This window comes from Aeromonas sp. INTO2 (assembly GCF_049860605.1).
GTDB classification, from domain to species: domain Bacteria; phylum Pseudomonadota; class Gammaproteobacteria; order Enterobacterales; family Aeromonadaceae; genus Aeromonas; species Aeromonas caviae.
The window spans coordinates 3,370,001-3,482,481 of sequence record NZ_CP187588.1 but is presented as its reverse complement, the minus strand read 5'-3'; the positions used below and the strand labels follow the sequence as shown (position 1 = coordinate 3,482,481).

Genomic DNA, 112,481 nt, shown 5'->3' with positions numbered 1-112,481 from the left:
CGCGACAAGACCATCAAGATAGTGGCCATCAACGAGCTGGCGGCCCCCGAGGCCATGGTGCACCTGACCCGCTTCGACACCAGTCACGGCCGGTTCCGCTATCCGGTGCAACTGGCGGGCAACAGCATGCAGGTGGGGGAGGATCTCATTGCCCTGTTTGCCGAGCGGGATCCGTCGAACTTGCCGTGGCGGGCGCTGGGGGTGGACGTGGTGCTGGACTGCACCGGGGTGTTCGGCTCCCGGGCCGATGCCGAGCTGTATCTGGGGGCGGGAGCGGGCAAGGTGCTCTTCTCCCATCCGGCGGACGCGGATGTGGATGCCACCATCGTCTACGGGGTCAACCACCAGGTGCTGACCGGGCGGGAGCGGATCGTCTCCAACGCCTCCTGCACCACCAACTGCGTGGTCCCCGTCATCGAAACATTGCATCGAGAATTCGAGATAAATTGTGGTACTATTACGACAATTCATTCGGCCATGCACGATCAGCAAGTCATCGATGCCTATCACGGCGACTTGCGCAGAACCCGGGCAGCCAGCCAGTCCATCATCCCGGTGGACACCAAGCTGGCAAAGGGGTTGGAGCGGATCCTTCCCCACTTCGCCGGCAAGTTCGAGGCGATCGCGGTGCGGGTACCCACCATCAATGTAACCGCCATGGATCTGAGCATTACTGTTCGTAAAAAAGTGACAGTTAGTGACGTAAATCAAGCCCTGCAACGGGCATCCAGAGGTACATTACACGGTATTCTGGACTACACGGAAGAGCCACTGGTCTCCGTAGACTTTAATCATGATGCACACTCCTGCATCATTGATGGTACCCAGACCCGGGTCAGCGATGCCAACCTCGTCAAGATGTTGATGTGGTGCGATAACGAATGGGGCTTCGCCAACCGCATGCTGGATACCACCCGGGCCATGATGGCCGCAGGCTGAAAGTCTGCACCGGGCGCAAGGTTACTGTTTTTTTAACATTACCTGAAAATATATAGAGGACTGAATATGTCTGTTATCAAGATGACCGACCTGGATCTGGCGGGCAAACGCGTTCTGATCCGTGCTGACCTGAACGTGCCGGTAAAAGACGGCAAGGTCACTTCCGATGCACGTATCGTTGCGACTCTGCCGACCATCAAGCTGGCTCTGGAAAAGGGCGCCAAGCTGATGATCACCTCCCACCTGGGTCGTCCGACCGAGGGTGAATACAACGAAGAATTCTCCCTGGCTCCGGTTGTCAACTATCTGAAAGACGCACTGTCCTGCCCGGTTCGTCTGGCCAAAGACTACCTGGATGGCGTAGACGTCGCCGCCGGTGAGCTGGTTGTGCTGGAAAACTGCCGCTTCAACAAAGGCGAGAAGAAGAACACCATCGATCTGGCCAAAAAATACGCCGCCCTGTGTGACGTCTTTGTAATGGATGCGTTCGGTACTGCTCACCGCGCCGAAGGTTCTACCTACGGTGTGGCCCAGTTCGCGCCGGTTGCCTGTGCAGGCCCCCTGCTGGCCGGTGAACTGGAAGCCCTGGGCAAAGCCATGCTCAAGCCCGAGCGCCCCATGGTTGCCATCGTTGGCGGCTCCAAGGTATCCACCAAGCTGACCGTGCTGGAATCCCTCTCCAAGATCGCTGACCAGCTGGTGGTCGGTGGTGGCATCGCCAACACCTTCATCGCTGCTGCCGGTCACAACGTCGGCAAGTCCCTGTGCGAGCACGACCTGATCGACACCGCCAAGAAACTGGCTGCCGAAACCAACATTCCGGTGACCACCGACGTGGTTGTGGGGGCCGAGTTCTCCGAATCCACCCCGGCCACCATCAAGTCCGTGTCCGACGTGACTGACGGCGACATGATCTTCGACATCGGTCCGGATTCCGCCAAGGCCCTGGCCGACATCATCATGAACGCCAAGACCATCCTGTGGAACGGCCCGGTCGGCGTGTTCGAGTTCGACCAGTTCGCCAAGGGTACCGAAGTGATCGCTCGCGCCATCGCTGAATCCCCTGCCTTCTCCATCGCGGGCGGTGGTGACACCCTGGCTGCCATCGACAAGTTCGGCATCGCCGACAAGGTCTCCTACATCTCCACTGGCGGCGGCGCCTTCCTGGAGTTCGTAGAAGGCAAGGTACTGCCGGCTGTCGCGATTCTCGAAGAGCGCGCCAAAGCCTAATTGACCCGGGACGGGGGGCAAAAGCCTCCCGTTTCGTTTATCATGTGGCCGCTGTGCCGGTTCATGATGAACCCCCCACTTTTTATTAACGGCATACGAGACAGGACGATTAAACATGTCTAAGAAAATTTTCGACTTCGTAAAACCCGGCGTGATCACTGGTGATGACGTTCAGAAAGTGTTCGCCATCGCCAAGGAAAACGGCTTCGCTCTGCCGGCCGTCAACTGCGTCGGTACCGACTCCGTGAACGCCGTGCTGGAAGCTGCTGCCAAGGTCAAAGCCCCGGTTATCGTACAGTTCTCCAACGGTGGTGCCGTGTTCACCGCCGGTAAGGGTCTGAAGCTGGAAGGCCAGCAAGCTGCCATCCTGGGTGCCATCTCCGGTGCCAAGCACGTGCACGCCGTTGCCGAAGCCTACGGTGTACCGGTGATCCTGCACACCGACCACGCCGCCAAGAAGCTGCTGCCGTGGATCGACGGTCTGCTGGATGCCGGTGAGAAGCACTTCGCCGAAACCGGCAAGCCGCTGTTCTCCTCCCACATGCTGGATCTGTCCGAAGAGTCTCTGGAAGAGAACATCGACATCTGCTGCGAGTACCTGACCCGCATGGCCAAGATGAACATGACTCTGGAGCTGGAACTGGGCTGCACCGGCGGTGAAGAAGACGGCGTGGACAACAGCCACCTGGACCAATCCTCCCTGTACACCCAGCCGGAAGACGTGGCCTACGCCTACGAGCGTCTGTCCAAGATCAGCCCGCGCTTCACCATCGCTGCCTCCTTCGGCAACGTGCACGGTGTGTACAAGCCGGGTAACGTCAAGCTGACTCCGAAGATCCTGGACAACTCCCAGAAGTACGTCTCCGAGAAGTTCGGTCTGCCTGCCAAGTCCCTGGACTTCGTGTTCCACGGTGGCTCCGGCTCTACCCTGGAAGAGATCCGCGAATCCATCTCCTACGGCGTGGTGAAGATGAACATCGACACTGACACCCAGTGGGCGACCTGGGAAGGCGTGCTGAACTTCTACAAGTCCAACGAAGCCTACCTGCAAGGCCAGCTGGGCAACCCGGAAGGTGCCGACAAGCCGAACAAGAAGTTCTACGATCCGCGCGTATGGCTGCGTGCCGGTCAGACTTCCATGATCGCACGTCTGGAGAAGGCCTTCTCCGACCTGAACGCCATCGACGTACTGTAATTCGCAGCATCTTGATTGCATGAAAAGGCGCCCTTCGGGGCGCCTTTTGCATTTCTGTGATCCTGACGGGCTGGATTGGGGATGGGGGGCTGAGTATTATCGATGACACCCGTTTAATTTAGTAAACGAATGCAACCAGGCAGGATGCTGAGCATGCAGACAGGAAGACAGGGACATCAGGAACACACGGCCTCCTATTACGCGGCCACTCGCAACGACCATCGGCAGTGGCCCGAGCTCAGTGGTGAGCTGGATGCGGACGTCTGCGTCATCGGTGGCGGTTTCACCGGCCTCAACACCGCCATCAACCTGGCCGATGCCGGCTACAAGGTGGTGCTGCTGGAGGCCAACCGCATCGGCTGGGGAGCGTCGGGGCGCAACGGCGGCCAGCTGATCCGCGGCATCGGCCACGATACCAGCCAGTTTGCCCGCTGGATTGGCGAAGCGGGCGTGCGGGAGCTGGATCTCATGGGGATCGAAGCGGTGCAGCTGGTGCGCGAGCGGGTCGAGCGTTTCAATATCGAGTGCGATCTCACCTGGGGCTATTGCGATCTTGCCACCAAGGCGCGCCACCTGAAGGGATTCGAGGAGGATGCCGAGCACCTGGCTAGCCTGGGTTACCGGCACGCACTGAAAATGGTGGCGCGGGAGGAGATGCACACCGTGGTCGGATCGGATCGCTATATCGGCGGGATGATCGACATGGGCTCCGGTCACCTGCATCCTCTCAACCTGGCCCTCGGCGAAGCGCGTGCGGCAGCCAGTCTCGGGGTCTCCCTGTTCGAACACTCAAGGGTGACCCACATCGACTACGGCGAGCGGGTCGAGGTGACCACGGCCCACGGCCGGGTCAGCGCGGACTACCTGGTGATCGGCTGCAACGCTTACCTGGGCGACCTCCAGCCCGATCTCGGGGGCAAGGTGCTGCCGGCGGGCTCCTACATTCTCGCCACCCAGGTGCTGGAGAAGCGCCTGCGCCAGCGCTTGCTGCCACAGAACATGGCGGTGTGCGATCAGAACGTGGCGCTCGACTACTATCGGCTGTCGGCGGACGGTCGCCTGCTGTTCGGCGGGGCCTGCAACTACTCGGGCCGTGACCCCCGCGATATCAAGGCCTTCATGCTGCCCAAGCTGCTGCGGGTTTTCCCCGAGCTCGCGGGTACCGCCATCGAGTTCCAGTGGGGGGGCATGATAGGCATAGGCGCCAACCGGCTGCCCCAGATAGGCCGCCTCGAGCAGCATCCCAACGTCTTCTATGCCCAGGCCTATTCGGGCCATGGCCTCAATGCCACCCACATGGCGGGCAAGCTGGTGGCGGAGGCGATCAAGGGGGAGAGCCGGGGCTTCGATCTCTTCAGCCGCGTCCCTCACATGACCTTCCCGGGTGGCCCGGCGTTGCGCTCTCCGTTGCTGGCGCTAGGGATGCTCTGGTATCGGCTGAAGGATCTGCTCTAGGGGGAGGGGGGCTCGGGATTATCCCTGCTGCGTCGCGTCTGGCTCGGCCAGGCGCCAGCCCTGCTCCGTCTTCATCATCCAGACCTGGGTCTCCTGCGCCAGGGCCTGGCCTGCCTCGAAGTCGCCATATTTGCGCTCGAGCTCCATCAGCCCCATCTCCTGCTGGAAGGGGCCGACCCTGTCATAGACGAGATCCTCGTCGTGCAGCACCTGCAACTGATCCAGTCCCTGCTTGAAGTGGAGCTGGTAGCTCACCTTGACCAGATAGACCCCCTCCATCCGCTCCTCCTTGCCGAGCACGGCGAAGTCGCGGATGTCGAACAGGTCAGCATCTGTGCCCGCCTGCAACCTGGCGGTGACCTGGCTCTGGATGGTCTCTTCACCGGGACCTGCGTTGCAGCCATAAAGCCAGAGGGCCAGCAGGGGGATGAACCACTTTTTCATCAAAACTCCGGATGATGCGAGACAGGAGGGGCAAAGTTTGCCACGGTACGGGCCAGATACAAGGGATAGCCAGAAAAATCAGCAGTCTATGGTAGGTCCGAGGGAAGGGGACGGCGAACGATGCAGGTCATGACCAGGGTATCGCCGCTGAACCCAGCGATCTGTTTGCGATCTACTTGCTGGAAGCCGTGCTTGGTCCAAAAATGCAGGGCTGGCAGGTTGGTTTCTATGACCCCGAGCCGCATGTTGGTGCAACCCCAGTTTGCCGCCATCTCCATGAGCCGTAGGACGACTTGGCTGCCGATGCCACAGCCTTGCCTGCACTCCTTCAACAGCAGCAGACCGAGATAGGCGGTATCCGGTGTGGGATAGCCACGGATGAGATCGACGCAGCCAAGCAATTCTTCCCCCTCCAGCACGGCCAGCACAAACTTGTCCTCTTGCCCCATCCCCGGTGGACAGACCTTGAGTATCTCTTCGGCATCCGCAGGGACAGGCCCCTTGCTTTCGGTCAGCCAGCTGTAGGCTGGGGCTGCCATGACAACTTCCTCCAGCCAGCCCCTGTGCTCTGGGTGAAACGCTGACAGACGCCGGAGCTCCATCTAGCGCAGCTTGTCCAGCTGGCCGAGAAATTCGGCAGGCCCCATGAAGCCGGTCACCCGCTGGCCGTTCACCTCGTTGCCATCGCGATCGAAGAAGATGAGGGTCGGCAATCCCAGCACGTTGAGGCCGTTGAGCAGATCCACATCGGCGTCGTCGTTGGCGGTGACGTCCGCCTGCAGCAGCACCATCTCGCTGAAGCGCGCCTGCACATCGGGGTCGCTGAAGGTCTTGTGCTCGAACTCCTTGCAGGCCACGCACCAGTCGGCGTAGAGATCCAGCAGCACCGGCTTGCCGCGGGCGGCGGCGAGCTGCACCTTGAGATCGTCCAGGGTCTTGATGCGGATGAATCGGGGGGCCTGGGTCTGGGCGGCGGCATTGGCCCCCTCGGGTGGCAGCAGCAGATCCTTGCCCACCACCACCAGACCCATCATCCCCAGCAGCAGGACGAAGCCGCCGAGGCTCTTGCCCACCGAATGGGCGCGATGCTGGTTGTGGTGATAGAGATAACCGCACAGCACCAGCCCCCAGCCGAGCCAGAGCAGGGTGGCCACCTGATCGCTCAGGAGCCTTGAGAGCAGCAGGATGGGTACCGCCAGCAGCGCAAACCCGAAGAGTTGCTTGATCACATCCATCCAGGCGCCGGCCCTGGGCAGCAGCTTGCCGCCAGAGGTGCCGAGCAAGAGCAGCGGCAGCCCCATGCCCAGGGAGAGGGCATAGAGGGCCGCACCGCCGAGCCAGAGGTCGCCACTCTGGGCCACGTAGATAAGGGCCCCGGAGAGCGGCGCCGTGGTGCAGGGGGAGCAGACCAGTCCCGAGATCATGCCCATGATGGCAACGCCGGCCACGGATCCGCCCTGCTGGCGGTTGGAGAAGCCCGAGAGGCGGGTTTGCAGGTTGCTCGGCAGTTGCAGGGTGTAGAGCCCGAACATGGAGAGGGCGAGCAGCACGAACATCACCGAGAGGCCGATGAGCACATAGGGGTGCTGAAGGGCCGCCTGGAATTGCAGGCCCGCCGAGGCGACGACGAGCCCGAGCAGGGTATAGGTGACCGCCATCCCCTGCACATAGACGAAGGAGAGCAGGAAGGCGCGACGGGTGGAGAGGCGATGCCCGGCCCCGGCGATGATCCCGGTCAGGATGGGATACATGGGGAAGACGCAGGGGGTGAAGGCGAGGCCGAGACCCAGGGCGAAGAAGGCGGCGACGCTGATCCAGAACCCCTGGCTGCCGAGGGCGGCCGCCAGCCTGTCCTGCTGGCTGCCCGGCCCGTCGGTGCCCTGAAGGCTGGCCACCGCTTCCGCCCGGGCGGGGGCGGCGAGGGGCTCGACGGCGATCCGCTTGTCGGTCGGCGGGTAGCAGAGTCCCTCGGTGCAGCCCTGGTAACTCAGAGTGAGGCTGGCCGCGTCCCCGACCCGGGTCAGCGCCACGGGGATCTGCACCTCCTGGTAATAGACCCGGCTCTTGCCGAAGAAGTCATCCTCGTGCTCGGTGCCGGGGGGCAGGACGGGCTCGTCGAAGGTGAGGTTCTCTCCCTTCACACGGATGCTGTGGCGATAGAGGTAGTAGCCGTCGGCGATGCGTATCCGGAGCAGCAGCCGATCACCCTGTTGTTCGCTCTCGAGGGAGAAGGCCTGATCCACCTTGAGGAATCTGGGCTGGGTCTCGATGCCGAGGCTGCCGAGCAGATCCTGGCTGCTGGCCCGGGCAGGGGCCGTCGTCAGGACGCAGAGCAGGCCCAGCAGCATCAGCAGGAAGGAGAGGGGGCGAGAGGCGGTCATGAGGTCTCCTGTGTCAACCAGTCGAGATAGGCAGGGTGGCCCTGGCTTGCCGGGAGCGCCAGGATCTCCGGTACCTCGTAGGGATGGTGGGCGAGAATGCACTGGCGCAGGGGCTCGAACAGAGCGGCCCGACTCTTGATGACGAGCTGGATCTCCCGGGTTCGCTCCGTCTTGCCCTGCCAGCGATAGACGGAGGTGACCCCGGGCAGCTGGTTGATGCAGGCGGCGAGGCGCTGGTCGAGCAGCTGCTCGCAGAGGCGGTCTGCACTGGTCTTGTCGGGGCAGGTGCAGAGCACCAGAATGGCGTCGGTCATAGGGATGGACGGTCTCGGCAACGGGGCGCACGGGCCCCCTGGATCAGCCGTTACTATACCGGGCCGGGGGGCAAATAGCACCCGGCCCCCCGCACCCGGAATAAGTCATGCGCCCGAGATGGACGCTGCGAAAAGGACAGGGCAGAATGAGCGGGCTTGTTCCAATTCTACGTAAGGAAATGTATGACCCAACAGAATGAGCAGCAGAGAAACCGCATGTTGAGCCTGTTGCGTGAAGGGGAGCGCCGCATGCTGGTGCAACTGGCCGGTCTGCTGCGTACCAGTGTCGACGAGATCAATGCGGAGCTGGAAAAAGAGGAGCTGTTGTCGGCGTTGGAGCAACCCATCACGGTGGAGTACCTCAACGGCGTGGTGCAGCATCATCTGTTCGAGCGCCTGCACAAGGGGGACATGGTGGCGGCCCAGCGCATGCTGAACCAGTACCAGAGCGACCTCGAAGCCATGATGCGCCAGGAAACCAGGCAGGACGATACCCCGCCGGAAGAGGTCAAGGCCCAGGCCTGACCCCGCGAGGCCCTCTTCAGCACCATCATGCCATCGCATGATGGTGCCTCGCCCTTACCCCTCGAATCGCTTATCCCAGCGCCTTCTGCACCTGTCCCATGGGAATGGGGAACACCTTGTCGTAGCTCCAGTTGTAGACGAAGGCATAGACCAGGTAGAAGAGCACGAAGCCCATATCCAGCACCAGCGCCTCCAGCAGGCCGATGTCGAGCCACCAGGCCATCACCGGCAGGGCCACGATCAGCAGGCCCCCCTCGAACCCCAGGGTGTGCAGCACCCGCTGCCACAGCGCCTTGTGGGTGTGGCCCTGATAGCGCAGCAGCAGCTTGTCCACCCCGATGTTGTAGACATAGTTCCAGACGGTGGCGACCACCGAGAAGAACAGGGCCAGGGGGCCCATGTGGTTGAGCCCGACGCCGGTCACCCAGCTGGCCAGCGGGGCGGCGATCAGCAGGCCAATCAATTCGAAGCCGATGGCGTGGCGCAGGCGGTCACGGGTCGTACGCATGGTCTGTCTCTCTCTTTGGTCAGGGAATGGCGGCAATGTATCGCCAAAACCGGATAGATTCACGTTGGTATCTATCGCTAAAATAGATAGATGTGACGACACAACAGCACGGCGGAGCAGGCTCATGACCCCTTCACTGGAACACTTCAAGGCATTGCTGGCGACGGCCGAGACCGGGTCGTTCTCGGCGGCGGCGCGCAGGCTGGGCAAGGCTCAGTCGGTGGTGAGTGCCGCCATCGCCAACCTGGAGATCGATCTCGGCCTTGCGCTGTTCGATCGCAGCGGCCGCTATCCCGTGCTGACCGAGGCGGGGGCCCGCATCTGTCAGGAGGCGGGGGTGCTGCTGGCCCAGAGCGAGCGACTGCAGGCCATCGCCGGCGAGCTGGCCAACGGCGTCGAGTCGCGCCTCACCCTGGCCATCGACGATGACTCCCACCTGCCCTGGCTTGGTTCCCTGCTGGAGGAGTTCGCCAGCCGCTACCCGGCGGTGGAGTTGGAGCTGCTGTTCCCGCTGATGGAGGACGTGACCGAGCTGCTCAAGAGCGGCCGTGCCCAGCTCGGCATCAGCTATCAGAAGGCGCACCCCGAGCGGGAGCTGGTCTCCCGCTCCCTGGGGACGGTCACCATGCCCCTGGTGGTCTCTCCGGATCACCCCCTGGCCCACAAGACACCGTTGAAGGAGAGCGACCTGCAAGGAGCTCGCCAGTTGATGGTGACCGGACGGCGGGAGGGGACGGAGCGCCATCGCTTCCGCCTCTCGGCGCAAGTGTGGTGGGTGGAGGGGGATCTCGGGATCCTGGAGCTGGTGAAACTGGGGCTGGGATGGGCGGCGGTGCCCGAGTTTCTGCTGCACCGGCCCCTGGCGCGGGGGGAGCTGGTGGTGCTCAAGCCGGACTTCATCGCCGAGGCGGAACTGGCGCTGGAGTTGCAGTGGTATCGCGCCCGCCCGCTCGGGCAGGCGGGGCGCTGGTTGCAGGAGGCACTGCTGGCGCGGGTGCCTCGCTAGGGGGATTCAGTCGATCAACGCATAGGGCAGGGGTTGCAGACCGAGGCTGGAGCCCTCTTCCAGCTTGAGGCGGAAGCGGGCGTCGGCCTCGGTGTCCTTGGGCAGCACGGCGGTGAGCCACACCTGACCCTGCTGCTGCCAGGCATTGAGCACCAGACCGCTGCGGCGCCAGTTGTCACCGAGCTGGATCTCCAGGGTGTCACCGCTGGCCACCTGCATTGCGGCCGTACCGCTCAGCACGAAGAGGGCGCGGTTGTTGGCGCCGCGATACTTGGCGCGCGCCACCGTCTCCTGCCCCATGTAGCAGCCCTTGTTGAAGCTGATGCCATCAAGGGCTTGCAGGTTCAGCATCTGGGGGATGTATTCCCCCTGATGGACCGCTTCCAGATGGGGGAGACCGGCTTTGATTTCCAGCCCCCACCAGAGTCCTTCGTCGCCCACCGGCAGGTTCAGGGCCAGCGGGGATGCGCTCGCCAGCAGCCAGCGGTCCGCCTCCACCCTGACTGCCATGCCGCCCTCCACCAGACCGGTGCCGGTCAGCGCGAAGTGCTGTGCCATCCAGTCGTCCGTCCCCTGACCAGCCAGTCCGGTCAGGCTGCCCTGAAACTCGCCGATCTCGACCTTGGCAAAGATCGCAAACTTCTTGAGCTCCGGCAGCTGGCGGGCCAGCACCGAGGGCTTGGTCAGCATCAGCAGGCTGTCTTCCAGGCAGAGCAGGCGAAAATCGCTCCACAGCTTGCCCTTGGGATCGCAGTGGCCGCCGAGGGTGCTCTGGCCCGGTTGCAGGGCGTTGACGTCGCAGGTGACCTGACCTTGCAGATACTTGGCGCGATCCGGACCGCCGAGGCGGGTGATGGCCAGATTGGTCAGGGAAAACAGGGTCGGCTCGGCAGGAAGAAGAGGGGTCGGCAGGCTCACGATGGGATTCCAGAGACAGAAAGTATGTGACCTGCATGGTAAAGACGTAAGGAATGTTTGTCAGCCGGAAAATCCTGCTGCTACCATTCCCCGGTCTTTGTAAGGAGAGTTCCATGTTGAACCCAAGTGAGAAGTCCCGCCTGAAGTGGGCCTGCCGTCGCGGCATGCTCGAGCTGGATGTGATCTTTATGCCCTTCTTTGAGCACGAGTTCGATGGCCTCGGCGAGGCCGAACAGCGCACCTTCATCCGCCTGCTGGAGTGCGAGGATCCCGAGCTGTTCCGCTGGTGCATGGGTCACGGCGTGCCCGAGGATCCCGATTTTGCCGCCATGATCCCCCTGATCCTCGAGCGCAACCAGGCCCGTCACGACAGCCTGCGCTGAGCCCGACTCGCGACCGCCACCCCTCATGGCCAGCCTCGCGTCTCCCCAGCGGGTAGTGATGCCCGTGATCCCCTCCCGCCAGCAGCGTCTGTTGCTGTGCATCCTGTTTCTGTTGCTGCTCTTGCCCGTCGCCAGCCTGATCCAGGGCTGGCAATGGGGGCTGTTCCTCCCTGTCTGGGGGCTGAGTCTGTGGCGCGCGTTGCGCCGCCATCCGGCGGCGAGCGGCGTGCTCGTCTGGGATGGGGAGTGGCTCGAGTGGCAAGGGGCGCGCTATCGGCTGGATCCCCGCAGCCGCATCCTGCCCGGGGTGCTCTGGTTGCGGCTGAAGACGGTGGAGGGCTCCGAGGGGCAGCTCTGGCTCTTCTCCGATGCCCTGGCCCCTGCACACTACCGCGCCCTGGCCCGCGCCATCCACCTCGCTGTCCGCTAGGGGCGTCTCTCTCTACCTGCCACATCTGCCGCTCATAGCAGATGACCCCGCCTGGGCGGGGTCATCTGGGAGAGGGCATACGCCCGAATCGAACGCAACGACCTTATTCCTGATCCGGCGTCATTCCCGATCCGGGGTCAGCACGGTTGGCTTGGAGTCCGGCTGCATGTCCGGATAATCCAGGTTGTAGTGCAGACCGCGTGACTCCTTGCGCTCCAGGGCGCAGTTGACGATGAGCTCGGCCACCTGCAACAGGTTGCGCAGCTCCAGCAGGTTGTTGGAGACCCGGAAGTTGGCGTAGTACTCCTGCACCTCCTGCTTGAGCAGATCGATGCGACGCTTGGCCCGGGCCAGGCGCTTGTTGGTGCGCACTATGCCCACGTAGTCCCACATCATCAGCCGCAGCTCGTGCCAGTTGTGCTGGATCACCACCTGCTCGTCCGAGTCATCCACCTGGCTCTCGTCCCAGGCCGGCAGGCTGGGGGGCGCCACGCTGGTGGGCATCTTGGCCAGGATGTCGGCTCCCGCCTGATGGGCATAGACCACGCATTCGAGCAGGGAGTTGGAGGCCATGCGATTGGCGCCGTGCAACCCGGTATAGGTCACCTCGCCGATAGCATAGAGGCCGGGGATGTCGGTCTGGCCGTTGTTGTCGATCATCACGCCGCCACAGGTGTAGTGGGCCGCCGGGACGATGGGCATCGCCTCCCTGGTGATGTCGATACCGACCGCGAGGCAGCGCTCATAAATGGTCGGGAAGTGCTTGATGATGAAATCCGCCGGCTTGTGGCTGATGTCCAGATACATGCAATCCGCCCCGAGGCGCTTCATCTCGTGGTCGATGGCGCGGGCGACGATGTCCCGCGGGGCCAGCTCGGCCCGCTCGTCAAACTCCGGCATGAAGCGGCTGCCGTCGGGACGGCGCAGGTAGGCCCCTTCGCCGCGCAGGGCCTCGGTCAGCAGGAAGTTGGGGTCGTCCGGGTGGAACAGGCTGGTGGGGTGGAACTGGTTGAACTCCAGGTTCGCCACCCGGCAGCCGGCCCGCCATGCCATGGCGATGCCGTCGCCAGAGCTGACGTCCGGGTTGGAGGTGTACTGGTACACCTTGGAGGCACCGCCGGTGGCCAGTGCCACGAAGCGGGCGCGGATCACCTCGACCTGCTCGGCGTTGCGATTCCAGACATAGGCTCCCAGTACCTTGTTGCCCGGCAGACCCAGCTTGCGGGTGGTGATGAGATCGACCGCGTTGAAGCGCTCCATCAGCTGGATGTTGGGGTGGGCGCGCACCTGGTCGATCAGGGTGAGCTGCACCGCCTTGCCGGTGGCGTCGGCCGCGTGGAAGATGCGGCGATGGCTGTGGCCCCCTTCCCGGGTCAGGTGATAGTGGGATTCCCCCTCGGCATCCTCTTCCTGATCGAAGGGGACCCCCTGCTGAATGAGCCACTGGATGGAGTCGCGGGCGTTGCGGGCGGTGAACTCCACCACCGCCGGGTCGCACAACCCGGCGCCGGCGTTGAGCGTGTCGCTCACGTGGGATTCGATGCTGTCGGTCTCGTCGAACACGGCAGCGATGCCTCCTTGCGCATAGAGAGTGGCCCCCTCACTGATGGGCCCCTTGCTCAGAACCAGGACTTTGGCCTGGTCTGCCAATCGCAACGCGAGGGACAGACCGGCGGCACCGCTGCCAATGATGAGTACGTCGCAAAGGTATTCAACACTTGCTTTCATAAGTATCATTGGCCTGGATTAAGAACTGGCCCCATGGTAGCCCAAGGGGGGTTGTGATGCAGCCCGCATCACATTTTTTTCAATGCAAGCGAACTTTCCCTGATTCCTCCTGTCTGAACTTGTGCGCTTAGAAGGGGCCGGAAAAGAAAAACGATAACCTGATGGGGGTTTTACGGCTCTGATGAGCGACCAGAATCTACTGGACGAACAGCTGGTTGAACGGGTCCAGCGTGGCGATAAAAATGCATTCAACCTGTTGGTACGCAAGTACCAGCACAAGGTGGTCAACCTGGTGGCCAGGTATGTCAACAATCCGGGCGATGTACCGGATGTGGCGCAGGAGGCATTCATCAAGGCCTACCGTGCGTTGCCGACATTCCGTGGCGAGAGCGCGTTTTACACCTGGTTGTACCGGATCGCCGTCAACACGGCCAAAAACTACCTGACGTCACAGGGGCGCAGACCGCCCAGCAGTGATGTCGAAGCGGACGAGGCTGAATATTATGGTGGTGGTGAAGCCCTGCAAGAGGTGGCCACCCCGGAAAACCTGGCGCTGACCGACGAGATCAAGCGTACTGTGTTTACCGCCATAGAAGCCTTGCCAGAAGATTTGAGAACGGCGATCACCCTTCGTGAAATGGAAGGGCTGAGCTACGAGGAGATTGCGGAGATCATGGATTGCCCGGTGGGTACGGTGAGATCCCGCATCTTCCGGGCGAGGGAAGCAATCGATAAAAAGCTGCAACCTCTGATCGAGCATTAACTGGGGAAAGACAGGCAAACTTATGGCAAATAAAGAGCAACTTTCAGCCCTGATGGATGGCGACCTCAGCGAAATCGAGGTACTGAACGAGCTGGGAACGGATCCCGCTCTGCAGGATACCTGGTCGCGTTACCATCTGATCGGTGATGCCATGCGGGGTGACCTGCCGGTCAATCTGCAACTGGATCTCAGCGACAGCATCATGCTGGCGCTGGAGGATGAACCCGCCATACTGGCGCCCAAGCCGGCACAGCCTGCTGCGCCCCAGGTGCAACCCGCTGGCAAGGTGATCCCCTTCGTTCGCCGCTTTGGCCAGCAAGTGGGGCAGTATGCCATTGCCGCCTCCGTGGCTGCCGCCGTCATCTTCGGCGTGCAGCAGTACCAGGGCAAGGATGGTGTGCCGACCAGCCCGGTGCTCAATACCATACCCGTGGGTGGCAGTGCTGCGCCGGTGAGCGTGCACTATCCCCAGGATGGCAGCCGGACCGGTGTGCGTCAGCAAGGTCTGAGCGAGCAGCAGATGCAGGAGCAGCGCGAGCGCATCAATGCCTTCCTGCGCGACCATCAACTGCAACAGCGTCTGCTGCAAGACAAGCAGATTCAGGAATAACGCATTTTTAGGGATCAGATCGTGCGCCAGTCCAGCCGTATCCTGCTGGCCTCTCTCCTGTTGATTTGTGCCAAGGCCTCGGCCGACGATCTGTCGGCCGAGGCCTTGTTGCAGCAGATGCAGAGTGCCGTTTCGCAACAAAACTTCGAATTGTCCATGGTCAAGGCCCGCCAGGGGCGCCTCGAGCCTATCCGTTTCAGCCACGGGATCATCGATGGCAAGGAGGTGGCTCACCTGAGCTATCTCGACGGCAAGGCCGTGGAGTTCCTGCAACGCCAGAACGAATACACCTTCTTCGAAAACACCCATGAACCCTACACCCTCAAGGGGGCGCGTTTCCCCGGGGTGTGGTCGAGCCTGGTGAGGATGCCGCTGCCCCGGGTGATGGAGAGCTATGACCCCGTGCTGGCGGGCCGCAGCCGGGTGGCCGGCCTGGTGGCACAAGTGGTGCGGCTGGTGCCCAAGGAGGCGGACAAGTACGGCTTCGTGCTCTGGATTGACGAACAGAGCCATCTGCTGCTGCGGGTGGACATGGTGGATCGAGAGGGCAATCTGGTGGAGCAGGTGCTGGGGGTGGATCTGGACAGGCAATCTGCGCCGGCCCCCTGGCTGGTCACCCTGGCACGCAGCAAGCTGCCGGATGCGCTGGCGCTGGAAGATGCCTATCCCGCTCCCCAGCAGACCCTCAACTGGCACCTGACCTGGTTGCCCGATGGCTTCAAGGTGCTCTCTCAGGATCGGCATCAGCTGGTCAGCACCAGTCTGCCGGTGGATTACATGATGCTCTCCGACGGGCTGGTGGATCTCTCCGTCTACGTCTCACGGGTCGATCCCAAGCAGGCGGTGCGCCAGCAGTTGATTCGCCAGGGGGCTACCTCGCTGGTGAGCTTCGTCAACGAGGTCGGGGTGGAGATCACCGTGGTGGGTGAGGTGCCCGCCGAAACCGCCAAGCGCATCGCCGAGGCAGTGCAGCCCCTGGCCCGCAACGAGGCGGTGCAGTGAGTCTTTGCCGTGAGACTTGCCCTGAGGGTGCCGCCGTGTTGAGATCCGGTGCATCCACCGCCCCCTGTGAGGAGTCATCAGGTGAGTAACATGAGTGAAGAGCTGGCCACAGTAGTGGCCATCGATGGCGCCTACGCCTGGGTGGAGTGCGAGCGGCGATCCGCCTGCAGCGGTTGCCACCAACAATCCAGCTGCGGGACCGGCACCGTCGCCAAGGCCTTTCCCATGAAGGCGCAGCGGCTGCGGGTCGCCCTCACCGGCGATGTAGCGGTGGGCCAGCAGATCCGCCTGGGCATCCCTCAGGCCAGCATCCTGCGCGGTGCGGCCCTGGTGTACGTGCTGCCGCTCTTCTGTCTGCTGCTGGGCGCCCTGCTCGGCCAGCTCTGGCTGGTGCCGCTCTTGTCGGCGGGAGAGGGGGTGACCATCCTCTGCTGTCTGCTGGGCTGCGCCATCGGATTTTTACTGGTTCGTTACTTTTCTGACCGGCTCGAGCAGGGGGAATACGGTCCCCGCATGCTCGGGGTGGTGCTCAATACCCGTCATCTCTCTTGAGGGGCCGGGTCTGGCGGAGGGCATCCAGGTGCCCAACGCCCGCCAGACAAGGCGCTATTTGTGGGGCCCGCCGACTAAAGATTGGCCGTCGACCGGGTTATCCAGTAAAATCCTGCCCTCATATCCGACCCTAACTTAATTTTGAGTGATTCTTGCTCGATGAAACACATTCGTAACTTTTCGATTATTGCGCACATCGACCACGGTAAGTCGACCCTGTCGGACCGTCTGATCCAGACTTGCGGCGGCCTGTCCGATCGCGAGATGCAGGCCCAGGTGCTGGACTCCATGGATCTGGAGCGCGAGCGCGGCATTACCATCAAGGCACAGAGTGTGACCCTGAACTACCAGGCACAAGACGGTAACACCTATCAGCTGAACTTTATCGACACCCCGGGCCACGTGGATTTCTCCTACGAGGTTTCTCGCTCCCTGGCTGCCTGTGAAGGGGCACTGCTGGTGGTGGATGCCGGTCAGGGGGTTGAGGCACAGACTCTGGCCAACTGCTACACCGCCATGGAAATGGATCTGGAAGTGGTGCCGGTGCTGAACAAGATTGACCTGCCGGCCGCAGAGCCCGAGCGGGTTGCCGAGGAGATCGAGGACATCGTCGGCATCGATGCGGTGGACGCGGTGCGCTGCTCCGCCAAGACCGGCCTCGGTGTCGATCTGGTGCTGGAAGAGATCGTCGCCAAGATCCCGTCCCCGGAAGGGGATCCGGAGGCGCCGCTGCAGGCGCTGATCATCGACTCCTGGTTCGACTCCTACCTCGGGGTCGTGTCGCTCGTGCGGATCAAGAACGGTTCCCTGAAAAAGAACGACAAGATCAAGGTGATGAGCACCGGTCAGGTATGGGGTGTGGATCGCATCGGTATCTTCACGCCGAAGCAGGTGGACACCGACGGCCTGGGTTGTGGCGAGGTAGGTTGGGTCGTCTGCGGCATCAAGGACATCCACGGTGCGCCGGTGGGGGATACCCTGACCCTGGCCAAGCACGGTGCCGAGAAGGCGCTGGCCGGCTTCAAGAAGGTGAAGCCCCAGGTCTATGCGGGCCTGTTCCCCATCTCCAGCGATGACTACGAGTCCTTCCGTGATGCGCTGGAGAAGCTCTCCCTCAACGATGCCTCCCTGTTCTACGAACCGGAGAGCTCCACGGCGCTGGGCTTCGGCTTCCGCTGCGGCTTCCTCGGGATGCTGCACATGGAGATCATCCAGGAGCGTCTGGAGCGTGAATACGATCTGGATCTCATCACCACCGCGCCGACCGTGGTCTACGAGATCGAGCTGAACGATGGCTCCACCATCCACATCGACAGCCCGGCCCAGATGCCCGCCATCAACAACATCAAGGAGATGCGCGAGCCCATCGCCGAGTGTCACATCCTGCTGCCGCAGGAGTACATGGGCAACGTCATCACCCTCTGCATCGAGAAGCGCGGCGTACAGACCAACATGGTCTACCACGGCAAGCAGGTGGCGCTGACCTACGAGATCCCGATGGCGGAAGTGGTGCTCGACTTCTTCGACCGTCTGAAGTCCACCAGTCGCGGCTACGCCTCCCTGGACTACGGCTTCAAGCGCTTCGAAACCTCCGACATGGTCCGTCTGGACATCATGATCAACGGCGAGCGGGTCGACGCCCTGGCCATCATCACCCACAAGGAGAACGCCCAGTATCGTGGTCGCCAGGTGGTGGAGAAGATGCGCGAGCTGATCCCGCGCCAGATGTTCGACATCGCCATTCAGGCCGCCATCGGCAACCAGATCATCGCCCGCAGCACCGTCAAGGCATTGCGTAAAGACGTCACCGCCAAGTGCTACGGTGGTGACGTGAGCCGGAAGAAGAAGCTGCTGAACAAGCAGAAAGAAGGCAAGAAGCGGATGAAGTCTCTGGGCCGTGTGGACGTGCCGCAAGAGGCCTTCCTCGCCATTCTCCACGTCGGAAAGGATTAATCGATGGCAAGCACCTTTTCCCTGATCCTCGTCGTCGTCACCCTGCTGACCGGCATCATCTGGACGCTCGACAAGCTGGTCTGGGCCAAGCAGCGGGCGGCCAAGATTGCCGCCGCCCGTGCCAATGCCGGTCCGGATGTGGACGAGAAGACACTGGCCAAGGTGGCCCCCATGCCGGTCTGGATCGAACAGACCGGCGGGGTTTTCCCGGTGATCGCGCTGGTGCTGATCCTGCGCTCCTTCATCTTCGAGCCGTTCCAGATCCCGTCCGGCTCCATGATGCCGACCCTGCTGGTGGGCGACTTCATCCTGGTGGAGAAGTTTGCCTACGGCCTCAAGGACCCGGTGACCAACACCAAGTTCCTCGAGACCGGAGAGCCGAAGCGCGGTGATGTGGTGGTCTTCAAGTATCCGCTGGATACCCGGGTGGACTACATCAAACGGGTGGTCGGCATGCCCGGCGATCGGGTCATCTATCGCAACAAGGAGCTGATGATCCGGCCCAAGTGCGATGAGCAGGAAGGGAAAACGTGCCCCGGCTTCCAGAAGCTGGACGTCAAGTTCGAGCAGCGCGGCGAGTTCAGCCAGATGGGGATCCCGCTGGATCGCTACACCGAACAGCTGGGCGATGTCTCCCACGAGACCTTGCGCAACCCGCTGATGCCGGACCTGGTGGACCGCTACTATCGCCAGCCCGGCACCTACCCCGACGAGTGGGTGGTGCCGGAAGGCCACTATTTCGTGATGGGTGACAACCGCGACAACAGCACCGACAGCCGTTTCTGGGGCTTCGTGCCCGAGCAGAACCTGGTGGGCAAGGCGGTCGCCATCTGGATCAGTTTCGAATTCGAGCGTGAGGAAGGGTCCAGCTTGCCGAGCTGGGTACCGACCGGTGTGCGCTTCAACCGCATTGGCGGAATCAAGTAAATGAATATCAAGATGAACAGACTGCAGTCCCGTCTCGGGCATGTCTTTCAGGATCCTGAGCTGCTGACCCGGGCACTGACCCATCGCAGCGCAGGGTCCCGTCACAACGAGCGCCTGGAATTTCTGGGGGACTCCATCCTGAGTCTGGTGATTGCCGATGACCTCTTCCACCGCTTCCCGCAGGCGGCGGAAGGGGATCTCAGCCGGATGCGCGCCACCCTGGTGCGCGAGAAGACGCTGGCCGAGCTGGGCCGGGAATTCGACCTCGGGGATCACCTGATCCTGGGGCCGGGGGAGCTGAAAAGCGGCGGTTTTCGCCGCGAGTCCATCCTGGCCGACACCGTCGAGGCGGTGATCGGCGCCATCTATCTGGACACGGATCTGGAGCGGGTGCGCAGCCTCCTGCTCGGCTGGTATGCCAGCCGCCTTGGCGAGATCAAGCCCGGGATCGAACAGAAGGATCCCAAGACCCGTCTGCAAGAGATCCTGCAGGGCAGCCGCAAATCCCTGCCGACCTACACGGTGACCAACGTCAAGGGCGAGGCCCACAACCAGGAGTTCACCGTCCAGTGCGAAGTGGATGGGCTGGATGGCCCCCTGGTCGGGATCGGCTCCAGCCGCCGCAAGGCCGAACAGGCCGCGGCGCAGCAAGCACTGGAACGGCTGTCATGAGCACCATGACGGATCCGGCACTGTGCGCTCTTTTCACTCCATCAGCATTGGGAACGCGGTCATGACAGATACCACCTATTGCGGCTTTGTCGCCATCGTGGGCCGCCCCAACGTGGGCAAGTCCACCCTGCTCAACAAGTTGCTCGGCCAGAAGGTCAGCATCACCTCGAAGAAGCCCCAGACTACCCGTCACCGGATCCTGGGGATCGACACCGAGGAGAACCATCAGACCATCTATGTGGATACCCCGGGTCTGCACATCGAGGAGAAGCGGGCCATCAACCGCCTGATGAACCGTGCCGCCACCAGTTCCCTGGGGGACGTGGCCATGGTGGTGTTTGTGGTGGACGGCACCCACTGGACCAAGGATGACGAGATGGTGCTGGGCAAGCTGCGCCACCTCAAGTGCCCCGTGGTGCTGGCGGTCAACAAGATCGACAACGTCAAGGAGAAAGAGGATCTGCTGCCGCACCTCGAGTGGCTGGGTCAGCAGATGAACTTTGCCCACATCCTGCCCATCAGCGCCGAGAAGGGCACCAACGTGGAGAAGATCCGCGAGTGGGCCAAGGATCTGCTGCCGGAGAACGTCCACTTCTTCCCGGAAGATTACGTGACCGACCGCTCTTCCCGCTTCATGGCCTCCGAGATCATCCGCGAGAAGCTGATGCGCTTCACCGGCGAGGAGCTGCCCTATTCGGTGACGGTGGAGATCGAGCGCTTCAAGGTGGAGGAGACCGGTCTCTACCACATCCACGGGCTCATCCTGGTGGAGCGCGAAGGCCAGAAGAAAATGGTCATCGGCAACAAGGGCGAGAAGATCAAGACCATCGGCACAGAGGCGCGCATCGACATGGAACGGCTGTTCCAGAACAAGGTGCATCTCGAGCTGTGGGTCAAGGTCAAGTCCGGCTGGGCCGACGACGAGCGGGCCCTGCGCAGCCTCGGGTATGGCGACGACTGATTGCTGACCCCGGCTTTCGTCATCCACAGTCGGCCCTATCGGGAGACCAGCCAGTTGGTCGAGGTCTTCACCCAGGATAGCGGTCGATTCACCCTGGTGGCTCGCGGTTCCCGCGGGCCACGCTCCTCTCTGAAGGGGCTGCTTCAGCCCTTCACCCTGCTCACCATTGCCTGGCGCGGCAAGGGGGATCTCAAGAACCTCACCCAGGTGGAGTGCCCGGATCACTCGTTGCGCCTCGGCGGGGATCGTCTCTTCTACGGCCTCTATCTCAACGAGCTGGTCTACTACCTGCTGGAAGCGCACACCCCCTTCCCCGAGGTGTTCGACGCCTATGCCCGCGCCATCATGGCGCTGGCGGACGGCGAGACCCCGGAGCTGCCCCTGCGCCGCTTCGAGTTCCTGCTGCTGCAGGCCTTGGGCTACGCGGTGGATTTCGAATATGCCGCAGACGACGACTCCCCCATCGACCCTACCCTGCTCTACGGCTTCGAGCGGGAGCTCGGCTTTGTCGCTTGCGAGCGGGCGCCGGATCCCCGTACCCTGTTCCTCGGCGCCCACCTGCTGGCCTTCGCCGAGGGGCGTTTCGACACGCCTCCCTTGCTGCAGGCGGCCAAGCGTTTCAGCCGGCTGGCGCTGCAGCCCTATCTCGGCAAGCGTCAACTGAAGAGCAGGGAGCTCTTTTTGAAGCGAAAAGGCAGTGTTTCAAGCTGATTTTTATTATCTGGTGATGTTTTGTGTTTATGACATCGCTTTTGATGAACAATAATGCTGTCGCCGTGGCCATAACCGGGCTGCGGCGGCACATGGACAGAGGGGCGGGCACCACCCGTCCCGGCATTCACAGATGACCTGTATCAAGGAGTAAGCAATGAGCGAGATCTACCTGGGTGTGAACATCGACCATATCGCCACCCTGCGCAACGCCCGCGGCACCCAGTATCCGGATCCGGTACAGGCCGCCTTCGTGGCCGAGCAGGCCGGTGCCGATGGCATCACGGTCCACCTGCGGGAAGATCGCCGCCACATCACCGACCGGGACGTGGAGATCCTGCGCCAGACCATCCAGACCAGGATGAACCTGGAGATGGCGGTGACCGAGGAGATGATCGGCATCGCCTGCCGCATCAAGCCCCACTTCGTCTGCCTGGTGCCGGAGAAGCGCACCGAGGTGACCACCGAGGGTGGTCTGGACGTGGCGGGCCAGCTGGACAAGGTGACCGATGCGGTGACCCGCCTGGCCGCCGTGGGCGCCCAGGTGTCGCTCTTCATCGATGCGGATCCGCTGCAGATCGATGCGGCCGCCGCGAGCGGTGCTCCCTTCATCGAGATCCACACCGGCCGCTACGCCGATGCCACCACGGATGCCGAGCGCAACGCCGAGTTCAAGCGTATCGCCGCCGGTGCTTCCTACGCCGCTGGCAAGGGCTTGAAGGTCAATGCGGGCCACGGCCTGCACTACCACAACGTCAAGGCTATCGCCGCCATCCCCGAGCTCTATGAGCTCAACATCGGTCACGCCATCATCGGTCGCGCCGCCTTCGACGGTCTGGCCAAGGCGGTCAGCGACATGCGTGCGCTGATGCAGGAAGCCCGTCAGGGGATCTGATGCCGCTTCGCTGGTATGAAAACCACAAGGGACGCTTCGGCGTCCCTTGTGGTTTTCAGGAATGGAAGGCGGGGTGAACCCCGTGCTCATCTGGCATGGGGCCGGGCATCCGTGTGCAGAGGGCGAAAGGGAAGGGGCGTCTCAGCATGGTTACGGGAAGTAGCGCTCCAGCAGGGCGGTGAGGATGGCCTGGCATTCGGCATCCGGCTCACCGGTGACCAGGGCGGGGCGAAAGTGAAGCTGGAAGGCGCGCAGGACGGCGCGGCTCTGCTCATCCCAGGCGCCGTGCTGGGGGAGGCCGTAGCCGTAACGGGCAAGCTGCTGCTGCCATTGCAGCGCATCCCAGGGGATGAGCTGCGTCTGGCGCAGCTCGGCCACCCGGGCCTCGTCGGGCCAGGCGCCGACACCGTAGCGCAGGGCGAGCTCGCGCCAGGGGAACCGGGGGCCGGGATCCTGCTTGCGCTCGGGGGCGACGTCGCTGTGGGCCAGCACCTGGGTGGGGGGGATCTGGTAGCGTTCGACCAGATCCCGGGCGAGGGCGCCGAGGGCGGCGATCTGGGCAGAGGGATAGGGTTGCCAGTGTCTCAGATGGGCTGGCAGGGCCGCGTCTTTCTCGTCATACCCGAGATTCACTATCTCGATGCCGAGCGAACTGGCGTTGAGCCCGGCGTAGTGATGCCAGCGACTGCGTCCGGCGTGCCAGGCCCGCTGGCTGTCGGGCACCAGCTGGTAGACCGGGAACGGTTGCTCGTCGGTGTCGCGGGGGATCAGGTAGTGGGCGCTCACCTTGTGCTCCGGCTCGGTCAGCAGGCGCAGGGAGCGGGCATCCTCTTCATCCGTGTAGTGCAGGATGAGAAAGGCGATGCGCTCGTTCTGGCTGGCGCTATGATGCTCCTGATTGAGCCGATAGGGCGCAGGCTGGCAGGCGCCGAGCAGCAGGATGAGGGGCAGTGACCAGAACCAGCGCGCCGCGAACCGACACGCACCGCCGCTCGCCGACGGGCGTGGAGTCAGCAGGCGGCGCCAGCCCATGGTCTAGCCTCGCACCTGGCCGGAGGCGGTCATCAGGGCCCGGGCCTGTATTTGGCGGTGAGGCCAATCAGGAAGTTGCGCAGGATCTGATCCCCGCAATCCTGATAGTGCTTGTGATCCCTGGCGCGGAACAGGGCGCTCAGCTCGGACTTGGAGAGGTTGAAGTTCGCGAGCTTGAGGGTGCCCAGCATCTCCTCTTCCTTGTAGTTGAGGCCGATGCGCAGCTTGCGCAGGATCAGGTTGTTGTTGATCCGGTTCGGGATCACCTGGGGCGGGGCATCTTCCCGCACACCGCGGCGCAGGGCGATGAAGCCGTCGAGGAACTGGCTCAGTGCCGAGTCCGGGCAGGCGGCGAAGCCCGCTTCCTGTGCCTCGCCCTCTTCGGCCTCTTTCATCAGCCAGCCGTGCAACTGGGCATGGGTGATGGCCAGATTGCCCTTGGCAAAGATCTCGACCATCTGGTCGTTGCTGATGCTGAGGGCATAGCGCAGGCGGCGCAGAATATCGTTGTTGGTCATGTTGACTCCTGTGGAAACGGCGCAGATGTTACCACCTGCCGCCTGTCCAGTCAGAAAAAGCGCCTCAGTCGGTCAGGGCCAGGTAGCGGGGAGCCTCCTGCCTCACCTGCTCCAGGGCATCCTGCAGCTCCAGTAATTCGGGTTCCAGATCGCTCACGGCGACCCCGTCGCGCAGCTGCTGCTCGAGCTGGGAGAGCAGGCGTTGCAGACCCGGCACCCCGGAGTAGGCGCAGCCACCGTTGAGGCGGTGGAGCTGGGCCAGCACGTCTGCATCGTCGGCACTCCCTTCCAGCGCCGTCGCCAGGATGGGCTCCACCTCGTCGAAGCTGGCCAGCAGCATGGTCAGCATCTCCCGGGCGAGGGCCGGCTTGCCGGCGGCCTGACGCACGGCAAGGGGCCAGTCTATCTGCTGATCCCCGTGATTCTGGTGCCGCCGGTGGGCGAAGTCGGTGATGAGCTGCGCCAGCATCCCCTCGTCGATGGGTTTGGCCAGGTAGTCGTCCATGCCCTGGCGAATGAGGCGCTCCCGCTCACCGGGAATGGCATGGGCGGTGACCGCGACGATGGGGGTCTCGGTGTTGAGGGAGTGGTGGCGGATCGCCTGGGTGGCGCTGATGCCGTCCATGACGGGCATCTGGATATCCATGAAGATGATGTCGAACGGCTGGCTCTGGGCCAGGTTGACCGCCTCCTTGCCGTTCTTGCACACCACCACCTCGGTCACCATCTCCTTGAGCATGGCGGCGATGAGCTTGAGGTTGGCGGCGTTGTCATCCACCGCCAGCACCTTGACCGCCTGCACGCTGCGCGGCGTCGGCGCGGGCAGGGGGGCACGGCGTACCGCCTCGGGGGAGAGCAGAGCGTGCAGCAATTTGCGATGGTTGATGGGCTTGGAGAGGCAGTGGACGGCGCCGTGGGCCAGCATGGCGTCGTAGAGGGCCGGCTCGTGGCTGCTGAGCAGCACTATGGTGTTCTGCTGGCCGTCCAGTCCGTCGAGACGGGCAATCACCTGCTGCGGGCTGTGCAGGGTGCTGCTGCCGATGAGCACCATGTCCTGGCTGCTCATCGGGGGCCACTCCTCGTCCACCGTCAGGGAGTGCACATCCAGGTGCCACTCTCCCAATAGGGCGAGCAGGGAGGCGTGAGTGAAGGGATCCGGCTCCAGCAGCCAGACCCGCTTGCCCTGGATGCGATCCAGCGGAAGCCGCTCGCTCTGGGGCAGGGGCGAGACATCCAGATCCAGGTGGAACGAGAAGACCGACCCCTTGCCGAGTTCGGATTCGAAGCGGATCTGGCCCCCCATCTGCTGCACCAGCTTCTGGGTGATGACGAGCCCGAGCCCGGTGCCCCCATAGCGGCGGGAGATGGAGGAGTCTGCCTGGTTGAAGGCCTGGAACAACTGGCGCTGCTGCTCTTCCGAGATGCCGATGCCGGTATCGCGAATCAGTACCCGCAGGCGCACCTTGTTGCCGCTGGATTCCCCGGTCTGCTCGACACGCACGTCCACGTTGCCGCGCTCGGTGAACTTGATGGCGTTGCCGGTGAGGTTGGTGAGCACCTGCTGCAGGCGCATGGGGTCGCCGGTGAGGTAGTCCGGCACGGCGGCATCCACCTGGAGGGAGAGTTCGAGCTGCTTGTCGTGGGCGCTCGGCCCCAGCAGGTGCATGGTCTCGTTGAGGGTGTCCCGCAGGCTGAAGGGGATGTGCTCGAGCTGTAGCTTGCCCGCCTCCAACTTGGAGAAGTCGAGGATGTCGTTGATGATCCCAAGGAGGTTGCGCGCCGACTTCTCGATGGTCTGCATGTAGTCGGTCTGGCTCGGGGTCAGACTGGTCTTGAGCAGTTGGCGGGTGAAGCCGATGACCCCGTTGAGCGGGGTGCGCAGCTCGTGGGACATGTTGGCGAGGAACTCGGACTTGACCCTGGCCGCCTCCTGGGCGCGCTTCTTCGCCATGTCGAGCTCGACGTTCTGGATCTCGATCTGCTCGAGGGTCTCCCGCAGATCCGACGTCGCCTGATCGATGTTCTGCTGCATCTCCTCGTGATATTCGGAGAGCGCCTTGGCCATGGCGTTGATGCCGTTCTTGAGCATGTCCAGCTCACCGGTGAGCTGGCCGCTGACCCGGGTATCGAGTCGCCCCTCCCTGATCCGGTGCACCGCCTGCACCATGTCGGTGATGGGCTGGGTCACGCTCTTGACCAGACGGAAGCCGAACAGGGCGCTGATGGCCAGCCCGATGAGCACGATGATGACCGCGAAGAAGGCGTCGCGGTACTGCAGGACGATGGCCCTGTCCGTGGCAAGTTGCATGGAGATGTAACCGATGACCGGCGGCTCCAGATCGCTTGGCAGCGGGAAGCCGTCCAGGCTGGTCTCTGCCTGGATGGGGGTGCGCAGTATGATGTCATCGCCGTTGACGGAGACGCTGGTCAGAGCCGGGATGACGCTGCCGTCCGGCAGACGAAGCTGGCTGAAGTCCCTGTGGTAGTTGGACGTCACGAACAGCTGGTTCTCCTGGGTGAAGACGGCGATGGACTTGATGAAGGGCGAGTTTTTGCGATGGGTGAGCCCGATCAGCCGCTTGAGGGATTCGCGGCTGTGCTGTGTCATGCCGTATTCGCTGGCGATGGCCAGGGGCTCGATGATGTTGATGCCCTGATCGATGAGGTTGTTTTCCAGCTGCTGATAGCGGTGGAAGGTGAAATAGCCGGCGATGAGGCCGCCAATGATGAGGGTCGGCAAGATGGTGAAGGCCAGCACCCGGGCCCTGAGACCGTACTTGGTCATGCCGCCGCCCCGCCTTTCGCAAGAGAAGCCATGACCCGGGGCGCATGCAGGCACTGGGGTCGGGCAGGCAATACAGTCATTGTCGCTGTACGGGGTCTCAGGCCGTATCCGGTCATATCAATGGGCCACTTTTGGTCAGAATGGACGATGGGGCGGATGCCGCGGCTGGGGCCCTCAGGCCGTATTTGGTCATACGATTATTCTTGTGGGACAATGGTCTGCCGCAGATTCCACAATCATGACATAGCCACCTATAGGCACCAAGTTTTATGGCCCAGTTTTTCAAGCCCCAAAAGAAATCCACCCAGCCCCAACGTATTGAATTTACGGTAGACAGTCTGGATCACCACTGTGTCGGCGTCGGCCGTCATCAGGGCAAGGCCATCTTCGTCGAAGGGGCGCTGCCCGGCGAGGCCATCAAGGCCCGCATCATCGACGACAAGAAGCACTATGCCCACGCCGCCCTGCAACAGGTGGTGACCCCGGCGGCCAACCGGGTCGCCCCCTTCTGCGACCACTATCGCGAGTGTGGCGGTTGCAGTGCCCAGCACCTGGGAGAGGGAGATCAGCTGGCGGCCAAGGAGGCGGGACTGGTCAGCCTGTTCGAGCGCCTTGGCAACATCCAGGCGCCAGCGTTGGCACCTGCGCTGACGGGGGAGTCCCGCGCCTACCGCCGGGTCTGCCGTCTGGCCATCAAGTTTGACAAGAACGGTCGCTGCACCCGGGTGGGCTTTCGTCGTCGCCAGTCGAACGATCTGGTAGAGATTGCTGGCTGTCCTGTGCTGGCCGAGCCCCTCTCTGCCCTTATCGCCCCTCTGCGCGAATGCCTCAATCGGCTGAAGAGCCAGCGCGAACTGGGCCATGCGGAACTCATTCAGGGGGAGCAGGGCATTCTGATGCTGCTGCGCCACACCGGTCGCCCCACCGAGGCGGATCGGGCGCACTTGACTGAGTTTGCCACCGCCCAGGGGATAGACCTCTATCTGCAGGCGGCGGACGAGCAGATCGAACCTCTGCGTCAACAGTCTCAGCCAAGTTACACGCTGGATGGCCTGTCTCTTGCATTCGCTCCCGGCGACTTCATCCAGGTCAACGGGCCCGTCAACCAGCGCATGGTGGAGCAGGCATTGAGCTGGCTCGACGCAGGCAAGGATGACAAGGTGCTGGACCTCTTCTGCGGCATCGGCAACTTCACCCTGCCGCTGGCCCGTCAGGCCCGCGAAGTGGTGGGGGTGGAAGGGGAGCTCGCCATGGTGACGCGTGCACAGGAGAATGCCCGCCGCAACGGCATCGACAACGCCCGCTTCTACAAGGCGGACTTGAGCGGCGACATCGTGGGCATGTCCTGGGCCCGGGAAGGGTTCGATCTGGTGCTGCTGGATCCGGCCAGACCCGGGGCGCTGGAGGTGATGAGCCACGTGGTGGCACTTTCCCCCAAACGGGTGGTCTATGTTTCCTGTAACCCGGTCACCCTGGCCCGTGACAGCCAGGTGCTGGTGCAGGGGGGCTACAAGCTGACCCGTCTGGGGATGCTGGACATGTTCCCCCACACTGGTCATCTGGAGTCCATGGCGCTGTTCGAACGGGGCTGAGTCGAGGCGACCGCATTATTCTGGATGAATCAAGATGCGGTCGTGATGATTTTTCGATGTGCATGATGCTGCCAGAGTGAGGTAAAACAGGTGTTTCTCGCTGCCTTCAACGGGCAGGGCAGCATGCGGTTATCTTGGTTTTCCAGCGGCGGCAGCGCTGTTTGAGCGGGAGTGATTAGGGTAATCTAGGTCGTCGATAGTGGATCGGATGCGGGGAAGAGCCCTGTCACCTTGCGCGGTGACATGCCTTGAAAACTCTTTCATGCATCCCCATTTGAGGCAGTCATCAGTTGATGAGGGGATGAGGAGAGCATCGGCTTTCGACCCCACACTTTTAAGGATTGATACCATGGTTGCGGTGCGCGATATTCATTTGAAAGACAATTTCACTCTGGATGAGTGGGTCAGTTCCCTTACCCTGAGTGAAAGTGACAAGAATCAGCTGCGAACCGTCTACCAGTATTGCCTGACCCTGGGTGACGAAGCGCTCACCAACCGCCTGCTGGTGCGCGGGGTCGAGATGGTGGGCATCCTGCTGATGCTCAGCATGGATCTCGCCACCCTCAAGGCCGCCATTCTCTATCCCTTCGTCGAAGCGGGTCTCATCAGCCAGGAAAAGGTGAACGAGGACTTCGGCCCCAAGATCGCCAAGCTGGTGGAAGGGGTGCTGGAGATGGAGGCCATCCGCTCCCTGCAAACCCTTCACCGCAGCGAAACCTCGCCGGAGCAGGTGGACAACGTGCGCCGCATGCTGCTCGCCATGGTCGAGGACGTGCGCGCCGTGGTCATCAAGCTGGCGGAGCGCATCGCCTGCCTGCGTGAGGCGAAGAAGGCGGATGAGGAGACCCGGGTGCTGATGGCCCAGGAGATCACCAACATCTATGCCCCCCTTGCGAACCGCCTCGGTATCGGTCAGCTCAAGTGGGAGCTCGAGGATCTCGCCTTCCGCTACCTGCACCCGGACACCTACAAGCAGATCGCCAAACAGCTGGATGAGAAACGGCTCGACCGCGAGCGCTACATCCGCGAATTCGTGCAGTCCCTGCGCGATGCCCTGGCCGAGGCCGGCGTCGAGGCCGAGGTCTATGGCCGACCGAAACACATCTACAGCATCTGGCGCAAGATGCAGAAGAAGCACCTCGAATTCAACGAGCTGTTCGATGTGCGCGCGGTGCGGGTGATCACCAAGCGGCTGCAGGATTGCTACGCGGCGCTCGGTATCGTTCACACTCATTTCCACCATATTCCCCGCGAATTTGACGACTATGTCGCCAACCCCAAGCCCAATGGCTACCAGTCCATCCACACCGTGGTGGTGGGGGAGGAGGGCAAGACGGTGGAGATCCAGATCCGTACCGAGCAGATGCATCAGGATGCGGAGCTCGGTGTGGCTGCGCACTGGCGCTACAAGGAAGGGGCACAGGCCGCTGCCAAGACCAGCACCTTCGAAGACAAGATCGAATGGCTGCGCAAACTTCTCGCCTGGCAGGAGGATCTCTCGGAGAGCGGCTCCTTGCTGGACGATCTGCGCAGTCAGGTGTTCGAGGACAGGGTTTATGTCTTCACTCCCAAGGGCGATGTCATCGACCTGCCAGCAGGGGCGACGCCGCTCGACTTCGCCTATCACGTGCACAGCATGATCGGTCACCGCTGCATCGGCACCAAGATCGACGGCCGTATCGTGCCCTTCACCTATACGCTGCAGACCGGCGACCAGGTGGAGGTGATCACCCAGAAGGAGCCGAACCCGAGCCGCGACTGGATGAACCCGAACGCCGGCTTCCTGCGCTCCAGCCGGGCGCGGGCCAAAGTGGCCACCTGGTTCAGAAAGCTGGACCGGGACAAGAACATCGCCGCCGGCAAGGAGTTGCTGGAGAAGGAGCTGGACCGCCACAACCTCACCCTCTCCAAGGTGGACAAGGTGGTGCTGGAGCGCTTCCATGCGGAGGAGCTGGAAGATTTGCTGGCCGGTATCGGCAGCGGCGACATCCGCATCAACCAGCTGCTCAATTATCTGGACACCCGCTACAACAAGCCGACGGCGGAAGAAGAAGATCGCCGTCTGCTGGAGAAGCTGGAGCAGAAGGCCAATGTGCCCTTCCGCCCCAAACCCAAGGATCACATAGTAGTGGAAGGGGTGGGCAACCTGATGACTCACATCGCCCGCTGCTGCCAGCCCATCCCGGGGGACGCCATCCAGGGCTTCATCACCATGGGACGGGGGGTTTCCATCCACCGGGAGGATTGCGAGCAGCTCAAGGAGCTGTCGCGTCGCAACCCGGAGCGCCTGATCGATGCGGTCTGGGGGGAGAACTACTCCGGCGGTTACGGTCTCACCATCCGCATTCTCTCCAACGACAGATCCGGCCTGCTGCGCGACATCACCACCGTGCTCGCCAACGAGAAGATCAACGTGATGGGAGTGCGTTCGCGCTCCAACGTGCGCGAGCAGACCGCCGAAATAGACATGGAGCTGGAGATTTACAACATCAACGCCTTCAACCGGGCGTTGGCCAAGCTCAGTCAGCTCAACGACGTGATCAGCGCCAAGCGGCTGTAATGCTCAACCGACCGGCCCCAGTGGCCGGTCTGCATTTTCTCCCTCCTTGCAGAGCATTGAAGACGGATATCACGCGCCCCATCTCCGGCCGCCATGGCTCCACATCATGTGGAGCAGTGGCGTGAGCGGATATTCATGAACCCATTTACTGAATCGAAAGTGAGTTGCCCATGTCCCAACGCTACGACCTTCCCCAACTGCTCGACATCATGGCCAGATTGCGTGACCCGAACGGGGGCTGCCCCTGGGATCTCAAGCAGAGCTTCCAGACCATAGTGCCGCACACCCTGGAGGAGGCCTACGAGGTGGCGGATGCCATCGAGAGCGAAGATTGGCAAGGGCTGAAGGGGGAGCTCGGTGATCTGCTGTTCCAGGTCGTGTTCTATGCCCAGCTCGGCAAGGAGCAGGGATTGTTCGACTTTGCCGACATCGTCGATACCGTGAGCGAGAAGCTCATTCGCCGCCACCCCCATGTCTTCTCCGATGCCGACCTGGGTGACGAGCAGGCGGTCAAAGCGAACTGGGAGGCGGAAAAGGCCAAAGAGCGGGCCGCGCTCGACAAGGAGAGCGTGCTGGACGATATCCCCCTCTCCCTGCCTGCCCTGACCCGGGCAGCCAAGATCCAGAAGCGCTGCGCCACCGTCGGTTTCGACTGGAAAACGCTGGGGCCCGTGGTGGACAAGATCCACGAGGAGATCGAGGAGGTGATGGAAGAGGCGCTGATGGTCGACGTGGACGAGGAGCGGGTGAGCGACGAGCTCGGCGATCTCTTGTTTGCCACCGTCAACCTGGTGCGCCATCTGGGCAAGGATCCCGAGCAGGTGCTGCGGGCTGCCAACACCAAGTTTGAGCGTCGTTTTCGTCAGGTTGAACACTTTATTGCCGCAGAAGGTCTGAAAATGACGGATTGCTCCCTGGAGAAGCTGGACGAGGCCTGGAACAGGGCCAAGGAAACCGAGCAAAGTTGATTTGGCGCAAGACGGGGCGGCGGGGAGCCTGATAGATTTTTGTTCATTGTTTGGGAGTGGGGGTTTTGGTATACTGTTTCCCCGTCCTGCTTCATCCCCGAAGCACCCCTTAAAATTCCCTAAACTTCTTTCAGGTTCAGCATGACGACCAAATATATTTTTGTGACTGGTGGCGTTGTTTCATCCCTCGGCAAAGGCATTGCCGCAGCTTCTCTGGCAGCCATTCTGGAAGCCCGTGGTCTGGATGTGACCATCATGAAACTGGACCCGTACATCAACGTGGATCCGGGCACCATGAGCCCGACCCAGCATGGTGAAGTGTTCGTAACCGAGGACGGGGCCGAAACCGATCTGGATTTGGGTCACTACGAGCGTTTCATCCGCACCAAGATGACCCGCCGCAACAACTTCACCACCGGCCGCATCTATGCAGACGTGCTGCGCAAGGAGCGTCGTGGTGACTATCTGGGCGCCACCATCCAGGTGATCCCGCACATCACCAACGCCATCAAGGAGCGGGTGATTGCCGGTGCCGAAGGCCATCAGGTTGCCATCGTCGAAGTGGGCGGTACCGTGGGTGACATCGAGTCCCTGCCGTTCCTTGAAGCCATTCGTCAGCTGGCGGCCATCGTGGGTCGCAACAATGCCATGTTCATGCACCTGACCCTGGTTCCTTACCTGGCCGCCGCCGGCGAGGTGAAGACCAAGCCGACCCAGCACTCCGTGAAGGAGCTGCTCTCCATCGGTATCCAGCCTGATGTGCTGATCTGCCGCTCCGACCGCGCCATTCCGGCCAACGAGCGTGCCAAGATCGCCCTGTTCTGCAACGTGCCCGAGCGCGCCGTCATCTCTATGAAGGATGTCGACTCCATCTACAAGATCCCGGCGCTGCTGAAATCCCAGGGTCTGGACGGCTACATCACCGAGCGCTTCGGCATCGAGTGCAAAGAAGCCGACCTGGCCGAGTGGGAACAGGTCATCTATGAAGAGGCCAACCCGACTGCCGAAGTCACCATCGGCATGGTGGGCAAGTATGTCTCCCTGCCGGATGCCTACAAGTCCGTCAACGAAGCGCTCAAGCACGGTGGCCTGAAGACCCGTCTCTCCGTCAACATCAAGTACATTGACTCCCAGGACATCGAGACCCGTGGCGCCGAGCTGCTGGAAGGTCTGGATGCGATCCTGGTACCGGGTGGCTTCGGCGAACGCGGTGTGGAAGGCAAGATTCTGGCCGCCAAATATGCCCGCGAGAACAAGATCCCGTACCTCGGTATCTGCCTGGGCATGCAGGTTGCCTTGATCGAATACGCCCGCAACGTGGCGGGCATGGAAGGGGCTCACTCCTCCGAGTTCAAGAAAGACAGCCCGTTCCCCGTGGTCGGTCTCATCACCGAGTGGGTGGATGACGAAGGCAACGTCGAGACCCGGACCGAGAAGTCCGATCTGGGCGGCACCATGCGTCTGGGCTCCCAGCTCTGCCACCTGGTGGAAGATTCCAAGGTCCGTCAGATGTACGGCAGCCCGACCATTTACGAGCGCCACCGTCACCGTTATGAAGTGAACAACAAGCTGCTGCCGCAGATTGAAGCGGCAGGTCTGAAGGTGACCGGTCTCTCCGCCGACAAGAAGCTGGTGGAAATCATCGAGATCCCGGATCACCCCTGGTTCGTGGCCGCGCAGTTCCACCCGGAGTTCACCTCGACTCCCCGTGATGGCCACGCCCTGTTCGCCGGTTTTGTGAAGGCGGCGGGCGAGTATCAGAAGCGTAATTTGAAGTAATTGAAAATAAATGCGGTTGGGGCTCTGTGCCACAGCCGCTTTTTTTGGCATATTTTTGTTGTTTTTTTACGAAACCTGAGGAAATACACATGTCCAAGATCGTTAAAGTGATCGGTCGTGAAATCATCGACTCCCGTGGTAACCCGACCGTTGAGGCCGAAGTTCACCTGGAAGGTGGTTTTGTTGGTATGGCAGCCGCTCCGTCTGGCGCGTCCACCGGTTCCCGCGAAGCGCTGGAACTGCGTGACGGCGACAAGAGCCGTTTCCTGGGTAAAGGCGTGCTGAAAGCCATCGAAGCCGTCAACGGCCCGATCGCTCAGGCTCTGCTGGGTAAAGATGCCAAGGACCAGGCCACTGTCGACCAGATCATGATCGACCTCGACGGTACCGAGAACAAATCCAAGTTCGGCGCCAACGCCATCCTGGCTGTTTCCCTGGCCAACGCCAAAGCTGCCGCTGCTGCCAAAGGCATGCCGCTGTACGCCCACATCGCCGAGCTGAATGGCACCCCGGGTGTCTACTCCATGCCGCTGCCCATGATGAACATCATCAACGGTGGTGAGCACGCCGACAACAACGTCGACATCCAGGAGTTCATGATCCAGCCGGTTGGCGCCAAGACCCTGAAAGAAGCCGTTCGCATGGGCGCAGAAGTGTTCCACAACCTGGCCAAAGTGCTGAAGTCCAAGGGCTACAACACTGCCGTCGGTGACGAAGGTGGTTTCGCTCCGAACCTGAAATCCAACGCCGAAGCGCTGGAAGTGATCGCTGAAGCCGTTGCCGCTGCCGGTTACAAACTGGGCACCGACATCACCCTGGCCATGGACTGCGCTGCGTCCGAGTTCTACGACGCAGAGAAGAAAGAGTACAACCTGAAGGGCGAAGGTCGTATCTTCACCTCCAACGGTTTCTCCGACTTCCTGGCTGACCTGACCACCAAGTTCCCGATCGTCTCCATCGAAGATGGCCTGGACGAATCCGACTGGGAAGGCTTTGCCTACCAGACCGCCGAACTGGGCAAGAAAATCCAGATCGTGGGTGACGACCTGTTCGTAACCAACACCAAGATCCTGAAGCGCGGTATCGACAATGGCATCGCCAACTCCATCCTGATCAAGTTCAACCAGATCGGTTCCCTGACCGAAACTCTGGCTGCCATCAAGATGGCCAAAGACGCTGGCTACACTGCCGTCATCTCCCACCGCTCCGGTGAGACCGAAGACGCGACCATCGCCGACCTGGCTGTGGGTACCGCTGCTGGCCAGATCAAGACCGGTTCTATGAGCCGTTCTGACCGTGTTGCCAAGTACAACCAGCTGATCCGTATCGAAGAAGCCCTGGGCGCCAAGGCTCCGTTCCGTGGTCTGAAAGAAGTGAAGAACCAGGCTTAATTTTCGCCTGCGTTCATGCTTCACAAAGCCCCGCCATCTGGTGGGGCTTTTTCGTTCTGCGCTTATGGGCGTGTGTGACCTGCATTTTTTATTCCGACCAACCCATCCGGCACACAGGCTTTCTTTTGTCTTGCCTGCGAATATGGGAAACTAGGCCGCTTGAAGGAGACTCAGTGCATGCGGCTACTCACTCTTATCCTGCTCCTCCTGTTGGGAGGGCTGCAATATGACCTCTGGCTGGGGAAAAACGGCCTCTCCGACTATCGGGAACTCTCCACCGCCATCGAGCGGCAGCAACAGGACAACCTGGTACTCAAGGATCGCAACAGTCTGATTTACCGGGAAATCGACGATCTTACCTCTGGCCTTGAGGCCATCGAGGAGTTGTCGCGCAACGATCTTGGCTATATCAAGCAGGGCGAGACCTTCTACCGAATCATTCCCAAAGAAAAGGATCAGGTGACGGAGCCTGATGGTGCCCCCTACGATGACTGATAGCCTGAGCGGCCTGACCGCCATCGTCCCGGCTGCCGGTATTGGCAGTCGCATGGGGGCCAGTTGCCCCAAGCAGTACCTTTCCCTGGCAGGGAAATGCATTCTGGAGCACACCCTGGAGCGTCTGCTCTCCCATCCCGCCATCGCCCGTGTGATCGTGGCGCTGGCGCCCCACGACCGCTGGTTTGAGACCTTGACCGTGGCCACTGACCCGCGGGTGCTGCGAGTGGAAGGGGGAAGCGAGCGCGCCTTCTCCGTGCTCAATGCGTTGCACGTGGCAGAAGGGGAGTGGGCACTGGTGCATGACGCCGCCCGGCCCTGTCTGACCCACGAGGATCTCGATGCGCTCATTGCTGCCGCCATGGCCTCTGGCGGTGCCATCCTCGGCAGCCGGGTGCGCGATACCATGAAGCGCACCGATGCGGCCGGCAATATCCTCGCCACCGTGGATCGCGAGCAGCTCTGGCATGCCCTGACGCCCCAGATGTTTTTGGTCCGCCCCCTCAAGCGGGCGCTTGAGGAGGGGCTGGCGCTCGGCGCCGCCATCACCGATGAAGCCTCCGCCATGGAACGCGCCGGTTTCCCCGTGCGCATGGTGGAAGGGCGGGCCGACAACATCAAGGTGACCCGGCCGGAAGATCTCTCCCTGGCCGGGCTCTATTTACAGCAACAACGTGCGTGCCGGTCGGCACGACCCGATTCATCCCCAGAGGAGCAGGCATGATCCGCACCGGACATGGTTTTGATGAGACAGATTTCCGTGTATTGAGGAGGGCGCAAGCATGATGCGGATCGGACATGGTTTTGATGTTCACAAGTTTGGCGGGGTTGGTCCCTGCATGCTGGGCGGGGTGGCGGTGCCCTATGAACAGGGCCTGCTGGCCCACTCCGATGGCGACGTGGTGCTGCATGCGGTGAGCGATGCCCTGCTGGGGGCCATCGGCGCCGGCGACATCGGCCGCCACTTCCCCGATACCGCCGCCGAATTCAAGGGCATCGACAGCCGCATCCTGCTGCGGGACGTGTTTGCCCGCGTGCAGCTCGCCGGTTATGCCATCGGCAACCTGGATGTGACCATCATCGCCCAGGCCCCCAAGATGGCGCCTCACATCGACGCCATGTGCGCCGTGCTGGCCGCGGATCTGCAATGTGACTTGAACCGGGTGAACGTCAAGGCGACCACCACCGAACAACTCGGATTCACGGGGCGCAAGGAAGGGATCGCCACCGAAGCCGTCGTCTTGCTGGTGAAACAATGATGCTTGAACAACTTGCCTATCTGCACGGGACGCCCACTGCTCGCGGCATCCTCAAGGCCGAGGCCGCCGACTTCGTGGTCAATGAAGATCTCGGGTTTGCACCTTGCGGCGAGGGGGAACACATCTTCGTCCGGGTACGCAAAACCGGTGAGAATACCGCCTGGGTGGCTGGTCTGCTGGCCGATGCGGCCGGGGTTGCCCGCAATGCGGTGACCTGGGCTGGTCTGAAAGATCGCCATGCGGTGACCGAACAGTGGTTCGGCATCCATCTGCCGGGCAAGGGCGAGCCGGATCTCTCGGTCATCGAGAACGACAACATCCGGATCCTTGAGGTGAAGCGCCACAACAAGAAGCTGCGGGTCGGCTATCTCAAGGGCAACCACTTCACCCTGCGTCTCACCGGGCTGGAGCAGGCCGACGGGCTGGAATCCCGTCTGCAGGCGATTGCAACCCAGGGGGTACCCAACTACTACGGCGAGCAGCGTTTCGGCCGCGGTGGCAACAACCTGGAGGCCGCCAAGGCGATGTTCGCCGGCAAACGGATCAAGGATCGCAACAAGCGCTCCCTCTATCTGTCCGCCGCCCGCAGCATGCTGTTCAATGCCATCGTCAGCGCCCGCATCGAGCAGGGACTGGCCCATCAGCTGCTGGCAGGCGACTGCGTGATGCTCAAGGGCAGCCACTCCATCTTCAGCGAAGAGAGCGTGACTCCCGAGCTGGAGGCGCGTCTCGCCTCCGGCGACGTGCAGCTCACCGCGCCCCAGTGGGGGCGTGGTCGCTCTGCCAGCCAGGGCGCCGCCGCCGAGTTCGAGCAGGCAGTGCTGGCGCCTTATCACGAGTGGTGCGAGGGGCTGGAGAAGGCGGGGCTGGATCAGGATCGCCGCCCCTTGCTGCTCAAGCCGCAGGCCATGAGCTGGCAGCTGGAGGGGGCCGTGCTGACCCTGTCGTTCTTCCTGCCGGCCGGGGCGTTTGCCACCAGCGTGGTGCGCGAGTTAATGCAGGCCGAAGAGGCCGATCATGGTTTCAGGAATCAGTCCGATGAGAATTCTGGTCAGTAATGACGACGGTGTGCATGCCGAGGGTATCCGTGCCCTCAGCGAGGCGCTGGCCGCCTGCGGCGAGGTCATCGTGGTGGCGCCGGATCGCAATCGCAGCGGGGCGAGTCACTCCCTGACGCTGGAAGTGCCGCTGCGGGTCACCCGCATCGCCGAAACCGGATATCATGCGGTGAAGGGAACGCCGACCGACTGCGTTCATCTGGCGGTCAACGAACTGGTGCGCCCCGAGCCCGACATGGTGGTGGCCGGTATCAATCACGGGGCCAATCTGGGGGATGACGTCATCTACTCGGGGACGGTCGCGGCCGCGACGGAAGGGCGTCATCTTGGTTTCCCCTCCATCGCCGTATCGCTGGTGGGCAAGACCCATTTCGCCAGTGCGGCCCACTACGCCGCCCAGCTGGTGCGGGGGCTGATGGTGCATCCGTTGCCTGCGGATCAGATCCTCAACGTCAATGTGCCTGACCTGCCGCTTGAGCAGATCAAGGGGATCAGGGTGACCCGCCTTGGCAATCGCCACCGGGCGGAGTCGGTGATCTGCACCGAGGATCCCCGTGGTCAGCCGGTCTACTGGATCGGCCCCCCCGGCAACCAGCAGGATGCGGGAGAGGGAACGGACTTTGCCGCCATCGAGCAGGGTTATGTCTCCATCACTCCCCTGACCATCGACATGACGGCCTACGGCAGTCTGTCGACCCTGGGCGCGTGGCTGGATCTGCAGGGATGACGTTGTGATAGTACAGCGCCTGTTGAATCAACTGATTGCCCAGGATGTCCGCGATTTCCGCGTATTGGCGGCGATTGCGAAGGTGCCGCGCCAGCTGTTCGTGGATGAGGCCATGGCCCACAAGGCCTGGGACAATACGGCCCTGCCCATCGGCCATGGGCAGACCATCTCCCAGCCTTACATCGTGGCGCGCATGACCGAGCTGCTGATCCAGAACGATCCGGCCCATGTGCTGGAGATCGGGACGGGATCGGGCTACCAGACGGCGGTACTGGCCCACCTGGTGGAGCACGTCTACACCATGGAGCGGATCAAGTCGCTGCAGTTTCAGGCCAGACGCAGATTACGCCAGCTCGATCTGCACAATGTGTCGGCCAAGCACGGTAATGGGTGGCTAGGTTGGCCCAACAAGGGCCCTTTCGACGCCATTCTGGTAACGGCGGCGGCCAGTGAGGTCCCCAAGGCCCTGACCGATCAGCTGGCTGACGGTGGTCGTCTGGTCTTGCCGGTGGGTGATGGCCAGCAGACTCTGCAGCTCATCGAGCGATCGGGCTCCCAGCTCACCAGCCGGATCCTGGAGCCGGTACGTTTCGTTCCCCTGATTGACGGAGATGTCGAGTGAAGTTGTTTTCCCGCCTTTATGTTCTGGTGATGCAGTGGGCGCGTCACAAGTATGCCCCCTGGTATCTGGCCATCACCGCCTTTATTGAATCCATCTTCTGGCCCATCCCGGTGGATGTGATGCTGGCGCCCATGGCGCTCGGCAAACCTCATCGCGCCTGGCACTATGCCGCGCTGGCTACCCTCTTTTCGGTGTTGGGCGCCCTGTTTGGTTATCTGCTCGGCTATGCCCTGTGGGAGCCTGTGGTGCAGCCGCTGGTGACCTCGGTTGGCTATGAGGACAAGATTGCCGTGGCCGAGCAGTGGTTCCAGCAGTGGGGTATCTGGGTGATTTTTATTGCCAGCTTCACGCCGATCCCCTACAAGGTGTTTACCGTCACGGCTGGCTTGCTCCACATGGCACTGTTGCCTTTCATCCTGACCTCGCTGATCGGTCGTGGCATGCGCTTCTTCCTGGTTGCAGGTCTGATGCGTTGGGGCGGCGAGAAGATGGAGCGCAAGCTGATGCACTATGTGGATGTGCTGGGCTGGCTCTGTATTGGTTTGGCCGTTGCGGCCTATTTCTGGTTTAGTCGTTAAGGATCCACTATGTGTTCGCGTGTTTGGCAAGGTAGCGGTGTCGTCGTGTTGTCATGGCTGCTGCTTGCCTGTTCCTCCAGCAAGACTGCGGCTCCGGTGCACAGCCTGGGCAATGATCAGGTCGCTTCGACCATCCCCGTGCGTCAAGGTATGACCAAGCCCGGCATTGCAGGCAACGGGTACACCGTGGTCAAAGGAGACACTCTCTACTCCATTGCATTTCGTTCTGGCATGGATGTGGCTTCGCTTATCAGCATCAATGGCATCACTCCCCCCTATAACATTTATCCCGGCCAGCAGCTCAGGCTCGATGGCGCTTCCGCCCCCATGGCGGTGGCAACCGTCGGCAGCCCTGTCAGTCGTGGCAGCGTGACGGGGTCTGGCAGTTACGAGGTGCGCCGTGGCGATACCTTGATCAGCATCGGTCGCCAGTTCGGTCTCTCCAACCAGGCCTTGGCCCAGCGCAACAACCTCCAGGCTCCTTATGCATTGCACGTGGGCCAGGTGCTCAATGTAGGGGGCTCGGGTTCCTCGGGTGGTCAGATGGTGGCAGCAACCACACCGGTTGTGACCAGCACGGGGCCCAAACCCCTGGCCACGGCTCCGGCAGGTACGACCACACCATTTATTGCTCAGAAAACGATTGCTCCTGCCTCGTCAACAGCATACGCTCAGGCGAAAGAACAAAAAACCGTCAGTTCCTCGTCAACACTCTCCTGGCATTGGCCGACCAAAGGGCGGATCGTTGAAGGCTTCTCCGTTGCGGAACAAGGCAACAAGGGCATCGACATTTCCGGCCAGAAGGGCCAACCCATTTACGCTGCGAGCAGCGGCAAAGTGGTCTATGCGGGCAGTGCACTGCGAGGTTATGGCAAGCTGATAATTCTCAAGCACAACGATGATTACCTCTCCGCCTACGCTCACAACGATGAGTTGAGGGTCAAGGAGGGAGACACCGTGAAGGGCGGGGCGGTTATCGCCAATATGGGTAGCACGGATGCGCCGGATGTGCGCTTGCACTTTGAAATCCGGTACAAAGGCAAGTCGATCAACCCGATGGGCTATTTGCCAAAGCGTTAACTCAGAGAGCTGAGTCTTACTCTGGTGCAGGTCAGGGAGAGATATCATGAGCCAAGAACAACTGGTAATGCAGGATGCAGAGTTAGAGTTCGACGAGGAGCTGGAGGTTCAGGAGGAAGAAGAGGTTCAGGAAGTGGCGGCCGAAGCCGAAGAGACCATTTCCGATGAACTGATGGCGCCCGAGCTGAACAAGGTAATGGACGCCACCCAGCTCTATCTGGGGGAGATTGGTTTCTCCCCCTTGCTCACGGCCGAAGAGGAAGTCTACTACGCCCGCCGTGCCCTGCGTGGCGACAAAGCGGCGCGCAAGCGCATGATTGAATCCAACCTGCGCCTGGTGGTCAAGATTGCCCGGCGCTACAACAACCGCGGCCTGGTGCTGCTGGATCTCATCGAAGAGGGCAACCTCGGCCTTATCCGCGCCGTCGAGAAGTTCGACCCCGAGCGAGGCTTCCGTTTCTCTACCTATGCCACCTGGTGGATCCGCCAGACCATAGAGCGGGCCATCATGAACCAGACCCGTACCATTCGTCTGCCCATCCATGTGGTCAAGGAGCTGAACGTCTATCTGCGCACTGCGCGCGAGCTTTCTCATCGTCTCGACCATGAGCCGACCGCCGAGGATATCGCCTCTGCACTGGATCGCTCTGTGGACGATGTGAATCGCATGCTCAAGCTCAACGAGAAGATCACCTCGGTGGATACTCCCATTGGTGGCGATCGCGACAAGGCGCTGCTGGACGTGCTCTCCGACGAGCGCGGCATGGGGCCCGAGCTGGAGTCCCAGGATGACGACATGCGCAGCAGCATAGTGCACTGGCTGGAGGAGCTGAATCCCAAGCAGCGCGAAGTGCTGGCCCGCCGTTTCGGTCTGCTCGGCTATGAACCGGCCACCCTGGAAGACGTGGGCGCCGAGATTGGTTTGACCCGCGAGCGGGTGCGTCAGATCCAGGTGGAAGGGTTGCGCCGTCTGCGGGAGATCCTGCTGGGGCAGGGGCTCTCCATTGAGGCGCTGTTCCGCACCAACTAAACGGGTATGAATACCGTCATCAAGATGAAAAAGGGGCCACAGGCCCCTTTCTTTTTGTCGTGGATCTTCCGGATCATACCGGATCCAGAGTGTCCAGCGGCCAGCGCGGCACGGCCTTGACGACGAGGGGTTCGAAGACTCCCGCCTTCAGGCGTTGCATGCCGGCATAGGCGATCATGGCGCCGTTGTCGGTGCAGTATTCGGTGCGCGGGTAGAAGACTTCACCTTTGAGGCTCTCCATCAGCTCGGCCAGCTGGGCGCGCAGGTGACGGTTGGCGCTGACGCCGCCGGCGACCACCAGGCGATTGAGACCGGTCTCCTTCAGGGCGCGGCGACACTTGATGGCCAGCGTATCGACCACCGCATCCTCAAACGCCCGGGCGATGTCGGCACGGGTCTGCTCGTCGTCGCCATTGGCGGCGATGGTGTTGGCGGCAAAGGTCTTGAGGCCGGAGAAGCTCATGTCGAGCCCGGGGCGGTCGGTCATGGGACGTGGGAAGGTGAAGCGGTCCTTGAGGCCTTTCTCAGCCAAGCGGGAGAGCAGAGGACCACCAGGATAGTCCAGACCCATCAGCTTGGCGGTCTTGTCAAACGCCTCGCCGGCGGCATCGTCGATGGATTCCCCGAGCAGCTGATAGCTGCCGATACCGTCGACTCGCACCAGCATGGAGTGGCCGCCGGAGACCAAGAGCGCCACAAAGGGGAACTCGGGGGCCTTCTCTTCCAGCATGGGCGCCAGCAGGTGGCCTTCCATGTGGTGCACGGCGATGGCCGGCTTGTTCCATGCCATGGCCAGTGAGCGGCCAATGGTGGCCCCGACCAGAATGGCGCCAACCAGACCCGGCCCCGCGGTATAGGCGATGCCGTCGATGTCATCCTTGCCAAGTCCAGCCTCTTGCAACGCCGCCTGGATCAAGGGGATCGTCTTGCGTACATGGTCCCGGCTGGCGAGCTCGGGAACGACGCCGCCGTAGTCCGCATGCAGCTTGACCTGGCTGTACAACTGGTGGGAAAGGATCCCTTTTTGATCATCGAAGATCGCGATCCCGGTTTCGTCACAGGATGTCTCTATGCCCAATACACGCATTGCTAAAAAATTTCACTGCTAAAATGAGACGGCTATGGTAACCTTCGCGGGTTTTTTAAACCAGAGCGATCTCTGCGGGTTTACTTTCATTCCCTGTCCAGAGTATAATTTCGCACCATTTTAAGACATGCTGATCGATTGAAGGTCAGCTAACAATTTATCACTGAGGTGAAAGGCACATGCCAGTAATCAAAGTCCGTGAAAATGAGCCGTTTGACGTTGCTCTGCGTCGCTTCAAGCGTTCTTGCGAAAAGGCCGGTATCCTGTCCGAAGTTCGTAGCCGTGAGTTCTACGAGAAGCCGACTACCATTCGCAAGCGTGCCAAAGCGTCCGCTGTCAAGCGTCACGCCAAGAAGCTGTCCCGCGAAAACGCACGTCGTATCCGCCTGTACTAATCAAGGGATCATGCCGTGTCTCTGAAGGATCAACTCAAGGATCAGCAAAAGCTCGCCATGCTTGCCAAAGACAAGCCTCGGTTGGGTGCTATCCGCTTGTTGATGGCAGAAATCAAGCAGCGTGAAGTCGATACCCGTGTCGAGCTCAATGATGAAGAGATCCTCGCTGTCGTGACCAAAATGGTCAAACAGCGTCGCGATTCCATCAGCCAGTTTGAAGCTGCCGGTCGCCAGGATCTCGCCGACAAAGAGTCCGCCGAGATCGTTGTGCTGCAGGAGTTCCTGCCACAACAGCTGACCGCAGACGAAATTGCCGCCCTGATCGAGCAAGCCATCACTGAAAGTGGTGCTGCCGTCATGGCTGACATGGGTAAAGTCATGGCTGTCTTGAAGCCAAAAATTCAGGGGCGTGCCGATGTCGGCGCCGTCAGTGCTCAGGTGAAAACCCGCTTGGCGTAACAGGCAACTCTCTTGTTTGGTCGAAGAAGCCGTGCTTCCCATTGGAATGCGCGGCTTTTTTATTTCCTATGCAATGAAACAGGACGGTTATGGCTGGCAGGATCCCGCAATCCTTTATCGATGATCTGCTCGTACGCACGGACATAGTCGAGTTGATCGACTCCCGTGTGCGGTTGAAGAAAGCCGGTAAGAACTACCAGGCTTGCTGCCCTTTTCATAACGAAAAAAGCCCCTCCTTTACCGTCAGCCAGGAGAAGCAGTTCTATCACTGTTTCGGTTGTGGTGCCCACGGCAATGCCATCGGCTTTGTCATGGAGTACGACGGCATGGAATTCCCCGATGCCATCGAAGAGCTGGCAAGCCTGCACGGTATGCAGGTCCCCCGTGAGCAAACGGCGGGTGGATCAAGCCATAGCCAACCAGCCGTCAGCAAGGATCTGTTCGAGCTGATGAACCAGATTGCGCGCTTCTACGAGAGCAATCTCAAGAACGCGCCTCAGGCGGTGGAGTATCTGAAAGGCCGGGGCCTGACTGGCGAGGTGGTCAAGCGCTTCAACATCGGTTATGCCCCTGGGGACTGGGATCAGGTGCGTCGCCGCTTTGGCGCCAGTAGGGATCACGAACAACTGCTGATTTCGGGCGGTATGCTGATCCCCCGTGACAGCGGCCCGGGCAGCTACGATCGTTTCCGCGATCGCATCATGTTTCCGATCCGGGACAAACGCGGCCGGGTCATCGGCTTCGGTGGCCGAGTGCTGGGGGATGGCACGCCCAAGTACTTGAACTCCCCCGAAACCCCCATCTTCCACAAGGGGCGAGAGCTGTTCGGCCTTTATGAGGTCAAGCAGGCACACAAGGATCCGCGCCGGATCCTGGTGGTGGAAGGCTACATGGATGTGGTGGCGCTCGGCCAGTACGACATCGACTACGCGGTGGCGGCACTGGGGACTGCGACCACCAGCGATCACATCCACACCCTGTTCCGTACCACGGCAGAGGTGGTCTGTTGCTACGACGGCGACAACGCCGGTCGGGAAGCGGCCTGGCGGGCGTTGGATAACGCGCTTTCTCATCTGCAGGATGGCCGTGAACTCAAGTTCGTCTTTTTGCCGGATGGTGAGGATCCCGACTCGCTGGTACGCCAGATCGGCAAGAAGGGGTTCGAAGCGCTGCTCGACAAGGCCCAGTCGTTTGCGGATTTCATGTTCGAACGCCTCGGGCGCGATGCGGCTCTTTCCGGTGAGGCAGGCAAGTTTGAAGTGGCCAACAAGGCCGCCGAGCTGATTCGTCGGGTACCGGAAGGTTTCACTCGCGAGGGGTTGATTACCCGACTCTCCAGCATGATGCGCTGGGGAGAAAACAAGCAGCGGATTGCCGAGCTGTTTGCCCGCAACAGCCAGCCCAAGGCGGAAGTCAACAAACCCAAGGCGACCAAGCTGACGCCGATCCGCAGGGCTCTGGCCCTGATGGTGCAATATCCGGCGATCACCGCCGAGCTGCCGGCCATGCCCGAGTTGGCCGGGCTGCGCCTGCAGGGGATCCCTTTCCTGCTGCAACTGCACCAGCAGATCCTGATCCAGCCGGGAGTGACAACGGGTATCCTGCTGGAGCATTGGCGTGGCACAAAAGAGGGAGAAATACTTGCCCAACTGGCGATGCATGACCTGTTTGAAGAGGTAAAGCTCGACCAGGAGCCCGATATTCTGGGAGAATTGCAGGATACCTTTGTCGGTTTCATCAACCTTTTCCTGAAGCAACGGATCGAAGAATTGCAGGCCAAGGTGGCGCAGGAAGGGCTAAGCTCTGAGGAAACTCAGGAGCTGATGATGCTGATCAGAGAGGTGCAGATTGAGAAAAGAAATGAGAGTGGGGCTTGATATTTGAGTGAGCAGTCCCAATATGAATAGCGTTGCCCGAATAGACGGGATTGAAAGCAAACACTTTATAACCACCTGGCCCCGACAACACTGCGGGCAGGGGTTTCTCATGACCGACGCCGCAACCAGACATAGCATGTCTGGCGGTTTTCTATTAGAATTGGCTATTTGCGCAGCAGCGCACTGTACGCGCAACCTAGCAACACCAACCGGATGAGTTCTATGGAGCAAACCCCGCAGTCTCAGCTTAAACTCCTCGTTGCCAAAGGTAAAGAACAGGGCTACCTGACCTATGCCGAGGTGAACGATCACCTCCCGCAAGACATTGTCGATTCAGACCAGATCGAAGACATCATCCAGATGATCAACGATATGGGCATTCAAGTGGTTGAAAACGCTCCGGATGCCGATGACCTTATCATGGCTGAAGGTGGTACCGCCGATGAGGACGCTGCCGAAGCAGCGGCCCAGGCTCTGGCATCTGTTGAATCTGAGATTGGTCGCACGACCGATCCCGTCCGCATGTACATGCGGGAAATGGGTACCGTCGAACTGCTGACCCGCGAAGGCGAGATCGACATCGCCAAGCGGATTGAAGACGGTATCAACCAGGTACAAAGCTCCGTCGCCGAGTACCCTGAAGCCATCACTTACCTGCTCGAACAGTACGACAAGTACGAAGCCGAGCAGCTTCGCCTGTCCGACATCATCTCCGGCTTCATCGATCCGAACGAAGTGGATGACGTGGCACCGACCGCCACTCATATCGGCTCCGAGCTCAGCGAGGACGACCTCGCCGACGAAGACGAAGATGAGGACGAAGACGAAGACGAAGACGGCGACAACTCCGACGATGATGGCGACGGTGGTCCGGATCCGGAAGTCGCTCGCGAGAAATTCGGCGAACTGCGTGCCCAGTACGAGGTGACTCGTCTCTCCATTCAGCAGAATGGCCGTGCCCACGACGACACCCAGAATGCCATCGCCCAGCTGGCCGATGTCTTCCGTCAATTCCGCCTGATGCCCAAGCAGTTCGATCGCCTGGTCAACAACATGCGGGAGATGATGGAGCGTGTCCGCGTGCAGGAACGCATCATCATGAAGCTCTGCGTTGAGCAGGCCAAGATGCCGAAGAAGACCTTCGTCGCGGCCTTCACCAACAACGAGTGCGAAACTGCCTGGTTCGAATACCAGAAGCAGGCCGGCAAGGCGTGGTCTCCCCGCCTGCTCGAGATGGACGAAGAAGTCCTGCGTTCCATCGGCAAGCTGCAGCAGATCGAAGAAGAGACCGGTCTGTCCATCGCCCAGATCAAGGATATCAACCGCCGCATGAGCATTGGTGAGGCCAAAGCCCGCCGTGCGAAGAAAGAGATGGTTGAGGCTAACTTGCGTCTGGTTATCTCCATCGCCAAGAAGTACACCAACCGCGGTCTGCAGTTCCTGGATCTGATCCAGGAGGGCAACATCGGTCTGATGAAGGCGGTCGACAAGTTCGAATATCGTCGCGGCTACAAGTTCTCGACCTATGCCACCTGGTGGATCCGTCAGGCCATTACCCGCTCCATCGCGGATCAGGCCCGTACCATCCGTATCCCGGTGCACATGATCGAGACCATCAACAAGCTCAACCGTATCTCCCGCCAGATGCTGCAGGAGATGGGTCGTGAACCGAACCCGGAAGAGCTGGCCATGCGTATGGGCATGCCGGAAGACAAGATCCGCAAGGTATTGAAGATCGCCAAGGAACCCATCTCCATGGAGACGCCCATCGGTGATGACGAAGACTCCCACTTGGGCGACTTCATCGAAGATACCACCCTGGCTCTGCCAGCGGATGCGGCCACCAGCGAGAGCCTGCGCAACGCCACCCGCGAAGTGCTGGCCGGGCTGACCGCACGGGAAGCCAAGGTACTGCGCATGCGCTTCGGTATCGACATGAACACCGACCACACCCTCGAGGAAGTGGGCAAGCAGTTCGACGTCACCCGTGAGCGTATCCGTCAGATCGAAGCCAAAGCCCTGCGCAAACTGCGCCATCCGAGCCGCTCGGAAGTGCTGCGCAGCTTCCTGGACGAGTAGTCGCGGGTTCTGTCAGTCTGACATTGCAACAAAAAGCCCCGCCATGCGGGGCTTTGTTTTATCCGTGGTGGCATGGGCGTGAAGAGGGGTCATGGAACCGCTTGAATATGGATGAAATCTCGCCAAGTGGTTGATCTGACTATGGACGGGGTATCCGCCATCCCCTATAATCCACGCCGCTAACCAGCATCAATGGCCCCTTAGCTCAGTTGGTCAGAGCAGTCGACTCATAATCGATTGGTCGTGGGTTCAAGTCCCCCAGGGGCCACCATTTTCAGACAAAGCCGCTCTTTTAAGCGGCTTTGTCGTTTCTGGCGCTCACCAGCGCCTGTCCAGATCCTCGGCATAGAGCGCCATGGCGCGCCGGTAGGGGAGCAGGGCGGGATCCGTGGTGGTGGCCGCGAGGATCCCCAGCAGCGTCTCCATCCCCTCCTTGCTGCGCCCCAGGTTGTAGCAGGTCATGGCACGAAACACCTTGAACTCCATGGCATCGGGGAAGCGGGACAGGGCCTCGTCAAAGGTGACCAGCGCCTCGGCATGACGGCCCGTGGTGCGATAGGAGCTGCCTAGTCCAAGCAGGGCCCCGCGCAGCGACGCCTCGCCAAGCCCCAGCGACACGGCCTTCTGATAGAGCGGAATGGCCTCGGCCTCTCGCCCCAGCATGTCGTGCAGTCCGGCCACTTCGTAATGCAGCTCGGCGTGGGTTGGTTGCTCGATGAGTTGCAGCAGACCGTGCTGACGGGCTTCCTCGAGCCGTCCCTCGGCCTTGAGGGTGTTCAACTGTTTCATATGCGCTCCTGCATGGGGATGAAGGATCAGTATGCCTGCCGGCAGGCTGGCGGGGAACGGGTCATGGGGCCATGAAAAAGGCCTCCCGCCGATGGCGGGAGGCCTGGTTCGGCGCCGGGGCGCAATGGCCCTGGCGTGTGTCCAGCCTTACTGGGCGCTCAGGCTGTAGGCCAGGGTCTGGTCGTTGAAGCGCACCACATAGGCACCGACCACTGCCGTGGTGATGTCTGCCCCGGCCAGCTCGGCCACGCCATCCTTGTTGGTGTCGCCGTAGTTCTGGGTCCAGTCCCCCTTGACGTCGAACTTGAAGCGCTGGCTGCCGTTGCCATCACCGCTGCCGGTGAAGGTGACGCTGGCCTGCCAGAGGTGATCCCCGACCAGGGACATGGGGGTGGTGCCCCAGTTGTTGGTGGTGCCGCGAATGTTGAGGCTGGCGACATTCTTGGCATAGATGACGCTCACCGGAGTCAGGCTGTATTGCAGGGTCTGATCGTTGAAACGTACCCGGTACTGGCCGATGACCGGGGTGAGGATGTCACTGCCGGTCAGTTCGGCCACACCGTCCTTGTTGGTGTCGCCGTAGTTCTGGGTCCAGTCCCCCTTGACGTCGAACTTGAAGCGCTGGTTGGTCTGACCGTCGAAGGTGACCAGGGCTTCCCACTGATTGTCGGCGACCAGTGTCATGGCAAGGGAGCCCCAGGCATTGGGGGTGCCGCGGAAGTTCAGGGTGGGCAATACGCTGGCGTAGGTGCCGTTGTCATCGGTGACGGTCACGGTGGCGCTGGCACTGGCGGTCAACCCTTCCGCATCGGTCACGGTGACCGTCACGGTATGGGTACCCGGGGTATCGAACCGGACTGTCTCCGTGGCGGCGGTGCCCCCGCTGGACCAGCTGTAGCTCACCACGCCGCCATCATCGCTGGAAGCAGAGGCGTCGAACACCACGCTCTCACCCGCCTTGACGCTGAGGGTTTTGGGGGAGAGGGCGGCGACCGGCGCCTGGTTGCTGGTGAGGGGGGTGACCGTGTAGCGCAGATCGCTCTCGCTCAGGGCGATGCGGTAGGTGCCCGCCCCGCTGACCAGGATATCCTTGCTGCTGCCCTTGTCGGCGATGCCATCCCCTTCGTTGTCGCCGTAGTTCTCGGCCCAGTTGCCAAAGACGTCGAACTTGAAGCGCTGGGCACCGGTAGCGTCACCGTTGCCGGTCAGGGTGAGGGTGGCGGACCAGACACGGTTGGCATCGACGGTCATGGGGGTGTTGCCCCAGGCGTTGTGGGTGCCGCGCAGGTTCATGCTGCTGAACTTGTTGCCCGGCAGGACGGAACCGCCGCAGGGGCTGGCCTTGGTGCAACCGGCGATGATGGCGGCCGCCTTCATGCCGGGGACGTTCAGGCTGGCCTTGCCGCTACCATCGACGGTGACATAACCGCCGCTGCAGTAGTCATTGCCCCCCAGGAGGTTGCAGTACTCGCCGGCCGGCAGGCTGGTCTGCACCGAGGCCACCAGGCTGCCGCTCTCGTTGTTGATGGCGACGAAGCCCTTGTCACCGCGGCTGAAGGCGATCTGGTTGTTGCCGTTGTCCCACCAGTTGCTGACGGGCTGGCCTTCGGTCCGGTTGTGGAACAGGGCCATGTTCATGATGGTCGGTCGGCGCTGTTCGCAGTTCCACTGGCTGTCCGTGCAGGGCGTGCTGCCCGGCGCCCCCTTGTCGGTTTCATAGGTGCCCATGTTTTCGAAGCGATAGCCCGACATCACCTGCTTCCAGCCATAGGGCCAGGCCATCATGAAGGTGTTGGCCAGATCGTAGCGGGCACCGCTCATGAAGGTGAGCATGCCGCCACCGCCGTGGCCGCGTTCGCGGTCGTGGTTGACCACGAAGACGAAGGCCTTGTTGGAGGGGAGCAGGCCCCAGCTCTCGCCCAGGGTCTTGAGGTTCTTGATCTGGCCGTTGAAGTTGGCGGCGAGATCGGTGCCGTATTTGAAGTCGGTGACGGTGTCGATATAGGTGTAGCGGCCCGGCTGAATGTCGGGGGACTCCCCGCCTGCGCCGATCACCTCCAGGTAGGCCCTGGGGCTGCCTGCCTTGTCGAGGATGGCCTTCACATCGGCCGGCGCCATGTGCTTGGCCGCATCGATGCGAAAGCCCGCCACGCCCCAGCCGAGCAGGGTCTTCATGTAGGTGGCGATCTGATCCTGGACGTAGGATGAGCCGGTATTGAGGTCCGGCATGCCGTAGAGGGCGCCGTTCCAGACGTTGTTGCTGTCACCGTAGTTGGTGATGTCGCCGCTGTGGTGGAAGTCGTTGTAGCCGAACTGGGGATATTGGTATTGCCCCGAGTTGTAGCTGCCGCCGCCGGTGGCGGTGCCCGAACCCGATGCCAGCTGGTTGAAGACGGCGTCGGCATAGACCTTGACCCCGGCCGCGTTGCAGCGGGCGATCATGCTCCTGAGCTCTGCCTCGCTACCGCCGAAGCTGTTGAAATTCTTGAAGCTGACCGGTTGATAGACGGTCCACCAGACCTGGCTGCCCTGCTTGTGCTCGGCGGGTGGGGTGATCTGGACGCCACCGAACCCCTTGGGCCCGAGCACGGTCTCGCACTCGTTGGCGATGTCGTTGAACTTCCATTGGAACAGGTGAACCATGACTCCTTCGGCGCTGGCAGTGTGGCTGAAAGAGCCGAGTGCCGCCGCCAGCAGGGCGGTTCGAAACAGTGTGTTGTGCATGACGATTTTCCCTTCGATCTTGTTATTGACATATCACTGTCGTGTAGTCGAACGGACAACAAACAACCTCGTTCAGCTCCGTAGCATTCATGAAATCGATGTGGTTGAAAATCGAACAAGCTGAATTAATTAAGAAATGTGAATGAAAATGCTTTCATGCCATTCGGTGGCAGCAGGAGGGGGCAGAGGGGGGCAGATCGGTGCGAGCTCCCGTCAAGCAGGTAGCGAAGGGGATGAACAGGGGCCCCGCAGGGCCCCGTGAACGTTCAGACGTTGGGTTCCTGCTGCTGCCCGGCACTGGCCCGGGCACGACGCCCTGGCAGCATGCGGGTGACCAGGTTGCTGCGCTGGCGCCAGGAGGTGTAGGCGATGGCGCACAGGTGCAGGGCTATCATGCCCTGGAGTGCCCAGGTGCACCACTCGTGCCAGTCGTCCGCCCCCAGATCGAAGCCGGTCTCGGTGTTCTGGAACCAGCCGGTCCCTGCGGTGGCGAGTACCAGCAGCCAGAGTGCCCAGACCGCCAGCTTGCCGCTGCCGTGATGGCCAGGGGTGGGCGGGGTCCGTTCGCGAAGGGCGTCGGCCTGATGGCGAAAATCCTCCCGGCTCGGGATGAGGGCGCGCAGGCGGGCGTGGCCGCGAGCGAAGGTGAGCCCCCACAGCAGGCGTATGCCGATGAGCACCATGACGGCGTATCCCATCCGCTCGTGCCACTCCTCGCCCGTCTCGTTGAGCCAGAGGTTGCCGATACAGATGGCCGCCACACCCCAGTGGGTGAGGCGCACCAGAGCATCCCAGTGGAAGGGATCAGCCTTTTTGCTTGGCATAGTTGTGGTACTCCTTCTTCAGGTCGTTGACCTTGGCCAGGTGCTCGCGCGCCTTGGCCTCGTCACCGGCCTGGAGGGCTGCCAGGCTGGCATCCAGCTCGGTCTGCACTTCGGTCATGCCTTCCAGGAACTTCTCCTTCTTGGCGGCGGGCATGTTCTTGCCCTTGGCGACGTCCAGCTGGGCCTTCATCTCCTTGATGTATTTCTCCATGGTGGCCGCGTCGTCGGCCTTGACGGCCTGCTTGTAGTTGAAGCCGATCTTCTTCATCGGCTGCTCCAGATCGCCGGCCATGGCAGGCAGGGCCATCAGGCCGAACATCAGGGGCAGCAGCAGGGGACGCACAGTTTTCAGCATGGGATTTCCTTATGAGACGACGAGATTGCAGGTTGTTATAGCACTCATTTGAGTGCGGTTTCACGCATCATGATGCCATGAAAGGGCGATCATTGTATGAAGAAAGTGCGACCAATTGTGACGAATTGTGCAGGGGATTGCTGTGGGAATGTAGCCGAAAGAGAACGGCCACCGGATCTCGCCTCCTGCAGGGGATACAAGGGCGCGCATCTGGCCCGGGAAGGGGTCCGCAGGCAGTGAATCATGCTGCCATTTTTTTTATCACACATCGGTTTTTTAAAGTCAGGTGAGTCTTTCAGGTGTTTTTGTTTTTGAAAGCCACCACCCATGGACGATTCCACTGCCCGCACAGACGCCGTGCAACAAAAAAAGGGCCCGCAGGCCCTTTGAGTGATCGGGATCCGGCCCTTATTCGGCCTGCTCGCGCTCGATGGCACGCCAGCCGATGTCCTTGCGATAGAAGATGCCGTCCCACTGGATGCGACCAGCCAGGGCATAGGCCCGCTGCTGGGCTTCCTGCACCGTGTGGCCGAGGGCGGTGGCGCACAGCACGCGGCCACCCTGGGTCAGGCTGGTGTGTCCTTCCAGGCGGGTGCCTGCATGGAACACCTTCTCCCCTGCCACTTCGTCCACCGGCAGGCCGCTGATGGGGTGATTGCTGGCGTAGTCGCCGGGATAGCCACCCGCCGCCAGCACCACGCCGATGGCGGCACGGGGGTCATAGACGGCTTCCTTCTGATCCAGCTGGCCGGCACAGGCGGCGAGGCAGAGATCCACCAGATCGGACTGCATCCGCAGCATGATGGGCTGGGTTTCGGGGTCGCCGAAGCGGCAGTTGAACTCGATCACCTTGGGGTTGCCCTCGGCATCGATCATCAGGCCGGCGTAGAGGAAGCCGGTGTAGACGTTGCCCTCGGCAGCCATGCCGCGCACGGTCGGCATGATCACCCGTTCCATCACGCGCTGGTGCACTTCGTCGGTCACCACGGGCGCCGGGGAGTAAGCCCCCATGCCGCCGGTGTTGGGGCCGGTGTCACCGTCGAAGGCGCGCTTGTGATCCTGGCTGGTGGCCATGGGCAGCACGTGCTCGCCGTCCACCATGACGATGAAGCTCGCCTCTTCCCCGTCCAGGAACTCCTCGATCACCACCCGGGCGCCGGCATCGCCGAAGGCATTGCCGGAGAGCATGTCACGCACCGCCGCTTCCGCCTCGTCGAGGGTCATGGCGACGATCACCCCTTTGCCGGCGGCCAGACCGTCGGCCTTGATGACGATGGGGGCGCCCTTCTCGCGCAGATAGGCCAGCGCCGGCTCCACCTCGGTGAAGTTCTGGTAATCGGCGGTGGGGATGGCGTGGCGGGCCAGGAAGTCCTTGGTGAAGGCCTTGGAGCCTTCGAGCTGGGCGGCGGCGGCGGTCGGGCCGAAGATGGTCTGATCGGCGGCGCGGAAGGCATCGACCACCCCTTTCACCAGGGGGGCTTCCGGTCCGACGATGGTGAGACCGATCTGGTTCGCCTTGGCGAAGGCCAGCAGGCCCTCGATGTCGGTGGCCTGGATGGCGACGTTCTCGATGCCCGGCTCAAGCTGGGTGCCCGCATTGCCCGGTGCCACGAAGACCTGGGTCACCAGGGGGGAGTGTTTGGCCTTCCAGGCCAGGGCGTGTTCACGGCCGCCGTTGCCAATGATCAGTACTTTCATCGTCTCGCTCGCTTCTGTCTGAGTTCACTGGCGCTGCGGTGGCACTGCCAGTGGAAAGGATCCGGTGCTAAAGAGGCAGGGCCGCCATCGGCGGCCCTGGGCTGTCAGTGACGGAAATGACGCATGTTGGTGAACACCATGCACATGCCGTGTTCGTTGGCGGCGTCGATCACCTCCTGGTCGCGCATCGAGCCACCTGGCTGGATGACGCAGGAGATGCCCGCGGCAGCGGCGGCATCGATGCCGTCGCGGAACGGGAAGAAGGCGTCGGAGGCCATGACGGAGCCCGCCACGGTCAGCCCTTCATCCTCGGCCTTGATGCCGGCGATCTTGGCAGAGTAGACGCGGCTCATCTGGCCGGCGCCCACGCCGATGGTCTGGCCGTTCTTGGCGTAGACGATGGCGTTGGATTTGACGAACTTGGCGACCTTCCAGCAGAACAGCAGATCCTGCAGCTCGGCCTCGGTGGGCTGACGCTGGCTGACCACGGTCAGATCCCCGAGCGTCACCATGCCCAGATCGCGCTCCTGCACCAGCAGGCCGCCGTTGACGCGCTTGAAGTCAAAGCCTTGCGCCGGGGCAGTCCACTGGCCGCACTCCAGCAGGCGCACGTTCTGCTTGGCGGCGACCGCCTCGCGGGCTGCCTGGCTGATGCTGGGGGCGATGATCACTTCCACGAACTGGCGGGCGACGATGGCCGCGGCGGTCTCGCCGTCCAGTTCGCGGTTGAAGGCGATGATGCCGCCAAAGGCCGAGGTGGGGTCGGTCTGGTAGGCGCGATCGTAGGCTGCCAGCAGGTCGTCACCGATGGCGACGCCGCAGGGGTTGGCATGCTTGACGATGACGCAGGCCGGTTCGCTGAACTCCTTCACGCACTCCAGTGCCGCATCGGTGTCGGCAATGTTGTTGTAGGAGAGGGCCTTGCCCTGCAGCTGGATGGCGCTTGCCACCGAGCCCGGCGCGGCCTGCTCTTCGGCGTAGAAGGCGGCAGCCTGGTGGCTGTTCTCGCCGTAGCGCATGTCCTGCTTCTTGATGAACTGGCTGTTGAAGGTGCGGGGGAAGCGGGACTCTTCGTCGCCTTCCTTGTTTTCGCCGTAGGAGGGCACCAGGGTGCCGAAGTAGTTGGCGATCATGCCGTCGTAGGCGGCGGTGTGCTCGAAGGCGGCGATGGCCAGATCGAAGCGGGTGGAGAGGGTCAGGCTGTTGCCGTTGCCATCCATCTCGGCGATGACGCGGTCATAGTCGGAGGCCTTGACGACGATGGTGACGTCCTTGTGGTTCTTGGCAGCGGAGCGGACCATGGTCGGGCCGCCGATGTCGATGTTCTCGACGGCGTCTTCCAGGGTGCAACCGGCTTTGGCCACGGTGGCGGCGAAGGGATAGAGGTTGACGACGACCATGTCGATGGGGGAGATAGCGTGCTCGGCCATGATGGCGTCATCCCGGTCGCGACGGCCGAGAATGCCGCCGTGTACCTTGGGATGCAGGGTCTTGACCCGGCCGTCCATCATCTCGGGGAATCCGGTGTAGTCGGACACCTCGGTCACCGGCAGGCCCGCATCGGCCAGCAGCTTGGCGGTACCACCGGTGGAGAGCAGGGCCACACCACGCGCGTCGAGTGCCTTGGCAAATTCCAGGATGCCAGTCTTGTCAGACACACTCAGCAGTGCACGGCGAATGGGTCGAGCTTGTTCCATCACACTATCGTCCTCAGCATAACGGGGACCGTTCCATGGGAGGCGAGGCTCAACACACAGAGAGTCCCCAAATAAATGGAAGTGGGGGATTTCGCAAACCACTCTCGCCCGGGGCGGCCGTTGGCAAAAGCGTTTTAGGAAATGCCCGCTTGACGCGACGCTCTCTTGTGGGCGCGTATTCTACACAAAAAATGTGACCTGTGGTGGATTTTTTAAAGAGACAAACCCTTGTGGGATGCGGCGTTAAACGTTTTCTGGTGAATTTTTGTGAAACGTTTGTCTTTTCAGTGTTTTGGGGATAAATGGCCGGCAAGTGAGGGGTTAGCTGCTGCTTTCCTGCCTTTGACTGGCAATCGCCGGGCAAAGAGGTGATAGTGGAGGCCGGTTTATATTGAGTACCATGTCGGGAATGTCATGCGGGGGGAGAGGACCATGTATCGGATCGGTGAACTGGCCAAGGCGTGCGGGGTGAAGGCCGACACCCTGCGCTTTTACGAGAAGAACGGCCTCATCTCGCCGGGCATTCGCAACGAATCCGGCTATCGCCTCTACGGGGAGCAGGACAAGCGGCGGCTGGAGTTCATCATCCGCGCCAAGTCGGTGGGCTTTTCCCTCGCGGACATCGGCGAGCTGCTCGCCCTGGACACCAACAAGGCCAAGGTCACCTGCCAGGAGGTGAAGGCGGTGGCCGACACCAAGCTCGAACAGGTGGAGCAGAAGCTCCTGGAGCTGACCCGTTTTCGCGAGAACCTGAAGGCCCTCTCCGACATCTGCTGCGGCGGCCCGCGCTCGGCGGAGCACTGCGCCATCCTCGAGACCCTGGAGTCCGGCGCCCCTTCCCGCCACGAGCATCACGACCATGAGCACTGAGCTGCGTCGGCCCCGGGTCTCCGCCTTTCTCGCCCTCTCCCTCGACGGTTTCATCGCCGGGGAGGGGGGCGATCTGGCATGGCTGGCCCCCTATGGTGGCGACGGGCCGGAGGAGACCGGCTACAGCGCCCTGATGGCGAGCGCGGACACCCTGCTGATGGGGCGCAACACCTACGATATCGTGAGCGCCTTTCCCGAGTGGCCCTACGGGGACAAGCCGCTGGTGGTACTGACCCACAGGCCCGCCGACCCCCGTCCTCGGGTCGCGTTCAGGCAGGGGGCGCTGGCGCAGGTGCTGGACGAGTTGTGGCAGGGGGGAAGCCGTCACCTCTATCTGGATGGCGGGGAGCTGGTGAGGCAGGGTCTGCAGGGTGCCCTGGTGGACGAGCTGACCCTGTTCTGGGTACCGGTCACCCTGGGGGGCGGGATCCCGCTCTTTACCGGATCCCTGCCCGGCGCGCTGAGACCGGTGTCGAGCGCCGTGCTGCCAAGCGGCCTGGTGCGGGTTATCTATCACCCCGCCTGACAGCTTGCACGGGGGAGGCAAGAGGCGCACAATCGGCGCGTTTTTCGCCACCTGCCCTTCCAGGCAGGGACGATAGGCAAACACGACAACCCCATCAAGGAGCCCATATGGCCAAGAAGAAGGTGACCTGTGTCACCGCCGAACCCGCCTGCGAACATCAGCGCGGCATCATTCAGGACAACCACCTCAAGGCACTGGTGACCTCCCCCCTGTTCCAGGCCCGGGTCGAGCCGAGCAAGAAGGGCAAGGGCAGCTATCAACGCAAGGCCAAGCACGGCAAGCGGTGGGAGCCCGGCCAACAGCGGATGCAATGCGTCTGCTGTTGAGCGGGTTTCTGCCGCAAGGCATCAGCTAACACAATCAGGGCGCCAATGGCGCCCTGATTGTTTTTCTATTCGCTGGTGCTGACTTGCGGTCTTGACGCAAGAGAGTGAACCCGTGCTCACTCGTCCATAAAGAGTTCGAGCAGCACGTTGAGGTAGCGATGGCCGAGGGGGGTGAGCTGCCAGCTGTCGCCGAGATCCTCGATCAGCTCCTTGGTCCGGGCGATGGCGAGCATGGTCTCTACCCGCTCCAGCGGTAGCCCCGTGAAGGCCTCGAACTCCGCCTTGGGGGCGGGTTCAAACAGTCTGAACCGGTTCATGAAGTACTCGAGGGGCAGATCGTCCGCGCTCACCTGCCATTGGCTGTCCAGATAGGGGCGGCTCGGATCCAGATAACCTTTCGGATGCTTCACCTTGGCGGTGCGCAGGATCTGCTGGTTGGCAAGATCCGTCACCTTGCCGTGGGCGCCGCAGCCGATCCCCAGATAGTCGCCAAAGCGCCAGTAGTTGAGGTTGTGGCGGCACTGATACCCCTCTTTGGCATAGGCCGAGATCTCGTACTGCTGATAGCCCTGGGCGGTCAGCATGGCGTGGCCCTGCTCGTAGATGTCCCACAGGGTGTCATCTTCCGGCAATGTGGGGGGCTTGGAGGCGAATGCCGTGTTCGGCTCTATGGTGAGCTGATACCAGGAGAGGTGCGGCGGCGCGCAGTCGATGGCCTGCTGCAGGTCGTAGAGCGCATCGTCCAGGCTCTGATCCGGCAGACCGTGCATCAGATCCAGGTTGAAGGTGGGAAGCGCGATGGCGTGGGCCAGTTCGGCGGCCTTGCGCGCCTCCTCGGGGCCGTGGATGCGGCCGAGCCGGGTCAATTTCTCCTGCTGGAAGCTCTGCACCCCGATGGAGATGCGATTGATGCCGGCCCGCTGGAAGCCGGCGAACTTGTCCGCCTCCACCGTGCCCGGGTTGGCCTCCATGGTGATCTCGCAGTCCGGGGCGAGGGCGATGCGTGCGCGCACCCCGTCCAGCAGCGCCTGCATGGCGTCGACGGAGAGCAGGCTCGGCGTGCCGCCACCGATAAAGATGGAGGAGAGGGGGCGCCCCTGGGCCCAGTGCAGATCCTGCTCCAGATCCTCCAGCAGGGCTGCCACGTACTCGAGGTGGGGCAGCTCCCCCTTCTGGGCGTGGGAATTGAAGTCGCAGTAGGGGCACTTCTGGACGCACCAGGGCACGTGGATATAGAGGGAGAGGGGCGGCAGTTGCAGCATGGGATTTCCAGTATTCAACAATCAAAAGGGGTCGGGTGGCCCTGGTTGCCGGTGACAACGGGCGGGGCGCCGCGAACGAAACGGGGGCCGACGGCCCCCATTGTAGATGACAACGCGGCGGGAGACAGCGCTTTAGTTGACCGCCGCCAGGGCCGCTTTGAGCTTGGCCAGGGCCTGGCCACGGTGGCTGAGCTGGTTCTTGAGCTCCGCCGGCATTTGGGCCGAGGTGCAGTCGTGGTCGGGGACGAAGAACACGGGGTCGTAGCCGAAGCCGTGCTGGCCGCGGGGTTCGTCGATGATCATCCCCTCCCAGCTGGCCTGGCAGATAATGGGGGTGGGATCGTCGGCGTGGCGCATGTAGACCAGCACGCACCAGAAGCGGGCGCTTTTCAGGTAATCCGGCGCGCCCTTGAGCTCGGCCAGCAGCTTGTCGATGTTCTCCTTGTCGCTGGCACCGGCACCGGCAAAACGGGCGGAGTAGACGCCGGGGCGGCCGTGCAGCAGATCCACTTCCAGGCCGGAGTCGTCGGCCACGGCGGGCAGGCCGGTGACGCGGGCGGCGTGGCGGGCCTTGATGATGGCATTCTCGACGAAGGTGGTGCCGGTCTCGTCGGCATCGGAGACTGCAAACTCGCTCTGCGGGATCACCTGGATCTTCATATCGGCCAGCATGGCGGCCAATTCCTTCACCTTTTTCTGGTTCCCTGTTGCCAGGACAAGCTTGTTCATCACACACCTCCGCAAAAATAATCTGCGCATTCTATGCGGGGGAGGGGTTTAGTAAAAGCGCCAATTGCCCGGGATCCGGTGCCAACGGGGGATCCTGGTTCCACCCCCTGAGAGGTAGAAGAGATACATGTTTCCAGTGGGGAATAACCGAAGTGATTAAATACCATTTCAATTCATTACTCTGAGTCAGTAGACTCGCGGCCCAATCGATATTCCTAGGGCTTGAGGTGACTGATGCCATTGATTCTTTTGCTTGTACTCCTGGTGTTGTTCAGCCCGCTGGCCATCGACATCTATCTGCCAGCCATCCCCCAGATGGCCGAGCAGCTGGGGGCCGAAGTGACCCTGATGCAGGGCACCATCACCTGGTTCCTGTTCAGCATGGGGCTGGGGCAACTGCTGGTGGGGCCGCTGGCCGATCGCTACGGGCGCAAACCCATTGCCCTGGGGGGCGTGCTGCTCTACGGCCTGAGCGCCCTGGCAGCCGGCTTTGCCGCGAGCCTCGGCGAACTGATGCTGGCGCGAGTGCTGCAAGGCTTCGGGGCCTGCGCCACCTCGGTGGCCGCCTTCTCGGTGGTCCGTGACAGCTATGGCCCCAAGAAGAGCGGTCAGATGATCTCCTATCTGAACGGTGCCATCTGCTTCATCCCTGCACTGGCGCCCCTGCTGGGTGGCTGGCTCACCGCCAAGGCGGGCTGGTCGGCGAACTTCTGGTTCATGGCGGGTTATGCCGTCGTGGTCGGCAGCTGGCTGCTGTGGCGTATGCCGGAAACCCGCCCTGAGGAGACCAGCAGCGCTGGTCCGCTCATCAGCTGGTCCCGCTACAGCCCGGTGCTGCGCTCCCCGAGCTTCCTGTTCAACGCGGCGCTGTGCATGCTCGCGATGGCGGTGATCCTCGCCTACGTGACGGCGGCGCCGGTACAACTGATGGTGACCCTGGGGCTGGACATGAGTGGCTTCAGCCACTGGTTCACCGCCAATGCGGCCCTCAACATCCTGGCCTGCTTCCTGGCCCCGCGCTTCATCGCCCGGGTAGGGCCAAGGCGGACCCTGCGCATCGGCTTGCTGGTGCTGCTGCTCTCCGCCATTACCCTGACCCTGGCCATGCACATCCCGCACCCGCTGGCCATGATGGGCCCGGTGTTCCTCTCCAGCATCGGTTTTGCGATGATCCTGGGCGCCGCCGCCGGTATGGCGCTGGCCCCCTTCGGCCACTGCGCCGGGACTGCGGCCGCCCTGCTCGGCCTGTTCCAGATGAGCGGCTCCGGCGCCCTGGTGGGGATCACCGGTTGGTTGATGCCGGATCCCCTGAGCCAACTGGCCCTGCACATGTGGCTGCTGTTGCCCCCGCTGGTGATGCTGATGACCCGCCAGGGCCGGCGCTTGTGTTTGCAATAAATCCTGTGCTCTGATGAGCACACTCAGGGGGCCTTGAGCCCCCTTCTCTTTTTCAGGCGACCCGCCTGCCTCGCATGATCACAGACCCGTGGAGAAAACCGGATGAGCCACACAATCAACGCCGCCCTGGTGGGATACGGCTTCGCAGGACAGACCTTTCACGCCCCCTTCCTGGCCACGACCCCGGGCCTGACCCTGCGCTGGGTGGTGAGCCGGGATGCCGCCAAGGTACAGGCCGCGTTGCCCGGCACCCGGGTCGGCACCCTGGAGCAGGTGCTGGCCGATGACAGCCTCGATCTGGTGGTGATCGCCACCCCCAACGACACCCATGCCCCCATCGCTCGCGAGGCCCTGCTGGCGGGCAAGCACGTGGTGATCGACAAGCCGTTTGCCCTGGATCTGGCCGAAGCGAAGGCGCTGGTCGAGTTGGCGGAGAAGCAGCAGCGGCTGCTCAGCATCTTCCACAACCGACGCTGGGACGGGGATTTCCTCACGGTGCGCCGTCTGCTGGCGGAGGGGGTGCTGGGGCAAGTCGCCCAGTTCGAATCCCACTTCGACCGTTATCGCCCCGAGGTGCGCCAGCGCTGGCGCGAGGCAGGCGGCCCGGGCTCCGGTCTCTGGTTCGATCTCGGCCCTCATATCCTGGATCAGTCGCTCCAGCTGTTCGGCCAGCCGGACTGGTTGCAGGCGGATCTGGGCAAGCAGCGCCCCGGGGCCCTGGCGGACGACTACTTCCATGTGGTGCTGGGTTACGGCGAGATGCGGGTCATTCTGCACGGCAGTTGTCTGGTGTCGGCCGTGATGCCCCGCTTCGTGGTGCACGGCAGTCAGGGCTCCTTCATCAAGTTCGGCATGGACGTGCAGGAGGAGCAGCTCAAGGAGGGCAAGCGGCCTCCAGCGGCGGACTGGGGCGTGGATCCCGCCCCCGGCCAGCTCAGCCAGATCCGGGACGGTCAGCTCCTGCAGCAGACCGTGGCTGGCGAGGCGGGGGACTACGGCGCCTACTATCGCGGTGTCTGCGCCGCCATCCGGGGAGAAGGGGAGAACCCGGTGCCGGCCGACGAGGCCCTGGCGGTGATGGCCTTGCTGGACCTGGCCCGGGAGAGCGACCAGCAGGGGCGGCGCCTGCCTTGTCAGAAGCTGTCTGACTGACGGCGTAATCCGGCAGCGCCGAGAGCCTTACAGAAAGACAATGGCTGACTGGCAATCGTCAGGTAATTGGCGATTTGTTGTGCGAATATGGTGGTGAATGGGTGTTTTATATTAATATTTGTCGTTGCAGCAGTGTTTCTTATCATGCCAACGAGAAAATATCATTGTGATACGCGTTTTCATCGGCCGCATATGGGGATATATTTCGCGCGCCTTCGGGCTCCAGCGGCCGGTGTGTCGACAGGAGCCGGGGCGTACAGTGATGGTCCCTGCACCATCTCTCCATCTTTTTTTGAGGGTATGCACATGAACAAAGTACTGGTAGCCGGTATCCTGGGTCTGATGTTGACCGCCTGTGGTCAGAAAGAAGAAGCTGCCGCTCCGGCTGCGACCCCGGCCGCAGACGTTGCTGCCACTGTCGAGAAAGCCGCTAGCGAAGCGTCTGCTACCGTCGAGAAGGCTGCTTCCGAAGCTTCCGCTACTGTCGAGAAGGCTGCCGCTGACGTGGCCACCAAGGCTGAAGCTGCCGTGAGCGATGCCAAGGCCAACTAAGCCAGCACCTCATTGAAAAACGGGCCCGGCGCACTCGCGCCGGGCCCGTTTTTTTATGGCCATGGCGGGGCGTTGCCCGGTCAGCCGAGGGGTTCCACCAGCAGGATGTGGGAGTCGGCCCCCACCACCTTGACCCGGCTGCCGGCCGGCAGCGGCGCGTTGCAGCGCACCGTCCAGACGGTGTCGTCCAGATGCACCCGGCTCATCCCCTGGCTGACCTCGTCCAGCAGGATCAGCTCGCGGCCCATGTAGCTTTGCATCCGCTCGTTGATGGGAGCGGCGGCATCCAGCCCGGAGCGATCCCGGCGATGCTGCCAGCGCCACCAGGCCCAGGTGGTGAGCAGGGATTGCAGGGCGAAGAGCAGCAACTGCGCCTGCCAGCCGAAGGGCCAGACCAGCAGCAAGAGTCCCACCTCCAGGGCGGCGATGCCGGTCCAGAGCAGGAAGCCCACCGACCCCATCACCTCGATGGCCAGCAGCACGAAGCCGAGCCCCAGCCAGTGCCAGTGGGTCAGCCCCTCGAACAGGGCTGTCATGATTTGCCCGCCTTGCCGTCTTTGTTGAACAGCTCGGCCATGCCCGCCACCGAGCCTATCAGGCTGCCCGCTTCCAGGGGCATCATGATGATCTTGCTGTTGGGGCCTTCACCGATGCGGGCCAGGGCCTCGGTGTATTTCTGGGCCACGAAGTAGTTGATGGCCTGCATGTCGCCCTCGGCGATCGCCTGGGAGACCATGTGGGTCGCTTTGGCTTCCGCCTCGGCGGCCCGCTCCCGCGCTTCGGCGGCGAGGAAGGCGGCCTGACGCTCACCCTCGGCTTTCAGGATCTGGGACTGCTTCTCCCCCTCGGCCTTCAAGATCTTGGACTGGCGCACCCCTTCGGCCTCCAGCACCTCGGCCCGCTTCTGGCGCTCGGCCTTCATCTGGGCGTTCATGGCTTCGACCAGTGCCAGCGGCGGACGTACATCCTTGATCTCGATCCGGGTCACCTTGATGCCCCAGGGGGCGGTGGCCGCATCCATGGTGCGCAGCAGCTTCTCGTTGATGGTGTCGCGCTGGGAGAGCATCTCGTCCAGCTCCATGGCGCCGAGCACGGTCCGCATGTTGGTCATGGTGAGATTGCGGATGGCGCTGGTGAGATCGTTGACCTCGTAGCCCGCCTTGCGGGCATCCACCACCTGCACGAAGCTGATGGCGTCGATGGTGACGTTGGCGTTGTCCCGGGAGATCACCTCCTGGGCCGGGATGTCCAGCACCTGCTCCATCATGATGATCTTGTGGCCGATGCGGTCGATGTAGGGGATCAGCAGGTTGAGGCCCGGGGAGAGGGTGCGGGTGTAGCGGCCGAAGCGCTCCACGGTCCAGTTGTAACCCTGGGGCACTATCTTGATGCCGGCACTCAGGGTGGCGAGTACCAGGAATATGAAGATCCCCAATACAATCAATGACTCATTCATGATTAAGCTCCTTATGAAACACTTTCACTAGCCTAGGATCTGGTGCCATCCACCACAAGCAGATTCGCTTCTCTATTGCCGCCACACGGCTTTACTAATTACCAAAACGCATTAAAGAGCATTTTTTATTATTTTGAGGGATAAGCGCTCCTGCCTATAGTCGCCCCAGATGTCGCGATGCCGAGGAGCGGGCCCTGATGGATTATTTACCTATGTTTGCCAGGTTGGAAGGCCGCCCGGTACTGCTGGTGGGCGGGGGCGAGGTTGCCCTGCGCAAGGCGCGCCTGCTGCTGGCGGCAGGTGCCCGGATCACCCTGGTCTCTCCCGCGCTCGAGCCCGAATTCCATGAATTTGCCGGTCGCTTCACCCATGTGGCGGCGCGTTTCGACCCGGCCCACCTGGCAGGGCAAATCCTGGTGGTGGCCGCGACCGACGATCTCGAGGTCAATGCCCTGGTCTACCAGAGCGCCACCGAGCGCGGTCTGTTCGTCAACCTGGTGGATGACCCCGAGCGCTCCAGCTTTATCTTCCCCTCCATCATCGATCGCAGCCCCATCGTGGTGGCCGTCTCCAGCGGCGGCAAGGCCCCCGTGCTGGTGCGTCTGTTGCGCGAGCGGCTCGAGAGCCTGCTGCCCCGCCATCTTGGCGGTCTGGCGGAGCTCTCCGGCCGGGTGCGCAGCCGGGCCAAGCAGGTGCTGGCCTCCCTCTCCGATCGTCGCCGCTTCTGGGAGCGCGCCTTTGCCTCCAACACCCTGGCCGGTCTGATTGAGAAAGCCGATTGGCAGGGGGCCGAGCAGTGGCTGAACGAGGGACTGGACAAGGCCCGTACCGAAGTGGGCGAAGTGGTGCTGGTGGGGGCGGGCCCGGGAGATCCTGGCCTGCTGACCCTCAAGGCGCTGCAACAGATCCAGCAGGCCGAAGTGGTGCTCTATGACCAGCTGGTCTCCCCCGAGATCCTGGACCTGGTGCGCCGCGACGCCACCCTGGTGTCGGTCGGCAAGAAGGCGGGGGCCCACAGCGTGCCCCAGGAAGAGACCAATCGCCTCTTGGTGGAATACGCCAAAGCGGGCAACCGGGTGGTGCGCCTCAAGGGGGGGGATCCCTTCATGTTCGGCCGTGGCGGCGAGGAGCTGGAAGTGCTGGCCGAGGAGGGCATTCCCTTCTCCGTGGTGCCCGGCATCACCGCCGCCGCCGGTGCCACCGCCTATGCGGGCATTCCGCTCACCCACCGCGACCATGCCCAGAGCGCCGTCTTCATCACCGGCCACTGCCAGAAGGAGGGCAAGGAGCCCGACTGGCAGCAGCTTGCGGCCACCAACCAGACCCTGGTCATCTACATGGGGCTGATGCGCTCCGAGCATATCCAGCAGCAACTGGTGAGCCATGGCCGACGCGCCGCCACCCCCATCGCCATCATCGAGCGGGGCACCACCGCCCGTCAGCGGGTGCTGACCGGCACCTTGGCGGATCTGGCCGAGCTGGCCCAGCAGGCGGTGAGCCCCTCCCTCATCGTCATCGGTGAAGTGGTGGCCCTGCGCCAGCAACTCGCCTGGTTTGGCGAACAGGGGCAAGGGCAGGAGGCAGAAAGCGGCCACGAGCTCAAGCTGGTGAGCCTGGCCTGAGAGACGAGACCCGAATCGATTTGACGGTGCGGCCAAGGCGGCACCGAACTGAACCAACACCGCGCCCTGACCAGGCGCGTTAGCAATGAACCGAGGACCCAGACATGGACCGTGAAAGACTGACCCAACTGCAGCCATCCGATGCACAGAGCATCCGTGCAGGTGTCACCCGCGAGCGACTGACTCACCTGCAGCAACTGGAAGCCGAGAGCATCCATATCATCCGCGAGGTGGCCGCCGAATTTGAAAACCCGGTGATGATGTACTCCATCGGCAAGGACTCCTCCGTCATGCTGCACCTGGCCCGCAAGGCCTTCTACCCGGGCAAGATCCCCTTCCCCCTGCTCCACGTGGACACCAACTGGAAGTTCAAGGAGATGATCAAGTTCCGGGACGAGACCGCCAAAAAGTTCGGGCTGGATCTCATCGTCCACAAGAACCCGGACGGTCTGGCCATGGACATCAACCCCTTCGTGCACGGCAGCAGCAAGCACACCGACATCATGAAGACCGAGGGGCTCAAGCAGGCGCTCAACAAATACGGCTTCGACGCCGCCTTCGGTGGTGCCCGTCGCGACGAGGAGAAATCCCGTGCCAAGGAGCGGGTCTACTCCTTCCGCGACAAGTCCCACCGCTGGGATCCGAAAAACCAGCGCCCGGAGTTGTGGCGCGTTTACAACAGCCAGGTCAACAAGGGGGAGAGCATCCGTGTCTTCCCGCTCTCCAACTGGACCGAACTGGACATCTGGCAATACATCTATCTCGAGAACATCGACATAGTCCCGCTCTACTTCGCGGCCATGCGCCCCGTGGTGGATCGCGGCGGCATCAAGATCATGGTGGATGACGATCGCATGCCCATCGGCCCGGAAGACGAAGTGAAGCAGGAGCTGGTGCGCTTCCGCACCCTCGGCTGCTACCCGCTGACCGGGGCCATCGAATCCAATGCCACCACCCTGCCGGAGATCATCGAAGAGATGCTGATCACCACCTCGAGCGAGCGGCAAGGGCGGCTCATCGACCACGATCAGGCCGGCTCCATGGAGCAGAAGAAGCGTCAGGGCTATTTCTAAAAAAATGTTCTAAGGAATCGCATCATGAACAACCACATTCAGACCGCCATCAGCGAACAGGGCATTGAAGCCTACCTGCACGCCCAGCAGCACAAGAGCCTGCTGCGTTTTCTCACCTGCGGCAGCGTGGACGACGGCAAGAGCACCCTCATCGGCCGCCTGCTGCACGACTCCCAGCAGATCTATGAAGATCAGCTGAAGGCACTGGAGTCCGACAGCCAGAAGCTCGGCACCACCGGCGAGAAGCTGGACCTGGCCCTGCTGGTGGACGGCCTGCAGGCGGAGCGCGAGCAGGGCATCACCATCGATGTGGCCTATCGCTATTTCTCCACCGCCAAGCGCAAATTCATCATCTCGGACACCCCGGGCCATGAGCAGTACACCCGCAACATGGCCACCGGCGCCTCCACCTGCGATCTGGCCATCATCCTGATCGACGCCCGCAAGGGGGTGCTGGATCAGACCCGTCGCCACAGCTTTATCGCGAGCCTGCTCGGCATCAAGCAGTTCGTGGTGGCAGTGAACAAGATGGACCTGGTGGAGTTCAGCCAGGAGGTGTTCGAGCGCATCAGCTTGGAGTACCGCGAATTCGCCAAGAAGCTCAGCGTCGACACCATCCACATCGTGCCGGTCTCGGCCCTGGACGGTGACAACGTGGTGAACCCGAGCGACAAGCTGGCCTGGTATCAGGGCGAGACCCTGCTCTCCTTGCTGGAGTCTGCCGAAGTGGAGCGCGAGCTGGAGCGTCACCCGGTGCGCCTGCCGGTGCAGTACGTGAACCGCCCCAACCTCGATTTTCGCGGCTTCGCTGGCACGCTCGCCTCCGGCATCCTGCGGGTGGGCGACAAGCTTGCCGTGCTGCCGTCCGGCAAAGAGAGCACGGTGACCCGCATCGTCACCTTCGACGGGGATCTGGAGTACGCCCTGCCGGGTCAGGCCATCACGGTCACCTTCGCGGACGAAATCGACATCAGCCGGGGCGACCTGCTGGTGGATGCGGCGAAAAAGCCCCAGGTGACCCAGAACGTGCTGGCTCACATCGTCTGGATGGGGGAAGAGTCCCTGCAACCGGGCCGGGTCTATGACGTCAAGCTGGCCACCAAGAAGAGCCGTGGCCAGGTGGAGGCCATCCGCCACCGCATCGAGATCAACAAGCTCGACGAGCTGCCCGCCTCCGAGCTCAAGCTCAACGAGATCGGCCTGTGCGAATTCAGCCTGACCGACCCGGTGGCGTTCGACCCCTACAAGGAGATCCGCGACACCGGCAGCTTCATCCTCATCGACCGGCTGACCAACGTCACCGTGGGTGCCGGCATGATAGTGGAAGGGCTGGCGGCCAAGGTGATGGCAGGGCAATACAGCGAGTTCGAAGTGGAACTCAACGCCCTGGTGCGCAAGCACTTCCCCCACTGGCAGGCGCTGACCATCAGCAACGATTCCGGCAAGGAGTAAGCCCATGACCTGGCAACAATCCCTGGTGCTGGGTCTGCTGGCTGCCCTCGTCGCCCTGCTGATCCAGGGCAAACTCCGGCCGGCGCTGCTCTTCTCGGGCGCCGTGCTCATCACCTACCTGAGCGGCCTGGCGGACATCAACGCCGTGGTGGCGGGCTACACCAACAGCGCCCTGCTGACCCTGGTGTTGCTGCTGCTGGTGTCGCTCGCGGTGGAGAAGACCCGGGTCATGAGCTGGTTTGCCAACCTGGTGGGCACCGGCTCCTTCAACAAGGTGCTGGTGAAGGTGTGGTTTTCCACCGCCTTCCTGTCGGCGTTCGTCAACAACACCGCCGTGGTGGCGTCCATGCTGGGGGCGGTCAAGCGCAACCCCAACCATGCGCCCTCCCGGCTGCTGTTGCCCATGTGCTTCGCGGCGACCTTTGGCGGCGTGCTGACCCTGATCGGCACCTCCACCAACCTCATCGTCAACAGCTTCCTCATCAAGATGGGGGCCAAGCCGCTCGGCATGTTCGACTTCTTCATGGTGGGGGCGGGGACCCTGCTGACCGGCCTGGTTGCCGTGCTGCTGTTTGCCCGCCACCTGCCGGAGCAGGACACCGAGATGAGCCGGGAATCCGGCTATTTTCTCGAGGCCAAGGTGGGCCCCGGCTCCCCCATGGCCGGGCGCAGCGTCAAGGAGAACGGCCTGCGCAGCCTGAAAAGCCTCTATCTCGCCGAGATCATCCGGGGCAACCAGGTGATCTGCCCGGTGCAGCCGGAACACGAGCTGCACGAGGGGGACATGCTGCTGTTCTGTGGCGACGTGGAGAGCGTCGGCGTGTTGCAGGAGCTCAAAGGGCTGGATCTCTACGGCCAGCACCGCCTCAACGGCCAGCACCTGGTGGAGGTGATCGTCAGCCACAGCTCGCGCTTGGTGGGTCAGACCATCAAGGATGCGGAGTTTCGTACCCACTTCGATGCGGTGGTGCTGGCGGTGCGCCGGGGCGAGACCCAGCTCACCGGCGGCCTCGGCCAGATTGAATTGCACGCAGGGGACACCCTGCTGCTGGCCCCAGGCCCCAAGTTTGCGGGCAACAAGTCCCTCTCCCGGGAGTTCGTGGTAGTGAGCGGGCTGGAGGCCTCCACCCGGCTCGATGCCACGCGCAGCGCCGCCGTGGTGGCGGGGTTCCTCGGGGTGCTGACCCTGTCGGTGCTCGATCTGGTGCCGCTCTTCAAGGGGCTGCTGGTGATGCTGGTGGTGCTGCTCTTCTCCCGCATCCTGACCCTGGACGAGATCCGCCGCCGCTTTCCCCTGGATATCTGGCTGGTGGTGGGCGGGGCGCTCGCCATCGCCGATCAGCTGGAGAAGAGCGGCCTGGCCAAGCTCATCGCCGACTGGCTGATGGGGGAGTTCAACGGGGCCAGTCCCTTTATCGCCTTCGTGGGGATCTATCTGTTTACCCTGGTGCTGACGGAGTTGATGAGCAACAACGCGGCGGCGGCGCTGGCCTTCCCCATGGGATTCCAGCTGGCGCTCAGCATGGATGTCTCCACCATGCCGTTCATTCTGGCGGTGCTGTTCGGGGCGAGCTCCAGCTTTATCCTGCCCTACGGCTACCAGACCAACCTGATGGTCTATGCGGCGGGCAACTACAAGATGCCGGATTATCTCAAGCTGGCCCTGCCGGTCTCCCTGGCCTACAGCATCGGGGTGATCGTCATGGTGCCCCTGCTGTTTCCGTTTTAAGGTCTGATACCGGGGGATGTGTTAAGGGCTGCTTATATTAACGCGGCTTTTATCAAGGCTGCTTATGATACAGGGGAGTGCCAGGGCACTGGCATCCAGGCGTGAGCGCCAATCAGGGGGAGTTGCATGCGCAATATCAGGGCATCAGCACCTTGCCGCCTCATCGCGAGGCGGCTCCCTGCGGTAACGGACAGTGTCAGTTTTGAGGCGTGAGCGCCAATCAAGGAGTGTTGGATGAGCAATATCGTGTGGCATCAGCATGCCGTCGACAAACAGAGCCGGGCCGAGCAGAAGGGGCAAAAGCCGCTGGTGATCTGGTTTACCGGGCTCTCCGGGGCGGGAAAGTCCACCCTGGCGGGGGCGCTGGAGCAGGCGCTGGCCGCCTCGGGCAAGCACACCTATCTGCTGGATGGGGACAATGTGCGCCACGGCCTGTGCGGCGATCTCGGCTTCGATGACGCCGCCCGCCAGGAGAATATCCGCCGGGTCGGCGAAGTGGCAAAACTCATGGTGGATGCGGGCCTGATCGTCCTCACCGCATTTATCTCGCCGTTCCGTGCCGAGCGGCAACTGGTGCGCAATCTCGTGGGTGAAGGGGAGTTCGTCGAGGTGTTTGTCGATGCGCCGCTCGCTGTCTGTGAAGAGCGCGACCCCAAGGGGCTCTACAAGAAGGCGCGGGCAGGGGAGATCCGCAATTTTACCGGTATCGACTCCGCCTATGAGGCACCCGAGCAGCCGGAAATCCATCTGCTGAATGCCGGCAAGTCGGTGGAAGCCTTGGTGGATGAGTTGCTAACCGCACTGCGGCTGCGGGGGCTGATTGACTGAGGTTGATTGTGCAAACCGAATATTGATAAACAAAGGAGGGCGTCTGCCCCCCTTGTTTATTGCTGGCGGGAGTCCTGTTATTTCTTCAGCTGGTGCTTTTGATATGTAGTGTGCAATACGCGCAGTGTATTACATAGCTAAAAGCCTTCCCCGCACCGCTTGCTCGAAATACCTGTCTCACTGTCATTTGTCGTGGCCTATCTCGTCGCATCACGGGGAAATATTGTGTCCTGAGGGGGCGACAACCACATGACGACCTGCATGGTGGAGCGCCCTAATTTTCCTACCTTCTACTCTCCAACAGCAAAATTCAAACAGTGTTGAGTAGGCTCGCCAAGAAGTTCATTCAATAGATGGTCTTCCTGTATTCCTTGATATCTACTTTCAATTTTCTCTCTTAAAGAAAAAAGCCTTGCTTCAGCACTTCTAACGGTAATCCCCCCATTTTTTGGAGCACTCAAAAGTAGAGGTCATGCGGCCTGTGCCAAGCGCTGTTTCGGCGTGTAGCCGCCCAGCGCCATATTGGGCCGCTCATGGTTATAAACCCACAGCCAGTTCGTGGCAAATTCCTGTAACTCATTCAGTGACTCAAACAGGTAATGGCCCAACCAGTCGTAACGCACAGTGCGGTTAAATCGCTCTATGTAGGCATTCTGCTGCGGGTTGCCTGGCTGGATATACCTCAGCGCAATCCTCTTCTGCTGCGCCCATTGCTTGAGCTCTTCGCTGATGTATTCCGGACCATTATCACAGCGGATTGCGGCTGGTTTGCCCCGCCACTCGATGACCTGCTCCAGCACCCGTTTGACTCGCGAGGCAGGCAAGGAAAAATCCACCTCGATGCACAGTGCTTCGCGATTGAAGTCATCGATCACATTAAACAACCGCACCGAACGACCATCGCTGAGCTGGTCATGCATAAAGTCCATCGACCAACAGTGATTCGGTTGGTCAGGGACTGCCAACGGCTCCGGCTTGGCCCGCACTAGCCGCTTCTTGGGTTTTATCCGCAGATTGAGCTCTAGCGCCCGATAGATCCGGTAGACCCGCTTGTGGTTCCAGCCAAAGCCTTTGACGTTACGCAGGTACAGGAAGCACAGTCCGAAACCCCAGTTGCGCTGGTTGGCGGTGAGGCGCAGCAGCCAGTCGGCAATCTCCTGGTTTTCATCAGCCAGCACGGGCTGATAACGGTAGCAACCCTCGCTCACCTTGAACACCTGGCAAGCCAGACGGATAGAAATGGCGTAATGAGCCACAGCCTTGGTCGCCATCTCCCTGCGGGCAGATGGCGTCACCACTTTTTTGCCATCGCCTCGGAGATGATCTCAGCCTTTAGGCGCTCCTCGGCATACATCTTCTTAAGGCGACGATTTTCCTCTTCCAGCTCTTTGAGGCGCGCCATGAGAGAGGCATCCATGCCACCGAATTTGGAGCGCCACTTGTAGAAGGTGGCGGAGCTGATGCCATGCTCACGGCAGAGCTCAGGGACGGGTGAACCAGACTCGGCCTGCTTGAGGATGGCGATGATCTGTGCATCGCTAAAGCGTGATGTTTTCATGTAGAACCTCCTGCGTTCAAGATACGAGAAAATTCTACTTATGAGCACCTCAGTTTTTCGGGGGGATTACCTAACAAGTTCGTTATAAGTGACTGCGTAGATCTCTCCAAATGTTTCATCTCTACTTCGCCCAATAGATTCATATGTTCCGGTGAAGGCATCGATACGATCACCAACAACATATCCTTTTATATAGGGTCTAGAAGAATCAACACCCGCGTGCCAGATATCTTGCACATATCGTTTAGCTTGATCCATTTCGTCTCGTCCAATTTCAAATCCACCTTTTTTGAGTTCTATGAGTAAAACGCGTTTAGTTGTTTTTATTTCTCCGCTAAACTCTTCTAGAGCGAGAGCACTAATGGATGAGTTCTCTCCTACCACAATATCTGGCCTCTTCGCAGAGTTCACAAACTGGTCTTTAGAAAACTTTCTCTTGAAGACAATTTCCATAGTCTTTCTTAGTCCTCGATTACTCGAGTATTCCGGTGTATCGAACTCTGGTCCGAATATCCATCTAGCCTTTTCAATTAATGGATGAAGAGTATGCAATTCATCAACAGAGTGATCACCACTTAGCCTCTCAATAGCCTCCACGATCTTTATTCTTGAATCTATTTCAGCAAGAATAGTCATCGCATCGGTGATGCACCAATCTTCAAGAAAATCATTTAATGCTTTTACATCGGCTGCTGAAAACTGCGTTAATTTATAAAGAAGTGGGATTCCTGCTCTTGACTTTTCAATGTTTATTGCAGCTTTGAATGCAAGTTCTAATAGCTCTAACTTTATATCTGGGTTTTCTGTAAGTATCTGATCTAAAAAATCATATAGTTCTTTCTTCGCCAAGCTTGGAAGCTCACTCATTTCATTTTTGTGTTTAGCAACGACCTGGCGCTTAGTATTAGCCAGCTCAGCCTTAGAAAACTCTAAGTAGCAAGCCTTAACAAACTTTGAGATGTCTTCACAAACTAATGAAATAGCAGAAAAGTCTGATTTAAATCCAGACCAGTCAGCTTCTATATAATCCAACAAATTTTCAGACTCTGCGATCAAAGTATATCGTTTTGCAAATGTTCGCCTGCCATCCAAAATCTGAATTCCATTAACAGACCACGATGGACTGCCTAGGAGTCGTCCTTCTAGCCAGAAAGCAACTCCATGTTGTTTAGAATTTCTGGATGCTACAGATGAGTCAACTAGCGTTAAACGTATATTGATGTCTCCGATAGGATTTATATCTACTTGCTTTACTATTCCTGGGTGCTCTGCGAGAGTGATTAAATTGTCATTTATATAGACTTTAAATTCCGGGTTAAATAGAAATCTAGCTGAAATTATTTCAGATAATTCCTCTAAAGAAATGAGGTTTCTACTAATGACAACAGATATTTTAGTTCCATGGCCTTCTGCTTCGATTTCTGTATGATTAACAACCTGAATGGGCTGCTTTCCAGATGATAAACTTAGAACGTAGGAATTTTTACGTCCATCTTTCCAAGTTTCAACTTTGTATTTGTCATTGAAGCAAAGGCCTGCATGTCGTCCAACTCCGTTGCGACCAAATGCCAGCCTTCTTCTTGTAATCTCATTCCCTTGTGGAATTTCAACAAACAAACCTTGATGTTTTCTCCTGTCATATCTTAGTTTAAGCCAGCGTTGCTCAAACTGCTCTGCGGTCATTCCACTTCCATTATCAGAAACAGTAAGTAATCCTTGAATATCTTTTGGTAAAGATATTCTCACCTCGGAAGCACCGGCATCATGCGCATTGGCAATTAGTTCAGTTATCGCTATGTCTGCCTTAGTCGCGATAGAACCAATTTCTCTGATAAGAAACCCATCTTCATAAGTTACAGAATAATCCATATATGTTCCTTCATGGCAGACATTAGAAGTCAACGCATCATTAACCGATGCAGTTATGCGACTTATAGCACCTAAAGCTGTGTAATTTATTGACTAATTAGCATTCGATTGCACTATCGTTCAACATTATTTTGATCTAGCTCAATTGCTTCATCGAAGCTGAAACTCATTGGAAAAATATTTTTCCTAGTGATTTCATTGTTTGTAAAATCTTCAACTTCAAATAAAGCATCCACCGATCTAGTATGTTGGGCTAAAAATCGTAGGTTGGTGCTGAACGAAGTGAAGCCCAACGTTTACTGCGAAACATATCGACAAAATTTTTTATCGTTCATCCAATCCATCTTTATCCCGTGCTGGTTGGCATGATAATGCTCGTCTATTGGGCTTAGCTAAATAAAAATTGGATAGTCACCATTTTGGTTCTGTGGGCCACTACGCGGCGATTAGAATGGTGGCTATCCCTAATTTTATTTAAGCGAAATTTTATCTGCGTGTAATAATCTGATTTTAAACTCGGAATCACCAAGGGTTATATTCCATCGGGTTTCCATAAATCTAAGCAATTCCAGTCCTCGCTCTAATATTTCATTCGGTGTCCAGTTTGTATTTTGAGCAACCTCATTCTCGGAAACAGAGCCGTTGTAATAACCAACACCTGTACCGTTATTGACCTTTTGAGGAAAACTATCATTTTGCAATGCCGAGTTTTTGGCGCGAGAAAGAGGTAACAGATTACCTAAAGAGTGGGTTAAATAGCGTCGTTCCTGCTCATTCAGGTGACCGAAACGCTCACACCAATAAGCATTATCAGGAGTTTGTGGAAAGATATGCTCCAAAGTTAAATGATCTTTTTTACTGGTTTTCAGTACATCCCAAGTGAGTTTACTGGCAGCCTGTTTACCTTTTTCCTTGAGCCAGTACTCATGTTCATATAGAAAGTAGCGAATCCCATCCCAGTGGTAAAATCCATTTCTGTCCAACTCGTACTTCTCTTCAATGTGAGCTAGAAATTTATCAGAATCATAGTAGCGATCAATCCAAGCATTTATGGACTCAACTACCTCTTTAATCGACCTAACCCCAGTCAATAAATCCCGCGACATACTGAAGAACTCTGTGTCACCGGTATTAGCACGGCGCTGGCTTAGATTGAACAGTGTGAAGTTATAGCGTTCAGCTGCTGCCAGCAGCTTACTAATCATTTCGGGATCTTGCCTAGATGCAAATGCCGACAAGATCAGAGGCTTAAAAGACCTAAAGCTTAAACGCTCCAAGCGATCCAGCCACAGTTTCTGAGAATCGTTAAGCTGGTTGCCTTGCGTATAATAAGGGTCATGCATAAAGAACCAGTAGACAACAGACTGCTGAAGACTTTTTACATAGTCAGAGATCTCTTCAATTTTAAGTTCATCTTCTACGTTTTTGGAGTGAGTAATATTTCGCGCATTAAACTTCTCATTCAGTAGAAAATTGATGTAATCATCCCCTTTTTTGCGAGTATATTTGAAAAACATTGTCCAATGGTTACGTAAAAAGAGGTTGTCGCTGAGGGGTATATCTGGGTTTTTACCTAAGTACTCATACATCGTTTTCCATGCATCATTAATATTAGCCCTTAGTTGCTCTCGACCATCATTGTCTTTAAATAATGTAGAAAGATAGATTAACCTATTCTTAAGCAACTCCAAACTGGTCAGTGGCTTACCACGATTATTCATTGTCTCGAAAGTAACAAAAACATCAATATCCTCATCAATTTCGTATAGATTAAATTTAAGTTTCTGCGTTAGTTTCTTATAAATTATGGCTATCTCATCAATTGGCATTACAGCTAACCGCTCCATAAAGTAGCTTTTAGCAAAGCTGAGATTGCGTGTATAGAGTGTTTCCACAAACTGATTTGAGCTGGAATGTTCACCAAAGATCTTGGTTTTCATGTATTCATCGCTGGGATTATCTTTCTCATACCCAAAAATGAAACTCTGCTGTAATTTATTGTCTGCTTCAAAAAATATGAACTGCTTACGAATAGAAGCAATAGATTGATAGTTCAGTTCTGCACCATTATCGACTGATTCTAGGATCGCTTGCAAAAGGATCATTGACGTGGTTAAACGCTGCTGACCATCCACTACATAAAATGGGCGAAACCCTACACCTTCGATTAGCCATAGGTCTTTTTCCCAGCGCTGATATAAATGGGACTTCACTGGTTCAAGAGTGATTACACCAGTATAGTGAATCCGACCTACTTCTAGCTGAAGAATATCTTCCCAAAAATCTTCAATTTGGTGCGCCTTCCATGCATATCCACGCTGATAATCAGGAATACGCAATAACCGCCGTTCGAAAATATCGCTAAGGCTATTCAATTTCATACCTAAATTTCCATTTATCTCGTATGTTGGGCTAAAAATCGTAGGTTGGTGCTGAACGCAGTGAAGCCCAACGTTTACCGTGCAACGTATCTACACATTTGTTTTAACCGATCGACCCAACACATGTTTATTCCGCTCTGGTTGAGGTCATCATGCTCACCTGTTGGGCTTGGCTAGGCTCTGTGCCCACCTGCAAAAACCACGCTACCGCCCCTGAATCTCAGCCTCCAGCCTGCTGCGCTTTCCCTGTGGCTCCGGTCTGGTTCATGGCTGACTCCGACAAGAGGTGATCCCGATTGCCATGTTACCGAACGGAGCTGGTTAGGGAAGGGGGATCGGGTGATTTCTCGGGCAAGATCAATAAATTGGGGGGACAGCGGGGCCTGCGGCAGGTTGGATAAGAAGGCTCTCAAGGCGCAACGCTTTCCCGCTCAACGCTCAACGCTCAACGCTCAACGCTCAACGTTCAACGCTCAAGGCCCACGATTCACGGTGTATGGATGGGGGAGTGAGGTCATTGCCCTGCCGAGGGCCATGCGGTGCAGCCGAGAGGGGTGGCCTGGCACGGGCGAGCAGGTGGTTGGGAGGGGGCGAAAGAGCCGCGGGTTCAGTCGAGGACTCGAATTTGAAACCCGCTCAGACACCCATGCACCACCCAAAAGAGGGGCCCGCTGCCGGTGACGGCAGGGGCCCGTTTTTATTGTTAGCGCACGGTCTTTGGGTCTGGTTTCCTCCGTGAAGGCTTAGCGGGCCAGCAGGGGTTGGCCGCTGGTCAGGGCGGTGCTGGTTGGCCGGGTGGCGGGATGCTGCTGGAACTGGCGTACCAGCCGCTCCAGATCCCCGAGCTGCTTCACGAGCGCAATGATGCCCTGCACGGCGTGGCGGCTGCCCTGGCTGGAGTCGTCGGCCAGACGCTTGATGTCCAGCACGCTGTGGTGGATGTCCTGGGTGACCAGGGATTGCTCCTGCACCGCCTGGGCTATCTGGTTGCTGCCTGCGGTCACCTGCAACAGGCGTTCGCTTATCTGTTGCAGGATATCGCCAGTGGCGGCGGCCTTGAGGCGGCAACTGGCGGAGAGTTGCTCCCCTTGCGCCATGGCCTGCTGGGCATCGTCGGCGCTGGCCTGCAAGAGGCTTATCATCTGCTGGATCTCGCCGGTGGAGGATTGGGTCTTGATGGCCAGGGTGCGGATTTCGTCCGCCACCACCGAGAAGCCGCGACCGGACTCGCCTGCCCGGGCCGCTTCGATGGCCGCATTGAGGGCCAGCAGGTTGGTCTGGTTGGCGATGTTGTTGATGACGTCCAGGATGCCGTCGATGGCGCGGCACTGGCTGGCCAGCGCCTCTATCACGGCGCGGGAGGTGAGCAGCTCGCCGTGAACCCCTTCCACCGCCGCCACGGTATCGAGCACGCTGCGATTACCCTCCCGAAACAGCACGGCGGTGTTGTCCAGGCTGTCCGAGGAGGCGCTCGAGCTGTGGGAGACTTCGCGAATGGACGCCGTCATCTCGGTGATGGCGGTCGCGACCTGGTTGGTCTGGGCCTGCTGTTGCTGCAGGTTGCCGGTGATGGACTCGGCATTGTTCAGATCCGTCTGCGCCGCCTGCACGATCTGCTGGCAGGTCTGCTGGGTGCGGGCCAGCACCGCATTGAACTCGGCCTGGTTCATCTTCATGGCGAGCTCGACGGCAGCCAGACGATCGACCCGGCCGGTATACAGCAGTTGCATCAAGGGGTTGTCGAAACGGTGGCGGGTCAGGGTCTCCAGCCGGGCGAGGCGCCGGGAGAGGGTCTGGCAGATGACGAGCGCAACCACCAGGGGCAGGGCGCCGATGAGCAGAGGCCAGCCCGGGCCGTGCTGATAGCCGAGGGTGACCAGACTGGCCAGCAGCGCCATCAGGCAGAGGTGGATCCCCAGGGTGTGGCAGCAGGGAGGCAGGCGCAGGGCCCGGGGGGTCTTGCCGCGGCGCATCTCGTCATAGACCCGCTCCGCACGCTGCTTGATCGCGTCGTCCGGCGCCGTGCGCACCGACTGGTACTCCACCACCTTGCCGCTTGCGTCCTGAATGGAGGTGACGAAGGCGTTGACCCAATAGTGATCCCCGTTCTTGCAGCGGTTCTTGACCGGGCCCATCCAGCTTTTGCCTTCCCGCAGATGGCGCCACATGTCGGCAAACGCCTGGGGCGGCATGTCGGGGTGGCGGACCAGGTTGTGAGGGGCCCCTTGCAGCTCCTCCAGGGTGAAGCCGGCTATCTGGCAGAACTCGTCGTTGGCATAGGTGATGCGGCTCTCCAGATCCGTGGTGGAGATCAGGTTCTGGTGCGACGGGTAGAGGCGCTCACGCTGGGTAACGGGTTGATTGACTCTCATGGTACTTCCTGCCTGACAGAGGAAAGAGAGTCTGGTTGCAATTCGTACACCAGAGTGCCCAAAAACGCTTAAATTGCGTTCTATATGTCTCTTTTGTGCTCAAAGCCCGTAGTGGGGGGAACATGGCCCGGGCTCGCGTCCGCCCCTGCTGTCAGGATTCGCTTTTTGGGAGCCGTTTTGGCAATGGCGGGGCGGGTTTCGCAATTTGGCAAGGCGGGGCCGGGGCCTCCGCCAGCCTCAGGCGGGCAGATCCGGCTCGCTGACCGGGGCCGGCATCTGGGTCTCTATCTGCAGGTGGGTGGAGAGCAGGGTCTTCAGATCCTGCAGGTACTCCTCCAGAGGGGGCTCGTCCAGCAGCAGGGCAAGCTCGTTGCCGATGGGGGTGAGCCGGTAATAGAGCAGGGTGAGGTTGCTCTGGCGTTGGCGCAGACGCCAGCGCTGGTTGCCAAAGGCCAGCTCGACCCCGTCGGCGGGCAGGGGACCGGATTCGAGCTCGCCACGGTGCAGCAGCCCGAGATCACACAGCAGCAGCAGGGCGCTGTAGGGCACCCGGTATTTGCCGAGCCCCATCCGGGTGACCTTGGCGCGACTGAGCAGGCTGGCCCCCTTGTGCATGCCCAGCAGCAGGCGCTGCTCGTCGCTGCCCTCGTAGTGGCAGGAGAGGGCGCAGATGCGCTGGAACAGCTGGGCTTCGCGCTGGGTCATCTCCTTGAGGGTGTTGAGGGCTCGGATGGAGAAGCGGCCCGGGGTGGCGACTTCCAGGGCGAAGATGCGGCCCCACAACTGCTGCATGGGGGTCATGCTGATGTCTTCGGCCAGTTGCAGGAAGCGGGTGAGCCAGTCGCTGTCTATCTCGCCGCCGGCGGCGGTCTCTTCGCAGTGGCGCGCGGCCATCACCATGATGGATTCCAGATTGCGCTGGCGGGTGGCCTGCTCCGCCAGCTGGCGAAAGGTGGCGCGCTGCTCGAAGGTGCTGTCGCTGTTGCGGGTGAGCATGCCATCGATGCCGCGGCTGCGGGCCAGGCGCAGGGTCTGCTCCTGGCTGCTCAGGATGGAACTCTCTTTCTTGGGGGGCAGGTCAGCCATGCTGGCTCCGTGATGGCAAGGTCTGGTAGTGAATGTTACTCCAACCAGATCCATGAACAATCCCTTTGCCGGGGTCGTCACGGGATAAAAAATGGCCTCCCGGGGGAGGCCATCAGGGGCTCACTCTTCGTAGACGCTGACCTCGACCGCGTCCATGGAGTAGGAGGCGGTGGCCATCTCGTGGCTGGAGCTGACGGTGTGCATCTTGCCCTTGACCCAGATGGCGTCCCAGAGGTCATCCACCGGCGCCCCCTTGGGGTAGCTCACGTAGATCACCTGGTTGGTGGGCGGGGGCGGCACGTGAATGCAGGCGCCGAAGTAGGGGACCAGCAGGAAGGCGGTGATGGTCTTGGCATCCCCTTCCAGGGGCACCACGAACCCGGGGATCCGCACCTCCTGATTGTCCAGCTTCTTGTTGACGCTCCCCACCGGCTGCGGCACCGAGGAGAAGTCGCCATCATGGCTGACCTGGGGCGGTGGCAGCAGTTTTTCCCCCTCCGGGATGAGGATATCCCAGTCGATGGTCTTGTAATCTGCGGCCATGGCAGGCAGCACCAGCAGGCTGGCCAGCAGCGCCACTATTTTCCACTTCATCATCTGTTCTTCTCTCTTGGTCGGATGCGTCGGGTCAGACGCGAATGCTCATGCCGTCGCTCAGGCTGTAGCGGTAAGCGCGGGCGGCAGGCAGCAGCCCGATCACCATGCCCGCCAGCCAGACCAGGCCCAGCAGTTGCCACTCATAGGCGCTCGGCAGACCCAGGCTCATTTGCAGGCCATAGTGGCTGAGCAGCCAGGGGCTAGCAAGCCCCTGACCGAGATAGAGCGCGGCCACCCCGAGGGCGATGCCCGCCGTGGTGAGCGCCATCGCCTCCAGCGCCAGCAGCAGGAAGAGGTGGGCAGGGCCCGCCCCCAGGGAGCGCAGAATGGCGAGCTCGCGGCGCCGTTCGTTGAGGCCGGCGAGCAGGGTGGTCAGCATGCCGATGAGGCCCGCCACCACCACGAAGCCCGCGATCACCGACAGGGCGGTCTCCGCCACGCTCATCAGCCCCCAGAGCTCCTGCAGAGCGGCTCCCGGCAGGATGGCCATCAGGGGCTCTCTGGGATAGGTGTTGACGCTGCGCTGCAACTGGAACGCCAGGATCCGGTTGCTTAGCCCCACCATGAAGGCGGTGATGGTCTTGGGGGTGAGATCCAGCGCCATCGCCTGTTCCGGGGTCACGTTCTTGCTGTGACGACCGGTGTCCCAGCCCAGATGGATCGCCTCTATGCCCGCCAGCGGCACATGAATGGTGCGATCGATGGGGGTGCCGGTGGGGGCCAGGATCCCCACCACCTTGAACGGCATGTTGTCGTGCTGGCTGAACGAGGTGTTGCCGGCGCCATGGGCGATGACGATGGATTGATCCAGGTGATAGCCGAGCTTTTCGGCCACCTGGGCACCCAGCACTGCTTCAAACGGTGTTTCGAAGGGGCGACCTTCGCGCAGGACGAGCGCCTGCTGCTGGCCGTACTTCAGGTGGGTGAAGTAGTCCCCATTGGTGCCGAGCACGCGAAACCCCTTGTGGGAGTCACCAAGGGAGAGGGGGATGGTCCAGGCGATACCGGGCCTGGCCTTGATGGCCTGGTAGGAGTCCCAGCCCACGTTGTTGGTGGGGTTGCCGATGCGAAACACCGAATAGAGCAGCAGGTTCACCTGGCCGGAGCGGGCGCCGACGATGAGATCGGTACCCGAGACGGTGTTGGCGAAGCTGTCCCGTGCCTGACTGCGCACCCGCTCCACCCCGAGCAGCAGGGTGACGCTGATGGCGACGGCCAGCAGGGTGAGCCCGGCGGTGAGGCGACGGGCCCAGAGACTTTGCAGGGCGAGTTTCAGCATGAAAGCCTCCGCAGTGAAGGGGAGATGGCCGGACGGGCTGCGAGATGATGGCGTGTGGTCATGCCGCCCTCCGGTTGAGCTGTTGCAGGTTCTCCACCCGGGGAAAGAGGGGCTCCAGATAGGGATCGTGACTGACGAAGACCAGGGTAGACCCCTGCTTGTCGCACTCCTCGAACAGCAGCCGGATGAAGGCGGCCCGGTTGTCGGTGTCCAGGGCCGAGGTGGGCTCGTCGGCGATCACCAGAGGAGGGGAGCCTATCAGGGCGCGGGCGGCGGCGACTCGCTGCTGCTGGCCGATGCTGAGGGCGTGGACGGGGCGATGGAGTGCCTCATCCGGCAGTTGCAGTTCTGCCAGCAGGCGGCGCGCCTCCTGCTCGGGGCTCCCTGTCAGGCGGGCCCGCTTGGCGGGTGAAAAGGTGAGGGCAGCGGTGACGTTGTCCTGCACCGAGAGAAACGGCAGCAGATTGAACTGCTGGAAGATGTACCCCAGATTGGCCGCCCGGAACTGGTCACGGGCGCGGCCGGAAAGCCGGGCCAGGGGCTGGCCCAGCACCTCCAGGGTGCCGTGGTTGGCGGTCTGGATACCGGCCAGCAACCCGAGCAGGGTGGACTTGCCACAACCCGATGGGCCCTTGATGAAGACGCGCTCACCCTCGTGGATGCGAAGGGCGGGCAGATCGAGGACGGCTTCGTGACCCGGCCAGGCAAAGGCCAGATCACGGATCTCAACCACGGCATGTTTCATGGTGTTACCAGCCCAGTTTGTTGGCGGACGGAGTCAGTTCGGCGGCAGTCTGGCCGGTGGGCAGTATGCCCTGCACGCTCAGCTTCTCCAGGCTCGGGTAGAGGCTGAACAGGGTGGCCTCGAGACCGGTGAGCTTGGCCGGGGTAGCGCAGGTGTAGGTGTACATGGCTCCCATGTCCGCATGGCCCGCGTCGTCGTGATGGTGTTCATCGTGAGCGCCATCAGCCTTGTCGTGCTCGTGCTCGTGCTCGTGCTCGTGCTTGTGCTCATGGTCATGATCTTCCTTGGCGGCCTGCAGCTCCTGCTGGGTCAGCTTGCAGCCGGCGGCAGTGTCGAAACGGAAGAGGGCGTCGGGCTGCTGGAGGCGGGCCACCGCCTTGGCATACTGCGCTTTCTCCTCATCGGTGTTGGCGGCATGCTCGAAGCCCACCAGATCGGCGGCAGGGGCTTGCAACTCGATCATCAGCTGGTTGCCGTCGAGTACCAGGTTGAGGTGACCGTGACCGTGCTCATGGGCACCGTGGCTGTGACTTTCGTGTTCGTCGTGATTGGCCTGGGCGCCGAAGGCGGCAGCGGCCAGCAACAGGGTGACTGCTTTCATCGTTAATCCTTTTGAATAAATAGAGAAAAGATTGGTTCAAAAAAAGAAACAATGAAGGGGCGGTGGGGCGCGGATACGGCGATGTCCCGTGGTGCCGGTGGCCGCCCTCGGTTGGGGAGTGCCGATATACCGGTCGATGCCAAAGGAGAGGGGAGGGAGTACGGGGGTCGGCGTCAGTGCCAGCTTGCCATCCAGATGCAGGACGCAGAGGGTGCAGGCATGACCGTGATCGGGCAGGGCAGCTTCAAGAGGGTGCTGTGCCAGCACCGGTTGCATCCACAACCAGCCCAGCAGCAACACCCAGATTGTCAGTGTGGAACGACCCATAGACCCTTGTGGAAAGGGCGCCATCAGCGCCCTTCTCTCTGATTCAGAGATGGGACTGGATGAGCCCCATCACCTTGGTTATCTCGGCGGCATCGAGCTGGCCATCTTTGGCAAACAGCACCTTGCCCTCTTTATCCAGCAGTATGATGGCCGAACTTTCCGGGGTAAGCGCCCAGGCGTTGCGGGCCATCCCCTTGGCATCCAGCACCATGGCGGACCAGGGGAACTCCTTCTTGCTGTCCTCGGCACTGCTCTTCACGAAACCGGACGTGCCCCAGATGGCGTCATTGCTGTTGATGATGGTGACGGTCTGGTACTTGTCGTGGGGCAGCTTGGCCGCCTTGATCGCCTCGATCATGGGGGCATTGAGCTCCTTGGCGCTGGAGCGACCCGCAATGTGCTGGATCAGGAAGACCTTGCCGGTCAGGACCTTGCTCTGCCAGGGCTGATAGCTGATCTCCTTCTCCTTGAGCACCAGCTCCCCCTTGTCGCTGATGTTGACCAGCGGCACCTGGGTTGATTCCTTGATGTTGTGGGCCATGACCAGGGTTGGCAGCAGCGCCAGAGTAAGCACGAGATGTTTCATCCGGATGACACTCCTTTGTGATGTTATAACGATTTTTGGGTCGAGGGAATGGGACCCTGAACATCCTAAACTGATCGGATCTGTTTAAAAAGTGTTAAATAATGCAGGGTGCGACGGTGATCTTGTCAACATGGGCGCCATCCCCCCAATGACGGCGGCAAGGATGGCATGTCATCCATCAAAAGCAAGTGATGGTCATAAGAGGCTAGTAGAGCGGTTCGCTGATCAGGGGAATCTGGGCCATGGTCATCTGCTGGGCCAGCAGGGGAGAACCGGTGAGCAGCACGTGGCGCTGATTGCCGATCACCAGGGTGTCTCCCTCAAGGCCGCTGTCGGCCGTGATGGCGAGCCAGGCCGGCGAGACGCTGCCGATGCTGATGTTCGGATAGATGATGCTGAGACTGTACTGGGGCGCCAGCTCCGCCAGCAAACTGGCCATGAGCAGCGCCTTCTCGTCGCTGTCGGCCTTGTTGTCCTGCAGGGCCTGCAAGGGCGGAGCGAAGTGGTCCATTTGCTCGGGCGGGGTGGGGATGCCGCTCAGCCACTCCTGCAGCAGGGTGACGCTGGTGGCGAGCTCCTTGGCCGAAAACTGCTGTGCCAGGGGTTTGAGGTCTCCCTTGAACTGATAGAACAGCTGGGAGTAGTTGGGGCGCACACAGGGCAGCTTCTGATTGGCCGGGTGCACGCAGGGTTGGACCCGCATCTCGTAGAAGGCGTCCTCCTGATATTGCCGGTAGGCCTGCCAGAACTGGGCGGATTCGAGGCTGCTGTCGTGCAGGGTAAAGGCCTGTTCCAGGTTGCAGAACTTGGTGGCCGTCTCCGGGCTGTGCTGGTTGATCTGGTTGATGCTGTTGTAGAGGCGCGGACTGATGTAGGAGTAGAGTGTTTCCAGCGGGAAGTTGAGGGCGGTGTCGAGCTGTGTCATCTCGTGACGGCTGGCTGAAAAGGTGCGCTCATCCGCCGTCAATTGCAGGTGCTTTTGCTGACCATCCGCAGATTGCCACTGCCAGCTCAGGTTGATCTCGTTGGCCTGCGCCATGGTGCCGAAGAGCAGACTGCACAGAAAGCCTTGTGCCAGTTTCATGGTGCGCCTCCGCCTGGGTTGATAATAAACAACTAGGTGAGTGACCGGCATTTGGATTGGTCTGGTGACAGATATATTGGTAATTATCTGATCTGACTTTAAATTTAATTCAGGAAATAAGTCATGGGGGAAATCATCATGAAGCTTGTTTCACGGTTTCTGCTGATATTGGTGGCCACGCCGGCGCTGGCGGGGCAGGTCATCGTCAATCAGGGATTGTCCAGCGCGGATACCTTCGCCCTGCGGGATCAGCTGGCCCGGGAGCATGAATGGCAGGAGTGGCTGCGCTTCCAGCAGGCCATCAAGTGGCTGGAGGTGCTGCCGGTCAACTGCGATCTGGTGGGAGGTGCCGGTCAGGAATATCGCTGCGGTGATGACTATTACCGCCCCTATCGGCAAAACGGGCGCGACCTCTATATCCAGGGGGATCCCCCCGGAGCGTCCCCGCAACGACCAATAAAAAAGGCGCCATAAGGCGCCTTTTTTGCGAGGAATACGCTTATTTTGCAGCGTAACGCTCGGCAGAGGTCTTGATTTCGGCTTCGGCAGCGGCCTTGTCGCCCCAACCTTCCACTTTGACCCACTTGCCCGCTTCCAGCTCTTTGTAGCGCTCGAAGAAGTGCTGGATCTGGGCTTTCAGCAGCTCGGGCAGATCGTTCACATCCTGGATGTGATCATACTGCTTGGTCAGCTTGGAGTGGGGTACGGCCACGATCTTGGCGTCTTCGCCAGATTCGTCGGTCATCTTCAGCACGCCGACCGGGCGGCAGCGGATGACGGAGCCAGCCAGCAGCGGGTAGGGAGTCGGAACCAGCACGTCGACCGGATCCCCGTCCAGGGACAGGGTGGCGTTCACGTAACCGTAGTTGCACGGGTAGAACATCGGGGTGGACATGAAACGGTCAACGAAGATGGCGCCGCTGTCCTTGTCGACTTCGTATTTGATCGGGTCGGCGTTCTGCGGGATTTCGATGATGACGTAGATGTCGTCAGGCAGGCTCTTGCCGGCCGGTACCAGGTTCAGGCTCATGACGTTTCCTTTGAGTGTTGGAGTCAAGTTTGCAGGCCGACATTATAGCGATGTCCCGTCAAATGACCATATTTCAAGGGCCGGGTGGCGTGCTGGAGGGTGGCTTTTACCCGCGCTTGCCCGATTTCTGTCGTGTGCGGGCGCGGATGCCTTCGCTCCCCATGGGCGCGGCTTGTGCCACCGGGTCAACAGACCCTAGAATGCGCACTCCCTTTACTGGAAAAGGCAGCGGTATGCACATTCACATTCTCGGGATCTGCGGCACCTTCATGGGTGGTCTGGCGGTGTTGGCAAAACAGCTTGGCTATCGGGTGACCGGCTCTGACGCCAACGTCTATCCCCCCATGAGCACCCAGCTCGAGCAACAGGGCATCGAACTGACCGAAGGCTACGACCCCTCCCAGCTCGATCCGGCGCCGGATCTGGTGGTGATCGGCAATGCCATGAGCCGTGGCAACCCCTGTGTGGAATATGTGCTGGACCGCAATCTGCCCTATATCTCCGGCCCCCAGTGGCTGCTGGAGCACGTGCTGAAAGATCGCTGGGTGCTGGCCGTCGCGGGCACCCATGGCAAGACCACCACCGCCAGCATGCTGGCCTGGGTGCTGGAGTATGCCAAGCTGGAACCCGGTTTCCTCATCGGCGGCGTGCCGGGCAACTTCCCGGTTTCCGCCCGTCTCGGCTCGGCTCCCTTCTTTGTGATTGAAGCGGACGAATATGACTGCGCCTTCTTCGACAAGCGATCCAAGTTTGTCCACTATCACCCGCGCACCCTGGTGATGAACAACCTGGAGTTCGACCACGCGGACATCTTCCCGGATCTCGCCGCCATCCAGCGCCAGTTCCACCACCTGATGCGCACCGTGCCGAGCAACGGCCGGGTGCTCTTCCCCAAAGGTGATGACAACCTTACCGCCGTGCGCGAGATGGGCTGCTGGAGCGAGGTGGAGCTGGTGGGTCAGGACGACGCCAAGTGGAAGGCGGTCAAGCTGGCGGACGACGGCTCCGCCTTCGAGGTGTGGCTGGATGGGGTCAAGCAGGGGGAGGTGCACTGGGAGTGCATCGGAGAGCACAACGTCAACAACGGTCTGATGGCCATCGCCGCCGCCCGTCATGCCGGTGTCATGGTGGAGCACGGGATCAACGCCCTCTGCCAGTTCAAGTCCCCCAAGCGGCGCATGGAGCTGAAAGGGGAAGTGGCCGACATCAGCGTCTACGATGACTTCGCCCACCACCCCACCGCCATCGAGACCACCCTGGGCGGACTGCGCGCCAAGGTGGGCAAGGCCCGCATCCTGGCAGTGCTGGAGCCCCGCTCCAACACCATGAAGCTCGGGGTTCACAAGGAGGAGCTGGCCGGTTGCTTCGACGGTGCCGACGAGGTGTTCTTCTTCCAGCCCCCCAACATCGGCTGGGATCTGGGGGAGGTGACGGCCCACATGACCCGGCCTGCCCGGGTATTCGAGGCCCTTGATGCCCTGATTGGCGCCCTGGTGGCCGAGAGCCGCCCAGGGGATCATATTCTGATCATGAGCAACGGCGGGTTCGGCGGCATTCACGACAAGCTGATCGCCCGCCTCAAGGAGCTGCAGAGCGCATCATGAACAAGGCCATCACCCTGGCGCTGACCGGCGCCTCCGGCGCTCCCTATGCCCTGCGCCTGCTGGAATGCCTGGTGCAGGCGGACTATCGGGTCTTCCTGCTTGCCTCCTCGGCGGCCAGGGTTGTGCTCAAGACCGAGCAGCAGCAGGATTGGCCGGGCTCCCCCAGGGAGCTGTCGGCGTACCTCTGTCGCCATTATGGTGCCAAAGAGGGTCAGATCGTCGCCTGCGGCAAGGAGGAGTGGTTCTCGCCGGTGGCTTCCGGCTCGGCGGCCCCCAAACAGATGGTGGTCTGCCCCTGCTCCATGGGCACCGTCTCGGCCATTGCCAACGGCACCTCGGACAACCTGCTGGAGCGGGCGGCGGACGTGGTGATCAAGGAGCGGGGCCAGCTGATTCTGGTGCCCCGGGAGAGCCCCTTCTCGGCGATCCATCTGGAGAACATGCTCAAGCTTGCCCGTCTTGGCGTGACCATCATGCCGGCGGCACCAGGGTTCTACCATGAACCCAAAAGCATCGAGGATCTGGTGGACTTCATGGTCGCCCGCATCCTCGACCACCTGGGTGTCGAGCATGAGTTGACCAGTCGCTGGGGTTATGCAAACCACTGATACGGCGGGGAGCGGACAAAAAAGCGGCGCCGGGCTGTAAAGCCCGGCGCCGCGTTGTCAACATCTGCACGAGTCAGCTGGCCTGGATGGGGGCCGTCACGTACTTGAACAGGAAATCCGTCACCTCTTCCCGGCTCGGGCGTTGCGGCTGATTGATCATCTGCATCATCACATAGCCAAAACCGGTCAGGGAGCGGGCCAGATCCTGCGCCGACAGCACGCTCTGGATCTCGCCGTTGTCGATGGCCCGTTGCAGGTGGGGGGCAATGCGCTCCAGCGCCTTGTCCAGCAGCCGGGTGTAGCGAGGCCACACTTCTTCCCGCACCGAGGAGCTCCACTCCAGCCAGATGCTGGCGTGATCGGGCTTATCATAGGCGGCGTCAACGAACAGCTTCACGTGGCGGTGAATGCTCTCCCTGGCGGAGCCCTGACCGTTGTAGGCCTGTTCGAGGATCTGCTGTACGAAGGCTTCGATTTCTGTCAGCACTTCGTCGACCAGATCTTCACGAGTATTGAAATAGTTAAAAACGGTCGCAACCGAGACCTTTGCCTGTTCGGCTATCTCGGCATGCCCCGCACGGCCGATACCGCGACGGGAAAATACCTCGACGGCACACTCCATCAATTGATCACGGCGAGCCTCCGGTGAAAGCCGGGTTCGACGTCTTATTTCTGCGCGTGGTTCCATAGTTTTTTCATCTAATAGTTATTGATTATGGTGTTTATAGTATTGTCACCGATAATGCCCGAAGGCTTGCTAACTCTATCAATTAAAATAAGCCGATAAAAGCATCACGTATGCCTGACGCCCACTGGTTGGAGTGGTAGAATCCTCGGTTTTGACGTTAATGAACGGCCAATAACCCTTTGGTCATTATTGGAGTATGTGATGAAACACATTGTCGAGGTGATGATCCCCGAGGCCGAGGTTGCAGCCCGGATCGCCACGCTGGGTGAAGAGATTACCGCCCGTTACCAGGGCTCCGAGGAAGTGGTCATGATAGGCCTGCTGCGCGGCTCCTGCGTCTTCCTGGCGGATCTCTGCCGTCAGTGCCAGTTGCCCATCACCCTGGACTTTATGACTGCCTCCAGCTATGGCTCCGGCATGCACAGCACCCGTGACGTGCGCATCCTCAAGGATCTGGATGACGATATCAAAGGCAAGGACGTGGTGATCGTGGAGGACATCATCGACACCGGTTACACCCTCAACAAGGTGCGCGAGATCCTCTCCCTGCGCGAGCCGAAATCCCTGGCCATCTGTACCCTGCTGGACAAACCGTCCCGCCGCGAGGTTCAGGTGCCGGTGGACTGGCTTGGCTTCTCCATCCCGGACGAGTTCGTGGTGGGCTGTGGCATTGACTACGCCCAGAAGTACCGTAACCTGCCTTTCATCGGCAAGGTCGTACCGCAAGAGTAAGCCGGGTCCGAAGTAGCAAGGCAGGCTGGCCGGCCCGCCATCGACTGTCTTCAGGCGGCGTCACAGCCGCCTTTTCTGTCTCGAGATGGGCTCATCCATCACAGGGGTTGCAATGAACGCATTGGAAATCAGCGGTCTGAAGAAGACCTATCAGGGGGGCGTCGAAGCCCTCAAGGGCATCGATCTCACCGTCAAACAGGGGGATTTCTTCGCCCTGCTCGGTCCCAACGGGGCGGGCAAATCCACCACCATCGGCGTGATCAGCTCACTGGTCAACAAGAGCGCCGGCAAGGTGAAGGTATTCGGTCATGACATCGATACCGATCTGGAGCTGGCCAAGTCCCAGCTCGGCCTGGTGCCCCAGGAGTTCAACTTCAGCCAGTTCGAGAAGGTGAGCCAGATAGTGACTCACCAGGCCGGTTTCTATGGCGTGCCGCGGGCCGAGGCCAAGGTGCGCGCCGAGAAGTACCTGCGTCAGCTCGATCTGTGGGACAAGCGCGACATGGCGGCCCGCACTCTCTCCGGTGGCATGAAGCGCCGGTTGATGATTGCCCGCGCCCTGATGCATGAGCCCAAGCTGCTGATCCTGGATGAGCCGACCGCCGGGGTGGACATCGAGATCCGCCGTTCCATGTGGAGTTTCCTCAAGGATCTCAACGAGCAGGGGGTGACCATCATCCTGACCACCCACTACCTGGAAGAGGCCGAGATGCTGTGCCGCAACATCGGCATCATCGACAAGGGCCGTCTCATCGAGAACACCAGCATGAAGAGCCTGCTCGGCAAGCTGGGTCGCGAGACCTTCCTGCTGGATCTGGTGCCGGGCTCCAGCGTACCGGCCCTGCCCGAGTTCAACGGCCGGATGCAGGATGAGAACACCCTGGAAGTGGAGCTGGAGAAGAGCCAGTCCCTCAACAGCCTGTTCGAGCAGCTCTCCGCCCAGGGGGTGAAGGTGCTCAGCATGCGCAACAAGGCGAATCGGCTGGAAGAGCTGTTCGTCAATCTGGTAGAGGAGGGTCGCAAAGCATGAACCCCATGACCTATTACATCGCCTTCAAGAGCATTCTGGCCAAGGAAGTGAGCCGCTTCACCCGGATCTGGATCCAGACCCTGGTGCCGCCCGCCATCACCATGAGCCTCTACTTCGTCATCTTCGGCAACCTCATCGGCTCGCGCATCGGTGACATGGGGGGCTTCAGCTACATGGAGTTCATCGTGCCCGGCCTCATCATGATGTCGGTCATCACCAACTCCTACTCCAACGTCGCCTCCTCCTTCTACAGCGCCAAGTTCCAGCGCAACGTGGAGGAGCTGCTGGTGGCGCCGGTGCCCAACTACATCATCATCGCGGGGTATGTGGGCGGTGGCGTGGCGCGCGGCCTCTGTGTCGGCCTCATCGTCACCCTGGTGTCGCTGTTCTTCGTGCCGCTGCAGATCCATCACCTGTTCAGCGTCTGCGTGACCGTGCTGCTCACCTCCATCCTCTTCTCCCTGGGGGGGCTCATCAACGCGGTGTTCGCGAAGTCGTTCGATGACATCAGCATCATCCCGACCTTCATCCTGACTCCCCTGACCTATCTGGGGGGCGTCTTCTACTCCATCACCCTGCTGCCGCCGTTCTGGCAGGGGGTCTCCCAGGTGAACCCCATCATCTACATGGTGAACGCCTTCCGCTACGGCTTCCTCGGGATCTCGGACGTGCCCCTGGGCACCGCCTATCTCATCATCATCGGCTTCATCCTGGTGCTCTACGGGATGGCCTGGTGGCTCATCTCCCGCGGCACCGGTCTGCGCCACTGAGGCGCAGCACCTGCCAGCAAAAAGGCGCCCTCGGGCGCCTTTTTATTTGCACATGTCGGTCTCAGAGCGCCGGGGCATCGTAGTCCGCGGGCTCGTCGCTGTAGACGCAGACGTTCCACTTGGCCGCGAGGCCATCATCCGCGAGGCAGTAGCGCTCGAAGAAGGCCTTGATACCGGCGCGCTGGCAGTGGGTCTCGAAGCTCGCCATGTCGCGCCAGATCTCGTTGAAGACGATGGGGAAGCTCTCCCCCTCGGCAAAGGGGCTCTGGATATGGCGGGTGACGATGTACTGCAGGCAGCCATCTTCACGCAGGGTGTCGGGTTCGAGCCCTTGCAGGACGCGGAACAGAGCCTGCTCCTGGCCCGGTTTTGGCTGGAACTGGGCGATGCAGTAAACCTTCTTGGACATCGTGGTCTCCTTGCCGTGTCTCAACCCCGCAGGGCGACGACCCGGTTGTCGATGAGGCGGGCCTTGCCCAGATAGGCGGCCATCAGGATCACCAGGCGCTGGCTCTCGGCGCTGGCGGATTCCAGGGTGTCGGCATCGACGATGTCGATGGCATCCGTCCTGAATCCCGCGTTGTCGAGGCGTTGGCTGGCCTGGGCAACCAGGGAGGGGAGGTGACTGTTCCCCGCTTCAATCTGCCCGGCAATCCAGTTCATGGTGCGCGCGAGCTCGGGAGCGATGGCCCGTTCGGCAGCGGTCAGATAGCCGTTGCGCGAAGAGAGGGCCAGCCCGTCTTCGGCCCGCACGGTCGGCACGCCCACGATCTCGATGGGCATGGCCATGTCGGCCACCATCTTGCGAATGAGCGCGAGCTGCTGGTAATCCTTCTCGCCAAAGCAGGCCACGTTCGGCTGTACCAGATTGAACAGCTTGGTGACCACGGTGCTGACCCCGCGAAAATGCCCCGGACGCAGCGCCCCTTCCAGCAGGCTGGAGATGCCGGGCACCTCGACGAAGGTCTGGCTGGCGAGCCCCTGGGGATACATGATCTCCGGCGTCGGGGTGAAGACCAGGTCGACACCGGCGGCCTCCAGGGCGGCGCAATCCTGCTCCAGGGTGCGGGGGTAGTTGGCGAGATCCTCGGCCTTGTCGAACTGCAAGGGGTTCACAAAGATGCTGACCACCACCTTGTCGCCATGGCGGCGGGCCTCCTCGACCAGGGTGAGATGACCCTGATGCAGATTGCCCATGGTGGGCACGAATGCGATGGCGCGGCCTTCGCGATGCCATTGACCGATCTGCTCGCGCAGCGCGGCGGGATTGTTCACAACCAACATCGTCAGTTCACCTTCAGATGAATCAATAAAAGAGGGGGTCGTCAGGGGGGAGTGAGAGACGGGGGCACAGGCCCCCGCGCTCATGACGACAGAAAGTCAGTTGAAGCAGTGCTCGGGGCCGGGGAAGGTCCCCTCGCTCACCTGCTGCACGTAGAGACGAATGGCGGCACGCATGTCACCGGTCTCGGCCAGGAAGTTCTTGGTGAACTTGGGCACATAACCGGAGGTGATGCCGAAGGCATCGTGCATCACCAGGATCTGGCCGTCGGTGGCAGGGCCGGCACCGATGCCGATCACCGGAATGCGCAGCGCCTTGGTGATGCGCTCTGCCAGAGAGACGGGCACGCACTCGAGTACCAGCAACTGGATGCCAGCCGCTTGCAGCTCCAGCGCCTGGCGGTAGATCTCCTGGGCGTGGAACTCGTCGCGCCCCTGCACCTTGAAGCCGCCAAACACGTGGACGGATTGCGGGGTCAGGCCGAGATGGCCGCACACCGGCACCCCGTTACGGGTGAGGTGGCGGATGGAGTCACACAGCCAGTCCCCCCCTTCCATCTTCACCATGCGGGCACCGGCCGCCATCAGGCGCGCCGCGTTCTGGTAGGTCTGCTCCGGGGTGGCGTAGCTCATGAACGGCATGTCGGTCACCACCAGGGCATTGGTGGTGCCGCGCACCACGCAGCGGGTGTGATAGACCATCTCGTCCATGCTGACCGCCAGGGTGTCGTCTCCGCCCTGCAATACCATGCCGAGGGAGTCGCCGATGAGCAGCACCTGGGCGCCCTCGTCGTCGAACAGCTTGGCGAAGGTGGCGTCATAGGCGGTGATGGCGGTGATTTTCTGTCCGTCCTGCTTCATCTTCTGCAGGTGGGTAATGGTGATCTTGCTCATTACGTTGTTCCTACTCTTCTCTACTCGCCTGCTGCACCGGCCAGGATCGCGAGTCCATTGCGCGGGCAGCGGGCAACCAGTTCGGTGAGCGGGGTGCCGCAGGGCAGCACCAGGGAGGGGGCTATCTCGGCAAGGGGCAGCAGGACGAACTCCCGCTCCTTCATGCCATAGTGAGGCACCGTCAGGCGCTCATGCCGGATGACCTCGTCGCCGTACAGCAGCAGATCGAGATCCAGGGTCCGGGGGCCCCAGCGCTCATCCTTGCGCACTCGCCCCTGTGCCTGCTCGATGCGCTGCAGCTCGTCCAGCAGCGCCAGAGGGCTGAGGCGGGTGGCAAGGCGCGCCACGGCATTGACGTAGTCCGGCTGATCCGCAGGGCCCATGGGGCGGCTGCCGTAAAGGCGGGAGGTCTGCCGCAGCTCGGACTCGGGCAGGGTCGCCAGCGCGGCGATGGCGCGACGAGCCTGGCCGAGGGGGTCGGCGAGGTTGGAGCCGATGGCGACGAAGACCTCGATCATCGGCGGATCCTTACTCTGCAGACTTCGGCTTGCGGCGACGGGGGCGACGGCGGTTGCGGCCATTGCCGCTGCGCTTCTCGCCATCACCGCTGCGGGAGTCGGCGCGCTCGCCGCTCGCCGGGCGGCGGGTCGCCTCCCGTTGCAGTTGCGGGCGCACATCCGGGTTGGAGGCCACATAGCGTTCCCACCAGCTCGACAGCTCGCCGAGGCCGCGCTCGACCCGGTTGCGCAGCAACAGGAAGTCGAAGGCCGCACGGAATTTCGGGTGCTCCATGGCGCGCTCGGGGTGCTTGCCCTGGCGGCGGGTCAGGCGCTGTTGCAGGGCCCAGATGTCGCGCACGTCCGTGGTGAAGCGGCGCGGCACGGCGATGATCCGCACCTGGTTGTCCAGCACCTCGTTGATGGCCAGCATGAAGGCATCGTACCAGGGCAGACCGCTCTCGTTTTCCAGCACGCGGCCGCGGGCCTCGACGGCGCCCCACAGCAGGGTGGCGTAGAGGAAGGCGGGGGTGACGCGCTTCTCTTCACGGACCCGGGCATCGGTGTCCATCAGCGCCTGCTCGATGAACTGCTCGTAGGGCGAGTTGCCGTGGGGGGTGAACAGGGCGGCTACCTGGGGGAACAGCGGCTGGAACAGCCCGTATTCCCGCAGCAGCTTGTAGGTGGCCAGCCCATCCCCCGCCAGGAACAGCTTGAGGGTCTCCTCGAACAGGCGGGCGGCCGGGATGTCCTGCAGCAGCGGGGCCAGCTCCCGGATGGGCGCGGCGGTGCGCGGGCTGATGGTCATGTCCAGCTTGGCGGCGAAGCGCACGGCGCGCAGCATGCGCACCGGATCTTCCCGGTAGCGGGTCTCGGGGTCGCCAATCAGCTCCAGTCTGCGCGCGGCCAGGTCTTCCAGCCCACCCTCGAAATCGTGCAGGGTGAAATCCTTGGCGCTGTAGTAGAGAGCGTTGACGGTAAAGTCGCGACGCTCGGCATCCTCTTCGATGGTGCCGTAGACGTTGTCCCGCAGCAGCATGCCTTCATCGGACTGGGCCGACACATGCTTGCTGGTATTGACCTGATGGTGGTGACCCCGGAAGGTGGCCACTTCGATCACGTCACGACCAAAGACGATGTGGGCCAGGCGGAAACGGCGGCCAATCAGGCGGCAGTTGCTGAACAGCGCCTTGATCTGCTCCGGCGTCGCGTCGGTGGCGATGTCGAAATCCTTGGGGGTCTTCCCGAGCAGCAGGTCACGGACACCGCCGCCGACCAGGTAGGCCTCATAGCCCCCCTTGTTCAGGCGATAGAGCACCTTGAGGGCATTCTCGCTGATCTCTTTGCGCGAAATCGGGTGCTGGTCACGGCTCAAGGTACGGCGCTGTCCGGCGACACGGGCCGGAATGGGGGACTCCACCGACTGCTCGCCGTCTTCCTTGCCGAGCACTTTGCGGCAAAAGTTTGCGATCTGGGAAAAAATGGTACACCTCGTTATGACTTCAAATTGACGGGAGGCCAAAAAAATAGCGGCCTATCATAGCTCAGCCCCAACCAAATGAGAAACGGTGTGGCCTGCTTCCCCTTGATTGGTCCTTTTGGGGCAAGAAATGCAGCCGGGGCTAGCTTTGCCCTTGCGGGATCTTCTGCTGGCGGGGCACCCGGGCCAGCTGCCAGTGGGCGATGCCCCAGCCGATGATCTCGTCGATCCGGCTCGCCATCAGCTCGGGCGGCGGGCACTGACCGAGAAAGTGCAACGCCTGCCACAGGGCCGGTCGTGCCTCGTCCTGCGACAGCGCCGGCGCATGGTTCTGCTTGGAGAGCTTGTTGCCATCCGCTTGCACCGCCAGCGGCAGGTGCACCCAATCGGGGACGGCAGCCCCCAGAGTCTGGTAGAGGGCAATCTGGCGCACCGTGGGTTCCAGCAGATCGGCGCCGCGGACGATCTCGGTGATGCCGCTGTCCATGTCATCCACCACCACCGCCAGGTTGTAGGCGTAGAGCCCGTCCCGGCGGCGCACGATGAAGTCCTCCTCCGCCAGCGCCGCGGGGACGGTGATCTCTCCCTGCAGCGCATCCTCGAACCGATAGACCGGGTGGTGCTGGCGCAAACGGGCGGCACACCCCTCGGCGGTCAGCCCCAGGGTGCGGCAATGACCGTTGTAGAACCCCCCTGCGGCCATGATTTCGCGTCGGGTACAGCGACACCAGTAGAGATCCCCGGCCCGATAGAGCTGATCGATGATCTCGTCATAGCGGCCATGGCGCGCGCTCTGGAACATCACCTCCCCATCCCAGCCAAGACCGTGTGCCTCCAGGGTGGTGAGGATAAGGTCAGCCGCTCCCGGCATCTCCCGCGGGGGGTCGATGTCTTCGATGCGCACCAGCCAGCGTCCCTGCTGCGCCCTGGCCTGCAAGAAGCTGCCAAGGGCGGCGACCAGGGAGCCGAAGTGGAGCGGACCGGACGGTGAGGGGGCGAAGCGGCCCACATAGGGGCGTCGGGAGGGGGGGGATGTCATGACCATGGCAATTCGGGTAGGCGATGCATTGAGGCTGCATTCTGGGACGGCCCGACCAAAAGCTCAATAAAAAAGGGAGCCTGGGCTCCCTTTTCGTTTCTGTGGATGGGCGGCATCAGCCAGCCATCTGTTTTTCCTTGATCTCGGCCAGCGTCTTGCAGTCCACGCAGAGGTCTGCGGTCGGACGGGCTTCCAGACGGCGGATGCCGATCTCGATGCCGCAATGCTCGCAGTAACCGAAGTCATCTTCTTCGAGCAGCAGCAAGGTTTTCTCGATCTTCTTGATCAGCTTGCGTTCACGGTCGCGGGTGCGCAGTTCGAGAGCAAACTCTTCTTCTTGCGCGGCGCGATCCACGGGATCCGGGAAGTTGGCAGCCTCATCCTTCATGTGGTCGACGGTGCGGTCAACTTCCTGCATCAGTTGGTTGCGCCAGGCTCCCAGGATCTTGCGAAAATGTACCTTCTGTTGGTCATTCATGTACTCCTCACCGGCTTTCATCTGGTAAGGCTCTACACCCGCAATGGCCAGGGGGCCCAGAGATTTCCTGTTTTCGCCTGTTGGCATGCCCTGTCTCCTAATTCAGCACGCTACCCGTGCCATCCATAAATTGAGGGCGACATCTATAGCAGAAGGGTCAACGGGAGGCAAACAAGCCTTATCAATAATGTTACCCACTTCTGCATTTATTCTCTGCCCTCGGGTAGCATATGGTCAGATTCAAATGGGATAAAATCCTGAGCCACCATGCCCTGCACCCCAACATGGGGGCGATAGCATAAAATTTCAACCCCTGCCGCCATCGCCTGTTCAACAAGCTGACTATAGTGCGGATCGATATGGGCTGCAGGGCGCATTCTCGCGATGCCGGAGTGCAATACCATGAACAGCAGCACGGCCCGGTGCCCTGTCGCCTTCATGGCCATCAATTCACGCAAGTGCTTGGCGCCGCGGGTGGTGACCGCATCGGGGAAGTACCCCATGCCGGGTTGCTCCCGCTCGTCGAGCAGGGTGACGGATTTCACCTCGATGTAACAATCCGGTCTGTGGTCATCTTCCAGCAGCAGGTCGATGCGGCTGTTCTCTTCCCCGTATTTCACTTCGGTGCGCAGCCTGGCATAGCCTGCCAGGGGGGCGAGAGCGCCCTGTTCGATGAGCTCCCGGGCGATCTGGTTGGCACGGGCCGTGTTGACGCAGATGAAGTGACCCGCCGGGCTCTCGGCGATTTCCCAACTGTTTGGCAGCTTGCGCTTGGGGTTGTCGGATGTGGAGTACCAGACCCGGGTGCCCGGCAGGGCGCAGCCGGTCATGGCGCCGGTATTGGCGCAGTGGATGGTGATCACCTCGCCGTTGTCGAGCGCGACATCCGTCAGGAAGCGCTTGTAGCGGGAGATCAGCTGCCCGGACTGCAGGGGGGGATCGAAGATCATGGGGTGAGCTCCTCGCGGTGCGGGTTTTTGACGCGGGCCCGCAGGGGCCAGCAGGCGAGCGGTTCGTAGTGGACGCCGTCCGGCGTGCTGACGGATTGATAGAGGCAGAAGCGATCGGCCCTGAGCAGAAAATCCGGCGCAGGCAGCTCGCCGGGGGCCTCGCCCGCCTTGCGCGACAGGGTGACGTGGGGGCGATAGCCCTGCTCGCCGTTGCCCAGCCCGAGTTTTTCACCGTGGCGGCGCAGTGCCCTCGCGAGCACGGTCAGCTCGTTCGGCCACTCACCGGGTCCCACCCAGGCGGCTTTGGCGCGCTGAAACCAGCCGGTCTGATCCAGATGGACGCTGAAAGGGGGGCAGTGCTGTCGCTCGGCGGCCGCGATCAGGCGAGCCTGGGTCGTTTCGTCGGCCTCCCCGAGAAAGGCCAGGGTCAGGTGCAGGTTGCTCTCGGGCACCGGCTGGCCGGGCCAGGGGCGCTGGTCTCGCCAGGTCGCAAGCTCGGGGGCAAGCTCTGGCAGGGGCAGGGCAAAGAAGAGTTTGGGCATGCGGCGTGTCGGTCCTCGTGATGGGCATCGGATAAGGGCCATTCTATGGCAGCCGCTCCCGGGATGTCTTGCCGTGTTGCACCTGACGCTTCCTGCCCCTGTCCGGCAGGGGCGCTTACGATGGCCGGGAGGCTGTGGCAGAATGGACCCCTTTTCAGGAGTGTCACAGAAGGTGCCCATCGCTTTGTCTTCCCTCCCCATCGTCCCGGTGTTGCCTGAACTCTTTGCAGCCCTCGACAACCATGCCAGCGTGATCCTGCAGGCGCCCCCCGGCGCGGGTAAATCGACCCTGCTGCCCCTGGAGCTGGTGCGCCAGCACCGGCTGCCCGGGCGCATCATCATGCTGGAGCCCAGGCGCCTCGCGGCGCGCAACATCGCGAGCTTCCTCGCGCGTCAGCTGGGGGAGAAGGTGGGGGAGCGCATCGGCCTGCGAGTGCGCGGGGAGAGCCGCACCAGCAGCCAGACCCGGCTCGAGATCGTGACCGAGGGGGTGCTGACCCGGATGCTGCAGCAGGATCCTGAGCTCACCGGCGTGTCGCTCGTCATCTTTGACGAGTTCCACGAACGCAGCCTGCACGCCGATACCGCGCTGGCCTTCGCCATCGAAAGCCAGCAGGGGTTGCGCGATGATCTCAAGCTCTTGGTGATGTCCGCCACCCTGGATGGCATGGCCCTGGAGCGCCTGCTGCCAGGTGCCCCCGTGGTGCGCTCCGAGGGGCGCGGCTTTCCCATCGAGTACCACTATCGCCCCGCCAATCGCCAGCAGTGGTTGGAGCCCCAGGTCGGTGCCGTGGTGCTGGAGGCGCTCGCCAGTCAGGCTGGCAGTGCCCTGGTGTTTCTGCCGGGACAGGGGGAGATAGAGCGGCTGGCACAGTGGCTGGAAGGGCGGTTGCCAGGGGATGTGACCCTGGCTCCCCTCTATGGCCGTCTTGACCTCGCGGCCCAGCAAGCGGCCATCGAGCCTGCGCCTGCGGGTCGTCGCAAGCTGGTGCTCACCACCAACGTGGCGGAGACCTCCCTCACCATCGAGGGGATCTCCGTGGTCATCGACAGCGGACTGGAGCGGCGCGCCACCTTCGATATCAAGAGCGGCGTTACCCGGCTGGAGACCCGGCCCATCGCCAAAGCCTCCGCCACCCAGCGGGCGGGGCGGGCAGGGCGGCTTGGCCCCGGCGTCTGCTATCGGCTCTGGAGCAGCGAGGTGCAGGAGCGCCTCGCCGAGCAGAGTCCCCCCGACATCCTGACGCAAGAGCTCACCGGCCTGCTGATGGACGCCGCTCAGTGGGGGGCCCGGGTGGAGGCGCTGCCCCTGCTGGACATGCCGCCCTCTGCCGCCGTGGCCAGCGCCCGGCGGTTGCTGATGGCCCTGGGTGCCATGGCCCCGGAGGGTGAGCAACAACTTACCCCGGCAGGCCGTGCCATGGCGGCCTTCGGCACCCATCCCCGCCTTGCCCGCATGCTGCTGCGGGCCCGGGAGCTGGAATCCGAGGGTCTGACAGGGATTGTCGCCGATGCGGCTTTCCTGGTGGCGCTGCTGGAAGAAGATCTGCGAGGATCGGAGCGCCTGTCCGTGCTGTTCCACCGCCGTCAGGGCGCCCTGCGCCAGGGGGCGGCCCGTTGGTTCGAGCGGCTCGGTGTGCGGGCAAGCAGCCCGCAGGGTCAATGGCTGGGGTTGCTGTGCGCCCTCGCCTGGCCCGATCGCATCGGCAAGCTGCGCAGTGGCAGCCGCTATCAGCTCAGTGGCGGGGTGAGCTGCGATCTGGTAGAAGGGCATCCCTGCCAGGGGCTGGGGGCCATCGTGGCCGTCGAAATGGGTCAGAACGAGCGCGGCAGCCGCATCTTCATCGCCGAGCCGGTGGCGCTGGATGAGTTGGTGCGCCAGCTGCCCGAGCTGGTCGGTGAGCGCCAGTGGTTCGACTGGGATGATCGGGAGGAACGGGTGCGTGCGGAGCGCCAGCAGGTGCTCGGCGAGCTGGTGCTCGGCCAGCGGCCGCTGACGGATCTCTCCGATGAACAGAAGGGGCGCTGCCTGCTGCAGGGCATTCGGCGCAAGGGGCTGCACGTGCTGCCATGGGACGAGAGCAGCGAGGGGCTGCTGGCCCGCTTGCGCTGCGCCCGCGACTGGCTGCCCGACGAAGCCTGGCCCGCCATGGATGAGGAGAGCCTGCTGGCCGACCTCGAGCAGTGGCTGCTGCCAGCGGTGAGCGGCATGACCCGGCTGGAGCAGTTGAAGCGGCTCGACATGAGCGACATCCTGCGCCAGTCTCTGCCCTGGCCCCTGCCAAGGCGGCTGGACGAGGCGCTGCCGAGCCACTTCACCGCACCGACCGGCAGCCGGGTACGGATCCGCTACCAGCCTGGTCAGGCGCCGGCGATCCCGGTGCGCATCCAGGAGATGTTCGGGCTGGGCGCGACCCCATGCGTGGCCGATGGCCGGGTCCCCCTGGTGGTGGAGCTGCTCTCCCCGGCCCAGCGCCCCTTGCAGATCACCGCGGATCTCGCCGCCTTCTGGGCGGGATCCTATGAGCAGGTGAAAAAAGAGATGAAGGGGCGCTACCCCCGTCACTACTGGCCGGACAACCCGCTGGAGGCGATGCCGACCCGGGTGACCAAGAAAAAGATGGGATTGCAGGAGTAGCCGACGGGGCAGTGATCGGTCGGTACGATCAGAACAAGATGGCGGTGGCACAGTCCCCTCCACAACAGGCATCGCAGGCCGCTCGCATCAGCGGGATGGCGAGGAGAACGACAAGAGGATTTATGGCAACCCAACGACGCAAGCGCACGCCCAAGAAGGCAGCGCCCAAACGCACCATCTGGCGCACCCTGTTCTGGCTGGGCTTCAAGCTCTCTCTGGTGGTGGCGGCCTTCATGGTGGTGTTTGGCATCTATCTCGACACCAAGGTGCGCGAGCGCTTCGACGGCGAGAAGTGGCAGTTGCCGGTGATGGTCTACAGCCGCCCGCTGGAGCTCTATCCCAGCCAGCGGCTCTCCCAGACCCAGATGCTGCGCGAGCTCAACATGCTGAGCTACAAGCAGGTGCGTCAGCCTCATACCCCGGGTGAGTACGCGGTGAGCGGCAACCGCATCGAGCTGGTGCGCCGGCCGTTCGAGTTCCACGACGGTGCCGACGGTGCCCGTGGCCTGCGCCTCACCTTCAACGGGGCGCGCCTCGAGGGGATCCAGTCCCTGGAGAACCAGCGCCAGCTCGGCTATGCCCAGATGGACCCGGTGCTGCTCGATCGCCTTAACACCGAGGATCGGGAAGACCGCCTGCTGGTGCGCCTTTCCGAGGTGCCGGACAGCCTGCTGGTGACGCTGCTCACCACGGAAGACAGGGACTTCTACCAGCACGGCGGCGTTTCGCCGGTGGCCATCATGCGCGCCATGGCAGCCAACCTGCTGGCGGGGCGCACCGTGCAGGGGGGCAGTACGCTCACCCAGCAGCTCGCCAAGAACTTCTTCCTGACCCGTGAGCGCAGCCTGTGGCGCAAACTGCAGGAAGCCTACATGGCGGTGCTCATCGACTACCGCTACAGCAAGGACGAGATCCTGGAGGCCTACCTCAACGAGGTCTATCTGGGGCAGAACTTCTCCCAGGGGGTCTACGGCTTCGGGCTCGCCTCCTACTTCTACTTCGGTATTCCGGTCAACGAGCTGGACATCGATCAGGTGGCTCTGCTGGTGGGCATGGTGAAGGGCCCCTCCTATTACGATCCCTGGCGATTCCCCGACCGGGCCAAGGCGCGCCGGGATCTGGTGCTGAAACTGCTGGCGGATCACGGCAGCCTGACCCAGGCCGAGTATGACCTGGCCAGCAAGCAGCCCCTTGGCATCATCGCCCGCGGCCAGATGAGCTATGGCCGTACCCCGGCCTTCATGGGGCTGCTCAAGCGGGAGATCCAGAACCGCTTCGGCCCGGATCTGCTCAAGCAGTCCGGCCTCAAGATCTTCACCAGTCTGGATCCCATCGCCCAGCACGCCGCCGAGCAGGCGGTGGAGTCGGGTCTGGCCACCATCGAGAAGCAGCGTGGCAAGAAGAAGCTGGAGGCGGCCATGGTGGTCTCCGACTGGCACAAGGGCGAGGTGGTCGCCATGGTGGGGGGACGGGATCCCCGCTACGCCGGCTTCAACCGGGCGCTGGATGCCCGCCGTCAGATTGGCTCCCTGGTCAAACCGGCGGTCTACCTGACCGGCCTCTCCAACGGCCTGACCCTGGGCACGCCGCTTAAAGATCAGCCGATCCGCATTCGCGGCCAGGATGGCCAGATCTGGACGCCGCAGAACTACGACCGCAAGTTCCGCCAGAGCGTGCCCCTGATGGAGGCGCTCGCCAGCTCCCTCAACGTGCCGACCGTCAACCTCGGGATGCAGATAGGCCTGGACAAGGTGGTGGATACCCTGCACAAGCTGGGTGTGCAGCAGGAGATCCAGCCCTATCCGTCCCTGGTGCTGGGGGCGGTGGCGCTCTCGCCCATGGAGGTGAACCAGATGTACCTGCCCATTGCCAACCAGGGGTTGACCCAGCCCCTGTCGGCCATCCGGGCCGTGGTGAATGGCGAGGGGCGCCAGCTCTACCAGCATGACGAAGCGGCCAAGCGAGTGACGGATCCCCAGGCAAGCTGGCTGACTCTGTTCGCCATGACGAAGACGGTGAGCCAGGGGACGGCCCGTGCGCTCGGTGCCAAGTTCCCCGGGGCCACCATGGCCGCCAAGACCGGTACCACCAACGAGCTGCGTGACTCCTGGTTTGCCGGGATGGACAACAACGAGTTGGTGAGCGTCTGGGTCGGCCGTGACGACAACACCCCGGCCGGCTTGACCGGTGCCAGTGGCGCCTTGCAGCTGTTCAGCGGCTACATGAGCCAGCGAGGGGTCAACAGCCTGGGGCTGAAGATGCCCGAAGGAGTGAGCTGGGCCAACTTCTCCCGCTCGAGCGGTGCCCGGGTGGCCAGCGATTGTCCCGGCAGTCTCCAGGTGCCGGCCAAGCTGGCCGATCTGGCCGAGCCCATGAGCTGTGCCAGCCCGGTCTCGGACCCGGCGAATGCCCTGGACAACTGGTTCAACGGTTTCTTCAACTGACGAAGACGGGCAGCGCAGGCTGCCCGTTTTGCAAGGATTGCCATGACCCATCCCCTGTTTGAGGCCATCCATCACGTGGCCATCATCGCCAGCGACTATCCGCGCTCGCGCCACTTCTATCACCAGGTGCTGGGGTTGCCCATCATTGCCGAGACCCTGCGGGCAGAGCGCCAGTCGTGGAAGCTGGATCTGGCGCTGCCGGACGGCAGCCAGCTGGAGCTGTTCAGCTTCCCGGCGCCGCCACCGCGCCCCTCCCGGCCGGAGGCGTGCGGGTTGCGCCACCTGGCGTTTCGGGTGGCGGATCTCGACCGGGTCATCGCCCACCTGGAGCAGCACGGGGTGGAAGTGGAGCCGGTGCGGGTGGACGAGCTGACCGGCAAGCGTTTTACCTTCTTCGCCGACCCCGACGGCCTGCCGCTGGAGCTGTACGAGGCAGCGCGTTAGGCTGCCTGTTGCAATCTGGGTGATCGGTTTGACCATGAAAAGGCCGCCCTGGGAACAGGGCGGCTTTTTTCATGGGGTTGGAGAGGGGATCATGCTGTGGTCAGCAGGGCGACCGCCACCGCCATCACCACCATGCCGAGCCAGCCGACGGGTCTGAGGCGCTCGCCGAACAGCAGCAGGCCCCCGAGGGCGGTGCCCAGGATGCCGATGGCGCCCCAGGTGGCATAGGCCACGGCCAGATCGATCTTGCCGGTACTGACCGCCTCGCTGAGCAGCGTGAAGGCACAGAGCACCAGCAGAATGCCGAGGACGCCCCACCCCTTGTCGCGAAAACCGATGGAGCGGTTGATCGCCATGTTGGCGCCGATATCCAGCAGGGCGGCGCCCAGTACGATGATCAACGGGTGCATGGGGCTTCCCTCCTCTGGCGGGTGGGGGCTGGTACATCATGGGTCTCGCCCAGGGTCACCATGACAATCCCCACTATGGCCAGCGCCAGTCCGATCCACTCCTGGATGCTCAGCTCGTAGCCGAGGAACAGGACGGAGACGGCAGTGATGAGGGCGATCCCCAGCCCTTCCCACAGCGCAAACGCGATACCAATGGAGATTGTCCTGGCGGCCTTGGCGAGCAGCAGGTAGGAGAGGGTGATGAGGAGCCACATCGGCAGATAGTGGATCCAGCCGCTCTCGCTCTTTGGGATCAGGGCCATGGAGGAGGTGCCGGCGACCTCGGTCAGGATGGCCCCCGTCAGGAAGAGGCGGGCCAAAAGCAGGGGACGGGATGACATGCAGTTTCCTTCTGTTGCTGCGACGATGAGAGGATAACGGCACCCGAAACGGGCAAGGTTATCGCTGAGCGTCGAGAAAGCTGTCGCTGCTAGTTTGCCTTGGGGGCGGGGCAGGGGATAAGGTGGTGATGGAATAATCTGCCGCCAGTTTGAAGCCATGAAGCTAAATCAGATACAACTCTTTGTAGAAACAGCAGACAGTGGTTCGATAGCCAATGCCGCCAGACGACTTGGCAAGAGTCGCAGCGCCGTGAGCTCGGCGATAGCAACCCTGGAGGTGGAGCTTGGCGTCGAACTTTTCGAACGAGGGGCGAATCAGAGCCGGCTGACCGAAATCGGCGAGCAAGTGCTGGACGACTGTCGGCGGCTGTTGCAGGCCGCCAACAGCCTGAAGCTCAAGTGCGAGCACCATGCCTCCGGTGCCGAAGTGGCGCTGCGGGTAGCCCGGGACGACGCCATTCCCGAGGTGGTATGGCGCGAGATGCTGGGGGCGCTGCGTCGCCAGTTTCCGGGCACCAGCATCTCCCTGGTGCTGGCCTCACCGCCGGAGCTGCCGGCCCTGGTGGAAGAGGGGTTCGTGGATGCCGCCTTCGGCCTCATCACCGAGGAACAGGAGCGCAGCGGTCTTTGCATCGACGTGCTCAACCCGATCCGCACCCTGATGGTGGTCGCGCCAAGCCACCCGCTGGCTGGGCTGAAGCGGGTGTTGCAGCAGGATCTGACCGATCACACCCAGGTCACTCTCTCCTATGTGGACGCGTTTTCGGTCAAGAGCCTGCTGCCCATCGGGGGGCAGCATATCGGGTTGTCGAGTTTCGAACTGATGCGGGATGCGGTGCTGGATGGTCTGGGCTGGGCGGTGCTGCCTTCACCCCTTATCCAGAGCCAGCTGCGCCAGGGGGAACTGCTGACCCTGAAGCACAAGTTCAGCCTGCAGTGGCGTGATTACGGAGTCTATCTGTCGGAGAACGCCCATCACGGCAAGGTGCTGGCCTGGCTGAAGAAGGCCATAGAAGCCTATCTCGAACCCTTCGAGTAGCCGCCAACCGGGGCGGGCCCCCCGGTTGGCAGTGAGAGGGGATCAGCGCAGGCCGTGACGGGGGACGCGCTGGCGGGAGCGAAATGGCAGCAGCAGGAGGCCGAGCAGCAGATCCCCCGCCAGGGAGGCCAGCAGACCCGCCGCCACGCCGCAGAAAATGGCGGCCTGTTTGAGGGGGACCACATAGCCGTAGTTGTGCAGGGTATCCTGCCAGAGGGCGGGATCGGCGCGCAGCAACAGGTGGGAGAGCTGCTGGTACCAGGGGCTCTCCCGCACGGCGATCTCCCCCTGAAGGTGCTGCTGCTGGTTCACCAGTTGCTGGAGGCTGGTGGCATCCTGGGTGAAGACGGGATCCTGGCTGGCACCGTAATGGGCGACCAGCGCCTGCAGATCGCCATTGAAGTGCTGGTCCGCCGTGCGCTGGAAGGGGACCAGCGCCAGACCGGCCTGCTGCAGCCGGGCATCCAGCCGCTGGAAGTAGAGATCGACCAGCCCGGGGATCTGTACACCTGCCAGCAAACCGAGGGCAAACAACATCATGCGAAGGTAGCTGCGCATCATCATCATCCTGAACGAAGGGAGCGCCCATACTAGCCGCAACCGGTGGGAGAGCCAAGGAGGGGGCGCGCTTGCCCACCCGGTCGGTGGCGCCAAAAAAAGAGCCGATGGAATACCTTTGTTACACGAATTCTTACACTTTTGTGATGCAAGTCATCTTGCGGCTGGCCTAGAATGAGCGTTTTTCGAAGGACACGTCGGCATGAGCAAGTTCATTCCTTTCTATCTGGCCGGGGGCCTCATCGCCTTCAGTTGGGGCGCCCTGCCTGAGCACGGCCCCTGGGATGGGTGGGATCTCGCCCTCTTCCAGCTGGTCAATGGCTGGATTGGCCACTCCCCCCGTTGGGCCGATCTGGTGGCCATCACCAACAACCGCCTGTTCGATCTGGCCGCGCTGGCCTGCATGGGCGGGATCCTCGCCAGTTGCTTCTTCCGTGCCGACGGGCAGGAGCGCCGTCGTCTGGTGGCCATGGGGGTCGTGATGCTGCTGGGGGCCCTGGTGATCAATCAGCTCGGGCATCTGTTGCCGGTCAGCCGTCCCAGCCCCACCTTGATGGTGGACGGAGCACTGCGCCTGACCGAGATCAGTGCGATTCCCACCAAGGACTCCGCCGGTGACAGCTTCCCCGGTGATCACGCCCTCTTCCTGATGATCTTCGCCGGTTTTGCCCTGCGCTATCTGCCGCGCTGGGCCGGGGTGGTTGCGGTGGTGATGGTGCCCCTGTTTTCGGCGCCCCGCATCCTGGCGGGTGCGCACTGGATGACGGACGTCTATGTTGGCGCTCTTTGCCTCTCCCTGATCTGCCTGCCGCTGCTGTTGCTCACTCCCGTGTCGGATCGCCTGATCGACCGCCTGGCTCCCCGGCTGCCACGCTGGATTGCCTGACGGAGAATGAAAAAAGAAGGCGGGTCACCCCGCCTTCTTTCGTTTACGCCTCACCGGTGCTGTGGTCGTCGCGAAATGACCAGGACTACGCCCGATGAGCCCGGGCTGTCGCCCTCCCAACCAGTATGGATAGCCCCATTCGGGTTCTGCCAGCCAAAATAGTCGCGGCCAAACGTTTGCACCCGTCGTCTCATGATCCTGGCCAGGATTTTTTCCCTCCGCTGCCTTAGAATCGCCGCCCGTTGTTGGAGGTCTCCCCATGCTTGTCACTTTTCTGCGTCTCTTGTTTATCGGTTGTGCCCTGGTCTTTCTCTTTATGCTGGTCCGTGCCTGGTGGCACAAACGGCGTCATGGCCAGCTCGAAGCCACCCCTTTCTGGCCGGTGGCGGCCATCGGTTTTGTGGCCAATTTTCTCGATACCCTGGGGGTGGGGAGCTTTGCGGTGAAGACCGCCTGCTACAAGCAGTTCAGGTTGATCGATGATCGGGTGCTGCCCGGTACCCTCAACGGCCAGTGCGTGCTGCCGACCGTGACCCAGGCTCTCATCTTCATCGGCGTGGTCAACGTGGATCCCGTCACCCTCATCAGCATGATGGCGGCTGCGGCGGCCGGTGCGGCCTGGGGCGCCCGTTACGTGGCCTCCTTTGATCGCCAGACCATCCGGCTGGTCATGGCGGTCTCCCTGCTGGTGGTCGCCGGTCTCATCTTTGCCGGTCTGCTCGGGCTCTTCCCCCTCGGTGGCGAGGCCATGGGGCTGAGCGGTTACAAGCTGGGGATCGCCCTTGCTGGCAACTTCCTGTTCGGAGCCCTGATGAATGTCGGTATCGGCCTGTTCGCCCCCTGCATGACCCTGGTCTATCTGCTCGGCATGAACCCGCTGGTGGCCTTCCCCATCATGATGGGATCCACCGCCGTGCTCAGCGTCTTCTCGGCGGGGACCTTCATTCGCAAGGGGGCTTTCGATGCGCGGGCCGTGCTGGCGGTGGCCATCTTCGGCCCCATCGGCGTGGTGCTGGCGGCCATGCTGGTCAAATCCATGGAGATGGAGATGCTCAAATGGCTGGTGGCCTTCATCGTCATCTATACCTCCTGGACCATGTACGCCTCCTGGCGGGCGGCGCGGCGACAGCCAGCGCCCGAGCTGGCAGAGGCGACGAGCTAGCTGGCGTCGGCGAAGCCCGCCTGCACGGGCGCCCCGTGTTGGTATGTCATCCCGCTCGCCCGGTCCTGGCGCATCTTCTGATGCCTCTGGCAGCCCCCTCCGAGTGGGCAGTCTGCTGGCTGGAGGCGACCAGTGCGGCTTCCGCCCTGGCACCGAGAAACACATAGAGCCCCAGCGCCAGCAGCAACCCCACGGCGCACCCCATCACCCCCACCGCAGGCCAGAGCAGTTCGCTCTGGCCGAGGGATCCCTTGAACAGCAGCAGCAACCCCTCGATGGAGACCGCGATCAGGATGGCGGCGATAAAGCGGGTAATGGTGCGCCGGATGGCGCTGTGGCGGAAGATGTCCTTATGCAGCAGCACCTCCTCTTCGAGGATGGTCTTGCCGAGATCGAACACCGCCAGCGCGAGCGTGAGGAAGATGATGGCGCTGAAGGCCCCCAGCCGGTTCTGCTGGGTGCCGCACAGGAGCAGATAGAGCTGTTCCAGCCCGTGCCAGATGAGGGTGCCGACGATGAGAAACAGGGCCAGACTCAGGACGACGTAGACGGCCCTGAACCAGGGAATGGCGCGCCGCCGCTCCCTGTCCCCCATCAGCCAGGCGATCAGCTGGTGCAGGTTGATCTCCAGCTCCCGGCCATGGCCCTGCACCAGCAGGCGCAGCTGCCCCTGGGCCGCCGGAACGGGCGCCAGTATGGCTGGCCTGATCTGGGGGGCCAGGCTCTTCACCTCCTCGACGAAGGCATAGGTCTTGAGAGACGCCTCGGGGAGGGTGAGCAGCCCCAGCAGCAGGGGGGCCAGCTCGGTTTCGTACTCCTGATAGCGCCGCAGCACATCGATGGGGCTCATCTCTGCCATATACACCTCGGTCCAATGGGCTCCTGAGCAGGGGCCTGCAAATTGTGGGCCCGATTTATGACAGCCCGTGTACGGCGCGGCGCACCAGCAGGTGGCAAGGTTCCGGTGAGGGACTTAAAGATGCACCACTACGGTGCCTTGTCGGGACGAGCAAACAAAAAAGGGCCCCATCGGGGCCCTCTGCACATCTTGCTGCTTGTCAGCCAGCCAGCTTGGCGAAGCTGCGCTCGGCGGCCGCCAGAGTGTGTTCAATCTCCTTGTCGCCGTGGGCCAGCGACAGGAAGCCCGCTTCGTAGGCGCTCGGCGCCAGATAGACACCCTCTTCCAGCATCAGATGGTAGAAGCGCTTGAAGCGTTCCATGTCGCAGCGGGTCACCTGCTCGTAGCGGGTGATCTCGGGCTCGTCGGTGAAGAAGAAGCCGAACATGCCGCCCACGTAGTTGATGGCAAGCGGGATGCCGTGCCTGGCGGCGGCGGCTTTCAGCCCCTCGGCGACACGGGCGGTCTTGGTGCTCAGCTGCTCATAGAGGCCCGGCTCCAGCAGCAGGTCCAGCATGGTGAGGCCGGCGGCCATGGCCACCGGGTTGCCGGAGAGGGTACCAGCCTGATAGACGGGGCCGGTCGGGGCGATGTGCTGCATCACCTTCTTCTTGCCGCCGAAGGCGCCTACCGGCATGCCGGCACCGATGATCTTGCCGAGGGTGGTGAGATCCGGATCGATGTTGTAGTGACCCTGGGCACCGCGCAGGGAGACGCGGAAGCCGGTCATCACTTCGTCCAGGATCAGCAGGGCGCCGAACTCGTCACAAATGGCGCGAAGCCCTTCCAGGAAGCCGGGCACCGGCGGGATGCAGTTCATGTTGCCAGCGACCGGCTCGACGATGATGCAGGCGATCTCGCTGCCGTACTGGGTGAAGGCTTCGCGCACCGAGTCCAGATCGTTAAAGACACAGGTGAGCGTGTGTTTGGCGAAATCGGCGGGTACGCCCGGGCTGTTGGGCTGACCCAGGGTGAGGGCGCCTGAGCCGGCCTTGACCAGCAGGGAGTCGGCGTGGCCGTGGTAGCAGCCTTCAAACTTGACGATCTTGTCGCGACCGGTATAGCCGCGGGCCAGCCGGATGGCGCTCATGGTCGCCTCGGTGCCGGAGTTGACCATCCGCACCTGCTCCATGGAGGGGACGATCTGGCGCACTTTTTCGGCCATCAGCACTTCGATCTCGGTCGGCGCACCGTAGCTCAGTCCCTTCTCCACCGCCTTGATGACGGCGGCCTTGATGGCCGGGTGGTTGTGGCCCAGCAGCATGGGGCCCCAGGAACCGATGTAATCCACATAGGCCTGGCCGTCCACGTCATAGAGGTAGGCGCCATCGGCGTGATCGATGAAGCGGGGTGTACCGCCGACCCCGTTGAAGGCGCGGACCGGTGAGTTGACGCCACCGGGAATGGTCTGGCGGGCCTGTTCAAACAGCTGATCTGATTTTGACATGGATCATCCTTAATGGGATTTTGGTCGTTACCCGGGCGCAGGCTGCCGATTGCGGCTCGGCAGGGGATGGCGGGAGGAGTATGCTTTGCGCTCTCGCCCCGGACTCTCGCCCGTGAAACATGAAACGTGCCGACTATAGCAGAAAGGCCCAGAGCTGGGCAGCCGAGGCCGAGGTGTGTCTGGTCCTCGTTAGATGAGCGTGATTATCCATGGAGCAACAAGCCATTCCTTCCGCCGACGCGGCCTCGCTGCGTCGTCCTCCAGTCTTGCAGCGCCTGATACGGCGGGACAAGATGCCGCTGCTGGTGCTCCTGCTGGCGGCCCTGGTCGGCCTGCTGGCAGGCTTGGTGTGCGGACTGTTCGAGTCTTGCGTTCACTGGCTGGCCCAGCAGCGTGTCGACTTGCTGGCCGATCGCCCCTGGTGGCAGCTCGGCCTGCTCGGCTTTGGTTTCAGCGCCCTGCTGGGGTTGGTCGGCTATTTCCTCACTCATGCCTTTGCCCCAGAGGCAGGGGGATCCGGTATCCCGGAAATTGAAGGGGCCATGGACGACCTGCGCCCGGTACGCTGGTGGCGGGTGTTGCCGGTGAAGTTTTTTGGCGGGGTCTGTACCCTGAGTTCCGGCATGGTGCTGGGGCGGGAGGGGCCCTCGGTGCAGATAGGGGGCAACCTCGGCAAGATGGTGGCGGATATCTTCCGGTTGCCCAAGGAGCATGGCCATGCCCTGCTGGCTGCCGGTGCGGCGGGTGGTCTCGCTGCGGCCTTCAATGCCCCGCTGGCAGGGATACTGTTTGTCATGGAAGAGATGCGACCGCAATTTCGCTACTCCTTCCTCGCCATCAAGGCGGTCGGGATTTCGGCCGTCATGGCGACCCTGATGCTGCAGAACATGAAAGGGCAATCCCCCGTCATCATGCTGCCCCACTACGACGCTCCGGCCTTGAAGGCGCTCTGGCTGTTTCTCTTCATGGGGGGCTGCTTTGGTGTGCTGGGGTTCGTCTTCAACAAGCTGGTGCTCGCCTGTCAGGATGGTTACCTGGCATTGCATCAGAACAAGCGCCACCGCTTCGTCATCATCGGCATGGGGGTGGCTGGAACCTTTGGCATGCTGTCGCTGTTCGCCCCTTCGGTCAC

109 protein-coding genes and 1 tRNA gene (2 of these 110 running past the window's edge) are annotated in these 112,481 nt (G+C 61.6%); 61 read left to right on the top strand and 49 right to left on the bottom strand.

Features of this window, described 5'->3' with window-relative positions:
- The 4 genes from epd to ACPW74_RS16395 all read left to right on the top strand — a co-directional run.
- Nucleotides 1-939, top strand: the 3' portion of a protein-coding gene (gene epd, locus ACPW74_RS16410) for an erythrose-4-phosphate dehydrogenase (RefSeq protein ID WP_425858394.1). It extends 72 nt beyond the left edge of the window; only the last 939 of its 1,011 coding nucleotides appear in the window; its start codon lies off the left edge, out of view; its stop codon occupies nt 937-939.
- A 66-nt stretch (nt 940-1,005) separates the two neighbouring features.
- Nucleotides 1,006-2,169, top strand: a complete 1,164-nt coding sequence (locus ACPW74_RS16405) for a phosphoglycerate kinase (RefSeq protein WP_167826095.1) — start codon at nt 1,006-1,008, stop codon at nt 2,167-2,169.
- 115 nt (nt 2,170-2,284) lie between these two features.
- A complete protein-coding gene (fbaA, locus tag ACPW74_RS16400; RefSeq protein WP_010675658.1) occupies nt 2,285-3,364 on the top strand; it encodes a class II fructose-bisphosphate aldolase in 1,080 nt (359 codons plus the stop codon).
- Between the two features lie 153 nt (nt 3,365-3,517).
- Complete coding sequence (locus tag ACPW74_RS16395; RefSeq protein ID WP_041213912.1) at nt 3,518-4,819, top strand: NAD(P)/FAD-dependent oxidoreductase; 1,302 nt, start codon at nt 3,518-3,520, stop codon at nt 4,817-4,819.
- An 18-nt stretch (nt 4,820-4,837) separates the two neighbouring features.
- Here ACPW74_RS16395 and ACPW74_RS16390 read toward each other — a convergent pair whose 3' ends face one another.
- The 4 genes from ACPW74_RS16390 to cutA all read right to left on the bottom strand — a co-directional run bounded on the left by ACPW74_RS16390 (nt 4,838) and on the right by cutA (nt 7,958).
- Entirely contained in the window at nt 4,838-5,263 is a 426-nt protein-coding gene (locus tag ACPW74_RS16390; protein ID WP_039040544.1) for a hypothetical protein, read from the bottom strand.
- 86 nt (nt 5,264-5,349) lie between these two features.
- Nucleotides 5,350-5,802 carry a GNAT family N-acetyltransferase gene (locus ACPW74_RS16385; RefSeq protein ID WP_425858393.1) on the bottom strand — a complete coding sequence of 151 codons (453 nt, stop codon included), beginning with the start codon at nt 5,800-5,802 and terminating at the stop codon, nt 5,350-5,352.
- A gap of 63 nt (nt 5,803-5,865) precedes the next feature.
- A complete protein-coding gene (locus ACPW74_RS16380) occupies nt 5,866-7,644 on the bottom strand; it encodes a protein-disulfide reductase DsbD (RefSeq protein WP_425858392.1) in 1,779 nt (592 codons plus the stop codon).
- Nucleotides 7,641-7,958, bottom strand: coding sequence for a divalent-cation tolerance protein CutA (gene cutA, locus ACPW74_RS16375; protein ID WP_425858391.1), 318 nt, complete (start codon nt 7,956-7,958; stop codon nt 7,641-7,643). Before cutA ends, ACPW74_RS16380 begins: the two co-directional genes overlap by 4 nt.
- A 183-nt stretch (nt 7,959-8,141) precedes the next feature.
- Here cutA and ACPW74_RS16370 point away from each other — a divergent pair, with 183 nt between their 5' ends.
- Nucleotides 8,142-8,483 carry a hypothetical protein gene (locus ACPW74_RS16370; protein ID WP_010675652.1) on the top strand — a complete coding sequence of 114 codons (342 nt, stop codon included), beginning with the start codon at nt 8,142-8,144 and terminating at the stop codon, nt 8,481-8,483.
- Nucleotides 8,484-8,553: 70 nt separating this feature from the next.
- Here the strand turns inward: ACPW74_RS16370 and ACPW74_RS16365 are convergent, their stop codons facing one another.
- A complete protein-coding gene (locus ACPW74_RS16365; RefSeq protein WP_128296064.1) occupies nt 8,554-8,991 on the bottom strand; it encodes a PACE efflux transporter in 438 nt (145 codons plus the stop codon).
- Between the two features lie 124 nt (nt 8,992-9,115).
- Between ACPW74_RS16365 and ACPW74_RS16360 the strand changes: the two genes are divergently transcribed.
- Complete coding sequence (locus ACPW74_RS16360) at nt 9,116-9,997, top strand: LysR family transcriptional regulator (RefSeq protein WP_010675650.1); 882 nt, start codon at nt 9,116-9,118, stop codon at nt 9,995-9,997.
- 6 nt (nt 9,998-10,003) lie between these two features.
- On the opposite strand, the gene ygfZ is transcribed toward ACPW74_RS16360, so the two are convergent.
- Nucleotides 10,004-10,915, bottom strand: a complete 912-nt coding sequence (ygfZ, locus tag ACPW74_RS16355; RefSeq protein WP_425858390.1) for a tRNA-modifying protein YgfZ — start codon at nt 10,913-10,915, stop codon at nt 10,004-10,006.
- A gap of 113 nt (nt 10,916-11,028) precedes the next feature.
- On the opposite strand from ygfZ, the gene ACPW74_RS16350 reads away from it, so the two are divergent.
- Together ACPW74_RS16350 and ACPW74_RS16345 are read left to right on the top strand one after the other, a co-directional pair.
- The gene (locus tag ACPW74_RS16350) at nt 11,029-11,298 is read left to right on the top strand and encodes a succinate dehydrogenase assembly factor 2 (RefSeq protein WP_041213909.1); all 270 of its coding nucleotides are present in this window, start codon (nt 11,029-11,031) and stop codon (nt 11,296-11,298) included.
- Nucleotides 11,299-11,356: 58 nt separating this feature from the next.
- Nucleotides 11,357-11,728, top strand: coding sequence for a protein YgfX (locus ACPW74_RS16345; RefSeq protein WP_425859219.1), 372 nt, complete (start codon nt 11,357-11,359; stop codon nt 11,726-11,728).
- Between the two features lie 120 nt (nt 11,729-11,848).
- On the opposite strand, the gene nadB is transcribed toward ACPW74_RS16345, so the two are convergent.
- On the bottom strand, nt 11,849-13,456 hold the full coding sequence (gene nadB / locus ACPW74_RS16340) for an L-aspartate oxidase (RefSeq protein ID WP_425858389.1): 1,608 nt from the start codon (nt 13,454-13,456) through the stop codon (nt 11,849-11,851).
- A gap of 181 nt (nt 13,457-13,637) precedes the next feature.
- Here nadB and rpoE point away from each other — a divergent pair, with 181 nt between their 5' ends.
- The 10 genes from rpoE to pdxJ all read left to right on the top strand — a co-directional run bounded on the left by rpoE (nt 13,638) and on the right by pdxJ (nt 22,502).
- On the top strand, nt 13,638-14,219 hold the full coding sequence (gene rpoE / locus ACPW74_RS16335; RefSeq protein ID WP_010675645.1) for an RNA polymerase sigma factor RpoE: 582 nt from the start codon (nt 13,638-13,640) through the stop codon (nt 14,217-14,219).
- 22 nt (nt 14,220-14,241) lie between these two features.
- Nucleotides 14,242-14,829, top strand: coding sequence for a sigma-E factor negative regulatory protein (locus ACPW74_RS16330; protein ID WP_041211670.1), 588 nt, complete (start codon nt 14,242-14,244; stop codon nt 14,827-14,829).
- Nucleotides 14,830-14,850: 21 nt separating this feature from the next.
- A complete protein-coding gene (locus ACPW74_RS16325; RefSeq protein ID WP_010675643.1) occupies nt 14,851-15,831 on the top strand; it encodes a MucB/RseB C-terminal domain-containing protein in 981 nt (326 codons plus the stop codon).
- Nucleotides 15,832-15,921: 90 nt separating this feature from the next.
- The gene (locus ACPW74_RS16320) at nt 15,922-16,383 is read left to right on the top strand and encodes a SoxR reducing system RseC family protein (RefSeq protein ID WP_425859217.1); all 462 of its coding nucleotides are present in this window, start codon (nt 15,922-15,924) and stop codon (nt 16,381-16,383) included.
- Between the two features lie 159 nt (nt 16,384-16,542).
- A complete protein-coding gene (lepA, locus tag ACPW74_RS16315) occupies nt 16,543-18,336 on the top strand; it encodes a translation elongation factor 4 (RefSeq protein WP_010675641.1) in 1,794 nt (597 codons plus the stop codon).
- A gap of 3 nt (nt 18,337-18,339) precedes the next feature.
- Complete coding sequence (gene lepB / locus ACPW74_RS16310) at nt 18,340-19,263, top strand: signal peptidase I (protein ID WP_010675640.1); 924 nt, start codon at nt 18,340-18,342, stop codon at nt 19,261-19,263.
- Nucleotides 19,264-19,935 (top strand): ribonuclease III, encoded by a 672-nt coding sequence (rnc, locus tag ACPW74_RS16305; RefSeq protein ID WP_010675639.1) that lies wholly within the window; start codon nt 19,264-19,266, stop codon nt 19,933-19,935.
- 61 nt (nt 19,936-19,996) lie between these two features.
- Nucleotides 19,997-20,896 (top strand): GTPase Era, encoded by a 900-nt coding sequence (gene era, locus ACPW74_RS16300; protein WP_041211854.1) that lies wholly within the window; start codon nt 19,997-19,999, stop codon nt 20,894-20,896.
- Nucleotides 20,897-21,607, top strand: a complete 711-nt coding sequence (gene recO / locus ACPW74_RS16295) for a DNA repair protein RecO (RefSeq protein ID WP_039040537.1) — start codon at nt 20,897-20,899, stop codon at nt 21,605-21,607.
- 157 nt (nt 21,608-21,764) lie between these two features.
- Complete coding sequence (gene pdxJ / locus ACPW74_RS16290) at nt 21,765-22,502, top strand: pyridoxine 5'-phosphate synthase (RefSeq protein WP_010675636.1); 738 nt, start codon at nt 21,765-21,767, stop codon at nt 22,500-22,502.
- Nucleotides 22,503-22,652: 150 nt separating this feature from the next.
- Here the strand turns inward: pdxJ and ACPW74_RS16285 are convergent, their stop codons facing one another.
- The 3 genes from ACPW74_RS16285 to barA form a co-directional block, all read right to left on the bottom strand.
- Entirely contained in the window at nt 22,653-23,534 is an 882-nt protein-coding gene (locus tag ACPW74_RS16285; protein WP_425858387.1) for an N-acetylmuramoyl-L-alanine amidase, read from the bottom strand.
- 32 nt (nt 23,535-23,566) lie between these two features.
- Nucleotides 23,567-24,052 carry a DUF1456 family protein gene (locus tag ACPW74_RS16280; protein ID WP_010675634.1) on the bottom strand — a complete coding sequence of 162 codons (486 nt, stop codon included), beginning with the start codon at nt 24,050-24,052 and terminating at the stop codon, nt 23,567-23,569.
- A 64-nt stretch (nt 24,053-24,116) separates the two neighbouring features.
- Nucleotides 24,117-26,837: a two-component sensor histidine kinase BarA gene (gene barA / locus ACPW74_RS16275; RefSeq protein ID WP_425858385.1), complete on the bottom strand. Its 2,721-nt coding sequence runs from the start codon at nt 26,835-26,837 to the stop codon at nt 24,117-24,119.
- A gap of 269 nt (nt 26,838-27,106) precedes the next feature.
- On the opposite strand from barA, the gene rlmD reads away from it, so the two are divergent.
- From rlmD to rpoS, 14 genes are all read left to right on the top strand, one after another.
- Nucleotides 27,107-28,429, top strand: coding sequence for a 23S rRNA (uracil(1939)-C(5))-methyltransferase RlmD (gene rlmD, locus ACPW74_RS16270; protein WP_119197319.1), 1,323 nt, complete (start codon nt 27,107-27,109; stop codon nt 28,427-28,429).
- A gap of 349 nt (nt 28,430-28,778) precedes the next feature.
- Nucleotides 28,779-30,989, top strand: coding sequence for a GTP diphosphokinase (gene relA / locus ACPW74_RS16265; protein ID WP_010675631.1), 2,211 nt, complete (start codon nt 28,779-28,781; stop codon nt 30,987-30,989).
- 170 nt (nt 30,990-31,159) lie between these two features.
- The gene (gene mazG / locus ACPW74_RS16260) at nt 31,160-31,957 is read left to right on the top strand and encodes a nucleoside triphosphate pyrophosphohydrolase (RefSeq protein WP_039041041.1); all 798 of its coding nucleotides are present in this window, start codon (nt 31,160-31,162) and stop codon (nt 31,955-31,957) included.
- 141 nt (nt 31,958-32,098) lie between these two features.
- Nucleotides 32,099-33,736, top strand: a complete 1,638-nt coding sequence (pyrG, locus tag ACPW74_RS16255; RefSeq protein ID WP_010675629.1) for a glutamine hydrolyzing CTP synthase — start codon at nt 32,099-32,101, stop codon at nt 33,734-33,736.
- Nucleotides 33,737-33,825: 89 nt separating this feature from the next.
- Nucleotides 33,826-35,127: a phosphopyruvate hydratase gene (eno, locus tag ACPW74_RS16250; protein WP_043154803.1), complete on the top strand. Its 1,302-nt coding sequence runs from the start codon at nt 33,826-33,828 to the stop codon at nt 35,125-35,127.
- A 177-nt stretch (nt 35,128-35,304) separates the two neighbouring features.
- Nucleotides 35,305-35,622 (top strand): cell division protein FtsB, encoded by a 318-nt coding sequence (gene ftsB / locus ACPW74_RS16245; protein WP_010675628.1) that lies wholly within the window; start codon nt 35,305-35,307, stop codon nt 35,620-35,622.
- Nucleotides 35,615-36,346, top strand: coding sequence for a 2-C-methyl-D-erythritol 4-phosphate cytidylyltransferase (gene ispD, locus ACPW74_RS16240; protein WP_048208397.1), 732 nt, complete (start codon nt 35,615-35,617; stop codon nt 36,344-36,346). The genes ftsB and ispD overlap by 8 nt, the downstream gene beginning before the upstream one ends.
- Nucleotides 36,347-36,404: 58 nt before the next feature.
- Nucleotides 36,405-36,881 carry a 2-C-methyl-D-erythritol 2,4-cyclodiphosphate synthase gene (ispF, locus tag ACPW74_RS16235; protein ID WP_010675626.1) on the top strand — a complete coding sequence of 159 codons (477 nt, stop codon included), beginning with the start codon at nt 36,405-36,407 and terminating at the stop codon, nt 36,879-36,881.
- On the top strand, nt 36,881-37,939 hold the full coding sequence (gene truD, locus ACPW74_RS16230; RefSeq protein ID WP_425858380.1) for a tRNA pseudouridine(13) synthase TruD: 1,059 nt from the start codon (nt 36,881-36,883) through the stop codon (nt 37,937-37,939). Before ispF ends, truD begins: the two co-directional genes overlap by 1 nt.
- Nucleotides 37,920-38,666, top strand: coding sequence for a 5'/3'-nucleotidase SurE (surE, locus tag ACPW74_RS16225; RefSeq protein ID WP_425858378.1), 747 nt, complete (start codon nt 37,920-37,922; stop codon nt 38,664-38,666). The genes truD and surE overlap by 20 nt, the downstream gene beginning before the upstream one ends.
- A 4-nt stretch (nt 38,667-38,670) precedes the next feature.
- Complete coding sequence (locus ACPW74_RS16220; protein WP_010675623.1) at nt 38,671-39,288, top strand: protein-L-isoaspartate(D-aspartate) O-methyltransferase; 618 nt, start codon at nt 38,671-38,673, stop codon at nt 39,286-39,288.
- Nucleotides 39,285-39,866, top strand: coding sequence for a YqaA family protein (locus ACPW74_RS16215; protein ID WP_425858376.1), 582 nt, complete (start codon nt 39,285-39,287; stop codon nt 39,864-39,866). Before ACPW74_RS16220 ends, ACPW74_RS16215 begins: the two co-directional genes overlap by 4 nt.
- Nucleotides 39,867-39,875: 9 nt before the next feature.
- Complete coding sequence (locus tag ACPW74_RS16210; protein WP_425858374.1) at nt 39,876-40,946, top strand: peptidoglycan DD-metalloendopeptidase family protein; 1,071 nt, start codon at nt 39,876-39,878, stop codon at nt 40,944-40,946.
- A gap of 46 nt (nt 40,947-40,992) precedes the next feature.
- Nucleotides 40,993-41,976, top strand: coding sequence for an RNA polymerase sigma factor RpoS (gene rpoS, locus ACPW74_RS16205; RefSeq protein WP_425858372.1), 984 nt, complete (start codon nt 40,993-40,995; stop codon nt 41,974-41,976).
- A 73-nt stretch (nt 41,977-42,049) separates the two neighbouring features.
- Here the strand turns inward: rpoS and tsaD are convergent, their stop codons facing one another.
- Nucleotides 42,050-43,063, bottom strand: a complete 1,014-nt coding sequence (gene tsaD / locus ACPW74_RS16200) for a tRNA (adenosine(37)-N6)-threonylcarbamoyltransferase complex transferase subunit TsaD (protein ID WP_425858371.1) — start codon at nt 43,061-43,063, stop codon at nt 42,050-42,052.
- Nucleotides 43,064-43,242: 179 nt separating this feature from the next.
- Here tsaD and rpsU point away from each other — a divergent pair, with 179 nt between their 5' ends.
- From rpsU to ACPW74_RS16175, 5 genes are all read left to right on the top strand, one after another.
- The gene (gene rpsU / locus ACPW74_RS16195; RefSeq protein WP_005309452.1) at nt 43,243-43,458 is read left to right on the top strand and encodes a 30S ribosomal protein S21; all 216 of its coding nucleotides are present in this window, start codon (nt 43,243-43,245) and stop codon (nt 43,456-43,458) included.
- 15 nt (nt 43,459-43,473) lie between these two features.
- Nucleotides 43,474-43,917: a GatB/YqeY domain-containing protein gene (locus tag ACPW74_RS16190; protein WP_010675618.1), complete on the top strand. Its 444-nt coding sequence runs from the start codon at nt 43,474-43,476 to the stop codon at nt 43,915-43,917.
- A gap of 89 nt (nt 43,918-44,006) precedes the next feature.
- Nucleotides 44,007-45,794 carry a DNA primase gene (gene dnaG / locus ACPW74_RS16185; protein ID WP_425858369.1) on the top strand — a complete coding sequence of 596 codons (1,788 nt, stop codon included), beginning with the start codon at nt 44,007-44,009 and terminating at the stop codon, nt 45,792-45,794.
- A gap of 183 nt (nt 45,795-45,977) precedes the next feature.
- On the top strand, nt 45,978-47,873 hold the full coding sequence (gene rpoD / locus ACPW74_RS16180; RefSeq protein WP_263639565.1) for an RNA polymerase sigma factor RpoD: 1,896 nt from the start codon (nt 45,978-45,980) through the stop codon (nt 47,871-47,873).
- Between the two features lie 194 nt (nt 47,874-48,067).
- A tRNA-Ile gene (locus tag ACPW74_RS16175) sits at nt 48,068-48,144 on the top strand.
- A 47-nt stretch (nt 48,145-48,191) separates the two neighbouring features.
- Here ACPW74_RS16175 and ACPW74_RS16170 read toward each other — a convergent pair.
- From ACPW74_RS16170 to purH, 6 genes are all read right to left on the bottom strand, one after another.
- Nucleotides 48,192-48,662, bottom strand: a complete 471-nt coding sequence (locus ACPW74_RS16170) for a tetratricopeptide repeat protein (protein WP_425858367.1) — start codon at nt 48,660-48,662, stop codon at nt 48,192-48,194.
- A 147-nt stretch (nt 48,663-48,809) separates the two neighbouring features.
- Complete coding sequence (locus tag ACPW74_RS16165) at nt 48,810-51,386, bottom strand: alpha amylase C-terminal domain-containing protein (RefSeq protein WP_425858365.1); 2,577 nt, start codon at nt 51,384-51,386, stop codon at nt 48,810-48,812.
- Nucleotides 51,387-51,652: 266 nt separating this feature from the next.
- Nucleotides 51,653-52,210, bottom strand: coding sequence for a cytochrome b/b6 domain-containing protein (locus ACPW74_RS16160; RefSeq protein WP_425858364.1), 558 nt, complete (start codon nt 52,208-52,210; stop codon nt 51,653-51,655).
- A complete protein-coding gene (locus ACPW74_RS16155; protein ID WP_010675612.1) occupies nt 52,191-52,565 on the bottom strand; it encodes a cytochrome b562 in 375 nt (124 codons plus the stop codon). Before ACPW74_RS16155 ends, ACPW74_RS16160 begins: the two co-directional genes overlap by 20 nt.
- Nucleotides 52,566-52,973: 408 nt before the next feature.
- Nucleotides 52,974-54,263 (bottom strand): phosphoribosylamine--glycine ligase, encoded by a 1,290-nt coding sequence (gene purD, locus ACPW74_RS16150; protein WP_042864962.1) that lies wholly within the window; start codon nt 54,261-54,263, stop codon nt 52,974-52,976.
- Between the two features lie 104 nt (nt 54,264-54,367).
- A complete protein-coding gene (purH, locus tag ACPW74_RS16145; RefSeq protein ID WP_010675610.1) occupies nt 54,368-55,960 on the bottom strand; it encodes a bifunctional phosphoribosylaminoimidazolecarboxamide formyltransferase/IMP cyclohydrolase in 1,593 nt (530 codons plus the stop codon).
- Nucleotides 55,961-56,392: 432 nt separating this feature from the next.
- Between purH and zntR the strand changes: the two genes are divergently transcribed.
- The 3 genes from zntR to ACPW74_RS16130 all read left to right on the top strand — a co-directional run bounded on the left by zntR (nt 56,393) and on the right by ACPW74_RS16130 (nt 57,682).
- Entirely contained in the window at nt 56,393-56,830 is a 438-nt protein-coding gene (zntR, locus tag ACPW74_RS16140) for a Zn(2+)-responsive transcriptional regulator (protein ID WP_010675609.1), read from the top strand.
- Nucleotides 56,820-57,356, top strand: coding sequence for a dihydrofolate reductase family protein (locus ACPW74_RS16135; RefSeq protein ID WP_323906768.1), 537 nt, complete (start codon nt 56,820-56,822; stop codon nt 57,354-57,356). Before zntR ends, ACPW74_RS16135 begins: the two co-directional genes overlap by 11 nt.
- Before the next feature lie 107 nt (nt 57,357-57,463).
- Complete coding sequence (locus ACPW74_RS16130; protein ID WP_201926482.1) at nt 57,464-57,682, top strand: alternative ribosome-rescue factor A; 219 nt, start codon at nt 57,464-57,466, stop codon at nt 57,680-57,682.
- A gap of 116 nt (nt 57,683-57,798) precedes the next feature.
- Here ACPW74_RS16130 and hemW read toward each other — a convergent pair whose 3' ends face one another.
- Both hemW and rdgB read right to left on the bottom strand, forming a co-directional pair.
- On the bottom strand, nt 57,799-58,944 hold the full coding sequence (gene hemW, locus ACPW74_RS16125) for a radical SAM family heme chaperone HemW (protein ID WP_039040830.1): 1,146 nt from the start codon (nt 58,942-58,944) through the stop codon (nt 57,799-57,801).
- A gap of 132 nt (nt 58,945-59,076) precedes the next feature.
- Nucleotides 59,077-59,673, bottom strand: coding sequence for an RdgB/HAM1 family non-canonical purine NTP pyrophosphatase (rdgB, locus tag ACPW74_RS16120; protein ID WP_010675605.1), 597 nt, complete (start codon nt 59,671-59,673; stop codon nt 59,077-59,079).
- Between the two features lie 234 nt (nt 59,674-59,907).
- Here rdgB and ACPW74_RS16115 point away from each other — a divergent pair, with 234 nt between their 5' ends.
- From ACPW74_RS16115 to ACPW74_RS16105, 3 genes are all read left to right on the top strand, one after another.
- The gene (locus tag ACPW74_RS16115) at nt 59,908-61,071 is read left to right on the top strand and encodes a multidrug effflux MFS transporter (protein ID WP_039040832.1); all 1,164 of its coding nucleotides are present in this window, start codon (nt 59,908-59,910) and stop codon (nt 61,069-61,071) included.
- A gap of 102 nt (nt 61,072-61,173) precedes the next feature.
- On the top strand, nt 61,174-62,223 hold the full coding sequence (locus ACPW74_RS16110; protein ID WP_425858359.1) for an oxidoreductase: 1,050 nt from the start codon (nt 61,174-61,176) through the stop codon (nt 62,221-62,223).
- Nucleotides 62,224-62,529: 306 nt separating this feature from the next.
- On the top strand, nt 62,530-62,775 hold the full coding sequence (locus ACPW74_RS16105; RefSeq protein ID WP_010675602.1) for a hypothetical protein: 246 nt from the start codon (nt 62,530-62,532) through the stop codon (nt 62,773-62,775).
- Nucleotides 62,776-62,855: 80 nt separating this feature from the next.
- Here ACPW74_RS16105 and ACPW74_RS16100 read toward each other — a convergent pair whose 3' ends face one another.
- Together ACPW74_RS16100 and ACPW74_RS16095 are read right to left on the bottom strand one after the other, a co-directional pair.
- Complete coding sequence (locus ACPW74_RS16100) at nt 62,856-63,311, bottom strand: NfeD family protein (RefSeq protein WP_425858356.1); 456 nt, start codon at nt 63,309-63,311, stop codon at nt 62,856-62,858.
- Entirely contained in the window at nt 63,308-64,231 is a 924-nt protein-coding gene (locus ACPW74_RS16095; protein ID WP_029314806.1) for an SPFH domain-containing protein, read from the bottom strand. Before ACPW74_RS16095 ends, ACPW74_RS16100 begins: the two co-directional genes overlap by 4 nt.
- Nucleotides 64,232-64,428: 197 nt before the next feature.
- Between ACPW74_RS16095 and cysG the strand changes: the two genes are divergently transcribed.
- From cysG to cysC, 5 genes are all read left to right on the top strand, one after another.
- The gene (gene cysG, locus ACPW74_RS16090; protein ID WP_128342509.1) at nt 64,429-65,853 is read left to right on the top strand and encodes a siroheme synthase CysG; all 1,425 of its coding nucleotides are present in this window, start codon (nt 64,429-64,431) and stop codon (nt 65,851-65,853) included.
- A 104-nt stretch (nt 65,854-65,957) separates the two neighbouring features.
- Nucleotides 65,958-66,926 (top strand): sulfate adenylyltransferase subunit CysD, encoded by a 969-nt coding sequence (gene cysD / locus ACPW74_RS16085; RefSeq protein WP_052224733.1) that lies wholly within the window; start codon nt 65,958-65,960, stop codon nt 66,924-66,926.
- 24 nt (nt 66,927-66,950) lie between these two features.
- Nucleotides 66,951-68,378 carry a sulfate adenylyltransferase subunit CysN gene (cysN, locus tag ACPW74_RS16080; RefSeq protein ID WP_042878193.1) on the top strand — a complete coding sequence of 476 codons (1,428 nt, stop codon included), beginning with the start codon at nt 66,951-66,953 and terminating at the stop codon, nt 68,376-68,378.
- Nucleotides 68,379-68,382: 4 nt separating this feature from the next.
- On the top strand, nt 68,383-70,107 hold the full coding sequence (locus tag ACPW74_RS16075) for an SLC13 family permease (RefSeq protein WP_042016322.1): 1,725 nt from the start codon (nt 68,383-68,385) through the stop codon (nt 70,105-70,107).
- Between the two features lie 234 nt (nt 70,108-70,341).
- Complete coding sequence (gene cysC, locus ACPW74_RS16070; RefSeq protein WP_425858353.1) at nt 70,342-70,935, top strand: adenylyl-sulfate kinase; 594 nt, start codon at nt 70,342-70,344, stop codon at nt 70,933-70,935.
- 470 nt (nt 70,936-71,405) lie between these two features.
- Here cysC and ACPW74_RS16065 read toward each other — a convergent pair.
- The 12 genes from ACPW74_RS16065 to ACPW74_RS16010 form a co-directional block, all read right to left on the bottom strand.
- A protein-coding gene (locus tag ACPW74_RS16065) for an IS3-like element ISAs22 family transposase (protein WP_088821966.1) occupies nt 71,406-72,493 on the bottom strand; the annotation gives its coding sequence in 2 pieces (ribosomal slippage) (nt 71,406-72,241 and nt 72,241-72,493; 1,089 coding nt in all).
- A gap of 66 nt (nt 72,494-72,559) precedes the next feature.
- On the bottom strand, nt 72,560-74,362 hold the full coding sequence (locus ACPW74_RS16060; RefSeq protein ID WP_425858350.1) for an ATP-binding protein: 1,803 nt from the start codon (nt 74,360-74,362) through the stop codon (nt 72,560-72,562).
- 470 nt (nt 74,363-74,832) lie between these two features.
- The gene (locus ACPW74_RS16055; protein ID WP_425858348.1) at nt 74,833-76,743 is read right to left on the bottom strand and encodes a DUF262 domain-containing protein; all 1,911 of its coding nucleotides are present in this window, start codon (nt 76,741-76,743) and stop codon (nt 74,833-74,835) included.
- A gap of 743 nt (nt 76,744-77,486) precedes the next feature.
- Nucleotides 77,487-79,115 (bottom strand): methyl-accepting chemotaxis protein, encoded by a 1,629-nt coding sequence (locus tag ACPW74_RS16050; protein WP_425858346.1) that lies wholly within the window; start codon nt 79,113-79,115, stop codon nt 77,487-77,489.
- 237 nt (nt 79,116-79,352) lie between these two features.
- A complete protein-coding gene (locus ACPW74_RS16045) occupies nt 79,353-80,201 on the bottom strand; it encodes a TIGR03899 family protein (protein ID WP_042016317.1) in 849 nt (282 codons plus the stop codon).
- A gap of 120 nt (nt 80,202-80,321) precedes the next feature.
- Entirely contained in the window at nt 80,322-80,798 is a 477-nt protein-coding gene (locus ACPW74_RS16040) for a DUF3299 domain-containing protein (protein WP_425858344.1), read from the bottom strand.
- A 31-nt stretch (nt 80,799-80,829) separates the two neighbouring features.
- Nucleotides 80,830-82,077 carry an ABC transporter permease gene (locus ACPW74_RS16035; RefSeq protein ID WP_039040840.1) on the bottom strand — a complete coding sequence of 416 codons (1,248 nt, stop codon included), beginning with the start codon at nt 82,075-82,077 and terminating at the stop codon, nt 80,830-80,832.
- A gap of 58 nt (nt 82,078-82,135) precedes the next feature.
- Nucleotides 82,136-82,822 (bottom strand): ABC transporter ATP-binding protein, encoded by a 687-nt coding sequence (locus ACPW74_RS16030; RefSeq protein WP_039040841.1) that lies wholly within the window; start codon nt 82,820-82,822, stop codon nt 82,136-82,138.
- A 4-nt stretch (nt 82,823-82,826) separates the two neighbouring features.
- The gene (locus ACPW74_RS16025; protein ID WP_425858341.1) at nt 82,827-83,423 is read right to left on the bottom strand and encodes a DUF2796 domain-containing protein; all 597 of its coding nucleotides are present in this window, start codon (nt 83,421-83,423) and stop codon (nt 82,827-82,829) included.
- 36 nt (nt 83,424-83,459) lie between these two features.
- A complete protein-coding gene (locus ACPW74_RS16020; protein WP_080944090.1) occupies nt 83,460-83,750 on the bottom strand; it encodes a hypothetical protein in 291 nt (96 codons plus the stop codon).
- Between the two features lie 43 nt (nt 83,751-83,793).
- A complete protein-coding gene (locus tag ACPW74_RS16015; protein ID WP_010675585.1) occupies nt 83,794-84,336 on the bottom strand; it encodes a YtfJ family protein in 543 nt (180 codons plus the stop codon).
- A 205-nt stretch (nt 84,337-84,541) separates the two neighbouring features.
- Nucleotides 84,542-85,420, bottom strand: a complete 879-nt coding sequence (locus ACPW74_RS16010) for a hypothetical protein (protein ID WP_425858339.1) — start codon at nt 85,418-85,420, stop codon at nt 84,542-84,544.
- A gap of 123 nt (nt 85,421-85,543) precedes the next feature.
- On the opposite strand from ACPW74_RS16010, the gene ACPW74_RS16005 reads away from it, so the two are divergent.
- A complete protein-coding gene (locus tag ACPW74_RS16005) occupies nt 85,544-85,894 on the top strand; it encodes a hypothetical protein (RefSeq protein WP_010675583.1) in 351 nt (116 codons plus the stop codon).
- Nucleotides 85,895-85,919: 25 nt separating this feature from the next.
- Here ACPW74_RS16005 and ppa read toward each other — a convergent pair whose 3' ends face one another.
- Complete coding sequence (ppa, locus tag ACPW74_RS16000; RefSeq protein WP_005335667.1) at nt 85,920-86,450, bottom strand: inorganic diphosphatase; 531 nt, start codon at nt 86,448-86,450, stop codon at nt 85,920-85,922.
- A 233-nt stretch (nt 86,451-86,683) separates the two neighbouring features.
- Here ppa and mpl point away from each other — a divergent pair, with 233 nt between their 5' ends.
- Nucleotides 86,684-88,054, top strand: a complete 1,371-nt coding sequence (gene mpl, locus ACPW74_RS15995) for a UDP-N-acetylmuramate:L-alanyl-gamma-D-glutamyl-meso-diaminopimelate ligase (RefSeq protein ID WP_270830561.1) — start codon at nt 86,684-86,686, stop codon at nt 88,052-88,054.
- The gene (locus ACPW74_RS15990; RefSeq protein WP_042864976.1) at nt 88,051-88,662 is read left to right on the top strand and encodes a flavin prenyltransferase UbiX; all 612 of its coding nucleotides are present in this window, start codon (nt 88,051-88,053) and stop codon (nt 88,660-88,662) included. Before mpl ends, ACPW74_RS15990 begins: the two co-directional genes overlap by 4 nt.
- A gap of 73 nt (nt 88,663-88,735) precedes the next feature.
- On the opposite strand, the gene ACPW74_RS15985 is transcribed toward ACPW74_RS15990, so the two are convergent.
- Entirely contained in the window at nt 88,736-89,350 is a 615-nt protein-coding gene (locus ACPW74_RS15985) for a TetR/AcrR family transcriptional regulator (protein WP_029314803.1), read from the bottom strand.
- A 201-nt stretch (nt 89,351-89,551) separates the two neighbouring features.
- Here ACPW74_RS15985 and hpt point away from each other — a divergent pair, with 201 nt between their 5' ends.
- From hpt to ACPW74_RS15970, 3 genes are all read left to right on the top strand, one after another.
- The gene (hpt, locus tag ACPW74_RS15980) at nt 89,552-90,082 is read left to right on the top strand and encodes a hypoxanthine phosphoribosyltransferase (RefSeq protein ID WP_010675579.1); all 531 of its coding nucleotides are present in this window, start codon (nt 89,552-89,554) and stop codon (nt 90,080-90,082) included.
- 112 nt (nt 90,083-90,194) lie between these two features.
- Entirely contained in the window at nt 90,195-91,112 is a 918-nt protein-coding gene (locus ACPW74_RS15975) for an ABC transporter ATP-binding protein (RefSeq protein WP_045521939.1), read from the top strand.
- Nucleotides 91,109-91,882: an ABC transporter permease gene (locus ACPW74_RS15970; protein WP_010675577.1), complete on the top strand. Its 774-nt coding sequence runs from the start codon at nt 91,109-91,111 to the stop codon at nt 91,880-91,882. Before ACPW74_RS15975 ends, ACPW74_RS15970 begins: the two co-directional genes overlap by 4 nt.
- Nucleotides 91,883-91,943: 61 nt before the next feature.
- On the opposite strand, the gene ACPW74_RS15965 is transcribed toward ACPW74_RS15970, so the two are convergent.
- The 9 genes from ACPW74_RS15965 to thpR all read right to left on the bottom strand — a co-directional run bounded on the left by ACPW74_RS15965 (nt 91,944) and on the right by thpR (nt 99,043).
- Nucleotides 91,944-92,291: a putative quinol monooxygenase gene (locus ACPW74_RS15965; RefSeq protein ID WP_103858013.1), complete on the bottom strand. Its 348-nt coding sequence runs from the start codon at nt 92,289-92,291 to the stop codon at nt 91,944-91,946.
- A gap of 20 nt (nt 92,292-92,311) precedes the next feature.
- Entirely contained in the window at nt 92,312-93,166 is an 855-nt protein-coding gene (gene panC, locus ACPW74_RS15960) for a pantoate--beta-alanine ligase (RefSeq protein ID WP_039040846.1), read from the bottom strand.
- 96 nt (nt 93,167-93,262) lie between these two features.
- Nucleotides 93,263-94,057, bottom strand: a complete 795-nt coding sequence (gene panB, locus ACPW74_RS15955) for a 3-methyl-2-oxobutanoate hydroxymethyltransferase (RefSeq protein WP_042864977.1) — start codon at nt 94,055-94,057, stop codon at nt 93,263-93,265.
- Between the two features lie 20 nt (nt 94,058-94,077).
- Nucleotides 94,078-94,575, bottom strand: a complete 498-nt coding sequence (gene folK / locus ACPW74_RS15950; RefSeq protein ID WP_048208340.1) for a 2-amino-4-hydroxy-6-hydroxymethyldihydropteridine diphosphokinase — start codon at nt 94,573-94,575, stop codon at nt 94,078-94,080.
- Between the two features lie 10 nt (nt 94,576-94,585).
- Complete coding sequence (gene pcnB / locus ACPW74_RS15945) at nt 94,586-96,076, bottom strand: polynucleotide adenylyltransferase PcnB (RefSeq protein ID WP_143237119.1); 1,491 nt, start codon at nt 96,074-96,076, stop codon at nt 94,586-94,588.
- A 100-nt stretch (nt 96,077-96,176) separates the two neighbouring features.
- Nucleotides 96,177-97,079 carry a tRNA glutamyl-Q(34) synthetase GluQRS gene (gene gluQRS, locus ACPW74_RS15940; RefSeq protein ID WP_143237120.1) on the bottom strand — a complete coding sequence of 301 codons (903 nt, stop codon included), beginning with the start codon at nt 97,077-97,079 and terminating at the stop codon, nt 96,177-96,179.
- 109 nt (nt 97,080-97,188) lie between these two features.
- Nucleotides 97,189-97,638, bottom strand: coding sequence for an RNA polymerase-binding protein DksA (gene dksA, locus ACPW74_RS15935; protein WP_029314801.1), 450 nt, complete (start codon nt 97,636-97,638; stop codon nt 97,189-97,191).
- 119 nt (nt 97,639-97,757) lie between these two features.
- Nucleotides 97,758-98,501, bottom strand: coding sequence for a DNA/RNA nuclease SfsA (gene sfsA / locus ACPW74_RS15930; protein ID WP_425858332.1), 744 nt, complete (start codon nt 98,499-98,501; stop codon nt 97,758-97,760).
- Entirely contained in the window at nt 98,498-99,043 is a 546-nt protein-coding gene (gene thpR / locus ACPW74_RS15925; protein WP_039040852.1) for an RNA 2',3'-cyclic phosphodiesterase, read from the bottom strand. The genes sfsA and thpR overlap by 4 nt, the downstream gene beginning before the upstream one ends.
- 184 nt (nt 99,044-99,227) lie before the next feature.
- On the opposite strand from thpR, the gene hrpB reads away from it, so the two are divergent.
- The 3 genes from hrpB (at nt 99,228) to ACPW74_RS15910 (ending at nt 104,569) form a co-directional block, all read left to right on the top strand.
- Nucleotides 99,228-101,681 carry an ATP-dependent helicase HrpB gene (hrpB, locus tag ACPW74_RS15920; RefSeq protein WP_425859215.1) on the top strand — a complete coding sequence of 818 codons (2,454 nt, stop codon included), beginning with the start codon at nt 99,228-99,230 and terminating at the stop codon, nt 101,679-101,681.
- A 122-nt stretch (nt 101,682-101,803) separates the two neighbouring features.
- A complete protein-coding gene (gene mrcB, locus ACPW74_RS15915; RefSeq protein ID WP_104454720.1) occupies nt 101,804-104,125 on the top strand; it encodes a penicillin-binding protein 1B in 2,322 nt (773 codons plus the stop codon).
- A 42-nt stretch (nt 104,126-104,167) separates the two neighbouring features.
- On the top strand, nt 104,168-104,569 hold the full coding sequence (locus tag ACPW74_RS15910) for an SMU1112c/YaeR family gloxylase I-like metalloprotein (RefSeq protein WP_010675565.1): 402 nt from the start codon (nt 104,168-104,170) through the stop codon (nt 104,567-104,569).
- An 89-nt stretch (nt 104,570-104,658) separates the two neighbouring features.
- Here the strand turns inward: ACPW74_RS15910 and ACPW74_RS15905 are convergent, their stop codons facing one another.
- Nucleotides 104,659-104,979, bottom strand: coding sequence for an SMR family transporter (locus ACPW74_RS15905; RefSeq protein WP_052815233.1), 321 nt, complete (start codon nt 104,977-104,979; stop codon nt 104,659-104,661).
- Nucleotides 104,967-105,359 carry a DMT family transporter gene (locus tag ACPW74_RS15900; protein WP_042016295.1) on the bottom strand — a complete coding sequence of 131 codons (393 nt, stop codon included), beginning with the start codon at nt 105,357-105,359 and terminating at the stop codon, nt 104,967-104,969. Before ACPW74_RS15900 ends, ACPW74_RS15905 begins: the two co-directional genes overlap by 13 nt.
- Nucleotides 105,360-105,516: 157 nt before the next feature.
- Between ACPW74_RS15900 and ACPW74_RS15895 the strand changes: the two genes are divergently transcribed.
- The gene (locus tag ACPW74_RS15895; protein WP_039040858.1) at nt 105,517-106,398 is read left to right on the top strand and encodes a LysR family transcriptional regulator; all 882 of its coding nucleotides are present in this window, start codon (nt 105,517-105,519) and stop codon (nt 106,396-106,398) included.
- Between the two features lie 42 nt (nt 106,399-106,440).
- Here the strand turns inward: ACPW74_RS15895 and ACPW74_RS15890 are convergent, their stop codons facing one another.
- The gene (locus ACPW74_RS15890) at nt 106,441-106,956 is read right to left on the bottom strand and encodes a DUF2937 family protein (protein WP_408808440.1); all 516 of its coding nucleotides are present in this window, start codon (nt 106,954-106,956) and stop codon (nt 106,441-106,443) included.
- Nucleotides 106,957-107,158: 202 nt separating this feature from the next.
- Between ACPW74_RS15890 and ACPW74_RS15885 the strand changes: the two genes are divergently transcribed.
- Together ACPW74_RS15885 and ACPW74_RS15880 are read left to right on the top strand one after the other, a co-directional pair.
- Entirely contained in the window at nt 107,159-107,842 is a 684-nt protein-coding gene (locus tag ACPW74_RS15885) for a phosphatase PAP2 family protein (RefSeq protein ID WP_010675560.1), read from the top strand.
- Nucleotides 107,843-108,101: 259 nt separating this feature from the next.
- A complete protein-coding gene (locus ACPW74_RS15880; RefSeq protein ID WP_041213870.1) occupies nt 108,102-109,004 on the top strand; it encodes a sulfite exporter TauE/SafE family protein in 903 nt (300 codons plus the stop codon).
- A 46-nt stretch (nt 109,005-109,050) separates the two neighbouring features.
- On the opposite strand, the gene ACPW74_RS15875 is transcribed toward ACPW74_RS15880, so the two are convergent.
- A complete protein-coding gene (locus tag ACPW74_RS15875) occupies nt 109,051-109,863 on the bottom strand; it encodes a hypothetical protein (RefSeq protein ID WP_425858330.1) in 813 nt (270 codons plus the stop codon).
- 199 nt (nt 109,864-110,062) lie between these two features.
- Nucleotides 110,063-111,349, bottom strand: a complete 1,287-nt coding sequence (gene hemL / locus ACPW74_RS15870; protein ID WP_052815228.1) for a glutamate-1-semialdehyde 2,1-aminomutase — start codon at nt 111,347-111,349, stop codon at nt 110,063-110,065.
- A gap of 209 nt (nt 111,350-111,558) precedes the next feature.
- Between hemL and clcA the strand changes: the two genes are divergently transcribed.
- Nucleotides 111,559-112,481: the 5' portion of a H(+)/Cl(-) exchange transporter ClcA gene (clcA, locus tag ACPW74_RS15865; protein WP_103857999.1), read on the top strand. Its footprint extends 472 nt past the window's final position; the window shows 923 of its 1,395 coding nt (coding positions 1-923); the start codon lies at nt 111,559-111,561; the stop codon falls past the right edge of the window.

Coding starts and splice junctions, on each gene's coding strand:
- ACPW74_RS16405 (WP_167826095.1), top strand. CDS start 1,006: ATGTCTGTTATCAAGATGACCGACCTGGATCTGGCGGGCAAACGCGTT.
- fbaA (WP_010675658.1), top strand. CDS start 2,285: ATGTCTAAGAAAATTTTCGACTTCGTAAAACCCGGCGTGATCACTGGT.
- ACPW74_RS16395 (WP_041213912.1), top strand. CDS start 3,518: ATGCAGACAGGAAGACAGGGACATCAGGAACACACGGCCTCCTATTAC.
- ACPW74_RS16390 (WP_039040544.1), bottom strand. CDS start 5,263: ATGAAAAAGTGGTTCATCCCCCTGCTGGCCCTCTGGCTTTATGGCTGC.
- ACPW74_RS16385 (WP_425858393.1), bottom strand. CDS start 5,802: ATGGCAGCCCCAGCCTACAGCTGGCTGACCGAAAGCAAGGGGCCTGTC.
- ACPW74_RS16380 (WP_425858392.1), bottom strand. CDS start 7,644: ATGACCGCCTCTCGCCCCCTCTCCTTCCTGCTGATGCTGCTGGGCCTG.
- cutA (WP_425858391.1), bottom strand. CDS start 7,958: ATGACCGACGCCATTCTGGTGCTCTGCACCTGCCCCGACAAGACCAGT.
- ACPW74_RS16370 (WP_010675652.1), top strand. CDS start 8,142: ATGACCCAACAGAATGAGCAGCAGAGAAACCGCATGTTGAGCCTGTTG.
- ACPW74_RS16365 (WP_128296064.1), bottom strand. CDS start 8,991: ATGCGTACGACCCGTGACCGCCTGCGCCACGCCATCGGCTTCGAATTG.
- ACPW74_RS16360 (WP_010675650.1), top strand. CDS start 9,116: ATGACCCCTTCACTGGAACACTTCAAGGCATTGCTGGCGACGGCCGAG.
- ACPW74_RS16350 (WP_041213909.1), top strand. CDS start 11,029: ATGTTGAACCCAAGTGAGAAGTCCCGCCTGAAGTGGGCCTGCCGTCGC.
- ACPW74_RS16345 (WP_425859219.1), top strand. CDS start 11,357: ATGCCCGTGATCCCCTCCCGCCAGCAGCGTCTGTTGCTGTGCATCCTG.
- nadB (WP_425858389.1), bottom strand. CDS start 13,456: ATGAAAGCAAGTGTTGAATACCTTTGCGACGTACTCATCATTGGCAGC.
- rpoE (WP_010675645.1), top strand. CDS start 13,638: ATGAGCGACCAGAATCTACTGGACGAACAGCTGGTTGAACGGGTCCAG.
- ACPW74_RS16330 (WP_041211670.1), top strand. CDS start 14,242: ATGGCAAATAAAGAGCAACTTTCAGCCCTGATGGATGGCGACCTCAGC.
- ACPW74_RS16320 (WP_425859217.1), top strand. CDS start 15,922: ATGAGTGAAGAGCTGGCCACAGTAGTGGCCATCGATGGCGCCTACGCC.
- lepA (WP_010675641.1), top strand. CDS start 16,543: ATGAAACACATTCGTAACTTTTCGATTATTGCGCACATCGACCACGGT.
- lepB (WP_010675640.1), top strand. CDS start 18,340: ATGGCAAGCACCTTTTCCCTGATCCTCGTCGTCGTCACCCTGCTGACC.
- rnc (WP_010675639.1), top strand. CDS start 19,264: ATGAATATCAAGATGAACAGACTGCAGTCCCGTCTCGGGCATGTCTTT.
- era (WP_041211854.1), top strand. CDS start 19,997: ATGACAGATACCACCTATTGCGGCTTTGTCGCCATCGTGGGCCGCCCC.
- pdxJ (WP_010675636.1), top strand. CDS start 21,765: ATGAGCGAGATCTACCTGGGTGTGAACATCGACCATATCGCCACCCTG.
- ACPW74_RS16285 (WP_425858387.1), bottom strand. CDS start 23,534: ATGGGCTGGCGCCGCCTGCTGACTCCACGCCCGTCGGCGAGCGGCGGT.
- ACPW74_RS16280 (WP_010675634.1), bottom strand. CDS start 24,052: ATGACCAACAACGATATTCTGCGCCGCCTGCGCTATGCCCTCAGCATC.
- barA (WP_425858385.1), bottom strand. CDS start 26,837: ATGACCAAGTACGGTCTCAGGGCCCGGGTGCTGGCCTTCACCATCTTG.
- rlmD (WP_119197319.1), top strand. CDS start 27,107: ATGGCCCAGTTTTTCAAGCCCCAAAAGAAATCCACCCAGCCCCAACGT.
- relA (WP_010675631.1), top strand. CDS start 28,779: ATGGTTGCGGTGCGCGATATTCATTTGAAAGACAATTTCACTCTGGAT.
- mazG (WP_039041041.1), top strand. CDS start 31,160: ATGTCCCAACGCTACGACCTTCCCCAACTGCTCGACATCATGGCCAGA.
- pyrG (WP_010675629.1), top strand. CDS start 32,099: ATGACGACCAAATATATTTTTGTGACTGGTGGCGTTGTTTCATCCCTC.
- eno (WP_043154803.1), top strand. CDS start 33,826: ATGTCCAAGATCGTTAAAGTGATCGGTCGTGAAATCATCGACTCCCGT.
- ftsB (WP_010675628.1), top strand. CDS start 35,305: ATGCGGCTACTCACTCTTATCCTGCTCCTCCTGTTGGGAGGGCTGCAA.
- ispD (WP_048208397.1), top strand. CDS start 35,615: ATGACTGATAGCCTGAGCGGCCTGACCGCCATCGTCCCGGCTGCCGGT.
- ispF (WP_010675626.1), top strand. CDS start 36,405: ATGATGCGGATCGGACATGGTTTTGATGTTCACAAGTTTGGCGGGGTT.
- truD (WP_425858380.1), top strand. CDS start 36,881: ATGCTTGAACAACTTGCCTATCTGCACGGGACGCCCACTGCTCGCGGC.
- surE (WP_425858378.1), top strand. CDS start 37,920: ATGAGAATTCTGGTCAGTAATGACGACGGTGTGCATGCCGAGGGTATC.
- ACPW74_RS16210 (WP_425858374.1), top strand. CDS start 39,876: ATGTGTTCGCGTGTTTGGCAAGGTAGCGGTGTCGTCGTGTTGTCATGG.
- rpoS (WP_425858372.1), top strand. CDS start 40,993: ATGAGCCAAGAACAACTGGTAATGCAGGATGCAGAGTTAGAGTTCGAC.
- tsaD (WP_425858371.1), bottom strand. CDS start 43,063: ATGCGTGTATTGGGCATAGAGACATCCTGTGACGAAACCGGGATCGCG.
- rpsU (WP_005309452.1), top strand. CDS start 43,243: ATGCCAGTAATCAAAGTCCGTGAAAATGAGCCGTTTGACGTTGCTCTG.
- dnaG (WP_425858369.1), top strand. CDS start 44,007: ATGGCTGGCAGGATCCCGCAATCCTTTATCGATGATCTGCTCGTACGC.
- ACPW74_RS16170 (WP_425858367.1), bottom strand. CDS start 48,662: ATGAAACAGTTGAACACCCTCAAGGCCGAGGGACGGCTCGAGGAAGCC.
- ACPW74_RS16165 (WP_425858365.1), bottom strand. CDS start 51,386: ATGCACAACACACTGTTTCGAACCGCCCTGCTGGCGGCGGCACTCGGC.
- ACPW74_RS16160 (WP_425858364.1), bottom strand. CDS start 52,210: ATGCCAAGCAAAAAGGCTGATCCCTTCCACTGGGATGCTCTGGTGCGC.
- ACPW74_RS16155 (WP_010675612.1), bottom strand. CDS start 52,565: ATGCTGAAAACTGTGCGTCCCCTGCTGCTGCCCCTGATGTTCGGCCTG.
- purD (WP_042864962.1), bottom strand. CDS start 54,263: ATGAAAGTACTGATCATTGGCAACGGCGGCCGTGAACACGCCCTGGCC.
- purH (WP_010675610.1), bottom strand. CDS start 55,960: ATGGAACAAGCTCGACCCATTCGCCGTGCACTGCTGAGTGTGTCTGAC.
- zntR (WP_010675609.1), top strand. CDS start 56,393: ATGTATCGGATCGGTGAACTGGCCAAGGCGTGCGGGGTGAAGGCCGAC.
- ACPW74_RS16135 (WP_323906768.1), top strand. CDS start 56,820: ATGAGCACTGAGCTGCGTCGGCCCCGGGTCTCCGCCTTTCTCGCCCTC.
- ACPW74_RS16130 (WP_201926482.1), top strand. CDS start 57,464: ATGGCCAAGAAGAAGGTGACCTGTGTCACCGCCGAACCCGCCTGCGAA.
- hemW (WP_039040830.1), bottom strand. CDS start 58,944: ATGCTGCAACTGCCGCCCCTCTCCCTCTATATCCACGTGCCCTGGTGC.
- rdgB (WP_010675605.1), bottom strand. CDS start 59,673: ATGAACAAGCTTGTCCTGGCAACAGGGAACCAGAAAAAGGTGAAGGAA.
- ACPW74_RS16115 (WP_039040832.1), top strand. CDS start 59,908: ATGCCATTGATTCTTTTGCTTGTACTCCTGGTGTTGTTCAGCCCGCTG.
- ACPW74_RS16110 (WP_425858359.1), top strand. CDS start 61,174: ATGAGCCACACAATCAACGCCGCCCTGGTGGGATACGGCTTCGCAGGA.
- ACPW74_RS16105 (WP_010675602.1), top strand. CDS start 62,530: ATGAACAAAGTACTGGTAGCCGGTATCCTGGGTCTGATGTTGACCGCC.
- ACPW74_RS16100 (WP_425858356.1), bottom strand. CDS start 63,311: ATGACAGCCCTGTTCGAGGGGCTGACCCACTGGCACTGGCTGGGGCTC.
- ACPW74_RS16095 (WP_029314806.1), bottom strand. CDS start 64,231: ATGAATGAGTCATTGATTGTATTGGGGATCTTCATATTCCTGGTACTC.
- cysG (WP_128342509.1), top strand. CDS start 64,429: ATGGATTATTTACCTATGTTTGCCAGGTTGGAAGGCCGCCCGGTACTG.
- cysD (WP_052224733.1), top strand. CDS start 65,958: ATGGACCGTGAAAGACTGACCCAACTGCAGCCATCCGATGCACAGAGC.
- cysN (WP_042878193.1), top strand. CDS start 66,951: ATGAACAACCACATTCAGACCGCCATCAGCGAACAGGGCATTGAAGCC.
- ACPW74_RS16075 (WP_042016322.1), top strand. CDS start 68,383: ATGACCTGGCAACAATCCCTGGTGCTGGGTCTGCTGGCTGCCCTCGTC.
- cysC (WP_425858353.1), top strand. CDS start 70,342: ATGAGCAATATCGTGTGGCATCAGCATGCCGTCGACAAACAGAGCCGG.
- ACPW74_RS16060 (WP_425858350.1), bottom strand. CDS start 74,362: ATGGATTATTCTGTAACTTATGAAGATGGGTTTCTTATCAGAGAAATT.
- ACPW74_RS16055 (WP_425858348.1), bottom strand. CDS start 76,743: ATGAAATTGAATAGCCTTAGCGATATTTTCGAACGGCGGTTATTGCGT.
- ACPW74_RS16050 (WP_425858346.1), bottom strand. CDS start 79,115: ATGAGAGTCAATCAACCCGTTACCCAGCGTGAGCGCCTCTACCCGTCG.
- ACPW74_RS16045 (WP_042016317.1), bottom strand. CDS start 80,201: ATGGCTGACCTGCCCCCCAAGAAAGAGAGTTCCATCCTGAGCAGCCAG.
- ACPW74_RS16040 (WP_425858344.1), bottom strand. CDS start 80,798: ATGATGAAGTGGAAAATAGTGGCGCTGCTGGCCAGCCTGCTGGTGCTG.
- ACPW74_RS16035 (WP_039040840.1), bottom strand. CDS start 82,077: ATGCTGAAACTCGCCCTGCAAAGTCTCTGGGCCCGTCGCCTCACCGCC.
- ACPW74_RS16030 (WP_039040841.1), bottom strand. CDS start 82,822: ATGAAACATGCCGTGGTTGAGATCCGTGATCTGGCCTTTGCCTGGCCG.
- ACPW74_RS16025 (WP_425858341.1), bottom strand. CDS start 83,423: ATGAAAGCAGTCACCCTGTTGCTGGCCGCTGCCGCCTTCGGCGCCCAG.
- ACPW74_RS16020 (WP_080944090.1), bottom strand. CDS start 83,750: ATGGGTCGTTCCACACTGACAATCTGGGTGTTGCTGCTGGGCTGGTTG.
- ACPW74_RS16015 (WP_010675585.1), bottom strand. CDS start 84,336: ATGAAACATCTCGTGCTTACTCTGGCGCTGCTGCCAACCCTGGTCATG.
- ACPW74_RS16010 (WP_425858339.1), bottom strand. CDS start 85,420: ATGAAACTGGCACAAGGCTTTCTGTGCAGTCTGCTCTTCGGCACCATG.
- ACPW74_RS16005 (WP_010675583.1), top strand. CDS start 85,544: ATGGGGGAAATCATCATGAAGCTTGTTTCACGGTTTCTGCTGATATTG.
- ppa (WP_005335667.1), bottom strand. CDS start 86,450: ATGAGCCTGAACCTGGTACCGGCCGGCAAGAGCCTGCCTGACGACATC.
- mpl (WP_270830561.1), top strand. CDS start 86,684: ATGCACATTCACATTCTCGGGATCTGCGGCACCTTCATGGGTGGTCTG.
- ACPW74_RS15990 (WP_042864976.1), top strand. CDS start 88,051: ATGAACAAGGCCATCACCCTGGCGCTGACCGGCGCCTCCGGCGCTCCC.
- ACPW74_RS15985 (WP_029314803.1), bottom strand. CDS start 89,350: ATGGAACCACGCGCAGAAATAAGACGTCGAACCCGGCTTTCACCGGAG.
- hpt (WP_010675579.1), top strand. CDS start 89,552: ATGAAACACATTGTCGAGGTGATGATCCCCGAGGCCGAGGTTGCAGCC.
- ACPW74_RS15975 (WP_045521939.1), top strand. CDS start 90,195: ATGAACGCATTGGAAATCAGCGGTCTGAAGAAGACCTATCAGGGGGGC.
- ACPW74_RS15970 (WP_010675577.1), top strand. CDS start 91,109: ATGAACCCCATGACCTATTACATCGCCTTCAAGAGCATTCTGGCCAAG.
- ACPW74_RS15965 (WP_103858013.1), bottom strand. CDS start 92,291: ATGTCCAAGAAGGTTTACTGCATCGCCCAGTTCCAGCCAAAACCGGGC.
- panC (WP_039040846.1), bottom strand. CDS start 93,166: ATGTTGGTTGTGAACAATCCCGCCGCGCTGCGCGAGCAGATCGGTCAA.
- panB (WP_042864977.1), bottom strand. CDS start 94,057: ATGAGCAAGATCACCATTACCCACCTGCAGAAGATGAAGCAGGACGGA.
- folK (WP_048208340.1), bottom strand. CDS start 94,575: ATGATCGAGGTCTTCGTCGCCATCGGCTCCAACCTCGCCGACCCCCTC.
- gluQRS (WP_143237120.1), bottom strand. CDS start 97,079: ATGGTCATGACATCCCCCCCCTCCCGACGCCCCTATGTGGGCCGCTTC.
- dksA (WP_029314801.1), bottom strand. CDS start 97,638: ATGCCAACAGGCGAAAACAGGAAATCTCTGGGCCCCCTGGCCATTGCG.
- sfsA (WP_425858332.1), bottom strand. CDS start 98,501: ATGATCTTCGATCCCCCCCTGCAGTCCGGGCAGCTGATCTCCCGCTAC.
- thpR (WP_039040852.1), bottom strand. CDS start 99,043: ATGCCCAAACTCTTCTTTGCCCTGCCCCTGCCAGAGCTTGCCCCCGAG.
- mrcB (WP_104454720.1), top strand. CDS start 101,804: ATGGCAACCCAACGACGCAAGCGCACGCCCAAGAAGGCAGCGCCCAAA.
- ACPW74_RS15910 (WP_010675565.1), top strand. CDS start 104,168: ATGACCCATCCCCTGTTTGAGGCCATCCATCACGTGGCCATCATCGCC.
- ACPW74_RS15905 (WP_052815233.1), bottom strand. CDS start 104,979: ATGCACCCGTTGATCATCGTACTGGGCGCCGCCCTGCTGGATATCGGC.
- ACPW74_RS15900 (WP_042016295.1), bottom strand. CDS start 105,359: ATGTCATCCCGTCCCCTGCTTTTGGCCCGCCTCTTCCTGACGGGGGCC.
- ACPW74_RS15895 (WP_039040858.1), top strand. CDS start 105,517: ATGAAGCTAAATCAGATACAACTCTTTGTAGAAACAGCAGACAGTGGT.
- ACPW74_RS15890 (WP_408808440.1), bottom strand. CDS start 106,956: ATGCGCAGCTACCTTCGCATGATGTTGTTTGCCCTCGGTTTGCTGGCA.
- ACPW74_RS15885 (WP_010675560.1), top strand. CDS start 107,159: ATGAGCAAGTTCATTCCTTTCTATCTGGCCGGGGGCCTCATCGCCTTC.
- ACPW74_RS15880 (WP_041213870.1), top strand. CDS start 108,102: ATGCTTGTCACTTTTCTGCGTCTCTTGTTTATCGGTTGTGCCCTGGTC.
- ACPW74_RS15875 (WP_425858330.1), bottom strand. CDS start 109,863: ATGGCAGAGATGAGCCCCATCGATGTGCTGCGGCGCTATCAGGAGTAC.
- hemL (WP_052815228.1), bottom strand. CDS start 111,349: ATGTCAAAATCAGATCAGCTGTTTGAACAGGCCCGCCAGACCATTCCC.